General features: G+C 65.9%; 100 protein-coding genes, 4 tRNA genes and 1 riboswitch (1 of these 105 cut by a window edge). Of the genes, 68 read left to right on the top strand and 36 right to left on the bottom strand.

Going from position 1 to position 111,841, the window contains the following annotated elements; all coding sequences use genetic code 11:
* The 3 genes from putA to earP form a co-directional block, all read right to left on the bottom strand.
* On the bottom strand, positions 1-896 hold the 5' portion of the coding sequence (gene putA / locus CA2_RS04250; protein WP_042412964.1) for a trifunctional transcriptional regulator/proline dehydrogenase/L-glutamate gamma-semialdehyde dehydrogenase. It extends 2,935 nt beyond the left edge of the window; the window shows 896 of its 3,831 coding nt (coding positions 1-896); its start codon is at positions 894-896; its stop codon lies off the left edge, out of view.
* Positions 897-1,243: 347 nt separating this feature from the next.
* Complete coding sequence (gene efp, locus CA2_RS04245) at positions 1,244-1,798, bottom strand: elongation factor P (protein ID WP_042412962.1); 555 nt, start codon at positions 1,796-1,798, stop codon at positions 1,244-1,246.
* A 162-nt stretch (positions 1,799-1,960) separates the two neighbouring features.
* Positions 1,961-3,061, bottom strand: a complete 1,101-nt coding sequence (gene earP / locus CA2_RS04240) for an elongation factor P maturation arginine rhamnosyltransferase EarP (RefSeq protein ID WP_042412961.1) — start codon at positions 3,059-3,061, stop codon at positions 1,961-1,963.
* Between the two features lie 187 nt (positions 3,062-3,248).
* On the opposite strand from earP, the gene uvrC reads away from it, so the two are divergent.
* The 11 genes from uvrC (at position 3,249) to CA2_RS04185 (ending at position 11,741) form a co-directional block, all read left to right on the top strand.
* Positions 3,249-5,198, top strand: a complete 1,950-nt coding sequence (gene uvrC / locus CA2_RS04235) for an excinuclease ABC subunit UvrC (RefSeq protein WP_042413070.1) — start codon at positions 3,249-3,251, stop codon at positions 5,196-5,198.
* Positions 5,199-5,263: 65 nt separating this feature from the next.
* Complete coding sequence (gene pgsA, locus CA2_RS04230; RefSeq protein WP_042412959.1) at positions 5,264-5,833, top strand: CDP-diacylglycerol--glycerol-3-phosphate 3-phosphatidyltransferase; 570 nt, start codon at positions 5,264-5,266, stop codon at positions 5,831-5,833.
* Positions 5,834-6,130: 297 nt separating this feature from the next.
* Positions 6,131-6,403, top strand: a complete 273-nt coding sequence (locus CA2_RS04225; protein WP_042413069.1) for an HU family DNA-binding protein — start codon at positions 6,131-6,133, stop codon at positions 6,401-6,403.
* Positions 6,404-6,421: 18 nt separating this feature from the next.
* Positions 6,422-6,497: transfer RNA gene (locus CA2_RS04220), tRNA-Val, on the top strand.
* 59 nt (positions 6,498-6,556) lie between these two features.
* Positions 6,557-6,632, top strand: a tRNA-Val gene (locus CA2_RS04215).
* Between the two features lie 317 nt (positions 6,633-6,949).
* Positions 6,950-8,851 (top strand): SurA N-terminal domain-containing protein, encoded by a 1,902-nt coding sequence (locus CA2_RS04210; protein ID WP_042412957.1) that lies wholly within the window; start codon positions 6,950-6,952, stop codon positions 8,849-8,851.
* Between the two features lie 65 nt (positions 8,852-8,916).
* Positions 8,917-8,992, top strand: a tRNA-His gene (locus CA2_RS04205).
* A 55-nt stretch (positions 8,993-9,047) separates the two neighbouring features.
* Positions 9,048-9,123 (top strand) — tRNA-His (locus CA2_RS04200).
* A gap of 131 nt (positions 9,124-9,254) precedes the next feature.
* Positions 9,255-10,055 carry an MlaE family ABC transporter permease gene (locus tag CA2_RS04195; RefSeq protein ID WP_042413066.1) on the top strand — a complete coding sequence of 267 codons (801 nt, stop codon included), beginning with the start codon at positions 9,255-9,257 and terminating at the stop codon, positions 10,053-10,055.
* Between the two features lie 31 nt (positions 10,056-10,086).
* A complete protein-coding gene (locus CA2_RS04190; RefSeq protein WP_042412955.1) occupies positions 10,087-11,064 on the top strand; it encodes an MlaD family protein in 978 nt (325 codons plus the stop codon).
* Positions 11,061-11,741 carry a hypothetical protein gene (locus tag CA2_RS04185; protein ID WP_052369818.1) on the top strand — a complete coding sequence of 227 codons (681 nt, stop codon included), beginning with the start codon at positions 11,061-11,063 and terminating at the stop codon, positions 11,739-11,741. Before CA2_RS04190 ends, CA2_RS04185 begins: the two co-directional genes overlap by 4 nt.
* A gap of 275 nt (positions 11,742-12,016) precedes the next feature.
* Here CA2_RS04185 and CA2_RS04180 read toward each other — a convergent pair whose 3' ends face one another.
* From CA2_RS04180 to CA2_RS04160, 5 genes are all read right to left on the bottom strand, one after another.
* Positions 12,017-13,066 (bottom strand): porin, encoded by a 1,050-nt coding sequence (locus CA2_RS04180; RefSeq protein WP_042412953.1) that lies wholly within the window; start codon positions 13,064-13,066, stop codon positions 12,017-12,019.
* Between the two features lie 159 nt (positions 13,067-13,225).
* Complete coding sequence (gene thiE / locus CA2_RS04175) at positions 13,226-14,146, bottom strand: thiamine phosphate synthase (protein ID WP_042412952.1); 921 nt, start codon at positions 14,144-14,146, stop codon at positions 13,226-13,228.
* Positions 14,139-14,945 (bottom strand): thiazole synthase, encoded by an 807-nt coding sequence (locus CA2_RS04170; RefSeq protein ID WP_042412950.1) that lies wholly within the window; start codon positions 14,943-14,945, stop codon positions 14,139-14,141. The genes thiE and CA2_RS04170 overlap by 8 nt, the downstream gene beginning before the upstream one ends.
* Positions 14,946-15,024: 79 nt before the next feature.
* Positions 15,025-15,222 carry a sulfur carrier protein ThiS gene (gene thiS / locus CA2_RS04165; RefSeq protein WP_042412948.1) on the bottom strand — a complete coding sequence of 66 codons (198 nt, stop codon included), beginning with the start codon at positions 15,220-15,222 and terminating at the stop codon, positions 15,025-15,027.
* A 36-nt stretch (positions 15,223-15,258) separates the two neighbouring features.
* Positions 15,259-16,362: an FAD-dependent oxidoreductase gene (locus CA2_RS04160; protein ID WP_081888856.1), complete on the bottom strand. Its 1,104-nt coding sequence runs from the start codon at positions 16,360-16,362 to the stop codon at positions 15,259-15,261.
* 274 nt (positions 16,363-16,636) lie between these two features.
* On the opposite strand from CA2_RS04160, the gene thiD reads away from it, so the two are divergent.
* Positions 16,637-17,503 (top strand): bifunctional hydroxymethylpyrimidine kinase/phosphomethylpyrimidine kinase, encoded by an 867-nt coding sequence (thiD, locus tag CA2_RS04155; RefSeq protein WP_042412946.1) that lies wholly within the window; start codon positions 16,637-16,639, stop codon positions 17,501-17,503.
* 95 nt (positions 17,504-17,598) lie between these two features.
* Here thiD and CA2_RS04150 read toward each other — a convergent pair whose 3' ends face one another.
* Positions 17,599-17,988, bottom strand: coding sequence for an SH3 domain-containing protein (locus CA2_RS04150; protein WP_245620878.1), 390 nt, complete (start codon positions 17,986-17,988; stop codon positions 17,599-17,601).
* Between the two features lie 303 nt (positions 17,989-18,291).
* On the bottom strand, positions 18,292-19,593 hold the full coding sequence (locus CA2_RS04145) for a purine-cytosine permease family protein (protein WP_042412944.1): 1,302 nt from the start codon (positions 19,591-19,593) through the stop codon (positions 18,292-18,294).
* Positions 19,594-19,669: 76 nt separating this feature from the next.
* A riboswitch (TPP riboswitch) is annotated at positions 19,670-19,768 on the bottom strand.
* Between the two features lie 122 nt (positions 19,769-19,890).
* Here CA2_RS04145 and CA2_RS04140 point away from each other — a divergent pair.
* The 4 genes from CA2_RS04140 (at position 19,891) to CA2_RS04125 (ending at position 23,763) form a co-directional block, all read left to right on the top strand.
* Positions 19,891-20,163, top strand: coding sequence for a hypothetical protein (locus CA2_RS04140; protein WP_042412942.1), 273 nt, complete (start codon positions 19,891-19,893; stop codon positions 20,161-20,163).
* A gap of 397 nt (positions 20,164-20,560) precedes the next feature.
* Positions 20,561-21,280 (top strand): Crp/Fnr family transcriptional regulator, encoded by a 720-nt coding sequence (locus CA2_RS04135; protein ID WP_042412941.1) that lies wholly within the window; start codon positions 20,561-20,563, stop codon positions 21,278-21,280.
* Positions 21,281-21,286: 6 nt separating this feature from the next.
* Positions 21,287-22,378: a phosphotransferase gene (locus CA2_RS04130; RefSeq protein WP_042412939.1), complete on the top strand. Its 1,092-nt coding sequence runs from the start codon at positions 21,287-21,289 to the stop codon at positions 22,376-22,378.
* A gap of 110 nt (positions 22,379-22,488) precedes the next feature.
* Positions 22,489-23,763, top strand: a complete 1,275-nt coding sequence (locus CA2_RS04125; RefSeq protein WP_042412937.1) for an acyl-CoA dehydrogenase family protein — start codon at positions 22,489-22,491, stop codon at positions 23,761-23,763.
* A gap of 97 nt (positions 23,764-23,860) precedes the next feature.
* Here the strand turns inward: CA2_RS04125 and CA2_RS04120 are convergent, their stop codons facing one another.
* From CA2_RS04120 to CA2_RS04100, 5 genes are all read right to left on the bottom strand, one after another.
* Complete coding sequence (locus CA2_RS04120) at positions 23,861-24,646, bottom strand: peptidylprolyl isomerase (protein ID WP_042412935.1); 786 nt, start codon at positions 24,644-24,646, stop codon at positions 23,861-23,863.
* A 74-nt stretch (positions 24,647-24,720) separates the two neighbouring features.
* Positions 24,721-24,987, bottom strand: coding sequence for a BolA family protein (locus CA2_RS04115; RefSeq protein WP_042412933.1), 267 nt, complete (start codon positions 24,985-24,987; stop codon positions 24,721-24,723).
* Entirely contained in the window at positions 24,980-25,543 is a 564-nt protein-coding gene (locus CA2_RS04110) for a septation protein A (protein ID WP_042413057.1), read from the bottom strand. Before CA2_RS04110 ends, CA2_RS04115 begins: the two co-directional genes overlap by 8 nt.
* Before the next feature lie 184 nt (positions 25,544-25,727).
* Positions 25,728-26,141 carry a peptide-methionine (R)-S-oxide reductase MsrB gene (gene msrB / locus CA2_RS04105; protein WP_042412930.1) on the bottom strand — a complete coding sequence of 138 codons (414 nt, stop codon included), beginning with the start codon at positions 26,139-26,141 and terminating at the stop codon, positions 25,728-25,730.
* The gene (locus tag CA2_RS04100; RefSeq protein ID WP_042412929.1) at positions 26,138-27,649 is read right to left on the bottom strand and encodes a protein adenylyltransferase SelO; all 1,512 of its coding nucleotides are present in this window, start codon (positions 27,647-27,649) and stop codon (positions 26,138-26,140) included. The genes msrB and CA2_RS04100 overlap by 4 nt, the downstream gene beginning before the upstream one ends.
* Before the next feature lie 221 nt (positions 27,650-27,870).
* Here CA2_RS04100 and CA2_RS04095 point away from each other — a divergent pair, with 221 nt between their 5' ends.
* The 6 genes from CA2_RS04095 (at position 27,871) to CA2_RS04070 (ending at position 34,916) form a co-directional block, all read left to right on the top strand.
* Positions 27,871-29,508, top strand: a complete 1,638-nt coding sequence (locus CA2_RS04095) for a 3-(methylthio)propionyl-CoA ligase (protein WP_042412927.1) — start codon at positions 27,871-27,873, stop codon at positions 29,506-29,508.
* 256 nt (positions 29,509-29,764) lie between these two features.
* On the top strand, positions 29,765-31,000 hold the full coding sequence (locus CA2_RS04090; protein ID WP_042412925.1) for a branched-chain amino acid ABC transporter substrate-binding protein: 1,236 nt from the start codon (positions 29,765-29,767) through the stop codon (positions 30,998-31,000).
* A 100-nt stretch (positions 31,001-31,100) separates the two neighbouring features.
* Positions 31,101-32,054, top strand: coding sequence for a branched-chain amino acid ABC transporter permease (locus CA2_RS04085; RefSeq protein WP_042412923.1), 954 nt, complete (start codon positions 31,101-31,103; stop codon positions 32,052-32,054).
* A gap of 28 nt (positions 32,055-32,082) precedes the next feature.
* A complete protein-coding gene (locus CA2_RS04080; protein WP_042413055.1) occupies positions 32,083-33,423 on the top strand; it encodes a branched-chain amino acid ABC transporter permease in 1,341 nt (446 codons plus the stop codon).
* The gene (locus tag CA2_RS04075) at positions 33,423-34,205 is read left to right on the top strand and encodes an ABC transporter ATP-binding protein (RefSeq protein WP_042412921.1); all 783 of its coding nucleotides are present in this window, start codon (positions 33,423-33,425) and stop codon (positions 34,203-34,205) included. The genes CA2_RS04080 and CA2_RS04075 overlap by 1 nt, the downstream gene beginning before the upstream one ends.
* A gap of 15 nt (positions 34,206-34,220) precedes the next feature.
* Positions 34,221-34,916 carry an ABC transporter ATP-binding protein gene (locus CA2_RS04070; protein WP_042412919.1) on the top strand — a complete coding sequence of 232 codons (696 nt, stop codon included), beginning with the start codon at positions 34,221-34,223 and terminating at the stop codon, positions 34,914-34,916.
* 135 nt (positions 34,917-35,051) lie between these two features.
* Here CA2_RS04070 and CA2_RS04065 read toward each other — a convergent pair whose 3' ends face one another.
* Positions 35,052-35,696 carry an FABP family protein gene (locus CA2_RS04065; protein WP_042412917.1) on the bottom strand — a complete coding sequence of 215 codons (645 nt, stop codon included), beginning with the start codon at positions 35,694-35,696 and terminating at the stop codon, positions 35,052-35,054.
* A gap of 390 nt (positions 35,697-36,086) precedes the next feature.
* Positions 36,087-37,214 carry a high-affinity branched-chain amino acid ABC transporter substrate-binding protein gene (locus CA2_RS04060; protein WP_042412915.1) on the bottom strand — a complete coding sequence of 376 codons (1,128 nt, stop codon included), beginning with the start codon at positions 37,212-37,214 and terminating at the stop codon, positions 36,087-36,089.
* Between the two features lie 387 nt (positions 37,215-37,601).
* Here CA2_RS04060 and CA2_RS04055 point away from each other — a divergent pair, with 387 nt between their 5' ends.
* From CA2_RS04055 to CA2_RS04035, 5 genes are all read left to right on the top strand, one after another.
* Positions 37,602-39,716: a 3-hydroxyacyl-CoA dehydrogenase NAD-binding domain-containing protein gene (locus CA2_RS04055; protein ID WP_042412912.1), complete on the top strand. Its 2,115-nt coding sequence runs from the start codon at positions 37,602-37,604 to the stop codon at positions 39,714-39,716.
* Between the two features lie 45 nt (positions 39,717-39,761).
* On the top strand, positions 39,762-40,937 hold the full coding sequence (locus CA2_RS04050) for an acetyl-CoA C-acyltransferase (protein WP_042412910.1): 1,176 nt from the start codon (positions 39,762-39,764) through the stop codon (positions 40,935-40,937).
* Positions 40,938-40,939: 2 nt separating this feature from the next.
* Positions 40,940-41,398, top strand: a complete 459-nt coding sequence (locus tag CA2_RS04045; RefSeq protein WP_245620876.1) for a PaaI family thioesterase — start codon at positions 40,940-40,942, stop codon at positions 41,396-41,398.
* Between the two features lie 114 nt (positions 41,399-41,512).
* The gene (locus CA2_RS04040) at positions 41,513-43,348 is read left to right on the top strand and encodes an acyl-CoA dehydrogenase family protein (RefSeq protein ID WP_042412909.1); all 1,836 of its coding nucleotides are present in this window, start codon (positions 41,513-41,515) and stop codon (positions 43,346-43,348) included.
* 852 nt (positions 43,349-44,200) lie between these two features.
* Positions 44,201-45,406, top strand: coding sequence for an MFS transporter (locus CA2_RS04035; protein ID WP_225890681.1), 1,206 nt, complete (start codon positions 44,201-44,203; stop codon positions 45,404-45,406).
* A 13-nt stretch (positions 45,407-45,419) separates the two neighbouring features.
* On the opposite strand, the gene CA2_RS04030 is transcribed toward CA2_RS04035, so the two are convergent.
* From CA2_RS04030 to CA2_RS04015, 4 genes are all read right to left on the bottom strand, one after another.
* Positions 45,420-46,691 carry an MFS transporter gene (locus tag CA2_RS04030; protein WP_042412907.1) on the bottom strand — a complete coding sequence of 424 codons (1,272 nt, stop codon included), beginning with the start codon at positions 46,689-46,691 and terminating at the stop codon, positions 45,420-45,422.
* Between the two features lie 186 nt (positions 46,692-46,877).
* Positions 46,878-47,462 carry a biotin transporter BioY gene (locus CA2_RS04025; protein WP_042412906.1) on the bottom strand — a complete coding sequence of 195 codons (585 nt, stop codon included), beginning with the start codon at positions 47,460-47,462 and terminating at the stop codon, positions 46,878-46,880.
* A 351-nt stretch (positions 47,463-47,813) separates the two neighbouring features.
* The gene (locus CA2_RS04020; RefSeq protein ID WP_245620875.1) at positions 47,814-48,785 is read right to left on the bottom strand and encodes an alpha/beta hydrolase; all 972 of its coding nucleotides are present in this window, start codon (positions 48,783-48,785) and stop codon (positions 47,814-47,816) included.
* A 59-nt stretch (positions 48,786-48,844) separates the two neighbouring features.
* Positions 48,845-49,798: a class I SAM-dependent methyltransferase gene (locus tag CA2_RS04015; protein ID WP_042412904.1), complete on the bottom strand. Its 954-nt coding sequence runs from the start codon at positions 49,796-49,798 to the stop codon at positions 48,845-48,847.
* A 188-nt stretch (positions 49,799-49,986) separates the two neighbouring features.
* Between CA2_RS04015 and olsF the strand changes: the two genes are divergently transcribed.
* From olsF to CA2_RS03995, 4 genes are all read left to right on the top strand, one after another.
* On the top strand, positions 49,987-51,747 hold the full coding sequence (gene olsF, locus CA2_RS04010) for a bifunctional ornithine lipid synthase OlsF (RefSeq protein ID WP_042412903.1): 1,761 nt from the start codon (positions 49,987-49,989) through the stop codon (positions 51,745-51,747).
* A 249-nt stretch (positions 51,748-51,996) separates the two neighbouring features.
* On the top strand, positions 51,997-53,271 hold the full coding sequence (locus CA2_RS04005; RefSeq protein WP_042412900.1) for a hydantoinase/carbamoylase family amidase: 1,275 nt from the start codon (positions 51,997-51,999) through the stop codon (positions 53,269-53,271).
* An 18-nt stretch (positions 53,272-53,289) separates the two neighbouring features.
* On the top strand, positions 53,290-54,195 hold the full coding sequence (locus CA2_RS04000) for a helix-turn-helix domain-containing protein (protein WP_042412898.1): 906 nt from the start codon (positions 53,290-53,292) through the stop codon (positions 54,193-54,195).
* Positions 54,196-54,213: 18 nt separating this feature from the next.
* Positions 54,214-54,867: an orotate phosphoribosyltransferase gene (locus CA2_RS03995; protein ID WP_052369816.1), complete on the top strand. Its 654-nt coding sequence runs from the start codon at positions 54,214-54,216 to the stop codon at positions 54,865-54,867.
* Between the two features lie 150 nt (positions 54,868-55,017).
* On the opposite strand, the gene CA2_RS03990 is transcribed toward CA2_RS03995, so the two are convergent.
* Positions 55,018-55,632 (bottom strand): FMN-dependent NADH-azoreductase, encoded by a 615-nt coding sequence (locus CA2_RS03990; protein WP_042412894.1) that lies wholly within the window; start codon positions 55,630-55,632, stop codon positions 55,018-55,020.
* Between the two features lie 118 nt (positions 55,633-55,750).
* Between CA2_RS03990 and CA2_RS03985 the strand changes: the two genes are divergently transcribed.
* From CA2_RS03985 to CA2_RS03970, 4 genes are all read left to right on the top strand, one after another.
* Positions 55,751-56,680, top strand: coding sequence for a LysR substrate-binding domain-containing protein (locus CA2_RS03985; RefSeq protein ID WP_042412892.1), 930 nt, complete (start codon positions 55,751-55,753; stop codon positions 56,678-56,680).
* 196 nt (positions 56,681-56,876) lie between these two features.
* On the top strand, positions 56,877-57,893 hold the full coding sequence (locus CA2_RS03980) for an extracellular solute-binding protein (protein ID WP_042412890.1): 1,017 nt from the start codon (positions 56,877-56,879) through the stop codon (positions 57,891-57,893).
* Positions 57,894-57,920: 27 nt separating this feature from the next.
* Positions 57,921-59,561, top strand: coding sequence for an ABC transporter permease (locus CA2_RS03975; protein ID WP_042412888.1), 1,641 nt, complete (start codon positions 57,921-57,923; stop codon positions 59,559-59,561).
* A gap of 19 nt (positions 59,562-59,580) precedes the next feature.
* On the top strand, positions 59,581-60,591 hold the full coding sequence (locus tag CA2_RS03970) for an ABC transporter ATP-binding protein (RefSeq protein WP_042412886.1): 1,011 nt from the start codon (positions 59,581-59,583) through the stop codon (positions 60,589-60,591).
* A gap of 167 nt (positions 60,592-60,758) precedes the next feature.
* On the opposite strand, the gene CA2_RS03965 is transcribed toward CA2_RS03970, so the two are convergent.
* Together CA2_RS03965 and gntR are read right to left on the bottom strand one after the other, a co-directional pair.
* Complete coding sequence (locus CA2_RS03965) at positions 60,759-61,697, bottom strand: IS5 family transposase (RefSeq protein ID WP_042412884.1); 939 nt, start codon at positions 61,695-61,697, stop codon at positions 60,759-60,761.
* Positions 61,698-61,760: 63 nt separating this feature from the next.
* Positions 61,761-62,822, bottom strand: coding sequence for an HTH-type transcriptional regulator GntR (gene gntR, locus CA2_RS03960; RefSeq protein ID WP_042413053.1), 1,062 nt, complete (start codon positions 62,820-62,822; stop codon positions 61,761-61,763).
* A 167-nt stretch (positions 62,823-62,989) separates the two neighbouring features.
* Between gntR and CA2_RS03955 the strand changes: the two genes are divergently transcribed.
* The 13 genes from CA2_RS03955 (at position 62,990) to CA2_RS03895 (ending at position 75,448) form a co-directional block, all read left to right on the top strand.
* Positions 62,990-63,553 (top strand): gluconokinase, encoded by a 564-nt coding sequence (locus tag CA2_RS03955; RefSeq protein ID WP_042412881.1) that lies wholly within the window; start codon positions 62,990-62,992, stop codon positions 63,551-63,553.
* Positions 63,554-63,575: 22 nt separating this feature from the next.
* Positions 63,576-64,082 carry a TRAP transporter small permease gene (locus CA2_RS03950; protein ID WP_042412879.1) on the top strand — a complete coding sequence of 169 codons (507 nt, stop codon included), beginning with the start codon at positions 63,576-63,578 and terminating at the stop codon, positions 64,080-64,082.
* 12 nt (positions 64,083-64,094) lie between these two features.
* Positions 64,095-65,375, top strand: a complete 1,281-nt coding sequence (locus CA2_RS03945) for a TRAP transporter large permease (RefSeq protein WP_042412877.1) — start codon at positions 64,095-64,097, stop codon at positions 65,373-65,375.
* A gap of 48 nt (positions 65,376-65,423) precedes the next feature.
* Positions 65,424-66,443 carry a TRAP transporter substrate-binding protein gene (locus CA2_RS03940; protein WP_042413052.1) on the top strand — a complete coding sequence of 340 codons (1,020 nt, stop codon included), beginning with the start codon at positions 65,424-65,426 and terminating at the stop codon, positions 66,441-66,443.
* A gap of 97 nt (positions 66,444-66,540) precedes the next feature.
* A complete protein-coding gene (gene edd, locus CA2_RS03935; RefSeq protein ID WP_042412875.1) occupies positions 66,541-68,370 on the top strand; it encodes a phosphogluconate dehydratase in 1,830 nt (609 codons plus the stop codon).
* Complete coding sequence (locus CA2_RS03930; protein WP_042412873.1) at positions 68,352-68,993, top strand: bifunctional 4-hydroxy-2-oxoglutarate aldolase/2-dehydro-3-deoxy-phosphogluconate aldolase; 642 nt, start codon at positions 68,352-68,354, stop codon at positions 68,991-68,993. The genes edd and CA2_RS03930 overlap by 19 nt, the downstream gene beginning before the upstream one ends.
* Positions 68,994-69,252: 259 nt before the next feature.
* Positions 69,253-69,822: an RBBP9/YdeN family alpha/beta hydrolase gene (locus CA2_RS03925; RefSeq protein WP_042412871.1), complete on the top strand. Its 570-nt coding sequence runs from the start codon at positions 69,253-69,255 to the stop codon at positions 69,820-69,822.
* Between the two features lie 174 nt (positions 69,823-69,996).
* On the top strand, positions 69,997-70,998 hold the full coding sequence (locus tag CA2_RS03920; protein WP_042412868.1) for a sulfate ABC transporter substrate-binding protein: 1,002 nt from the start codon (positions 69,997-69,999) through the stop codon (positions 70,996-70,998).
* An 82-nt stretch (positions 70,999-71,080) separates the two neighbouring features.
* Positions 71,081-71,983 (top strand): sulfate ABC transporter permease subunit CysT, encoded by a 903-nt coding sequence (gene cysT / locus CA2_RS03915; protein WP_042412866.1) that lies wholly within the window; start codon positions 71,081-71,083, stop codon positions 71,981-71,983.
* Positions 71,980-72,954, top strand: coding sequence for a sulfate ABC transporter permease subunit CysW (cysW, locus tag CA2_RS03910; protein WP_081888855.1), 975 nt, complete (start codon positions 71,980-71,982; stop codon positions 72,952-72,954). Before cysT ends, cysW begins: the two co-directional genes overlap by 4 nt.
* A gap of 28 nt (positions 72,955-72,982) precedes the next feature.
* Positions 72,983-74,110: a sulfate/molybdate ABC transporter ATP-binding protein gene (locus CA2_RS03905; RefSeq protein WP_042412864.1), complete on the top strand. Its 1,128-nt coding sequence runs from the start codon at positions 72,983-72,985 to the stop codon at positions 74,108-74,110.
* Positions 74,111-74,170: 60 nt separating this feature from the next.
* The gene (locus CA2_RS03900) at positions 74,171-74,677 is read left to right on the top strand and encodes a disulfide bond formation protein B (protein WP_042413050.1); all 507 of its coding nucleotides are present in this window, start codon (positions 74,171-74,173) and stop codon (positions 74,675-74,677) included.
* A gap of 99 nt (positions 74,678-74,776) precedes the next feature.
* On the top strand, positions 74,777-75,448 hold the full coding sequence (locus tag CA2_RS03895) for a pseudouridine synthase (protein WP_081888854.1): 672 nt from the start codon (positions 74,777-74,779) through the stop codon (positions 75,446-75,448).
* Positions 75,449-75,707: 259 nt separating this feature from the next.
* Here the strand turns inward: CA2_RS03895 and CA2_RS03890 are convergent, their stop codons facing one another.
* Positions 75,708-76,385 (bottom strand): glutathione S-transferase, encoded by a 678-nt coding sequence (locus tag CA2_RS03890; RefSeq protein WP_042412863.1) that lies wholly within the window; start codon positions 76,383-76,385, stop codon positions 75,708-75,710.
* A gap of 146 nt (positions 76,386-76,531) precedes the next feature.
* Here CA2_RS03890 and CA2_RS03885 point away from each other — a divergent pair, with 146 nt between their 5' ends.
* Positions 76,532-78,055 carry a sulfatase-like hydrolase/transferase gene (locus CA2_RS03885; protein WP_052369814.1) on the top strand — a complete coding sequence of 508 codons (1,524 nt, stop codon included), beginning with the start codon at positions 76,532-76,534 and terminating at the stop codon, positions 78,053-78,055.
* Positions 78,056-78,123: 68 nt separating this feature from the next.
* Here CA2_RS03885 and CA2_RS03880 read toward each other — a convergent pair whose 3' ends face one another.
* The 3 genes from CA2_RS03880 to CA2_RS18720 form a co-directional block, all read right to left on the bottom strand.
* A complete protein-coding gene (locus CA2_RS03880; protein WP_042412861.1) occupies positions 78,124-80,505 on the bottom strand; it encodes an adenosylcobalamin-dependent ribonucleoside-diphosphate reductase in 2,382 nt (793 codons plus the stop codon).
* Positions 80,506-80,885: 380 nt separating this feature from the next.
* Complete coding sequence (gene argA / locus CA2_RS03875; RefSeq protein WP_042412860.1) at positions 80,886-82,232, bottom strand: amino-acid N-acetyltransferase; 1,347 nt, start codon at positions 82,230-82,232, stop codon at positions 80,886-80,888.
* A 163-nt stretch (positions 82,233-82,395) separates the two neighbouring features.
* Entirely contained in the window at positions 82,396-82,524 is a 129-nt protein-coding gene (locus CA2_RS18720; protein WP_267970562.1) for a hypothetical protein, read from the bottom strand.
* A gap of 459 nt (positions 82,525-82,983) precedes the next feature.
* On the opposite strand from CA2_RS18720, the gene CA2_RS03865 reads away from it, so the two are divergent.
* From CA2_RS03865 to phnE, 3 genes are all read left to right on the top strand, one after another.
* A complete protein-coding gene (locus CA2_RS03865) occupies positions 82,984-83,865 on the top strand; it encodes a putative selenate ABC transporter substrate-binding protein (RefSeq protein ID WP_042412857.1) in 882 nt (293 codons plus the stop codon).
* Positions 83,866-83,997: 132 nt separating this feature from the next.
* Entirely contained in the window at positions 83,998-84,813 is an 816-nt protein-coding gene (locus CA2_RS03860) for a phosphonate ABC transporter ATP-binding protein (RefSeq protein WP_042412856.1), read from the top strand.
* Positions 84,813-86,372 (top strand): phosphonate ABC transporter, permease protein PhnE, encoded by a 1,560-nt coding sequence (gene phnE, locus CA2_RS03855; RefSeq protein ID WP_042412855.1) that lies wholly within the window; start codon positions 84,813-84,815, stop codon positions 86,370-86,372. The genes CA2_RS03860 and phnE overlap by 1 nt, the downstream gene beginning before the upstream one ends.
* A gap of 53 nt (positions 86,373-86,425) precedes the next feature.
* Here the strand turns inward: phnE and CA2_RS03850 are convergent, their stop codons facing one another.
* Positions 86,426-87,349 carry an alpha/beta fold hydrolase gene (locus tag CA2_RS03850; RefSeq protein ID WP_042412854.1) on the bottom strand — a complete coding sequence of 308 codons (924 nt, stop codon included), beginning with the start codon at positions 87,347-87,349 and terminating at the stop codon, positions 86,426-86,428.
* A gap of 177 nt (positions 87,350-87,526) precedes the next feature.
* Between CA2_RS03850 and CA2_RS03845 the strand changes: the two genes are divergently transcribed.
* Together CA2_RS03845 and CA2_RS03840 are read left to right on the top strand one after the other, a co-directional pair.
* Positions 87,527-88,057 carry a MarR family winged helix-turn-helix transcriptional regulator gene (locus CA2_RS03845; protein ID WP_081888853.1) on the top strand — a complete coding sequence of 177 codons (531 nt, stop codon included), beginning with the start codon at positions 87,527-87,529 and terminating at the stop codon, positions 88,055-88,057.
* On the top strand, positions 88,054-90,141 hold the full coding sequence (locus CA2_RS03840) for an FUSC family protein (protein WP_052369813.1): 2,088 nt from the start codon (positions 88,054-88,056) through the stop codon (positions 90,139-90,141). The genes CA2_RS03845 and CA2_RS03840 overlap by 4 nt, the downstream gene beginning before the upstream one ends.
* A gap of 37 nt (positions 90,142-90,178) precedes the next feature.
* Here the strand turns inward: CA2_RS03840 and CA2_RS03835 are convergent, their stop codons facing one another.
* Positions 90,179-91,351, bottom strand: coding sequence for a metallophosphoesterase (locus tag CA2_RS03835; protein ID WP_042412852.1), 1,173 nt, complete (start codon positions 91,349-91,351; stop codon positions 90,179-90,181).
* A gap of 229 nt (positions 91,352-91,580) precedes the next feature.
* Here CA2_RS03835 and CA2_RS03830 point away from each other — a divergent pair, with 229 nt between their 5' ends.
* Entirely contained in the window at positions 91,581-91,937 is a 357-nt protein-coding gene (locus CA2_RS03830; protein WP_042412850.1) for a hypothetical protein, read from the top strand.
* Here CA2_RS03830 and CA2_RS18715 read toward each other — a convergent pair.
* Positions 91,913-92,038, bottom strand: a complete 126-nt coding sequence (locus tag CA2_RS18715; RefSeq protein ID WP_281176749.1) for a hypothetical protein — start codon at positions 92,036-92,038, stop codon at positions 91,913-91,915. The genes CA2_RS03830 and CA2_RS18715 overlap by 25 nt on opposite strands.
* A gap of 107 nt (positions 92,039-92,145) precedes the next feature.
* On the opposite strand from CA2_RS18715, the gene hrpA reads away from it, so the two are divergent.
* Positions 92,146-96,195: an ATP-dependent RNA helicase HrpA gene (gene hrpA / locus CA2_RS03825; protein ID WP_042412848.1), complete on the top strand. Its 4,050-nt coding sequence runs from the start codon at positions 92,146-92,148 to the stop codon at positions 96,193-96,195.
* Positions 96,196-96,252: 57 nt separating this feature from the next.
* Here hrpA and CA2_RS03820 read toward each other — a convergent pair whose 3' ends face one another.
* Positions 96,253-96,723, bottom strand: coding sequence for a DUF4260 domain-containing protein (locus tag CA2_RS03820; protein WP_245620874.1), 471 nt, complete (start codon positions 96,721-96,723; stop codon positions 96,253-96,255).
* A gap of 207 nt (positions 96,724-96,930) precedes the next feature.
* On the opposite strand from CA2_RS03820, the gene panD reads away from it, so the two are divergent.
* From panD to CA2_RS03800, 4 genes are all read left to right on the top strand, one after another.
* Positions 96,931-97,311 carry an aspartate 1-decarboxylase gene (gene panD, locus CA2_RS03815; protein ID WP_042412846.1) on the top strand — a complete coding sequence of 127 codons (381 nt, stop codon included), beginning with the start codon at positions 96,931-96,933 and terminating at the stop codon, positions 97,309-97,311.
* A gap of 120 nt (positions 97,312-97,431) precedes the next feature.
* Complete coding sequence (gene panB, locus CA2_RS03810) at positions 97,432-98,325, top strand: 3-methyl-2-oxobutanoate hydroxymethyltransferase (protein ID WP_042412845.1); 894 nt, start codon at positions 97,432-97,434, stop codon at positions 98,323-98,325.
* A 37-nt stretch (positions 98,326-98,362) separates the two neighbouring features.
* The gene (gene panC / locus CA2_RS03805) at positions 98,363-99,211 is read left to right on the top strand and encodes a pantoate--beta-alanine ligase (RefSeq protein ID WP_042412843.1); all 849 of its coding nucleotides are present in this window, start codon (positions 98,363-98,365) and stop codon (positions 99,209-99,211) included.
* Positions 99,212-99,402: 191 nt separating this feature from the next.
* Complete coding sequence (locus CA2_RS03800; protein WP_156105951.1) at positions 99,403-101,253, top strand: DUF4153 domain-containing protein; 1,851 nt, start codon at positions 99,403-99,405, stop codon at positions 101,251-101,253.
* A gap of 138 nt (positions 101,254-101,391) precedes the next feature.
* Here CA2_RS03800 and CA2_RS17905 read toward each other — a convergent pair whose 3' ends face one another.
* Entirely contained in the window at positions 101,392-101,589 is a 198-nt protein-coding gene (locus CA2_RS17905; protein WP_155895456.1) for a hypothetical protein, read from the bottom strand.
* 235 nt (positions 101,590-101,824) lie between these two features.
* Here CA2_RS17905 and CA2_RS03795 point away from each other — a divergent pair, with 235 nt between their 5' ends.
* From CA2_RS03795 to CA2_RS03785, 3 genes are all read left to right on the top strand, one after another.
* Complete coding sequence (locus tag CA2_RS03795) at positions 101,825-103,516, top strand: long-chain fatty acid--CoA ligase (protein ID WP_042412838.1); 1,692 nt, start codon at positions 101,825-101,827, stop codon at positions 103,514-103,516.
* 203 nt (positions 103,517-103,719) lie between these two features.
* A complete protein-coding gene (locus tag CA2_RS03790; RefSeq protein WP_042412836.1) occupies positions 103,720-104,490 on the top strand; it encodes a 2OG-Fe dioxygenase family protein in 771 nt (256 codons plus the stop codon).
* Between the two features lie 109 nt (positions 104,491-104,599).
* Positions 104,600-105,037 carry a universal stress protein gene (locus CA2_RS03785; RefSeq protein WP_042412834.1) on the top strand — a complete coding sequence of 146 codons (438 nt, stop codon included), beginning with the start codon at positions 104,600-104,602 and terminating at the stop codon, positions 105,035-105,037.
* A 129-nt stretch (positions 105,038-105,166) separates the two neighbouring features.
* On the opposite strand, the gene CA2_RS03780 is transcribed toward CA2_RS03785, so the two are convergent.
* Together CA2_RS03780 and CA2_RS03775 are read right to left on the bottom strand one after the other, a co-directional pair.
* Positions 105,167-105,760, bottom strand: coding sequence for an energy-coupling factor transporter transmembrane component T family protein (locus CA2_RS03780; protein WP_042412833.1), 594 nt, complete (start codon positions 105,758-105,760; stop codon positions 105,167-105,169).
* Positions 105,761-105,762: 2 nt separating this feature from the next.
* Positions 105,763-106,506, bottom strand: a complete 744-nt coding sequence (locus tag CA2_RS03775) for an energy-coupling factor ABC transporter ATP-binding protein (RefSeq protein WP_042412832.1) — start codon at positions 106,504-106,506, stop codon at positions 105,763-105,765.
* 137 nt (positions 106,507-106,643) lie between these two features.
* Between CA2_RS03775 and CA2_RS03770 the strand changes: the two genes are divergently transcribed.
* Entirely contained in the window at positions 106,644-107,195 is a 552-nt protein-coding gene (locus CA2_RS03770) for an NADPH-dependent FMN reductase (RefSeq protein WP_042412831.1), read from the top strand.
* A gap of 133 nt (positions 107,196-107,328) precedes the next feature.
* On the opposite strand, the gene CA2_RS03765 is transcribed toward CA2_RS03770, so the two are convergent.
* Positions 107,329-107,691 carry a hypothetical protein gene (locus tag CA2_RS03765; protein WP_042412830.1) on the bottom strand — a complete coding sequence of 121 codons (363 nt, stop codon included), beginning with the start codon at positions 107,689-107,691 and terminating at the stop codon, positions 107,329-107,331.
* A gap of 357 nt (positions 107,692-108,048) precedes the next feature.
* On the opposite strand from CA2_RS03765, the gene CA2_RS03760 reads away from it, so the two are divergent.
* From CA2_RS03760 to CA2_RS03745, 4 genes are all read left to right on the top strand, one after another.
* Entirely contained in the window at positions 108,049-109,035 is a 987-nt protein-coding gene (locus CA2_RS03760) for a TRAP transporter substrate-binding protein (RefSeq protein ID WP_042412828.1), read from the top strand.
* Positions 109,036-109,249: 214 nt separating this feature from the next.
* Positions 109,250-109,765, top strand: coding sequence for a TRAP transporter small permease (locus CA2_RS03755; RefSeq protein WP_042412826.1), 516 nt, complete (start codon positions 109,250-109,252; stop codon positions 109,763-109,765).
* A 27-nt stretch (positions 109,766-109,792) separates the two neighbouring features.
* On the top strand, positions 109,793-111,076 hold the full coding sequence (locus CA2_RS03750; protein ID WP_042412823.1) for a TRAP transporter large permease: 1,284 nt from the start codon (positions 109,793-109,795) through the stop codon (positions 111,074-111,076).
* A 278-nt stretch (positions 111,077-111,354) separates the two neighbouring features.
* Positions 111,355-111,750: a VOC family protein gene (locus CA2_RS03745; protein WP_042413041.1), complete on the top strand. Its 396-nt coding sequence runs from the start codon at positions 111,355-111,357 to the stop codon at positions 111,748-111,750.
* Positions 111,751-111,841 lie beyond the last annotated feature (91 nt).

Genomic DNA, 111,841 nt, shown 5'->3' with positions numbered 1-111,841 from the left:
AGGTAGCGCAGCGCGTCTTCCTCGGTGGTGGCCGCTTCGCCCAGCATGTCGTAGGAGTAGCGGAAGCCCTTGTCCTCCAGCTTGCGGCTGTTGGCCAGCGCGGCGGCGATGGTCTGGCCGGTGACGAACTGCTCGCCCATCATGCGCATGGCAGTGTTCACGCCCTGGCGGATCAGCGGCTCGCCACCGCGTGCGATCAGGCGGGTCAGGGCCGAGCTGAGCTTTTGCTCGCTGTGCACGGCCACCAGCTTGCCGGTGATCATCAGCCCCCAGGTGGCGGCATTGACGAACACGGAGGGCGAGTCGGTGTGCGACTTCCAGTCGCCCTTGCTGACCTTGTCGCGGATCAGGGCATCGCGCGTGGCGCGGTCGGGGATGCGCAGCAAGGCCTCGGCCAGGCACATCAGTGCCACGCCTTCCTGGCTGGACAGCGAGTATTCCTGCACCAGGGCCTCGACGCCGCTGGTCTTCTTCAGGCGCTTGTCGCGCAGGACCTGCACCAGGCGGGTGGCCAGCTGGGCCACGCCCGTGGGGTTGGTGCTGGTGGCGGGGGCCAGCAGCAGGGGGATGCACTCTGTCTCGGGGCGGCGGTAGGCGGCGGTGATGGCCGCGCGCAGCACGCTTTGGGGTTGGACGTCCTGGGCCAGGGCATAGAACGGCGCATAGGGCTGGCTGGCATCGGCCAGGGCCTCGGGCTCCAGCAACTCGCCGCCGGGCTGGGTGCTACCCAGGTATTGCAACTCCGGCAGGGGCTTGCCCAGCTCGATGGCCTCCAGGTAGCTGTGCAGCGCCTGCTTGTGCAGCCAATGTGGGGTGCAACCCAATTGCTGGGCTGCCGCTTTGAGCCGTTCTCGCATCAATTCGTCAACTTTGATGCCGATGGTGGTGGTGGCCATATCCGTGTTGCTCCCTGGAAGAACCTGTGCACGTTGTTTGTGAAGTGGCGCGATTCTAGAAAGGTGCAACCAAGTCAGATATTGGGGTTTACCTGTCTCTGTTTTGGTGCAACCGAATCACTTGAGAGGGTTAACTGCAGGAAGCGTGCCAGGTGGTACTGGTACAGGAGGCCTTTTAAAAAGAGGAGCTGCTAGCGTTGATGATTGAAGGTTTTTAGATGGTTTTATGGCTGAAGTGCTTGATTTACAAGCGCTAGCAGCTCTTGTTTTTGATAGTTCATCCATAAAAAAGGCTTCCCGCAGGAAGCCTTTTGGGCAGGGTGGGCCGCCGTGGGGCGGCGCCAGCCTTACACGCGCTTGCGGTATTCGCCGGTGCGGGTGTCGATTTCGATCTTGTCTTCTTGCGACACGAACAGGGGAACAGCCACTTCGAAGCCGGTGGCGATCTTGGCGGGCTTGAGCACCTTGCCCGATGTGTCGCCCTTCACGGCGGGTTCGGTCCAGGTGATTTCGCGCACGATGGTGGTGGGCAGTTCGCAGGAGATGGCCTTGCCGTCGTAGAACACGACTTCAGCCACCATGCCGTCTTCCAGGTAGTTCAGTGCGTCGCCCATGTTTTCGGCTTCGACTTCGTACTGGTTGAATTCATCGTCCATCCACACGTACATGGGGTCGGCGAAGTAGGAGTAGGTGCACTCCTTCTTGTCCAGGATGACGTTGTCGATCTTGTCGTCGGCCTTGAACACGTTTTCGGTGCCGAAGTTGCCGATCAGCGACTTCAGCTTCATGCGCACGGTGGCTGCACCACGGCCACCACGGGCGTATTCGGTCTTCAGAACGATCATGGGATCCTTACCGAACATGATCACATTGCCGGCGCGGATTTCTTGAGCGATTTTCATAGCTTGCTTAGCTGGTTGGGTGGAGCCGCTCAACACGGCAGGCAAGCAAGGCGCTTCTGAAAAAAGCGATAAGGCCTGCCGCATGTTCCGCGGCGGGAGCCGTCCAAAAGGTCGGGGTTGCGCAAGGCTGCACAACCGCTCTGAGGAGGCAAAGGCGAGATTTTAGCTTTTTTCCGCTGCAAACGGTTGCAGCTGTGTGATCAGATCGGCTTGTTGCAGCAAATTTGCGCGTGCCTGCTGGGCGCAGTGCCGCCATTCCCGCAGCAAATCCGGGGTCAGGGTGGGCAGGCTGGCCGCGTCGCGCATGCCGTTCCATGCGTGGTGAAAAGCCCGCAGACTGGCAGGGGCCTGCAGCCAGTCCAAGAAGGCATCGAGCTTGGCGTGGTGGGCCTGGTCGTCCTGCGGGTAGATGTGCCAGACGAAGGGCTGGCCCGCCCACAGCGCCCGCACCAGGGAGTCTTCGCCGCGCACCAGGTTCAGATCGCAGGCCCACAGCATGGCATCGAACTCGGCCTGTGTGCGCGGCGGAAGGTAGCGCGGCTGCAAGGCCTGTGCGCCCGCCTGTGCCTGCACCGCCTGCGTGGCGCGGCCGGGGGTGACCAGCAGGCGCGGCTGCCAGCCTGCGACCGGGTGGGCGAGTTGGCCCAGCAGTTGCGGCAACGCCGGTGGCTCATAGCAGAACAGCGAGATGGCGCAGTCGCCATCGCCCAGGCCGTGGGCCTGGCGCCAGGCTGGGCGGTCGAACTGCGCCTGGCGCAGCAGCAGGTCGGCTTCACGCAGCAGCCCACCGGTGCGTGTGGTGAAGCCGGGGTAGAAGAACCAGCGCGTCAGCCCCCGGCCTTCGCCCGACATGATCAGCGAGGGCAGGCGGTGGCAGCGTTCCACATAGTCTTCGGCCGACAGGTACTCCAGGTTCACCAGCACGGGGCGCGGCTGGTGGTGGCTGTGGCAGTGCGCATGGCGCCGCGACAGCGCGGCCAGGTAGGGCGCGGGGGCTTCGCAGCCAAAGGCCTCGATCACCACCGCGGGGTGCTCCGCATAAGCGGCGTCATACGCCAGCACCTGCACGCCCGGGGCACCCTGCGGTGCCATCCACGCCAGGGCCGAGGCATCGTCGATGCGCAGGCGCACCGGCACGCCGCGCGCGCCCAGCTCGGCCGCCAGGCGCCAGCACACGCCGATGTCGCCATAGTTGTCGATGACCCGGCAGAAGATGTCCCAGTGCAGGGGCTGTGGGGCGGCGGAAGAGGGGGGGACAGGCATAGGCAAGGACAAGGCGCGGCAAAGAGGGGCGATGCTAGCCCAGCCAGCGGGCCCTTGCCCGCAGTGCGTGCAGAGTGTGTGGCAAGTTTGCAGTGAAATTGGCATCCGGCCCTTGTGCAGTGCGCGCTCACAGCTATTTATTTGCAAGTGCGCTGTGCCGGTGCGCGGCAGGCGCCACAATCACGCCATGTCTAGTGTCGAGCACTCTCCCGAAATCCTGGCCCAGGTGGCAGCCTTGCCGGCCCTGCCGGGCGTGTACCGCTATTTCGATGCGGCGGACCAACTGCTGTATGTGGGCAAGGCGCGCAACCTCAAGCGCCGGGTGAGCAGCTATTTCCAGAAGGACCATGGCGGCACGCGCATCGGCCACATGGTCAGCAAGATCGCCAGGCTGGAGACCACGGTGGTGCGCTCCGAGGCCGAGGCGCTGCTGCTGGAAAACAACCTCATCAAGACCCAGCACCCGAAGTACAACATCCTGTTTCGGGACGACAAGAGCTACCCCTACCTCAAGCTCACCGGTGTGGCGGCGCACGACGGCGACACCAGCCGCTATGCGGGTCAGTGCTTTCCGCGCATCGCCTACTACCGCGGCAGCACCGACAAGAAGCACCGCTACTTCGGGCCCTACCCCAGCGCCTGGGCGGTGAAGGAAAGCATCCAGCTGCTGCAGAAAGTCTTCCGGTTGCGCACCTGCGAGGACACGGTGTTCGCCAACCGCTCTCGGCCCTGCCTGCTGTTCCAGATCAAGCGCTGCACCGCCCCTTGCGTGGGCCACATCAGCCCCGAGGACTACGCGGCCGACGTGCGCAACGCCGAGGCCATGCTGCGCGGTGAAACCCAGGAACTGCTGCAGCAGCTGGAGGCGCGCATGATGGCCCACGCCGACCGGCTGGAATATGAAAAGGCCGCCGAGATCCGCAACCAGATGAGCGCCCTGTCCACGGTGCTGCACCAGCAGGCCATCGAGACCACGGACGACAAGGATGTGGACATCCTGGCGGTCAAGGTGCAGGGGGGGCGTGCCTGCGTGAACCTGGCCATGGTGCGTGGCGGGCGGCACCTGGGGGACCGCGCGTACTTCCCTTCGCAGCTGGACGAAGCCATGGGCGTCTATGCCTCGGAGGACGAGGTGCAGCCGCGCACGGTGGAGGCGCGGGTGCTGGAGGCCTTCCTGGCGCAGCACTACATCGACGTGCCTACGCCGCCGGTGCTGGTGGTCAGCGAGGCGGTGGACGTGCAGTTGCTGCAGGCCTTGTCGGTGCAGGCCGGCCACAAGGTCACGGCCGTGCAGCAGCCGCGCGAGCGGCGCCGCATCTGGCTGGAGATGGCCGAGCAGAATGCCGCCATCCAGCTGGCGCGTCTGCTGGCCGAGGAAGGCTCGCAGCACGCGCGCACCCGGGCGCTGGCCGAGGCGCTGGATTTGCCGCAGGACAACCTGGAGGCCCTGTCCATCGAATGCTTCGACATCTCGCACACGGCGGGCGAGAGCACGCAGGCCTCGTGCGTGGTGTTCCACCACCACAAGATGCAAAACAGCGAGTACCGCCGTTTCAATATCCAGGGCATCACGCCGGGCGACGACTATGCCGCCATGCGCCAGGTGCTGCACCGCCGCTATGCGCCGGTGGCCCAGGCCCTGCAGGCCGCGGGCGGGGCCGAGCCCGAGCCCGAGCCCGACGCACCGCGCCTGCCCGATCTGGTGTTGGTCGATGGCGGCAAGGGGCAGGTCAGCATGGCGCGCGAAGTGTTTGCCGAGCTGGGGCTGGATGTGTCGCGCATCGTTGGCGTGGAAAAGGGCGAGGGCCGCAAGGTGGGGTTGGAGGAACTGGTGTTTGCCGATGGCCGGGCCAAGGTCTACCTGGGGCACGACTCCGCTGCGCTGATGCTGGTGGCGCAGATCCGCGACGAGGCCCATCGCTTTGCCATCACCGGCATGCGCGCGCAGCGTGCCAAGGTGCGCGTGGGGCAGAGCAAGCTGGAGGACATTCCTGGGATCGGCCCCAAGCGGCGTGCCCGCCTGCTGCAGCGCTTTGGCGGCGTGCGCGGCGTGGCCAATGCCAGCGTCGAGGACCTGATGACGGTGGAGGGGATTTCCGCCAGCCTGGCCGAAGACATTTACCGTGCGCTGCGCTAGACGCGGCGGCTGCCGCCGCACATGGCTTGCATGCAAGCCATGCCAGCCGTGACACAATCGCGGCCATGTTCTTCACCATTCCCACCCTGATGACCTGGACGCGCATCGTCGCGATCCCGCTGATCGTCGGGGTGTTCTATGCGCCGTTGGCGCCAGAGACCCGCAACCTGGTTGCGGCGCTGATGTTCATCGTGTTTGCCGCCACCGACTGGCTCGATGGTTTCCTGGCGCGCAAGCTGAACCAGACGTCCTCGTTCGGCGCCTTTCTGGACCCGGTGGCCGACAAGTTCCTGGTCTGCGCCTCCCTGCTGGTGCTGGTTCACCTGCAGCGGGCCGATGTGTTCGTGGCGCTGATCATCATCGGCCGGGAGATCGCCATTTCGGCCTTGCGCGAATGGATGGCGCAGATCGGTGCCAGCAAGAGCGTCGCTGTGCACATGATCGGCAAGGTCAAGACCACGGTGCAGATGGTGGCCATTCCGTTTCTGCTGTTTGACGGCCGCTTGCTGGGCGTGCTGGATACGCGCTTGTGGGGGCAGATTTTGATCTGGGGTGCGGCAGTGCTGACTGTCTGGTCCATGGTGTACTACCTGCAGAAAGCCATTCCGGAAATCCGCCGCCGGGTCAAGCACTGAATGCAGGCATACATCCACTGAAGCGCCGAAGGCACACCTCGGCGCTTGGTGGCTTGCCCCGGCCCCTGCGGCGGTGTACAAAAGTGGCTGTTTGCTTCGTTACATGGCAGTGCTTGTCAATGCGGAAAGTCACCCCGCCTGCGTGCATGAAAAAAAACGTTTGTTTCGCCAAAATGCTAGGCAAACCTGTCTAGAATCTCGCCTAACGCTGACAGGCACCCCTATGGGTGCCGAGCCTTTTTTTGGAAAGGCTTGGTCGCAAAGGCGCTCCAACAACCATTTCTCGAGAGGCATCTTGTGAATAAGACTGAACTGATTGAGCACATTGCTAACAACGCCGATATTTCCAAGGCTGCGGCTGCCCGCGCCCTGGAATCCACAATCGACGCAGTGAAGAAAACCCTGAAGAAGGGTGGCACAGTTTCCTTGGTGGGTTTTGGTACTTTCGCCGTTGGCACGCGTGCTGCACGTACAGGTCGCAATCCCCGTACGGGCGATACCATCAAGATCAAGGCCGCCAAGGTGCCTAAGTTCCGTCCCGGCAAGGCCCTCAAGGACGCTTTGAACTAATCCAGGTTTTCGGCAGTGGGGTGCTTAGCTCAGTTGGTAGAGCGGCGCCCTTACAAGGCGTAGGTCAGCGGTTCGACCCCGTTAGCACCCACCACCCACTGTATAAAAAAGCATTTAGATTTTTCTAAATGCTTTTTTATTTCAAGATCAGTGGGGTGCTTAGCTCAGTTGGTAGAGCGGCGCCCTTACAAGGCGTAGGTCAGCGGTTCGACCCCGTTAGCACCCACCACTTCATCGTGGCAAAAAGCACCAGGAGCAATCCCGGTGCTTTTTTTGTTGGTGGCTCTGGGGTTGGCGCGGATCAATGCAGTGCAGCGCCACGGGAATCTGTGGCGCGATTGTCCGTGACCGATACGGTGCAATCGCGGAAGGCGCGTGTCAATCAAAGGGTAGAATCTTCGGGTTTCCTTATGGCGAGTGGTGTGTGCAGCAGTGAATCAATGCGTCCTCACAGGATGCCCGTCCAGTGCTTGGAGCGGGGCACGCATCATTCGTAAAAGGCGAGCGCAAGTTCGCCTTTTTTATGCATCCTCAGAAAGATTGACTATGCTCGAATCAATCCGCAAGCATTCCAAGTTCGTCATGATCTTGTTGTTCTTGCTGATCATTCCCTCGTTCATTTTTGTCGGTATCGATCAGAGCTACTTTTCGGGTGCCAGCCCGACAGTGGCACGGGTGGCCGGGCAGGACATCACCCAGAACGACTGGGACAACACGCACCGCGTTGAGAGTGATCGTCTGCGGGCAGAAAATCCCGGCATCGATGCCAAGTTGCTGGACTCGCCCGAGGCGCGTTACGCCACCCTCGAGCGCATGGTGCGTGACCGTGTGTTCCAGGCCGCTGCACAAAAAATGCACCTGGTGACCAGCGATGCCGCATTGGCGCGCACCCTGCAGGGCATTCCCGCGATCGCCAATCTGCGCAAGCCGGACGGCAGCCTGGATGCCGAAGGCTACCGGGCCTTGCTGGCAGCGCAAGGGATGACCCCCGAGGCCTATGAGGCCTCGCTGCGCCGCGACATGTCGGTGGGGCAGGTGGTGGGCAATGTCATGAATACGGCACTGGCCACACCGGTGGTGGCGAATGCCGCGATGGATGCATTCCTGCAGCGCCGCGAAATCCAGGTGGCGCAATTCAAGCCCCAAGACTATGTGGCGAAGGTGCAGGTGAGCGATGAGGCACTGAAGTCGTTCTATGCCGCGCATACCGCCAAGTTCCAGCAGTCCGAGCAGGCCCGTGTGGAGTATGTGGTGCTGGATCTGAAGTCGGTCCGTGACAGCATCGAGCTCAACGAGGCGGATCTGCAGACCTATTACAAGGAAAATGCGGCCCGTCTGGCAGGTGGTCAGGAAGAGCGACGTGCCAGCCACATTCTGGTGAATGCGCCCAAGACCATGTCGGCTGCCGAGCGCGATGCCGCCAAGGCCAAGGCGCAGGCGATTGCCGACAAGGTCAAGGCCAATCCTTCCAGCTTCGCCGCCGTGGCCAAGGCCGAGTCGCAGGACACAGGCTCAGCCCCCCAAGGTGGCGACCTGGGCTTCTTTGGGCGCGGTGCCATGGTGCCCGAGTTTGAGCAAGCCGCGTTCAGCATGGCCAAGGGTGCGATCAGCGATGTGGTGGAGTCCGAGTTCGGCTTTCACGTGATCCAGGTGACGGATGTCAAATTGCCGGCCGTGCCCAGCTTTGCCGCAGTGCGCGAGAAAATCGTCAACGACCTCAAGGACCAGCAGGCGCAGCGCAAGTACGCGGAAGTGGCCGAGTTATTTGCCAATACGGTGTACGAGCAGTCGGACAGCCTGCAGCCCGTGGTCGACAAGCTGGGTCTGAAGCTGCAAATGGCCGATGGCGTGACACGCGAACCCCGTTCAGGTGTCGAAGGTCCGCTGGCCAATCCCGTCTTCCTGCAAGCCCTGTTTGCGGCGGACAGCATCGACCACAAGCGCAATACCGATGCCATCGATCTGGGCTCGAACCAGATGGTGTCCGGCCGGGTGGTGAACTACCAGCCTGCCAAGCAATTGGCGTTGGAGGACGTGACCGATCGCGTCAAGACCCTGTACGTGCAGCAGCAATCTGCCGTGCTGGCCCGCGAAGCGGGTGAGGCCAAGCTTCAGGCGTGGAAGGCCGATGCGTCCCAGGCGCAGGGCTTGCTGCCCGCGGTGGTGGTGTCGCGCGACAACCCGGTCGGCATGCCCCGCCAGGTGCTGGATGCGGCGCTGCAGGCCAAGACCGACAGCTTGCCGGCTTGGGAAGGTGTCAGCCTGGGCGATGCCGGCTACGCCATCGTCAAGGTGAACCGGATCGTGGGTCAGGCAGAAAGAACTGCCGACTTTAATCAGCAGGCCTCCATGCAGTATGTACAATTGTTTGGTACTGCAGAAGGCGCGGCGTATTACGAACTGCTGAAGAAGAAGTTCGATGTGCAAATCAAGGTTGCACGGCCCTGAGTAAGAAAAACATCTTGCTTTCCTTTTGAGGGCTTGGAAACAAGCTACAATACAAATCTCTTCCGGTGGCTGTAGCTCAGTTGGTAGAGTCCAGGATTGTGATTCCTGTTGTCGTGGGTTCGAGCCCCATCAGCCACCCCAAAATTTGACAGTGAAAACCCGCTTTGCGAGAGGCGGGTTTTTTCATCCCTCTACGGTGGCTGTAGCTCAGTTGGTAGAGTCCAGGATTGTGATTCCTGTTGTCGTGGGTTCGAGCCCCATCAGCCACCCCAAATAAAAAGCCTGCATCGCAAGATGCAGGCTTTTTTGTTGCCTGTGCATGCGGTGGGGTCAAGTCATCCGGCGCCTTGGCAGACCATGGCCTGGATTGGTGAATGGGCGGGCTTTGCCTATCATGCAGGGCATGGGTTCCCAGTCTTCGTCCTTTTCCTTGCGCATCTGGCGGGCCGCGCGCGACATGGTGGTGGCCTGGGGCCGCATTGGCTATCTGGGCGCCGTGGTGGGGGTGCTGCTGCTGTCACCGTCGACCTACCGCGGGCATGCCCTTCGCCCGATCTTGCGGCGCATGTACCGGGATACCGCACCGATCTTGCTGGGTTTCACGCTGCTGGCCGCGCTGATCTGCCTGGTGATCACCCGCATCGTGGTGGTCACGGCGCTGAGCTACGGCCTGTCGCGCTATGCGCTGGAGATGGTGATCCGCGTGCTGGTGCTGGAGTTGATTCCGCTGACGGCGGCCTTGTTCGTGGCGATGCGCTGCACCATTCCGAATGCCACGGAGCTGGCGTTGATGCGCCAATCGGGCGAGTGGGCGGCGCGCGAGCAGCGCGGCGAGGCCCTCATCCGGGCGGAAGTGCTGCCGCGCGTGGTTGCGGGCCTGTACGCCAGCGTGACCCTGGCTGCGCTGTCCTGCGTGGTGGCCCTGGTCACGGCCTACCTGGGTGTGTACGGTTTCACCTGGGCCGGCCTGCCGGGCTACACGCGCATGTTTGGCCAGGTGTTCAACCCTTCGGTGACCCTGCTGTTTGTGCTGAAGACCTGGCTGTTTGGCCTGGCCGTGGCCATCATCCCGGTATCGACGGGACTGTATGCCCGGCCCACACACCACGACATCCGCCCCGGGGGCGAGCTTTCGGGCCTGGCGCGCATGTTTGCCGTGCTGCTGCTGATCGAGCTGACTTCGCTCATGGGCAATTACTACTGAATCCGAAGGGACCATTTTGTCTGAGCCACGCATGCCTACTTCCGAACGTCCCGGGGCGGCGGACACCGCCGCCTTGCGCGCCGTCAGCCACCTGGAGCGCAAGGCCGCTGCTTTGCTGCTGCTGACGCTGGCTCTGATCGTCGGGGCGGCGCTGTACCTGCTGTATGCGCGCGGTGCGTTCGAACCGACCCAGAGCCTGGTGCTGACCTCGGACGATTCGGAGGGTGTGACGGTCGGCATGGACATGACGTTTTCTGGCTTCCCGATCGGGCGGGTCAGCAAGCTGGAGCTGGCCCCGGACGGCAACGTGCGTATTCTGGTGGCCGTGCCCCGCAAGGATGCGCACTGGCTGCGTGAATCCAGCGTCTTCACCCTGGTCAAGGGCCTGGTGGGCGGCACCACCATCAAGGCCTACAGCGGCATGCTGCAGGATCCGCCGCTGCACGACGGGGCGGAGCGCCCCGTGCTGCGTGGCGATGCCACGGCGGAAATCCCCCAGATGGTGGCCATGGCCAAGGAGCTGCTCAACAACCTCAGCCTGATGACGGCCCGCGACTCGCCACTGGGGCAGTCGCTGGAGCAGGTGCGCCTGCTCGGGCAGAAGCTCAACGGTGACAGCGGCGCCATGGAGGTGCTGCTGGGCACGCCCGAGAATGCGCGCAAGACGGTGGAAATGCTGGACCGCGCCAACCAGTTGCTGGCGCGCATGGACCGGGTGGTGCAGCGCACTGATCAGCAGGTGTTCGATGCGGACGGCCTGATGCCGCAGCTGCGCACCACGGTGCAGACCCTGAACCTGGTGCTGGCCGACACCCGCACCAGCCTGCGCAAGCTGGATGCGGTGCTGGCGAATGCCGAGGGCATCAGTGCGAATGTGCAGGAGGCGAGCACTGACATTGGCCAACTGCGCAACGAAGTGGAGAGCAATTTGCGCAAAGTGGAAGACCTGCTGACGGAGCTGCAGCGCAAGTGGCCGTTTGCCAAGGATGGAAAGGTGGAGCTGCCATGAACGCGGAACGTGCAGGATGGTGGGTGTGGGCCGGCATGCTGGGTCTGGGAGGGTTGCTAGGGTGCAGCAGCCAACCGCCGACGCCCAGCTGGGCGCTGGAGGCGCAGTCGGCCGCACAACGCGCCGTGCAGGCCGATCTGCAGGGCCAGCGCCGCGTGGCCGAGGTGGAGTGGCGCAAGGCCTTTGCCGAAGTGGCGACCACCGGGGAGCCGGCGGCCATGGCCCGGGTGGCGCTGCTGCAGTGTGCCGTCCAGGCAGCGGTAGTGGCGCCGGCCGACTGTCCGCGCTACGAGCGGTATGCGGCCGGTGCGGCGCCGGCGGAGCAGGCCTATGCCCGCTACCTGCAGGCCCGGCACACGCCGGACGATGTGGGCCTGCTGCCTGCCGCCCAGCAGGCCACGGCCCAGGCCTTGCTGGCCAGCGCACCGGTGGTGCAGCTGCCCGCAACCCAGGACCCTTTGTCCGCATTGACTGCGGCCGGCGTGGCCTTGCGCGCCGGGCGGCTGGCGCCCGCTGCTGTGCCGCAGGTGGCCGCGTTGGCTTCTGCCCAGGGCTGGCGCAAGGCCGCCCTGGCGTGGCTGCTGGTGCAGCAGCGGCTGGCCGAGCAGGCCGGCGATGCCGCCCAGGTGCAGGCCTTGCAGTTGCGGCTGCAGGTGTTGCAGGAAGACGGACGCTGAGCGTGGAGCGACGGTTGGAGCACAGGCACCGCGTGTGCGGGTCTGAGGGCATTGGCGGCAGGGTTGTGGTGGTCGGCTCGCTTGCCACCGCTGGGCTGCAATCGGTGCTTGGGGTTTTCAAAGAAGTGAGCGGCTCGCGCGCGCCGAGCAAGCTTCTTGATGGTGTTGGGTTCTGAAAGCCTTTCAAGTCGAGCGGTATGCGCTCACTTTTCAGAATAATCACCATGAAAAAAAAGCGCCCGAGTGGGCGCTTTTTTTGGGGGGGCTTGCTGCGCTTAGAAGCGGTGGCGAATACCAATGACAGCGCTGGTGCCTGTTTCGTTCTTGGCACCATCAAAGCTCAGCTTGTCATACATCACGGCAGTGTAGACATCGGTGCGCTTGGACAGGAAGTGGTCGTAACCCAGCGTCACGGTGGTGCGCTTGTTGTCAGTCTGGGCGCTGTAATCGCGGTCAGAGTAAGCGGCGGCCAGCTTCAGCGTACCGGCCTTGGTAACCGGAACATCCAAGCCCAGGCTGTAGGTTTTTTGGTCCAGGGTCTGGATAGAGGCCACTTCCTTCTCGGATTGACCGTATGTGGCGTACAACTTGGCAGCGCCAAAATCGTAAGTGCCGCCCAGCATCCAGTTTTCATTCTTATTGCCAGCTGTATAAGTGGGAGTGGATGGAGTTCCCAGGATGTCGGCTTGCTCGTAGAACGCGGTCAATGCGAGAGGGCCGCTGCGGTAGGTCAGGTTGGCGCCGACATTGTTAGCGCCCGACTTGCCAGCTTGTTCACCAAACTGGTAGTGCACGTTGGCTTGGAAACCAGCCACGGAGGGGGTCGAATAAGTGATCTGATTGCTCCAGCCGGTATCCACAGCTGTGGAATTGGCGGAAGGGACAAAGCTCATGTTGGCGTGCAGCACCAGAGGCGAGATCGTGAAGGAGTCGCCGAAGGGGTTGAACAGGATGGTGGGCAGGAAGTTGGGGGCCATGGAGCGGCCCAGCTTCACCGAACCGAAGCCGCCGGACAGCGACACGTTGGCGTCACGGGCGAAGAAGTTGTCGACGTCGGTGCGGCCAGGGGTGCCGGTGTCCGCGCGGAAGAAGGCGCCCAGTGCAAAGCCCACCTTCAGGCCGTTGCCCAGGTCTTCCGTGCCGTTCATGCCCCACCAAGAGGTGGTCATGCCGCCCGAGCCAACTTGGCTGGTGCGATCAGAACCTGCGGTTTTCATGGAGCCGGCGTACATGTCCACCAGGCCGGACAGTTGCACATTGCTTTGTGCCTGGGCAGCACCCATGCAGGCCAGAGCGGCACCAAAAGCGATCAGAGATTTTTTCACGGAGGAACTCCCTCAAAAGGTCGAATTAAAAAGCGGTCAGCCGATTGCCCACTTCAGGTGCACGGGCGGCACCCAAGTGCTGCTTTTGTATACAAAGCACAAGCTGTGCCAGTGTGCGGGACGTGGGGCGGGGCGCTGCGGCGGCGCTGGATGAACGGCTTATGACGCGGGGATGAAAGCCAGCAACTGTTGCGCGGCCGCATCAGGGTCGGGGGCATTCACCAGGGCGCGCACCACGGCGATGGAACCCACGCCGGTGGCCAGGATGGCCGGGAACTGCTCGGCCGCGATGCCGCCGATGGCCACCAGCGGGTACTGCTGCATCAGGCGCACATAGGCCTGCAGGCGGGCCACGCCTTGCGGGGCCGTGGCCATTTTCTTGAGCGTGGTGGGAAACACGGCACCCAGGGCGATGTAGCTGGGTTGCACGGCATGGGCGCGCACCATCTCCGCATAGCCGTGGGTGCTGACGCCCAGGCGCAGGCCGCTGGCGCGGATGGCGTCCAGCTGTGCGCCTTCCAGGGCGTCCAGGTCTTCCTGGCCGACGTGGATGCCGTAGGCGTCGGCATCGATGGCGGCCTGCCAGTGGTCGTTGATGAACAGGCGCGCGCCGGTGCCTTGCACGGCCTGCACGGCGGCCTGTACTTCGCGGCGGATGGCGGCCTGGTCATCGCTCTTGAAGCGCAATTGCACCGTGGGCACGCCGGCGCGGGCCATGCGGCCCACCCACTCGGCCGTGGGCAGCACGCCATACAGCCCCAGCGCGCGCGGGCAGGGCGGGAAGGCACGTTGCGGATCGGCCCCGGCCAGGCCGAAGTCCTGCGGGGCGCTGGGCCAGCAGCGGGCGTCAAAGCTGCCGGTGCGCACGCTCTGCTGCTGCCAGGCCTGGGCCAGGCATTCGGCGTCGATGGCGATGAAGCCTAGGGCGCTGCAGGCCTGCAGCGCCGCCAGATAGATGGGGTCCTGGCGGGTGGCCGCTGGCGTGGGCTGTGCCGGCAGGCGCTGTTCGTCGGGGGCGAAGGTGGCGCTGTGGGCGTCCACGATGGCCTGGGCCATGGCGGGGATGTGCAACTCAGTCATGGTGCCAGAAGGGTGTGCCCAGGACGGGGGTGCTGGGCTGGGCGGCGGTCTGTTCGGCCATGGCGCCAGCCAGGTAGCCGTCGCGGCCGGCCTGGGTGGCGTCGGCAAAGGCGCCGGCCATGCGCACCGGGTCTTCGGACAGGGCCACGGCGGTGTTCAGCAGCACGCCGTCAAACCCCCACTCCATGACCTGGCAGGCGTGGCTGGGTCGGCCCAGACCGGCATCAACGATCAGGGGCACGTCCAGGCGCTCGCGCAGCACCTGCATGGCGTAGGGGTTGGCAGGGCCGCGGCCGGTGCCGATGGGGGCGGCCCAGGGCATGACAGCCTGGCAGCCCACGTCGACCAGGCGCTGGCACAGCACCAGGTCCTCGGTGCAGTAGGGCAGCACCTGGAAGCCGTCCTTGATCAGGAGGGACGCGGCCTCCACCAGGTTCAGCGTGTCGGGCTGCAGGGTGTAGTCGTCACCGATCAGCTCCAGCTTGATCCAGGGGGTGTCGAACACCTCGCGCGCCATCTGGGCCGTGGTCACGGCTTCCTGGATGGTCATGCAGCCGGCGGTGTTGGGCAGCACGGGCACGTTCAGCTGGCGCAGCAGCTCCCAGAAGCTGGCGCCGGTTTCGGCGGCGTTGCTGCCCTGGCGGCGCAGCGAGGCGGTGACCATGGCGGGTTTGGCACGGGCCACGGCCGCTTCCAGCACGGCGGGCGAGGGGTAGCGCGATGTGCCCAGCAGCAATCGACTTTGGAAGGTCTGGCCGTACAGCACCAGGCTGTCTGCGGCGGGGGTAGGTGTGCTCATGGCGAAATTTTGATAGCTGCCAGCGCTTGATAGGAAAGCGCTAGCGGCTGATTTTATGAAGAATCGGTGCCCCGAACCCTCAACCGCCCGTCACGGGGGCGATGATGTCCAGGCGGTCGCCCTCGGCCAGTTGGCGCGTGGCGTACAGCGATTTGGGCACGAACTCGGCATTCACCGCCACCGCAAACGGTGGCTGGGCCTGCCAGTGGGCCACGGCGTCGGCCACATTGGCCGGGTCGGGCAGTTGCACTGCCTGCTGGTTGATGGTGATGTTCATAAGCAAAAAGCCCGTATTGTCGGCGAAGCGCGGTGCTCAGGCGAGCATGGGGGCGTGCACGACCACGTCGAAGTCCTCGGCCAGCGCCGCGCTGCCCGTGCGCAGCAGCTGCAGCGTGGCGTCCAGCATGGCGGGGGAGATCATGTAGCCGTGGCGGTACAGGCCGTTGACCTGCAGCACGCGCTCGTCCAGCCAGCGCAGGGCGGGCAGGTTGTCCGGCAGGGTGGGGCGGCACTGGGTGGCAATTTCCAGGATGCGCGCTTCGGCAAAGCCGGAGTGCACGGTGTAGAGCGCGCTGAGCAGCTCCATCACCGAGCGCAGGCTGGCCGGGCCCATGTCGTCGGATTCGATCTCGGTCGCGCCGATGACGAAGATGTGGTCCTGCTTGGGTGCGATGTACAGCGGGTAGCGCGGGTGCACCAGGCGCGTGGGGCGCTGCAGCGTCACCTCGGGGGCGTGCACGCGCACCACCTCGCCGCGGATGCCGCGCAGCGCGCTCCACTGCGTGCGTGCGCCCAGGCCGCGGCAGTCCAGCACCAGATCGGGCTGGCCGCTGGTGCCGGGTTGGAAGTCGGTGGTCTCGCGCGGGGTGTGCCAGTGCAGCGCCACGCCCAGGCGGGTCAGTGTCTGCTCCAGCGCGGCCAGCAGCTGGCGGTTGTCCAGCTGGCCTTCGCCGGGCAGGTAGACGCCCTGGTTGAAGCGGCCTTGCAGGGCGGGCTCGACCTGGGGCAGGCGCTGGGCATCCAGGTTCTCCAGCGCGGGCAGGCTGGGGTTGAGGCGGCGGTTCTTCTCGAACAGGCTGCACAGGCGCTGGGCATCGGCGGCATCCTGGCGGTGCCAGACCACCAGCGTGCCGTTCTGCTGGAAATACACGGGGGCGTCCAACTGGGCGATCAGCTGGGGCCAGCGGGTCAGCCCGTACTGGCCCATGCGCACCACGCCGGGTTCGGTGATGGCCGATTCGGCCAGCGGGGCCAGCATGGCGGCGGCCACGCGCGCGGCAGCGCCATCGGCCTCGGGGCCCTTGGCTTCGAACACCTCGACGCGATGCCCCTCGCGCGCCAGCTCCAGTGCCAGAAGACGGCCCATCAGGCCGGCGCCCAGGATGGCAATGTGCGAAGGTGTGGTCAAAGCGAGCATGGTGAAGAATTCCCGTTGGTAAGTGTCGCCAAGGACAAAACGGGCATCGCAGCCGTGCGGCTGCTGCTCTGTGGAAACTCCCCACGCCAGCATGACCTGGATCGGGTAACGGGGCGCAGGGCCCCAGGGTGTTTCTCAGTCGCGCACTGCGCCGGCACGGTGCCGGTGGCAGCGGGACACCCCTGTTTCGTCCGCAAGCGGCAATTACAGCACAAGGGCAGGAACAGCGGCGCCAGTGCGTGAACAAGCCTTGGCTTGGGTCATAATTTTTGCCATGACTACGCAACCCCTGCCACACGGCAGTGCATCCCCCCGTTTTCCGCGCTATGCGCGCGTGCTTTCCATCGCCGGCTCGGACAGTGGCGGTGGCGCCGGCATCCAGGCCGACCTGAAGACCTTCAGCGCCTTGGGCTGCTACGGCATGACGGCCATCACCGCCATCACCGCCCAGAACACGCTGGGCGTGCGCTGCATCCATGGCATCCCGCCCGAGATGCTGCAGGCGCAGATCGACGCCGTGGTGCAGGACATCGGGGTGGATGCCGTCAAGATCGGCATGCTGCATGCGCCCGAGATCGTGCAGGTGGTGGCCGATGCCATCCGCCGCTACGGGATTGCGAACGTGGTGCTGGACCCGGTGATGGTGGCCACCAGCGGCGACAAGCTGATCCACGATGAAACCGTGGCCGTGCTGGTGCGTGAGCTGTTCCCGCTGGCCAGCGTGATCACGCCCAACCTGGATGAGGCCGGCTGGCTGATTGGCCGCAAGATCGCCGATGTGACGGACATGGATTCCGCCGCCCAGGCCTTGCTGGACATGGGTGCGCAGCAGGTGCTGCTCAAAGGCGGGCACCTGCCTGGTGACTGGGTGGTGGACTTGCTGGCCGGTCGCGACGGCTCGCGCCAGGAGCTGGGTTCGCAGCGCATTCCCACGCACAACGGCCATGGCACGGGTTGCACCCTGTCCTCGGCGATTGCAGCCTACCTGGCGCGCGGCCTGCCGCTGCCAGCGGCGGTGGAAAGCGCCCGCAGCTACATCCTGGGGGCCATCGCCGCCGGGGCTGAGGTGTACACCGGGCGGGGCCATGGCCCTTTGAACCATGGGTTTGCGCCCCAGGCCCAGCTGGTGTTCACGGGCTGAGGGTGGTGGCTCGGCAGGGCCGCGGATTCTCCATAAAAAAAACGGCGCCCTGGGCGCCGTTTTTTTTATGGAGATTCTGTCTGCTAGGAGAGGGGCTACCAACCCCATCCCAGCTTTTCCAGCATCCAGCCGGACTGGCCTTCGGGCGTCTGGACTTTGGCCCAGTCGTCGCGCTTTTCCAAGGTCTTGACGATGTCGTACTTGCTCAGCTTGGTCACTACGCCGTGTTTGGTGCCCGGGCCTGCGCGCAGGTTGACGGTATCGGCCTTGATCAGGTAATGAGGCACGCTGTCGGTCAGGGGCTGGTGCACCCAGCCCAGCGGGCCTTCAAAGTCCTTGACCTTGATCCAGTCGTCCCGGCGCTCCATCACCTGCACGGGATAGCCTTTGATCAGTTCCCAGGCAATCTCGGACTTGGTCGTGGGTTTGGCGCGGATGTTGACGGTATTGCCCTTGATGCTCAAAAACTCTTGTGCTTGGGCCAAGGCAGGGGCGGCGGCAAGCACACCGGTCAACAGCAGGGCAGCAAGGCCGCTGCTGCGCAGGCGGCGGGAGAGGTGGGGGGCAAGTGGTGACAACACGCGGCAATAACTCCTGTGAATCAAGGGGGCCCAGGTGCGGGCCGTGTGCCCCGTACCTGTAAGAATTTGCATCATGCCCGCGCAGTTTCACTGAAATTTGCATTCCACTCACAAAAAAATGCGTGAAATGTGACCGCTGTCGTGTTTCTGGTCATGCTTGGCGATGAACCGTCTGGACAAACCGACCAAATTGCGGCTGGCCTGGGGTCACTGCGCCGGGGCCGCGCGCGGCAGCAGTCGCACCAGCACAAAGCACACCAGCAGCGTTGGCAGCGCGCTGCCTGCGGCAGGGGCCAGCAGGGGCACGCCGTGGTAGAAGCCCACACCCGCCAGCCACAGCAGCACGGCCGGCCAGTGCGCGCCGCGCGCCTGCGCCAGCCATTGCGGGGCCTGGGCCAGGCGCTGGTCGGTTGCTTGCCAGGCCAGGCGCCCCAGGATCACGCCAAACAGGGGCACGAAGACCGAGCTGAGCATCAGCAGGAAGGGTTCGATGCTGTGCATGGGCAGCACCAGGGCCAGCAGCACGCAGACCACGGTCAGCCCCAGGCCCCAGCGGCGCAGGCTCCAGCGTGGCGCCATGCTGTGGGCGGCCATGGCGCCGGAGTAGGTGTCGCCATAAGCGTTGTCCACTTCGTCGATCAGGATCAGCGTCAGGGCGATCAGGCCCCCCTGGGCCAGCAGCAGGGCGGTGACCAGGTTCTCGCTGGGCAGGGTCAGCGTGATCAGCACGCCCAGGCCGTAGCACCACACGTTGGCCAGTCCAAAGCCAAGCCAGGTGCCGCGCAGGGCGCTGCGACCATCGCGGCCATGGCGGGCATAGTCCGCCACCAGCGGCAGCCAGGAGATGGGCATGGCCACCACCAGGTCCATGGCGGGCAACCAGCCCATGCCACCGGTGCCGGGGCGTTGCCAGATGCCTTCCCAGCCCTGTTCCAGGGCCAGGCCGACAAAATGCCAGGTCAGCCACAGCAGCGACAGCACCACCAGCGGCAGCGCAATGCGGGCAATCAGCTGGCGCACCAGCTTGAGCATGGAGCCACTGATCAGTAGCCCGATCACGGCACCCCACACCAGGGTCATGACCACCGGCCAGTGGCTGGCCGCCATGCCGCCGGCCTGGCGGGCAATGGCCACGCTGGCGTCGCGCATCACCACCAGCTCGAAGGTGCCCCAGCCGATCAGTTGCACCAGGTTCAGCAGGATGGGCAGCTTGGCGAACTGGCGGCCGTAGACGTGGGTCATCAGCGCGGCGCTGGACAGCCCGGTGTCGCAGGCAATCTTGGCCATCCAGCCCAGCAGGCCGGCGCCCAGCAGCGACCCGCAGACGATCGCCAGTACGGCCTGCTGGGTGGACAGGGCGGGCAGCAGGTAGGCGCCCACCTGCATCACCAGCAGGCCCACGCCCAGGCTGAACCACAGCGCAGCGTGGTCGTGCAGGGCGAACACCCGTTCAGACGGTGTGGTGGGAGACAGCGCCTGGTTGGCGGGCGCGGAAGACGAGGAATGCATACATGCTCCGTAAGCCTACGAAGCAGGGGCCGTGACAGGCTCGCGGCCCGCAAGGGCCAACAGCCTGCGGACGAGCAACCAGCATGAACAGCTTCCCTGCGCGAGGATGATCTCAATCAGGTTCAAAGGGACTCTCTCAGCCCGGCCTTGCGGCAGGGCACCCCCAGCGAGCGCCACACCGTGCGATGCAGCGGGCGCGATTGTCCCATGAAACCGCGGTTTCCCTGGTCGCAGACCCGCCCATGGGCCGTACCGCAGCGGGGCCAGGAGCGCCGGAACATGCCCTGAAATTCAGCCATGCCCAATCTCTGCGACGCGCCGGTTGAGGCCTGGCGTGCGCACTGGAAGGCGCACGGCAGCGCCTTCCCTTCGTGCATCGAGCTGACCGCCGCCGACCTGCAGGCCTTGAACGCCGAGCGCCAACTGACCCACGGCACCACGAACTTCAAGCAGGCCGACGGCTGGGAGGACGTGTTTCATGGCGCCAAGCTGCAGGTGGGGTCCACCAGCTGCATGGTTCTGGCCAGCGGCGAGCCGGTGGTCTTGGCAGGTGCGGTGTCCACGTCTTGAAATTGCATCAAATCGGCGTTGAAGGCCGGTAAATCCTGCGCGGACAGCTATGGATGGATGAGCAAAGCGGCATGGTGGCGGCCCACCCGGTGGGCGCTGTGCAGGGCTACGGCCGCATGGTGACCGAGACCGGTCTGGGTGGACGCTGGCAGGGTTCTGCTGGGCGGAATGCCCGAGTTGAAAAAAACTGCGATGGACCGTGGTGTGGTGCACAGTCTGGGGCTGGAAAACGCGTGCAGCATCAAAGGGTTAAGGGTTTACCCTTTGTTTTGGGGTTGGCTGCGATCCAGACTGTCACTTTCTGGACAAGTTCATACCCAGGAGGCGCTTTCAGACCCCAAGCGGCTGGTCTCTGACGCGACAATGGTCCGGTTTTCAGTCACAGAAACGACAGGATATGGACGACCCGATTCTTACTATCGAAGAACGTGAAGCGATCAATGCAGGTCGCTGGTTTTCATCCCTCTCACCTTCGCTGCGGCACGACATACTCCGATGCGCTTACGTCAAACGATTCAAGGATGGTGCTTTGATCTGCGCCCGCGGCGAAGTGCCGGAGGAATGGTTTGCGTGTGCCAAGGGGGCCGTGCGGGTGAGCTCGACGTCCATCACGGGCAAGCAGATCACGCTGACCTATGTGGAGCCTGGGCTGTGGTTTGGCGATACCTCGATCTTCGACGGGGATCGCCGCACGCACGACGCGTATGCCCACGGGGCGACCACGCTGCTGTGCGTGGCCAAGGCGGACTTCAAGCGCATCCTGGCAACGCACACCGAGTTCTACGAGGCCATGCTGTGGCTGGCGGCGCGCCGCATCCGTCAGCTGTACGGCCTGGTCGAGGACCTGAACACGCTGCCGCTGCGCGCGCGGCTGGCCAAGCAGCTGCTGCACCTGATGCGCAGCTATGGCATTCCCAGCCTGGCGCATGCCGAGGAAGTGCGCATCGGCCTGCAGCTGGCGCAGGAAGAGTTGGCCCAGTTGCTCGGGGCTTCACGCCAGCGCGTGAACCAGGAGCTCAAGGGCATGGAGCGCGAGGACATCATCCGGATCGAACCGGGGGGTCTGGTTGTGCGCGACCGCGATGCGCTGCTGCGCATTGTGGAAACTGACCTTTAAACAACCATGAGTAACTTTGACCATTTTGTAGGTACCAAGCCAGTTTCCGACACCCATGCGTTCGATGTGTCGGCTCTGGAGGTCTGGATGAGCACCCAGGTGGCGGGCTTCGCAGGCCCGATCACGGTGGAGATGTTCAAGGGCGGACAATCCAACCCCACCTACAAACTGGTCACGCCGGGGCGCAGCTACGTGATGCGCTCCAAGCCCGGTCCGGTCGCCAAGCTCCTGCCCTCGGCGCATGCGATCGAGCGTGAATTCAAGGTCATGCAGGGGCTGGCCGGGACCGATGTGCCCGTGCCGCACATGTATGCCCTGTGCGAGGACGAGTCCATCATCGGCCGCGCCTTCTACATCATGGAGTTCAAGGCCGGCCGCGTGCTGTGGGACCAGTCCCTGCCCGGCATGACGCCGCAGCAGCGCGGTGCGATCTATGACGAGATGAACCGCGTGATGGCCGCGCTGCACACGGTCGATGTGACACGCCAGGGCCTGGCCGACTATGGCAAGCCGGGCAACTATTTCGAGCGCCAGATCGGCCGCTGGAGCAAGCAGTACGTGGCCTCGGTCACCCAGCCGATCGACGAGATGGACAAGCTGATGGCCTGGCTGCCGATGAACATGCCGGTCAGCGCCAAGGACGACAGCAAGGTCTCCATCGTCCATGGCGACTACCGCATGGACAACCTCATGTTCGCCGCCGATGCCCCGCAGGTGGTGGCCGTGCTGGACTGGGAGCTGTCCACGCTGGGCCACCCCCTGGCCGACTTCAGCTACCACTGCATGGCCTGGCACATCCCGGCCAGCCTGGGGCGCGGCATTGGCGGCCTGGACATTGCAGCCCTGGGCATTCCCAGCGAAGCCGAATACATGCGCCGCTACTGCGAGCGCACCGGGCTGGCCACGCCGCAGCAGCTGCAGGCCGACTGGAATTTCTACCTGGCCTACAACATGTTCCGCATCGCGGCCATCTTGCAGGGCATTGCCAAGCGGGTCGAGGCGGGGACCGCCTCCAGCGCGCAGGCCAAGGCCGCGGGCGATACCGCGCGGCCCATGGCGCAGCTGGCCTGGTCCTACGCGCAAAAGCACGGCGCCTGAGCCCGGCGGCGCAGGGGCCGCACCCCAGTTTTCCCCTCGTGTGTTAGACGGCTGCAGCTGCCGGGGGCAGTGCACGCCCATGTTTGCCTGTTAACGAAAAGGAGCACTCCATGGATTTCGACTACTCCCCCAAGACCAAGGAACTGCAGGCGCGGTTGCTGCGCTTCATGGACGAGCACATCTATCCCGCCGAAGCGGCCGTCCACCACGAGCTGGAGGCCAACACCCAGGCGGGCAAGCGCTGGACCCCGCTGAAGGTCATCGAAGACCTCAAGGACAAGGCCAAGGCCCAGGATCTGTGGAACCTGTTCCTGCCCCAGGACAGCGCCGAGATCGCCGGCGTGCACGGTGCCGGCCTGACCAACCAGGAGTACGCGCCCCTGGCCGAAATCATGGGCCGTGTGGGCTGGGCATCAGAAGTCTTCAACTGCTCGGCGCCCGACACCGGCAACATGGAAACCATTGCCCGCTACGGCACGCAGGAGCACCGCGACCAGTGGTTGCTGCCCTTGCTGCGCGGTGAAATCCGCTCCGCCTTCGCGATGACCGAACCCGAGGTGGCCTCCAGCGATGCCACCAACATCTGCACCCGCATCGAACGCCAGGGCGACGAGTACGTCATCAACGGCCACAAGTGGTGGATCTCCGGGGCGGGCGACCCGCGCTGCGCCATCTACATCACCATGGGCAAGACCGACCCCGATGCGCCCAAGCACTCGCAGCAGAGCATGGTGCTGGTGCCGGCCGATGCCCCCGGCGTGCGCGTGGTGCGTCCGTTGAGCGTGTTGGGCTACGACGATGCACCACACGGCCACATGGAAATGTATTTCGAGAACGTGCGCGTGCCGGTCAGCAACATCCTGCTGGGCGAAGGCCGTGGCTTCGAGATCGCCCAGGGCCGACTGGGCCCTGGCCGCATCCACCACTGCATGCGCCTCATCGGCCAGGCCGAGCGTGCGCTGGAGCTGATGTGCCAGCGCGCCTCCAGCCGCGTGGCCTTCGGCAAGACGATTGCCCAGCAGACCGTGACCCAGGAGCGCATCGCCGAAGCGCGCTGCCGCATCGACATGGCACGCCTGCTGACGCTCAAGGCCGCGTGGATGATGGACACCGTGGGCAACAAGGTGGCGCGCACCGAAATCGCCATGATCAAGGTGGTGGCGCCCAAGCTGGCCTGCGATGTGATCGACTGGGCGATGCAGGTCCATGGCGGGGGGGGCATGAGCCAGGACTTCCCCCTGGCCCACGCCTACGCTTCGGCGCGCACGCTGCGCTTTGCCGACGGCCCGGACGAAGTGCACCGCAACGCGATTGCCAAGTGGGAGCTGGGCAAGTGGGGCACCTACGGCCGGGACGCGCAGGTACCGATCACGCGCGGCGCCTGAGTGCAGCAGTCACCACCCGGCGGGGCGCAGGCCCTGCCGGTCCCATAAAAAAAAGCGACCCGACGGGTCGCTTTTTTGTCGCTCGCTGGTGCAGCGCTTATTGCACCTTGGCCTTGGCGCGCAGGGATTCCTGGAATTGCATCATCTTTTGCTGTTCCAGTTGCTCGGCGATCTGGGGCTTGACGTCGTCCAGAGAAGGCATCTGGGCATCGCGCAGGTCGTCCACGCGGATGATGTGCCAGCCAAACTGGCTCTTCACGGGTGCATCGGTCAGGCCACCCTTTTGCAGCTTGACCATGGCCTCGGTGAACTCGGGCACATAGTTCGCGGGGCTGGCCCAGCCCAGGTCGCCGCCTTGGGCGCCCGATCCGGGGTCCTTGGACTCCTTCTTGGCGATGTCTTCGAACTTCTTGCCGGCCTTGACTTCGGCAATGATGGCCTTGGCGCGGTCTTCGGATTCCACCAGGATGTGGCTGGCGCGGTATTCCTTGCCGGCGTTGGCTGCGACGAACTTGTCGTACTCGGCCTTGATCTCGGCGTCGGTGACAGGGTTCTTCTTCTGGTAGTCCACGAACAACTCGCGGATCAGGATGGTCTGGCGGGCCAGGTCCATCTGCTGCTTGTATTCGGGCGTGGCATCCAGGCCGCGCTTGGTGGCTTCCTGCAGGAAGATTTCACGGGCAATCACTTCTTCCTTGATCTGGGCCTCCATCTCTGCAGGCACCTGGCGTCCCGAGCGCTCGATCTGCTGCTTGAGCACCTTCACGCGCTCCAGAGGCACGGGCTTGCCATTGACGATGGCCAAGTTTTGCGCAGAAGCCGAAAGGGCGGCAGTGCCCAACACGGCGACAGCCACGAGGCTGGGCAAAAGCTGTTTTTTCATGCGGAAATCCAACAAAGAGGTAAGAGTAGGTGATTGCCGCCAACGACCGTTGGCGTTTCTAGCAATGGGGTTCGTCAAAGCACTTCGATGGCTAAAGCATGAAGGCCTTGGTCGATGAAATGCTGCAAGGAATCATACACAACACGGTGGCGTGCCACGCGGCTCTTGCCTTCAAAAAATGGTGAGGCAATGCGTACGCGAAAGTGGGTGCCAAAACCTGTGCCGTTGGCGCCGGCGTGACCGGCGTGGGCGCCGCTTTCATCGATGACTTCGAGCTGGGTGGGCGCCAACTGGGCGCGCAGCACCTGCTCAATGGCGGCGGCGGTAATGGCCTCACTCATGGCCACGCTCCTGCGAGGGGGCCTGCTCGCCGTCCTTGAGGTAGCGGCCCAGGTAGAAGGCCTGGCCCACGATGAACACCAGCATCAAACCCATGCCGCCGAACATCTTGAAATTGACCCAGGTGTCGGTGTCAAAGTTGTAGGCCACCCACAGGTTGAGCACGCCCATGACGGCGAAGAAGCCGGTCCAGGCCCAGTTCAGCGTGGTCCAGACTGGCTCGGGCAGTTGCAGCTGCGCGCCCATCAGGCTCTTGAGGAAGTTCTTCTTGAACAGCACCAGACCCACCAGCAGGGCACCGCCCATCAGCCAGTACAGCACGGTGGGCTTCCACTTGATGAAATTCTCATCGTGGGCGATCAGGGTGGCGCCGCCGAACAGCACGATGACCCCCAGGCTCAGCCATTGCATGGTCTCGACCTTGCCCGTCTTGATGCGCAGGTAGGCGATCTGCGCGATGGTGGCCACGATGGCCACTGCCGTGGCGGCGTAGATGCCCCAGACCTTGAAGGCCGCGAAAAACAAAATGATGGGGAAAAAGTCGATCAGCAGTTTCATGAAAAGCATTCGGGCGCCGCAGGGCCCGGGGTCATGCGAAAAGATGCCAAGCATGCCATAGCCCCGGGGGCTGGCAGGCACACAAATCCGGCAAGTCCAAGGGTTTCACGCGCCGAGCGCGCGCCGGTCGCCGGGCAAGACCGAAGGCGCCCGGGGCTGGCTGGCTCCGCAGGGGCGCACGCCTTCAGGCCTCGGGTTCCTGGAACTGCAGCGAGGCCGAGTTCATGCAGTAGCGCAGACCGGTCGGCTGGGGACCATCCTCAAACACATGGCCCAGGTGGGCGCCGCACTGGCTGCACACGGTTTCGGTGCGCACCATGTGGTGGCTGTGGTCCACGATCTCGGTGATGGCGCCGGGGATGGTCTGGTGGAAGCTCGGCCAGCCGCAGCCGGCGTCGAACTTGGTGTCCGCATCGAACAGCTTGGCGCCGCAGCAGATGCAGTGGTAGCTGCCGTCGGCCCAGTGCTGTTCGTAGCGGCCGGTGAAGGGGCGCTCCGTGGCGGCGTGGCGTGTGACCTGGTAGGCCACGGGCTCGGCCCCCTTGGCACGCAGGGTGTCCAGCCATTCGGCGTCGGTTTTCTGGATGGGGTAGGTCATGAGGAGCAGCTGATGGCAATGGAGGATGCCCAGTCGGGCGGAAAGTCGGCCCAGGCGCGGTGCGCCGGGTGATCGTCAAACGGGGCGCGCAGCACCTGGTGCAAGGATTGCACCACGCTGAAGTCGCCTTGCTGCGCGGCGCGAATGGCCAGCTCGCCCACATGGTTGCGCAGCACGAAGGCGGGGTTGGTGTGCAGCATCAAATCGGCGTCAGGCGCTTGTCCCATCTGCGTGGACAGCTCTTGATAGGTGAGCAACCAGCGGTCGAAGGCCTCGGTGTCCAGGAACAGCTCGCGCGTGCGCTCGGGGTCACCGTCCTGGGCCGACAGCGACAGGCGCCGCCAGAAGATGCTGTGGTCCACGCGCTGGGCCGCCAGCAATTCCAGCAGCTGGCCGATGGTGGCGGTGGCGGCCTCTTCGTGCTGCAGTTCGGCACCGGGCAGGCCCAGCTTGCGGCACACCAGGGTGCGGAAGGCCTGGCTGAACGCCGGGCGGTAGGCTTCCAGCGCCGCCACGGTCACGTCCTGGTCCTCGATCAGCGGCAGCAGGGCCTGGCCCAGGCAGAACAGGTTCCAGTAGGCGATCTGGGGCTGCTTGTTGAAGGCGTAGCGCCCCTGGTGGTCGCTGTGGTTGCAGATGTGGCCGGGGTCGAAGCCGTCCAGGAACTGGAAAGGGCCGTAGTCGATGGTCAGGCCCAGCACGCTCATGTTGTCGGTGTTCATCACGCCGTGGCAAAAGCCCACGGCCTGCCAGTGCGCCAGCAAGCGGGCGGTGCGCTGGCCAATCGCATGCAGCAGCGCCGCATAGGCGTTGCCGTGCAGGGCCTGGCCCTCGGCATCCTGGCCGGACCAGCCCTGGCGGCAATCGGGGTCGTAGCGGTCGATCACATAGTCGGCCAGGGCGCGCAGCTCGGTCTGCATGTCGCGGGCGGCAAAGTGCTCGAAATGGCCAAAGCGGATGAAGCTGGGGGCGGCCCGCGTGACCACGGCAGCGGTTTCCAGGGTCTCGCGGTGCACCGGGGCGGGCGAGGCGGTCAGGCACAGCGCGCGCGTGGTGGGAATGCCCAGGGCGTGCATGGCTTCGCTGCACAGGAACTCGCGGATGGACGAGCGCAGCACGGCCCGGCCGTCGCCGCCGCGCGAATACGGGGTGCGGCCTGCGCCCTTGAGTTGCAGCTCCCAGCCCGCAGTGGTCTCGCCCAGGTGCAGGGCGCGGCCATCGCCCAGCTGCCCGGCCCACACGCCGAACTGGTGGCCGCTGTAGACACTGGCATAGGGCTGGCTGCCGGGCAGCACGGTGTTGCCGCTGAAGGCCTGCAAGGCCGTCTCGGACGGCATGAAGCCCGGGGGCAGGCCGACCAACTGCGCCACCTCTTCGCTGTGCGCCACCCAGGCGGGGGCGGGCAGCGGGGTGGGGGGCAGGTGGGTCAGAAACGCCGGGCCCAGGGCGGCAAAGCCGGTGTGCCAGTCCGGGGTGGGGGAACCGTCAGGGGAATGCATGCCCACCATTGTGGCCAAGCGGCTTGACCTTGCAAGCCCTGGGCGATTGGGGGCAGGGTCGTTGACGCGTGTTGTGAATTGCCGTCCAAGTGACACCTGAGCGACACATGCATGCAGGAAAGCCCGCAGCTGCCGTGCCGGACATGCGCTTAGGATGGGGGTGAATGCGCGCGTAGCGGCACGGGGCCGCGCGCGTGCAGCGCCATAAAAAACACAGGAGCACCATTTCCATGCAAGGCTTGATGCAGAACCAGCAGCTGCTGATCTCGAATTTGATTGAATTTGCCGCGCGCCACCACAGTGATGCGCAGATCGTGTCGCGCCGGGTCGAGGGCGACATCCACCGCTACACCTACCAGGACCTGTGTGGGCGCGCCAAGCAGCTGGCCAACACGCTGGATGCGATGAAGCTGGCGCATGGCGACCGCGTCGCCAGCCTGGCCTGGAACGGTTACCGTCACATGGAGATGTACTACGGCGTCAGCGGCTCGGGCCGCGTGCTGCACACCATCAACCCGCGACTGCACCCGGACCAGGTGGCCTGGATCGTCAACCACGCCGAAGACCAGGTGCTGTGCTTCGACATGACCTTCCTGCCCATCATCCAGGCCGTGCACGCCAAGTGCCCCACGGTGCGGTTGTGGGTGGCGCTGTGCGATGCCGACAAGCTGCCAGCGGACAGCGGTATCCCTGGGCTGATCAGCTACGAGACCTGGATTGGTGACCAGTCCAAACACTACCGCTGGCCGCAGCTCGATGAGAACACGGCGTCCAGCATGTGCTACACCAGCGGCACCACGGGCAACCCCAAGGCGGCGCTGTACAGCCACCGTTCTTCGGTGCTGCACGCCTATGGCGCGGCGCTGCCCGATGTGATGGGGCTGTCCTCGCGCGATGCCGTGCTGCCTGTGGTGCCCATGTTCCACGTCAACGCCTGGGGCATTCCTTACTCGGCCCCCTTGACCGGGGCCAAGGTGGTGTTCCCCGGCCCGGCATTGGACGGCAAGTCGCTGTACGAGCTGATCGAGGCCGAGGGCGTGACTTTTGCCGCTGGCGTGCCCACGGTCTGGCAGATGCTGCTGGGCCATGTGCAGCAGAACGGCCTGAAGTTCCACACCCTGAACCGCACGGTGATCGGTGGCTCGGCCTGCCCGCCGGCCATGATTGACATGTTCGAGGACACCTACAACGTGCGCGTGCTGCACGCCTGGGGCATGACCGAGATGAGCCCGCTGGGCACCCTGGGCACGCTCAAGAACAAGCACCTGGACCTGCCCAAGGCCGAGCAGCGCCGCTTGCTGCAAAAGCAGGGCCGCTGCATCTTCGGCGTGGACATGCGCATCGTTGGCCACGACGGCAAGGACCAGCCCTGGGACGGCAAGACCTATGGCGACCTGCTGGTGCGCGGCCCCTGGATCATCGACCGCTACTACAAGGGCGACAGCCCGCTGATCACCGATGAGCAGGGCCTGGGCTGGTTCCCCACCGGGGACGTGGCGACCATCGATGCCGATGGCTTCATGCAGATCACGGACCGCACCAAGGACGTGATCAAGTCCGGCGGCGAATGGATCAGCTCCATCGACGTGGAGAACATCGCCATGGGCCACCCGGCCGTGGCCATGGCGGCCTGCATCGGCATGCCGCACCCCAAGTGGGACGAGCGCCCCATCGTGGCCGTGGCCAAGAAGCCGGGCGCCGAGGTCTCGCGCGAGGAACTGCTGGCCTTCTTCGAGGGCAAGACCGCCAAGTGGCAGATCCCGGACGACGTGGTGTTCGTCGACGCCATCCCCCTGGGGGCGACCGGCAAGATGCTCAAGACCAAGCTGCGCGAGCTGCTCAAGGACTACAAGCTGCCCACGGCCTGAGCGCCGGCGCCCGTCGCGCGGCGGGCTGATAAATCATGAGCGCCTGGCGCTTGTCCACCCTTGGTTTGGATATGAAAAGTATCTGAAACCCAGTGTGGATGAGCGCCAGGCGCTCTTTTTTTTATGGGTATTCCTACGGAGGGGGATAGTCCCAAGAGTGAAACCACCATGCGTTTTTGACGGAAGGCTGACTACGCTTGTCGGGTGTTTCGGTGAGTTCCAACCAACCCATCCCATTCCAATGCAGGAGACAAGCATGCAGTTTGTGTTGAAGACCGTGGCCGCTTCCGTGTTGCTTAGCTGTGCCGGCGCTGCCGTGGCGCAGCAGGGCGAGACCGTCAAGATTGCGTGGCTGGACCCCCTGTCGGGCCTGATGGCCGCGCTGGGGACCAACCAGATGAAGAGCTGGCAGTACCTGGCCGAGGAGTTCAGCAAGAACAATCCTGCCGGGGTGAAGTTCGAAATCATCCCCATCGACAACAAGCTCAGCCCGCAGGAGACCACCAGCGCCCTGCGCTCGGCCATGGACCAGGGCGTGCGCTACGTGGTGCAGGGCAATGGCTCGGGTCCGGCGCTGGCCATCATGGACGCGCTGGAAAAGCACAACGCCCGCAACAAGGGTAAGGAAGTGCTGTACCTGAACTACGCCGCCGTGGACCCCGACCTGACCAACAGCAAGTGCAGCTACTGGCACTTCCGCCTGGATGCCGACACCTCGATGAAGATGGAGGCGTTGACCACCTACATGAAGGACCAGCCCGAGGTGAAGAAGGTCTACCTCATGAACCAGAACTACGCGCACGGCCACCAGGTCAGCAAGTACGCCAAGGAGATGCTGCAGCGCAAGCGCCCCGACATCGAGATCGTGGGCGACGACATGGCCCCGCTGGCGCAGGTGCGCGACTTCTCGCCCTACATCGCCAAGATCAAGCAGTCCGGCGCCGACAGCGTGATCACCGGCAACTGGGGCTCGGACCTGTCGCTGCTGATCAAGGCCGCCAACGACGCGGGCCTGAACAACGTCAAGTTCTACACCTACTACGGCGCCACCACCGGCGTGCCCACGGCCATGGGCGCGGGCGCGGCGGGCAAGGTCTACATGGTGGCGTACTCGTACACCAACCAGCCCGGACCGATCAATGACCTGGTCAAGGGCTTCAAGGCCAAGTTCAACGACGACATGTACACCGGCGCCGTCTACCACGGCTTCGCCATGCTCAGCGAGGCCTTCAAGCGTGCCAAGAGCACCGACCCCGTGAAGGTGGCGGCGGTGATGGAGGGGATGAAGTTCAAGAGCTTCAACGGCGAGGTGGAGATGCGCAAGCAGGACCATCAGCTGCAGCAGGGCCTGTACATCAGCCGCTGGGACAAGACCGATGCGCAGAACCCGATGGACATGGAAAACACCGGCCACACCTTCAAGCAGGTGAAGTTCTTCGAGCCCTACGTGGCCAGCACCCCCACGTCCTGCCAGATGAAGCGCCCCAGCTGACCGGCTGGGGTGCATGGCCCCGCAGCGCGCCCCTGCGCTGCGGGTGGGTACGGCCCGCGCACGCGGCGGGCCGCGGTGGCTTCAGCGCGGGTAGGGTCTGATGAATCTTGAATTTTTTACCATCTCCATGCTCAACGGGATCAGCTACGGGCTGCTGCTGTTCATGCTGAGTTCGGGCCTGACGCTCATCTTCAGCATGATGGGCGTGCTCAATTTCGCGCACACCAGCTTCTACATGCTGGGTGCCTACTTCGGTTACATGCTCTCGGGCGTCATCGGCTTTTGGCCGGCGCTGCTGCTGGCACCGCTGCTGGTGGGCGCGCTGGGCGCGGTGTTCGAGCGCTACAGCCTGCGCAAGGTGCACAAGTACGGCCATGTGCCGGAGCTGCTGGTCACCTTCGGCCTGTCCTACCTGGTGCTGGAGGTGGTGCAGCTGGTCTGGGGGCGCAGCGCCGTGCCCTACAGCCTGCCGCCGTCGCTGCAGGGGCCGCTGTTCACGTTGTACGGCACGCAGTTTCCCAAGTCGCGCTCCTTCATCATGCTGATGGCGCTGCTGATGCTGCTGGCCGTGTGGCTGCTGCTGACGCGCACGCGCATCGGTCTGGTGATCCAGGCGGCGCTGAAAAAGCCCGAGATGGTGGAGGCCCTGGGCCACAACGTGCCACGCGTGTTCATGCTGGTGTTCGGCGGCGGCTGCGCCCTGGCCGGGCTGGCCGGCGTGATCGGCGGCAACACCTATGTGACCGAGCCGGCCATGGCCATGTCGGTCGGCTCCATCATCTTCGTGGTGGTGGTAGTCGGTGGCCTGGGTTCGCTGGCCGGGGCCTTCCTGGCCTCGCTGCTGATCGGCGTGGTGCAGACCTTTGCCGTGGCGCTGGATTACTCCGGCGCCAGCGCGCTGCAGGCCCTGGGCCTGCACCTGACGCCCGAGAGCTTCGGCTGGTCGCTGCTCAGCCTGACGATCTCGCAGATGGCGCCCATCCTGCCGTACCTGTTCCTGGTCCTCATGCTCATCTTCCGCCCCAAGGGGCTGATGGGCACCCGGGAGGATTGATCCCATGTCCGCCATCCTGATTCCGCACATGCCCAACGAAGTCGTGCCCGTTCCGGGCGGGGGCGCCGCGCGCACCGCACCGGCCTATTACCGCTTCAAGCCCTGGAACATCGGGCGCATGGTGGTCTGGGGCGTGTTCGCGCTGCTGCTGATCGCCGCGCCCCATGTGTTCACCAGTTCGCTGGCGCTGACCATGCTCAGCCAGATGGGTTACGCCATCATCATCTGCCTGTCCTACAACATCCTGCTGGGGCAGGGCGGCATGCTCAGCTTCGGCCACGCGGTGTACACCGGCCTGGGCTCGTTCGTCGCCATCCACGCCATGAACCGCGCCGCCGACGGCAGCCTGCCGATTCCGCTGGTGCTGATCCCCGTGGTGGGCGGCCTGGCCGGCATGTTCTTCGCCGCCGTGCTGGGCTGGGTGACGACCAAGAAGTCCGGCACCACCTTCGCCATGATCACGCTGGGCGTGGGTGAGCTGGTGGCGGCCATGGCGCTGATGCTGCCGGGCTTCTTCGGCGGCGAGGGCGGCATCACCACCAACCGTGTCTATGGCCAGCCTTTGCTGGGGCTGGACTTCGGCCCGGGCATCCAGGTGTACTACCTCATCGCCTTCTATTGCTTCGTCTGCACGGCGCTGATGTTTGCCTTCACCGCCACGCCGCTGGGCCGCATGCTCAACGCCGTGCGCGACAACCCCGAGCGCGTGGCCTTCGTCGGCTACAACACCCAGCGCGTGCGCTACATGGGCTTCATCATCGCGGGCTTTTTCGCCGGCATCGGTGGTGGGCTGGCGGCGATCAACTTCGAGATCGTCACCGCCATGGACAGCGTCAGCATCATCCGCTCCGGCACCTTCCTGCTGTTCACCTTCCTGGGGGGGGCTACCTTCTTCTTCGGCCCCATCATCGGCGGGGTGCTGATGGTGATTGCCACGGTGTTCCTGTCCGAGCTGACCAAGGCCTGGATGCTGTACCTGGGCCTGATCTTCCTGTTCATGGTGATGTATGCGCCCGGCGGCATCGCCAGCCTGATCATGATGAACCTGCGCCTGGCCAAGTACGGCAAGCTGGGCCGCATCTTCGGTGCCTACCTGGCGCTGGCCGGCACGGCGCTGGCCATGCTGGTGGGGCTGGCGGCGGTGGTGGAGATGCTCTACCACCTGCAGCTCAACAGCGCGCTGGGCGACACGCTGCGCTTCATGGGCATGCAGCTGAACGTGCGCAGCGTGGACAGCTGGCTGGGGGCGGTGCTGGTCTTTGCGACCGGGCTGGGCCTGTTCGAGCTGACGCGCCGCGAGTACCTGCGCCACTGGGGCCAGATCCAGGAAGAGATTGAGCACGAGATCCAGCGCGCGGAGGGCCACTGATGACGCACACATCCACCTATGCGCTGGAGCTGCGCGACCTGCGCAAGAGCTTTGGCAAGACCGAGATCATCCGCGGCGCCGACCTGGCCGTGCAGGCCGGCGAGCGCGTGGCCATCATCGGCCCCAACGGCGCGGGCAAGAGCACGCTGTTCAACCTGATCAGCGGGCGCTTCGCCCCCACCAGTGGCGAAGTGCTGCTGCACGGCCAGCGCATCGACGGCCGCCAGCCGTACGAGATCAACCGCCTGGGCCTGTCGCGCAGCTTCCAGATCACCAACATCTTCCCCAAGCTCAGCGTGTTCGAAAACCTGCGCTGCGGCGTGCTGTGGAGCATGGGCTACCGCTACACCTTCTTGCGCTTCCTGTCGCGCATGGATGCGGTCAACGAGCGCGCCAAGCAGCTGATGGAGCAGATCGGCCTGCACAAGAAGCGCGACGAGCTGGCCGTGAACCTGACCTATGCCGAGCAGCGCGCGCTGGAGATCGGCATCACCATCGCCGGCGGGGCCGACGTGATCCTGCTGGACGAACCCACGGCCGGCATGAGCAACAGCGAGACCGCGCGCTTCATCAACCTGATCCGCGAGGTGACCGTGGGCAAGACCTTGCTGACCGTGGAGCACGACATGGGCGTGGTGTTCGGCCTGGCCGACAAGATTGCCGTGGTTGTCTACGGCGAGGTGATCGCCTTCGACACGCCCGAGGCGGTGCGCGCCAATCCACGGGTGCAGGAGGCCTACCTGGGTTCGGTTATTGCCGAAGAGCAGGCGGCCCTGCATTGAGGAGGGGGAGACACCATGTTGAAGATCAATAACCTGCACGCCTATTACGGCAAGAGCCATGTGCTGCACGGCGTGGACTTTGCCGTGCAGCCCGGCGAGATCGTGGCCCTGCTGGGGCGCAATGGCTCGGGCCGCTCCACCACCGCCAAGGCCATCATGGGGCTGGTGGACTGGGAGGGCGAGATCACCTGGAAGGACCGCGCCCTGCACGGCCACAAGACCTACGAGATCGCGCACCTGGGCCTGGGCTATGTGCCCGAAAGCCGCGACGTGTTCCCCAACCTGACCGTGCACCAGAACCTGCTGCTGGGCCAGAAGGGCCGCGGCAAGGGCAGCCGCTGGGGCTTTGACGACATGTACGCCATGTTCCCGCGCCTCAAGGAGCGCCAGCACACCGAGGCCGGCGTCATGTCCGGCGGCGAGCAGCAGATGCTGACCCTGTGCCGCACGCTGATGGGCGACCCGGACCTCATCATCATTGACGAACCCACCGAAGGCTTGGCACCAAAAATTGTCGAACTGGTGGGCGAGTACCTGCAAAAGATCAAAGGGCGCGGCGTGTCCGTGCTGCTGATTGAGCAGAAGCTGACCATCGCCATGCGTATCTCGGATCGGGCGCTGGTCATGGGCCACGGCGCTATTGTGTTTGACGGCACGCCGCAGAGTTTGAAGGCCGACCAGCACATTCGCAAGGAATGGCTGGAGGTTTGACATCCTCCCCGCCCTAGCGCGATGGCGCGGCCCAGGTGGGCCAGGGTATGGCGGAGGCTTTCCTTGGTTTGCTATAAATAATATAGCTTATGATGATTGCTGTATAAGCGCCAAAGGCTGATTTGGCTTGAAAGCCTATTCACCCTGCAGTGCCGCCTGCGCCGTGGGGTTGGGCGTGGGCTCGCCGACCTTGTGCAGCGTGTTGCGGTCGGTGTGCAGGAAGGGCTCGGCCTGGCCGGGGATGATGAGCGTCGTCGTCTGCTCGTAAGACCAGGTGCCGTCGGCATGCTTCGTCACGGTGATGGTGAAGCGCTCGGTCTTGAAGGCGTGTTCCAGGAACGGGTTCGAGACGATGCCGTTGACGGTGCTGCCGCGCACGGCTTCGAGCTGGAAGCTGGTGGCATCCGCCGCCGCATGGCCGATGGCCAGGGCGGCCTGCCCGCGCGGGATGGACAGGGTCTGGATCACCGTGCCCGTGGCAGGCTCCCACAGCCAGTAGCCGACCTGGCTGTGGAAAGTCTCCACGTCATCGGGCTTGACGATGCGCGTGTGGTAGCGCAGGCCGTAGAAAAGCTGCGGGCCGTTGGTCTGCGCATCGATGGGCTGCAGCTCGACGTGCTCAATGAACGCCTGCCGCTCAGGGCCGTCGGCCTTGGGGTTCACGTCCAGGCCCCGGCTGCCGCTCCAGATGCCAGCCATGCCAGTCAGAGGCCCCAGGTTGGCGAGGGTGTGGGGGTTGGGCTCGGGTTCGGTGTAGATGTCTTTGGGGTAATCGGCCATTGTGGGGTGCGTGTGTTGTGGTTTCAAAGATGGAAATTATGAAGAAGACGGCGCGCCGGGGTCGTAGCGCGACCCCGTGAACGTGGGCAGCCCGTCGCCAAAGGCCACCCAGGGAGGTCGTGGCCCAGCCAGGAATGGTGCGTGGGGGGGGAGGCATCGGGCGTCCAGGCTGCAGGTGACTGCCTCCACGTAGCCGGGCTCGCCGTCATGCACGTAGGCCACGTGCGTGCCGCAGGCGGCACAGAAGCAAATCTTTGATTTGCTGGGTCATGTTGCCGCTCTCAGGGCAATCGGAGTGGGCGATGGAGGCTAAAAAAAGCAGCCACGCGATTTGCGCGGCTGCCGCAGGTGGTGTGAGGCGGGCGGGCTGTTGCAGCCCGCTCGGAGAACTTACTTGATCGCTTTGCGCGAGCCGTCTTTTTGCAGCTCGAACACCACGAACTCGAAGTCCTTCAGATCGCCCTTGGCGTCGAAGGCCACCTTGCCGATGGCGGTGTCGAAGGTGTTGGCGTGCATGTAGTCGGCCACCTTCTTGGGATCAGGCCCCACAGCCTGCAGGGACGTGTGCAGCACCTGCAACGCAGCGTAGGTGGGCATTTGGTAGGCTCCGTTGGCCGAGCGCTTGGCCTTCTTGAAGGCTTCGACGATGCCCTGGTTTTCGGGGCGTTCGCTGAAGTCGGCGGGGAAGGTGAACATCATGCCTTCGACGGCGGGGCCGGCGATTTCGATCAGGCCCTGATTGAACACGCCTTCGGGGCCGATCCAGCGGGTTTGCAGCCCTTGCTCCTTGGCCTGGCGCAGCAGCAGGCCCATTTCAGGGTGGTAGCCGCCGAAGAACACGGCATCGACCTTGGCGCTCTTGAGCTTGGTGATGACGGCGGAATAGTCGCTGTCGCCGGCATTCAGGCCGTCGTACATCACCACGGGCACCTTCAGGCTGTCCAGCGTGTTCTTCACGTGCTGGGCCACGCCGGCGCCATAGGTCTGCTTGTCGTGCAGCACGGCCACGGCCTTGGGTTTGATCTTGTTGGCGATGAACTTGGCGGCGAACGGGCCCTGCTGGTCATCGCGGCCGATGGTGCGGAAGAAGTAGTGGCCCTTGAGGCCGTCGGTCACCTGGGGCGCGGTGGCGCCGGGGGTGATGGCGACGATGCCTTCTTCCTCATAGATCTTGGAGGCGGGAATGGTCACGCCCGAGCAGACGTGGGTGATGGCGAACTTGGCGCCCGAATTGAGCACGCGGTTGGCGGCTGGCACGGCCTGCTTGGGTTCGCAAGCATCGTCGATCAGCACGGGCTTGTACATGCGGCCATTCATGCCGCCGGCGGCGTTCAGCGCCTCCACGGCGGTCAACAAACCCGCCTGCACCTCGTCACCATACTGGGTGTTGGGCCCGGTCATGGGAATGGGCACACCGATCAGGATGGGGTCCGCCGCATGGGCGCCCAGGGATGCCGTGCCCAGCAGGGCGGCGGCGGCCCAGGAGGTACTCAGGCGAATGAATGTTTTGCGTTGCATAGAGTGAGCCTTCCGATAGGGGTTGAATGCACGCGCTAGGGCACGCGCTGTGCACATTGTTGGGGCAGCCCTGACCGGCATGGCTATGGCTTTCCCCAGCGTTTTATTGCAGCCACAGCCCCTCCGGCGCTGCGCTTGCGCAGACCGTATCGCAAGAACTGCGCCACGCCACAGGCACGGTCCTGACCGTTGGTCGGATCGTGGCCATGCCACCCCGGCGCACCGGCGGCGCGCTGGGCGGTGTTCCGACCTGCAGAACCTGCCTTGGCCCAGATGTCCCAGTTGAGACAAACACAGGGCAAAACGCGATGGCGTTGTGCCGGCACCCTTCCTAGAATGAATTGCAGAACGCCCGTTCTTTTTTCATAGAACTGAAGGAGACAAGCCATGACGGCTGAATACAAGGTCCACGGCGCCGTGGCCGTGATCACGCTCAACAATCCTCCGGTCAATGGCCTGGGGCTGTCCACCCGCCGTGCGGTCATCGAAGGCCTGAACCAGGCCAACACCGACAGCAGCGTGCAAGCCATCGTGATCACCGGTGCCGGCAAGGCCTTCTCGGGCGGTGCGGACATCAAGGAATTCGGCAAGGAGGCGGCCCTGCAGGAGCCGAACCTGCACACCGTGATCGCGCAGGTGGAGCAGTCCGGCAAGCCTGTGGTGGCCGCCATCCACAGCGTGTGCATGGGCGGCGGGCTGGAGCTGGCCCTGGGCTGCCACTACCGCATTGCGGCGCCCGGCACCACCGTGGCCCTGCCGGAAGTCAAGCTGGGCCTGCTGCCCGGCGCCGGGGGCACGCAGCGCCTGCCGCGCGCCATCGGCGTTGAGCCGGCACTGAACATGATCGTCAGCGGCGAGGCCGTGAAAAGCGAGCTGCTGGCGCAGATCCCCGGGCAAAAGCTGTTCGACAAGCTGGCCTCCAGCCCCGAAGCGCTGGCCGCCGAGGCCCTGGCCCTGGCCCAGACCGTGGGCGAGCGCCATGCCGACGGCAACGAGGCCCTGCCCCTGGTGCGCGACCTGAAATGCAAGCACCCCCAGGGCGATGCCTACTTCGGCTTTGTGCGCAACATGGTCAAGGGCATGTCCAAGAACTACCCCGCGCCCCTGAAGTGCGTAGATGCCGTTGAAGCGGCCACCAAGCGCAAGTTCCAGGAGGGCCTGGACTTCGAGCGCGAGCTGTTCGTCAACCTGATGTGGACGCCCGAGTCGCGTGCGCTGCGCCACCTGTTCATGGCCGAGCGCGCGGCCTCCAAGATCGCCGACGTGCCCGCCGACACCCCGGTGCGCGCCATCCAGAAGGTGGGCGTGATCGGCGCCGGCACCATGGGCGGCGGCATCAGCATGAACTTCCTGAATGCCGGCATCCCCGTGACCATCCTGGAGACCAAGCAGGAGGCGCTGGACCGTGGCGTGGCCACCATCCGCAAGAACTACGAGGCCCAGGTCAAGAAGGGCAAGCTCAAGGAAGACAAGTACGCCCAGCGCATGGCCCTGCTGTCCACCACGCTGGCTTATGACGACCTGAAGGACTGCGACCTGATCATCGAGGCGGTGTTCGAGGAGCTGGGCGTCAAGGAGGCCGTGTTCAAGCAGCTGGACGCCGTGGCCAAGCCCGGCGCCATCCTGGCTTCCAACACCTCCACGCTGGACGTGGACAAGATCGCCGCCTTTACGCGCCGCCCGCAGGACGTGGTGGGCATGCACTTCTTCAGCCCCGCCAACGTGATGAAGCTGCTGGAGGTGGTGCGCGGCAAGGCCACGGCCCACGATGTGCTGGCCACCGTGATGCAGATCGCCAAGAAGATCAAGAAGACGGCCGTGGTCTCGGGCGTGTGCGACGGCTTCATCGGCAACCGCATGATCGAGCAGTACAGCCGCCAGGCCGGCTTCCTGATCGAGGAGGGCGCCACCCCGCAGCAGGTGGACAAGGCCGTCGAGAAGTTCGGCTTCGCCATGGGGCCCTTCCGCATGGGCGATCTGGCCGGCAACGACATCGGCTGGGCCATCCGCAAGCGCCGCTATGTGGAAAAACCGCACATGAAGTACAGCAAGACCGCCGACCTGCTGTGCGAGATGGGGCGCTATGGCCAAAAGACCGGCAAGGGCTGGTACGACTACCAGGTCGGCAAGCGCGACGCCATCCCCAGCCAGGAAGTGCTGGACATGATCAGCACCTACCGCCAGAGCCAGGGCATCACGCCCCGCAAGATCTCCGACGAGGAAATCGTGCAGCGCCTGGTGTTCGCCCTGGTCAATGAGGGGGCGCAGATCCTGGAGGACGGCATCGCCAGCAAGGCCGGCGACATCGACATGGTCTACCTGACCGGCTATGGCTTCCCTATCTACCGCGGCGGCCCCATGCACTACGCCAGCGAGCTGGGCCTGATCAACGTGGTGCAGGCCATGCAGCGCTTTGCCCAGAACCCCCATGACGATGCCAGCTTCTGGCAGCCCGCGCCGCTGCTGGCGCGCCTGGCGGCCGAAGGCCAGCGTTTTTCCTGAGCGGTGTGCGCCGCTTGAACACCCAGAGATTGAAGGATTGACCCTATGACATCCGCAGTGATTGTTTCCACCGCGCGCACCCCGCTGGCCAAGAGCTGGAAGGGATCGTTCAACATGACCTATGGCCCCACGCTGGGCGCCCACGCGGTCGCGCACGCGGTGCAGCGTGCCGGCATCGACGGCGCCGAGGTGGAGGACGTGATCATGGGCCTGTCGCTGCCCGAAGGCACGACCGGCGGCAACGTGGCGCGCCTGATCGCCACGCGCGCCGGCCTGCCCGTGACCACGGCGGGCATGACCATCAACCGCTTCTGCTCCTCGGGCCTGCAGGCCATCGCCCTGGCGTCGCAGCGCATCATCGCTGGCGAGAACGAGGTGCTGGTGGCCGGCGGCCTGGAGTCCATCTCCTGCGTGCAGCTGGAGGTGAACCAGCACATGGCCCATGACCCGGAGCTGACCAAGATGAAGCCCGAGATCTACTGGTCCATGCTGCAGACCGCCGAGCAGGTGGCCAAGCGCTACCAGATCAGCCGCGAAGCCATGGACGAGTACGGCGCTGCCAGCCAGCAAAAGGCCTGCGCGGCGCAGGCGACGGGCTTGTTCGACGCCGAAATCGCCCCCATCACCGTGACCATGGGCGTGGCCGACAAGGTCATGGGCCTGACCACCAAGCAGGTCACCGTCAGCAAGGACGAGGGCACGCGCGAGGGCACGACCGTGGAAGGCATTGCCGGCCTGCGCAGCGCGCTGCCCGGCGGGTTGGTGACGGCGGGCAACGCCAGCCAGTTCTCCGACGGTGCCGGTGCCTGCGTGGTGGTGCACGAGGACTACGCCAGCAAGCACGGCCTGCAGCCGCTGGGGCGCTTCCTGGGCTTTGCCGTGGCCGGTTGCGAGCCGGACGAGATGGGCATTGGCCCGGTGTTCGCCATCCCCAAGGTGCTCAAGAAGCTGGGCCTGAAGGTCGAGGACATCGACCTGTGGGAGCTGAACGAGGCCTTTGCCGTGCAGGTGATCTACTGCCGCGACAAGCTGGGCATCCCGAACGAGCGCCTGAACGTCAACGGCGGTGCGATTGCCCTGGGCCACCCGTATGGCGTCTCGGGCCAGCGCCTGACGGGCCATGCGCTGATCGAAGGCAAGCGCCGCGGCGCCAAGCGCGTCTGCGTGACCATGTGCATCGGCGGCGGCATGGGCGCGGCCGGCATCTTCGAGGTGCTGTGAGCGTGGGCGCGCGCGACGCTGCGCCCGCGGCTGCCACGCCCGAGGCCGTGCTGGCCTTTGGCCGGCAGATTCTGGCCAGCCAGCCGTTCAGCCAGTTGCTGGGCGCCGAGCTGACGCAGCTGACCGCCGAGGGCGCGTGCGAGCTGCGTCTGCCCCTGCGCCCGGCGCTGACCCAGCAGTACGGCTTCGCCCACGGCGGCGTGGTCAGCTACATGGCCGACAACGCCCTGACCTATGCCGGGGCCGTGGCCCTGCGGGTGCCGGTGATCACCAGCGAGTTCAAGATCAACTACCTGCGCCCCGCTGTGGGCGAAGGCTTGATCGCGCGCTCCAGCTGCATCCATGCCGGCCGCTCGCAAGCCGTCACGCGCTGTGACGTGTTTGCCGTGCAGGACGGCGTGGAAAAACTGTGCGCCACGGCGCAGGGCACGATCAACGTCCTGCCCGCCCCCAAGGCCTGAAGCCGTGCCGGTGCGGGGCTTTGCCTCGCACCGCATCCCGGTGTGTCAGTTTCAACAACCATAGCTGTCGGCGCTTGCCCAGCAAGCGCTGGAGGCTGATTTCGCTTCAAAACCATGTCCCAGCTGCGCTCCACCCTGGAATTTCTGGTCTATGACTGGCTGCACGCCGAAAGCCTGACCGCCCGCACCCGCTATGCCGACCACAGCCGCGAAACCTTTGACGCGGTGTGGGACACCTGCGAGCGCATCGCCCGCGAGAAGTACGCGCCCTTCAACCGCACGGTGGACACGCAGGAGCCCAGCTTCGACGGCGAAAAGGTCATCCAGCCCGCCTGCACCGGCGAGGCGCGCAAGGCCTATGCGGACAGCGGCATGCTCAGCGCGGCCCAGCCCTACGAGCAAGGCGGCATGCAGCTGCCGTACGTGGTGGAGGCCGCGGCCAACAGCTTTTTTGCCTGCGCCAGCATCAGCATCGGCTCCAACCTGCTGACCGTGGGCAACGCCAACCTGCTGCGCGTGCACGGCACGCCCATGCAGCAGCAGGTGTTTGCCGACAACGCATTCAACGGCCGCTGGGCCGGCACCATGGCGCTGTCAGAGCCGCAGGCCGGCTCCAGCCTGAGCGACATCGCCACGCGTGCCGAGCCCGATGGCGCCGACTTTGAGGCCGACCCGCTGGGCGCGCGTTACCGTCTCAAGGGCAACAAGATGTGGATCAGCTCCGGCGACCACGAGCTGACCGAGAACATCGTGCACCTGGTGCTGGCCAAGATTCCCGGGCCGGATGGCAAGCTGATTCCGGGCGTGAAGGGCATCTCGCTGTTCATCGTGCCCAAGAAGTTGGTGGACACTACCGGCCAGTTGACCGGCGAGCGCAACGATGTGGCCCTGGCCGGCCTGAACCACAAGCTGGGCTGGCGCGGCACCACCAACACGTTGCTGAACTTTGGCGAGGGCAAATACCCCGTGCGCGGCGGCGCAGGCGCCATCGGCTACCTGGTGGGCCGGCCGCACGAGGGCCTCAAGTGCATGTTCCACATGATGAACGAGGCGCGCATCGGCATCGGCATGGCGGCCACCATGCTGGGCCTGGCCGGCTACTACGCCAGCCTGGACTACGCCAAGAACCGCCCGCAGGGTCGCCCCATGACCGAAGGCGGCAAGGACGCCAGCAGCCCGCAGGTGGCCATCATTGAACACGCCGACGTCAAGCGCATGCTGCTGGCGCAAAAGGCGTACTGCGAAGGTGCGCTGGCGCTGAACCTGTACTGCGCCCAACTGGTGGACGAAGGCCGCACAGGAACGCCGGAGGAGGCCGCACGCGCCAAGCTGCTGCTGGAGGTGCTGACCCCCATCGCCAAGAGCTGGCCCAGCGAGAACTGCCTGGAAGCCAACTCCCTGGCCATCCAGATCCACGGCGGCTATGGCTATACGCGCGACTTCCCGGTGGAGCAGTACTGGCGTGACAACCGCCTGAACATGATCCACGAGGGCACGCATGGCATCCAGGCGGCTGATTTGCTGGGCCGCAAGGTGCTGATGCAGGGCGGCGCGGGCCTGCAACTGCTGGCCACCACCATCCACGCCACCATCGAGCGCGCCCTGCAGCAGCCGGCCCTGGCCGCTTATGCCAACCAGCTGGCCCAGGCACTGCAGGAGGTGGGCAGCGCCACCAAAAAAGCCTGGGCCACCGGCAACCCGCAGGAAGCGCTGGCGAACGCCGTGCCCTATATGCAGGCCTTTGGCCACATGGTGCTGGCCTGGGTGTGGCTGGACGTGGCACTGACCGTGTTGCAGCGCGATGCTGCGCTATCGATAGCTGCCAACGCAGGCAGAATGGGCGCAGTACGCTATTTCTACCACTATGAGCTGCCCAAGATCACCGCCTGGCTGCAGGTGGTGAGGGCGCGCGATTTGACCTGCGCCCAACTGCCGGCCGAGGCCTTCTGACGGCCGGCGGGCCTGCACCCTTCCTGGCGGGCCGGTGCAGGCTGGCCGGGGTTGGGGGAGTGCCCGGCAAGTTCCAGGGGAAGGTCCTGCGCTGCGCGCCGAGAGGTCGCGCCGCAGGATCTGCGGGGTGCCCCGGCCTGTGGGCTGGCCCTGTCTTGGGTCCCGCAGCCCAAATGAATACCAAGGCCGGCACCGCCATCGCGTGGGCCACTTTGGAAGGCCCCGAATATCTCCAACCCCGCGAATCCGGACATGCCGCCGTGCATGGCGTGGAGTGGCTTCGGGCATGCCCCAAAAAAATCGCCTCCTGGGAAGGAGGCGCAAAATACAAGCGTCTGTCTGTGGGTCACAACAGCAAGACAGGCGGATTCTAGGGGGACGGCCGCAGGGCGCTGCAAAAATAAGTGTGCGCGCATCTCGCCATGCGAAATTCCCTGCCTACAGGGAATTCTGAAATTGAATAAGCTGCAGGTTTGTTGCAGGGTGCGCCGCATTCATCTGGAATATCCAATAGAAAATGCAGCCGATATGCCATCGGCGCACGAATCCGCAGGTCGTGTAAATCCCCTGGCGGCATTAATTTTTTGCAGTCTTTTATAAGACTTGATGCATTTGCAATACCTTGCAACATTTGATCGGCCGCTTGTGTGACCGCTTCATGGCAGGGCGTGGCAACCCTGCTTGCTTGTCGGCTGTCCAACCGGGGATTGCGCCGCCGCGCCGTGCCGGCGCACAATGGACTGAATCTTTTTTCCCATGCCACCGCTGGACCGCGCCCGGGTCATTCCGGGCGCGGTCTTGCTTTGGAGCGCCACGCTGCGCGTTCCTGTGGCCTTACACACTGCTTGAAGAATGAAGTTGAGAGGTTCGCCCTTTGCGTGGGTGAGTTTTGCCATGATCGTCGGCGTGATGGGCACGGCCCTCATCAGCCCGCTGTACGCGCTCTACAAAGAGGCATGGCAACTGCAGGCCAGCGACATCTCGCTGATCTACGTGGTCTACATGAGCGGGGCGCTGTGCAGCCTGCTGTTTCTGGGGCGGCTGCCGGACCGCGCCGGCTTCAAGGCCGTGATGCAGGCCGGTCTGGTGCTGACCTTGCTGGGCACCTTCCTCAGCCTGGTCGCCTGGAACATGACCAGCCTGATCGTTGGGCGCTTCATCGTCGGCGTGGCCTCCAGCCTGATGACCACCAGCGCCACGCAGGGCCTGGCCGTGCTGTCGCGCCCCGGTCATGTGCAGCGCGTGGCCATGGTCACCGGCTTTCTGATGGCGCTGGGCTTTGGTCTGGGCCCCCTGGTCGGCGGCATCATGGGGCAGTGGGCCCCCTATCCGCTGGTCACCACCTACATCCCGACCCTGGTGCTGGGCGGGCTGGGCCTGTACGTGCTGGCGCGGCTGGAGCTGCCGCCCGCCGCGCTGCCGCGCCAGGCGGGCCGGCTGCGGCTGCAGGACGTGCTGCCCAAGCTGACCTGGCCGGAGCCCAGTGCCTCCACGGCCTTTGTGCTGACCTGCATGCTGCCCTTTCTGGCATTTGGCGTGTTTGGCCTGTATGCCTCGATGTCGCCGCTGTTCCTGGACCGGCTGGTGCCCTGGCATGGCCCCGTGGTCAGTGGCACGGCGATCGCCGTGATCCTGCTGGCCTCGGCCTGCGTACAGGTGCTGGTGGGCAACCTGCCCACGCAGTGGTGCGGCCTGGGCGGTCTGCTGAGCCTGGCCCTCAGCAATGCGCTGCTGATGGTGAACCTGTGGGTGGGCTCGGCCTGGCTGTTCGTGCTGGGCGTGGCGTGCACGGCCATGGGCCATGGCATGAGCATGCTGTCGGGCATGAGCATGGTCAACCGCATTGCCACCCCGTCCAACCGCTCCGGCCTGCTGTCGACCTATCTGGTGATCGGCTACATCGGCAGCATGCTGCCCATGCTGGGCATGGGCTGGCTGGCCGACCACTGGGGCATGACGGTGGCGGTGTGCAGCTTCTGCGCCATGGTCATCGTGCTGGGGCTGGTGGTGGGGGGGCTGTTCCACCGCCACCCGCGCATGCGCAGCAGCGTGCAGTAAGGCCGCCCCTGGCTCAGGCGGCCTGCGCCGGGCCGAAGACAGCAGGGCGATCGCGCCCGGGCAGGCGCAGGGCCACGCCCGCAGCCAGCACCAGCAGGGCCGCGGCGGCGCCAAAGGCCAGCCAGTGCGTGCCGTGCTGCTCGAACCCCCAGCCACCCAGCCAGGCGCTGATCATGGCGCCCACCTGGTGGCCCAGGTAGGCCCAGCCATACAGCATGCCCACCTTCTTGACGCCATACACATCGGCCAGGATGGCGGACGACAGCGCAATGCTGCCGGCCCAGACCACGCCGCCCACTGCCGCCACCCCGTACAGCTGCCAGGCGCTGCCCACCAGCATCAGCCCCAGAAAGCCCAGGCCGCGCACGCCGTAGATCACGCTCAGCATCTTGCGCCGCTCCACCCGGTCGGACAGGCGGCCCAGCACCATGGTGCTGGGAATGGCGACCAGGCCGATCAGCCCGATGCCCAGGGCGCTGGTGGTGGCGTCAAAGCCATGGTCCAGCAGCATGGGCATGCAGTGCGTGCCCATCAGGTTCATGCTGAAGCCGCAGGCAAACAGGCCCAGCGTCACCTTCAGGAACGGGGCCGTGCGCATGGCTTGCAGCACGCTCAGCTCGGCCCCCGGGGCGGGGCGTGCGGCGGCGCTGCCGGTGGCCGTGCCCAGGGGGGCGTCACCGTCTTCGGGGGCGGCGTCGCGCACCACCCACAGCGCCGCGGGCACGGTGATCAGCGTGAACACGGCCGCAAAGCCCAGCAGCGTGTGCTGCCAGCTGAAGTGCTGCAGGGCCCAGCCCAGGGCCGGGGTCATGACGGCAATGCCGGCCATGGAGCCGGTGGACAGGAAGAACAGTGCCATGCCGCGGCGGCGCTGGAACCAGCGGCTGATCACCGGCGTCAGGGCCACGGGGCTGGTGAAGCCCGCACCCACCGACATGCAGACGCCGAAGCTCCAGAAAATGCCCTGGGCCGAGCGGGTGTTGACCGCCCATAGTGTGGACAGCACCAGGATGGCCGTGCCCAGCAGCAGCACGTGGCGCGTGCCCACGCGGGCCACCAGCCAGCCCGCCACGGGCATGGCCAGGCCATAGCACAGCATGCCGATGGCGATGATGCCGGCCAACAGGCTGCGGCTGAAGCCCAGATCGTTGGCCATGGGCAGGAACAGCGGGCCGATGCCCAGGCGCATGCCGACGGTCAGCAAGGTCAGCAGCGTGGCGGCCGCCACGATGTTCCAGCCGAAGTACCAGCCGCCGGGGGGCGTGGAGGAGGGGGGTGTGTGCATGGTGAATCTCCCTGGCGCGTGGTATGGATGTAGGTATCGCGCGGCGCGCATGGTAGGCCATGGCGGCAGGGGTGGCTGTCACCCCTGCAGGGAAATTTCACTTTTTTGATAGCTGTTTGCGCTGACTGCATCAGCGCTGCCAGCGTTTGGGGCGCGGACGTTATCGATTCGACAGCGCCCGTCGCGTCAACGGCGCACGCCGCCGAACTGCCAGTCCGGCATGGCGCGGGCAATGCTGTGCACCACCAGGGCCGTCAGGGCGCACTTGATCAGGTCACCGGGGATGAAGGCCACATTCACCCAGATGGCCTGGGTCAGCGGCAGCTTGGCAATCCACACCAGGCCGGCGATGCCAAAGGCATACAGCACGGCAATGCAGCCCACGGCCGAGGCGACGAAGGCGCTGCCCGCGGCGCGCAGGGGCGTGGACTTGGGCAGCAGCGCCATCAGCCAGCCGGTGACGAAGGCCGCAGCCGTCCAGCCCACCAGGTAGCCCGTGGTCGGTGCCATGAACACGCCCAGGCCGCCACGGCCGCCCGACAGCAGGGGCAGGCCGGCGGCCACGGCCACCAGGAACACCAGCATGGCCTGCAGGCCGCGCCAGGGGCCCAGCAGGCAGCCGGCCAGCATCACGCCCAGGGTCTGGATGGAGATGTGCACGCCCAGCGGCAGGTCAATCTTGGGAATCAGGCCCATCACGCCCAGCAGGGCGGCAAACAGGGCCACCAGGGCGATGGATTCGGAGTGGCGGCGGGTCAGGGCGGTGGTCATGGCAGGAGTTCCTCGCAGTGGTGGCGGTATTTTATGCACGCCAAATTGCAGAAACGCATGCGGAACATGAATGCATCTGCATTTAAATTTGCCTTTTTGACGGTGCCTAACTGCGTCGATCTGCGAGCGGCGATGGGGTGCGAAACACCGCATTTCGCGGCAATTGCCGGCAGGATGGTGCAAGCGCTGTTTATCCGCGCGCAAGCTGTCGGCAACCGCGTTCAACGGGTGTCAAAGTCTGTAGAACTTGGCGCGACAGGGGCGCGCAGCCCCGCGCCGGCTGTCGCGACGTGGCCAACTGCCGCAGGCCGCGCACCGGGGATCGCCTGCCGAGGCCGGTGTGCGCCGTGCTCAGCGTGCCTGGCGGCGCACCTGTTCCAGCATCTGGCAGGCGGCTTCCACCGCCTGGCGCGCCGCGGGGCTGTCGACCAGCATGCGGGCAAAGCCGTGCACCATGCCTTCGGCGCGCGTCCACTGCACGGCCGGGCCTTGGGGCAGGGCCTGGAGCTGGCGCGCAAAGTCCTCGGCTTCGTCGCGCAAGATGTCGTGGCTGGCCGTGACGATGGCCGTGGGCGGCAGCTGCGGCAGGGCCGCGTGGCACAGGCCCGGGCTGCGCCAGGCCAGGTCGGCGCCGCCCAGCTGCTGCCAGTAAGCGTCCATGGCGCCACCGGTCAGGCCGTAGCCCTCGGCGAACTCGGCCATGCTGGGCGTGGACAGGCCGGGCTGCAGGCAGGGGTAGAACAGCAGCAGGGCCTGGATCTGCGCGCGGTTGGCAGCGGGTTGCTGGATGGCATGCACCGCGCTGCACAGGGCCAGGTGGCCGCCCGCGCTGTCACCGCCCAGCAGCACCTGGGGCTGGGCGAAGGGCAGCACGCCCTGCATCTGGTGCAGCCACTGCAGCACGGCCTGGGCATCCTCCACGGCAGCGGGGAAGGGGCTTTCGGGCGTGCGGCGGTAGTGCACGCTGAGCACGGTGTGGCCGCTGAAGTGGGCCAGGTGTTCGCACAGGTCGTCGTGCGTGTCCAGGCTGCCCACCATCCAGCCGCCGCCATGCAGCCAGACCAGGGTCTGGCCGCTGGCGCGGGCCGCCGGGGTGTAGCTGCGCACGGCAATCTCGCGCCCGGGGGCGCTGACAAAGTGCTGCTGGATGGCAATGCCCGGCAGCGGCTGGGTGCGCAACTGGCGCGCCTGCAGCTCGCTGAGCAGGCGGCGGCGCTGCACATAGTCCAGCTGGGGCGTGGGCGTTTGCGCCTCCAGCTGGGCAAAGCGGTGCTGGGTGTGTGCCAGGGCGGGATCGATGGGGGTGGGGTCAGGGGTGTGCATCATGAAAATCCATAGCTGTCAGCGCTTGCTGTGACTGGGTGAAATGCCTTTTTGGTGTGTCAAACCGCTGCCAACCCTTCGGCTGCCGGAGCGCGGTACAGCAACACCTTCAGGCTGCGTTCCTCGTCCACATCGGCAAAGGCGGCGGGGTTGGCGATGCGTTCCACGAACTGCAGCGTGGGCGCGATCTCGGCCATCTGGTCCTGGAGGAAGGCCGTGCCCAGTTCGGGCGCGTTCAGGCACAGCAGCACATGGCCGCCAGGGCGCAGCAGGTCGGGCAGGCGGCGCATCAGCTTGGCGTAGTCCTTGGTGGCCACAAAGCTGCCCTTCTGGTAGCTGGGCGGGTCGATGACGATCAGGTGGTAGGGGCCGCTGCGCGTGATCTTGCCCCAGCTGCTGAAGATGTCGTGCGCCAGAAAGCTGGCGCCCGTCAGCCCGTTGAGCTGGTGGTTGTGCTGGCCCGTGGCCAGGGCGCCCTGGGCCATGTCCATGTTCAGCACCTGGCGCGCGCCGGCGTCCAGCGCGGCAACGGAGAAGGCGCAGGTGTAGGCGAACAGGTTCAGCACCTTCAGTCCGTGGCGGTGTTCGGGGTGCTGCGCCACATGCGCGCGCACCCAGCGGCGGCCGGCGGCCATGTCCAGGAACAGGCCGTGGTTCTGGCCGCGCAGCACATGGGCGCGGTACTGCAGGCCGGCCTCGGTGACGATGTGCGGCTCGGGCACGCTGCCGCGCACCAGGCGCGTCTCGGCCTTGGTGCCGGGCTGGCGCATCTGGAAGACCCAGTTCAGCGGCTGGCCCTGGCCGATCTGCGCCCAGCGCGCGAGCAGGGCGCTGTCCAGGGCCTGCAGCGCGGTCTCGTCCAGCGGCTGGAAGCTGGTCAGCACCAGCACGGGGGGAAAGGCGTCCAGCACCAGGTGCTCGCAGCCGGGGTGGCGCCCGCCGCGGCCGTGGAACAGGCGGCAGGCATCGGTAGGGACTTCGAGCTGGGCGATGGTGTCGAGCAGGGCTTGCATGGCATTCACGGAAAAAACACAAGGGCGAGAGTATGCGGCCACAGCCCTTGCCCTGGCGGCGGCCGGAGTACGGCGCCTGCGGGCCGCGGCCGGCGGTGCAGCTGTCACACAGGCTTCACGCACTTGTCGCGAGCCTGTCACGGCAGTTCACGACCATCGCGACACCCCGCTTTTGCAAGGATGCGCCCATGATTTCCGTGGACCAGATCGTCGACCTGCACCTGCCGCAATTGCAGCGGCACCCCCGACTCAGCCAGGGCGTGCGCGGCGTGCTGCGCCGGCTGCTGCGCGAGCAGAGCTTCCGCAGCTTTGCCCAGCAGTACCCGCACCTGGAGGGCTTCCAGTTCGTGGAGCAGGTGCTGGAGCACTTTGCCTTCAGCACTGCCGTGCGCGACAACGAGCGCGAGCGCATTCCCGCCCACGGGCGCGTGGTCATCATCGCCAACCACCCCATCGGCTCGCTGGACGGCCTGGCCCTGCTGAACATGGTGGGCGGCATCCGGCGCGACGTGAAGATCGTCGCCAACGGCCTGCTGGCCGAGCTGGCACCGCTCAAGCGCCTGCTGCTGCCGGTGACCATGATGGGCGGGCGCAGCGCGGCGCGCCAGCTTAAGGCCATCATGGAACACCTGCAGGGCGAGGGCGCGGTCATCATCTTCCCGGCGGGCGAAGTCTCGCGCCTGCACCCCGAGGGCGTGCGCGATGGCCGATGGAACCCTGGTTTCCTGCGTCTGGCCGACCAGGCCCAGGCGCCCATCGTGCCCATCCACATCGACGGGCGCAATTCGGCGCTGTTCTACGGCGCCTCGCTGCTGTACAAGCCCCTGGCCACGCTGCTGCTGGTCAAGGAGATGTTCGGTCAGCACCAAAAGAGCATCGCCTTGCGCATCGGCCACCCGATCCCGCACAGCAGCTACGGCAGCCTACCGGTCGAACCCGAGGCCGCCGCCAAGCTGCTGCGCAAGCACCTGTACCGCGTGGCCCAGGACAAGCCCAATCTGCTGAAGGTGGAGACGGCGATCGCCCACCCGGTCAACCGCAGCGCCCTGGCCCAGGCCGTGACGGCCTGCGAGCTGCTGGGCGAGACCCCGGACGGCAAGCGCATCCACCTGTTCCGCGGGCCGCTGGATTCGCCCATCCTGCGCGAGGTGGGGCGGCTGCGCGAGCTGTCCTTCCGCGCCGTGGGCGAGGGCAGTGGCGCCCGCCGCGACCTGGACCGCTATGACGCCCACTACGACCACCTGATCCTGTGGGACCCGCAGGACCTGGAGATCGCCGGTGCCTACCGCATGGCGCGCACCGCCCAGGTGCTGGCCGAGCAGGGGGTGGAGGCCTTGTACACGCACAGCCTGTTCGAGTTCACGCCCGGCATGCAGAGTTTTTTGCAGCAGGGGCTGGAGCTGGGTCGCTCCTTCGTGCAACCGCGCTACTGGGGCAAGCGTTCGCTGGACTACCTGTGGTTTGGCATCGGAGCCTACATCCAGCGCTATCCGGAATGCCGCTACCTGTTCGGCCCGGTGTCCATCAGCCGCGAAATGCCCCAGGCGGCGCGCGATCTGCTGATCTACCACTACCGCACGCACTACGGCGACGCCTGCCTGGCCCACGCCCGCCGGCCCTATGTGCCGGGCGAGGGGCTGGAGATGTGCTCGCAGTTCACGGGCGAGGACAGCGCGGCCGACTTCGTGCGCCTCAAGCACCTGCTGGCCCACATGGGCTCCAGCGTGCCCACGCTGTACAAGCAGTACGCCGAAGTGGCCGAGCCCGGGGGCGTGCGCTTCCTGGACTTTGGCGTGGACCCGGATTTCTCGCACTGCGTCGATGGCCTGGTGCTGGTGGACGTGCAGCGCCTGAAGCCGCACAAGCGCGACCGCTACATGCCCCGCCGTGAGGCCGAGGCTGTCACCGAAGCAGTGACCGAAGTCGTCACCGCAACCGCAGCGGCCTGATCGCACCGTAGCGCTTCAAAAAACACAGCAGTAGGCGTCCGTCGGACGGGCGCCTACTGCTTTTTTCATGCCTGGTCGCCGGGACGGGCGCGTGGTGCGCCACGGTGTCGCACGGGGTATTCCAAAAAAGATACAAAACAGTCGCAGATGGGCGCATGCAATGTGGGTATTGCGTATCTTTTTTGAGATTAAGATGCTTTCTTAGCAACCCTCACAGCCTGCGCGTCGCGTGCGGCAGGCCCGTCCGACATGGAACTGCAGTCTCTACAGCCACTGGCACAGCAACTGTTTGCCGACATTCGTGCGCTGACTTTCGATGGCGTGGGCGTCACCCGTGCCAGCTATGGGGCCGGTGAAAACGCCTGTGCCCGCCATCTGGAGGCCTTTGCCCGCGCCGAGGGGCTGGAGGTGACCACCGACCGCGCCGGCAACTTTGTCTACCGCGACCCGGCCGACACCCGCCAGGGGCCGGTGATCTGGACCGGCTCGCACCTGGATTCCGTGCCGCAGGGCGGCAATTACGACGGCCTGGCCGGCATCGTCGCCGGCCTGCTGGTGCTGATTGCGGCCAAGCGCCAGGGCGTGACACTGCCCGCGCCGCTGCAGGTGATCGGTTTCCGCGGTGAGGAGAGCGCCTGGTTCGGCAAGGCCTACATGGGCTCGGGCGCGCTGTGGGGCAAGCTGACGGCGGCCGACCTGGCCCTGCAGCGCCGCGAAGACGGTGTCAGCCTGGGCGACGCCTTGGCCGCCTGCGGTGCCGACCTGGCCGCCATCGCCCGCCAGGACAAGCTGTTCAACCCTGCCGACATCCGCGCCTATGTGGAACTGCACATCGAGCAGGGCCCGGTGATGGTGGCGCGCGAGATCCCCGTGGGCGTGGTCAGCGGCATCCGCGGCAATGTGCGCCACAACAAGATCGAATGCTTTGGCGAGGCCCAGCACTCCGGCGTGGTGCCGCGCTGGCTGCGCAAGGATGCGGTGTTCGCCGTGTCCGACCTGATCGTGCGCCTGGACACCCACTGGCGCGCGCTGCTGGAGCGCGGCACCGACCTGGTGGTGACCTGCGGCGTGGTGCAGACCAACCCGGCCGAGCACTCCATCTCGCGCGTGCCGGGCTATGCGCATTTCAGCTTCGAGGCGCGCAGCAAGAGCAGCGACACGCTGGAAGCCTTCTACCAGCTGGTGCAGGCCGAGATGGCCTCCATCGAGCGCGAGCGCGGCGTCAAGTTCCAGCTGGACCGCCGCCTGCTGAGCGAGCCCGCTGTCACTGACCCCCAGCTGTGCGACCTGATGGCCAAGGCCTGCCGCGAGCGCGGTATTGCCCACGAGCGCATCCCCAGCGGCGCCGGCCACGACGCGGCCCTGTTCGCCAACGGCGGCGTGCCCTCGGCCATGGTGTTCGTGCGCAACCAGCATGGTTCGCACAACCCGCACGAGGCCATGGAGCTGTCGGACTTCATGCTCGGCACCCAGGTGATGGCCGACACCATCGCTGCCATTCCCGTGGCCCCGGCCTCGGTATAGTCGCGGGCAGCCGCCACCATGACCACGGACCCCTTCACCTCCCACATCGACTATGCCGCGCTGGGCGACCGGCTGCGCGCCTACCGCATGGGGGCGGGCCTGCAGGCCGACGAGGTGGCGCAGCAGCTGGGCGTGTCGCGCGCCGTGGTCTACCGCATGGAAAAGGGCGAGATCGTCAAGATCGACACCCTGGAGCGGCTGGCCCACCTGCTGGGCACCAGCCTGGCCTCGCTGCTGGGGGTGGAGGCCGAGTACTACGCTTCGGCGCTGGCGCTGTTCGAGCGCATGCGCCAGCTGGAGCAGACCTCGGACCGCATCCTGGCGCACTTCGAGCCAATCTCGCTGCTGCTGATGTCCGAGCACTACCTGGAGCACCTGGGCCTGATGCTGGCCGAGGCCTTGCCGCAGGGTGCCGATGCCCCGCTGCACGCGCGCCAGGCGCAGCAGATCATGGACATCCTGCGCGAGCGGCGGCTGAACTTCGAGCGGCGCAAGCCGCACATCGTCAGCCTGATCGGTCTGCGCGAGCTGGAGCGCTTCGTGCAGACCGGCCTGATCGGCCGCATGGACGTGGCACCCGGCGTGCGCCGTGCCCGTGTGCAGGCTGCGCGCCAGGAGGTGCAGCGCATCGCCGAGCTGATGGACAGCGAGCCCTGGTACGCCCAGGTGGGGCTGGTGGACGATGCCATGCCTTCGGCCACCTACCAGGTGCTGATCGGCGCCCAGCACCGGGTGCTGATGCACAGCCCGTTCCGTCTGGGTGAGCTGCCGAATGTGCGCAACGGCATCGCCATGGTGACCGCCTCGCAGGAGGCCGTGGCGCTGCACGAGCGCATGACCACGAATTTATGGGCCACGGCCAGCAAGGGCCCCGCCGGCGCACAGCGCCTGCGCGCCTTGCTGGAGCGCACGGCCCCGGACTGACCAAGAAAGAAGATTGCAATGACACCTTTGATGAGCCAGCAGGCCGCGGCCTGGTTGTTGGAAGCCGGTTGTGTGGAAGTGCGCACCGATGCGCCCTTCGTGCTGCCCTCGGGCTGGGCCAGCCCGGTGTACATGGATGCCACGCGCCTGATCTCGCTGCCCACCATCCGCCGCGAGCTGATGAAGCAGGGCGTGCAGCGCCTGCTGGATGCCGGCGCCCTGCAGGGCCTGAGCGCCGTGGCCGGCGGCGAGTCCAGCGGCATCGCCTTTGCCGCCTGGTTTGCCGAGAAGCTGGACATGCCGCTGCAGTACGTGCGCAAGCGCGCCGTGGGCAGCCGCCAGATCGAAGGCACGGTGGAGCTCGGGGGCAAGGTGCTGCTGGTGGACGACATGGTGTCTGCCGGCCAGTACAAGCTGAGCTTCATCGACGCCCTGCGGGCCCAGGGCGCGCGCGTGGAAGACCTGTTCGTGGTCTTCGACTACGCCTGCTTCGGCTCTGACGCGGTGCTGGCCCAGCACGGTGTGCGCGTGCACGCGCTGTGCAACTGGCAGGACGTGCTGGCCATGGCCTTCCAGCGTGGCGGCTTCTCGGTCGAGCAGCTGGCCGTGTGGCAGACCTTCCTGCAGGACCCGGCCAAGTGGTCGCTGGCCCACGGCGGGATTGGCAAGTAAAAACAGAGCGCCTTGCGCTCGTCTTGCCAGCGTTTGCGATCGATTGTTGGCGGAAATGCCCTGCAGCCGTGCGCGGGCTGCTCCTGAAATGCGCAATGCAAAAAGCCTGCTGGATCAGCAGGCTTTTTGGCGTGGGCACCAGGGCGGCGATCAGGCGGCCACGGCGGCCTTCACATCGTTGGCGGCGCTTTCAAAGGCGGCGGCCACAGCGTCGGGGCCCATGCCCAGACCTTCGGCGCGCACAAAGCGCACGTCGGTGACGCCGAAGAAGCCCATCACCACCTTCAGGTAGCTTTCCTGGTGTTCCATGGCCTGACCGGCTTCGCTGGTGGAGTACATGCCGCCGCGCGAGGAGGCGATGATCACGGTCTTGCCCTTGGCCAGGCCTTCAGGGCCGTTGGCGGTGTAGCGGAAGGTGCGGCCGGGCTGGGCGATGCGGTCGATCCAGGCCTTCAGCTGGGTGGGGATGCTGAAGTTGTAGAACGGGGCACCGATCACGACCACGTCGGCGGCCAGGAACTGGCTCACCAGCTGTTCGGACACGGCGTTCTCGGCCACTTGCTCGGCGGTCAGGCCGTCGGTCTGGCCGGTGCGGGGGGTCATCGCGGCCATGGTGAAGTGGTTGGGGGCCTGGGCCACCAGGTCCAGGTAGGTCACTTCGGTGCCGGCGTGCTTGGCCGTCCAGGCGTTGACGATTTGCTGGGTCAGCTTGCGCGAAGCCGAGTTGTCGCCGGTGATCGCAGAGTCAATGTGCAGCAGTTTCAAGGGGTGCTCCTGAGAAATCAAAGTTCGATCGGTTGAAGTATGCATTGATCCCGTTGTTCCGATAAGTCATCGAAAATGCGATAGATTGTTCTGAATATCGATTCAATCGGACCCAACCATGCAAGATCTCAATGACATGCTGTACTTCGCCGAGGTGGTGGAGCGCGGGGGCTTCGCCGCAGCAGGCCGGGCCCTGGGCATTCCCAAGTCGCGGCTGTCGCGGCGCATTGCCGAGCTGGAGGCCCGCCTGGGCGTGCGCCTGCTGCAGCGCACCACGCGCAAGCTGTCACTGACCGAGGTGGGGTCGGCCTACCTGCGCCATTGTCAGGCCATGCGCGATGCCGCCGAGGCCGCGCAGGACACGGTCGAGCAGGTGCAAAGCGAGCCGCGCGGCACGGTGCGCGTCAGCTGCCCGGTCACCCTGTCGCAGACCGTGCTGGCCCCGCTGATGCCGCTGTTCCTGGAGAAATACCCCCAGGTGCGGGTGGAGATGATGGTGGTCAACCGCCCCGTCAACGTGGTGGAAGAGGGCGTGGATGTAGCACTGCGGGTGCGCTCCACGCTGGAAGACAGTGCCAGCATGGTCGTCAAGCGCCTGGGGCTGGCCAACCAGATCCTGCTGGCCAGTCCGGCCTATCTGCAGCGCCAGGGCACGCCGCAAAACCCGCAGGACCTGCTGCAGCACCATGTGCTGTCGATGTCGGTCTTCGACGGCGTGGCGCACTGGCGCCTGCGCAGCGACACCGGTGCCGAGGTGCAGCTGCAGCCCCAGGTGCGCTACATGGCCGACGATTTGCTGACGCTCAAGTACGCGGTGCTGGGCGGCGCGGGCGTGTGCTATCTGCCCGACTACATGTGCCAGGCCGAGATGGACCGGGGCGAGCTGGTGCATGTGCTGCCGCAATGGCGCTTTCCGCTGAGCATCGTCCACGCCGTGTTCGGCTCGCGCCGCGGCCTGACCCCGGCGGTGCGCAGTTTTCTGGACTTCCTGGGCGAGCACATGGCCAGCCACGGCCCGGGCCCCGACACCGGGGCGCGGGCCAGTTGAGGGGCGCGCGCCCTGTTGTCCACCACCGACACAGAAGCCCTTCGATTCCTGGGTGGTCGGGGTGGCAAGGCCAGCAAACCGTGGCAGAATTCATAACAGGAATAATTCTCACTCTGAAGCAAAGCCCGAATGGCGGTGCTTTTCCTGTTTGGCCAGCCACCCGCTGGCCGTCCCCTGACCACTGGAAGCGAAGAAGATGAAAATTTGGAAGACGGCGCTGTGCCTGAGCTTGGTTGGCGCGGCCACTTTGGCCCAGGCTGCACAGCCCCAGGCTGTGACGGTGTACTCCGCACGCATTGAAGCCCTGCTCAAGCCCACGTTGGACGAATACACCAAGCAGACCGGTGTCAAGATCAACCTGCTGACCGACAGCGGTGGCTCCCTGACCGAACGCCTGGCCGCCGAAGGCGCCAGCTCGCCCGCCGACGTGCTGATCACCGTGGACGTGGGTAATCTGTGGAACGTGGCCGAGCGCGGCCTGCTGCAGAAGGTGGATTCGCCCCTGCTGAACGCCAATGTGCCCGCCAACTTCCGCGACCCCGGCAACCGCTGGTGGGGCCTGTCGGAGCGTTCGCGCACCATCTTCTTCGCGGCCGATCGCGTCAAACCCGAGCAGCTGAGCACCTACGAAGACTTGGCCGACCCCAAGTGGAAGGGCAAGCTGTGCCTGCGCACCTCCAAGCAGGCCTACACCCAGTCGCTGGTGGCCATGCTGATCGCCAAGCACGGTGTGGAGAAGTCCGAAGCCATCGTCAAGGGCTGGGTCAACAACCTGGCGGGTGACGTGTTCACCAACGACACCAGCCTGCTGAAGGCGATTGCCGCCGGCCAGTGCGACGTGGGCATTGCCAACACCTACTACTTTGGCCGCATCCTGGCCAAGGAACCTGACTTCAACAAGCAGGTCAAGCTGTTCTGGGCCAACCAGGGCAAGAACGAGGGCGGCGCCCACGTGAACCTGTCCGGCGCTGGTGTGACCAAGCACGCCAAGAACCCCGAAGGTGCACGCAAGCTGCTGGAATGGCTGTCCTCGGCCAATGTGCAGACGGCTTACACTCACGGCACGTACGAAAGCCCGATCAATCCCAAGGCAGATGTCGATCCCATCGTCAAGGCCTGGGGCAAGTTCACGCCCAGCCCTCTGAATGCTTCGGACATCGGCTCCAAGCAAGCGGAAGCGATCAAGCTGCTGGATCGTGTAGGCTATCGTTAATCGATTTTTTGGAATTAGGTTCGACCCTTGTCTGTTGTAGACCATGCCGCGCCAGCGCACCGCTGGCGCGGTTTTGCTTTTGCGCTGCCCATCGCTTTGCTGACCATCGTGCCCTTGCTCACGGTGGTCGGCATGGCATTGACGCCCCAACCTGAGATCTGGCAGCACCTGTGGAACTACGTGCTGCCGCGCGTGCTGGGCAACACCGTGCTGCTGATGCTGCTGGTGGGCAGCGTGGTGCTGGTGGTGGGCGTGCCCCTGGCCTGGCTGACGGCGATGTGCGAATTTCCGGGCCGCAAGTTCTTTGCCTGGGCCCTGGTGTTGCCGCTGGCCATCCCGGCCTATGTGCTGGCCTTTGTGCAGATGGGCCTGTTTGAATATGCCGGGCCGGTGCAGCGCCTGCTGCGCGAGGTGGTGGGCAGCAGCCACTGGTTCCCCGACATCCGTGGCAGCCTGTGGGGCCTGGTCATGGTGCTGGTCATGGCCTTCTACCCCTACGTCTACCTGATGGCGCGCAGCGCATTCCTGACACAAGGGCACCGCAGCATGGAGGCGGCGCAGGCCCTGGGCTACAGCCCTCTGGCGGCGTTCTTCAAGGTGGCCTTGCCCCTGGCGCGGCCCTGGATCGGCGCGGGCCTGGCCCTGGTGCTGATGGAGGTGCTGGCCGACTTTGGTGCGATCTCTGTCTTCAATTTCGACACCTTCACCACGGCCTTGTACAAGTCGTGGTTCAACCTGTTCAACATCACGGCCGCCGCGCAGCTGGCCGCGATCCTGGTGCTGGTGGTGCTGGTGCTGGTGGCCGCGGAGCAGCGCTCGCGCCGTGCCAAGCGCTTCCACGTCAACAACCCGCAGCAGCAGCGCACCGTGCTGCAGGGCGGCCGCCGCTGGCTGGCGTTCTCCGCCTGCGCCCTGGTGTTTGGCGCGGCCTTTGCCGTGCCCATGGTGCAGATCGTGGCCTGGGTGTGGTCGGTGTGGCGCCAGGACCTGAACAGTGACTACTGGGGCTATGTCTGGAACACGCTTTGCCTGGCGCTGTTCACGGCCGCCGTGACCACGGTGTTCGCCCTGCTGCTGTCGTGGACGCGGCGCCGCCACAGCGACCCCTGGACGGCCTGGATCGTGCGCCTGGCTGTGCTGGGCTACGCCATGCCCGGCGTGGTGCTGGCGGTGGGCGTGTTCGTGCCGATTGCCTGGCTGGACGAGCGCCTCATCGCCCTGCTGGCCCCGCTGGGGATCGAGACCCTGGCCATCCTCAAGGGCAGCCTGGCCGGTATGCTGCTGGCGCTGGCCGCACGCTTCATGGCTGTGGCCTACAACGCCACGGACGCGGCCATGCAGCGCATCACGCGCAGCCAGGAGGAGGCCTGTGCCTCCCTGGGCCTGGGACCGTGGCAGACCTTGCGCCGGCTGCACCTGCCGTTGCTGCGCACGGGCCTGCTGTCCGCCTTCCTGATGGTGGTGGTGGACGTGATGAAGGAAATGCCCATCACGCTGATGATGCGCCAGTTCGGCTGGGACACCCTGGCCGTGCGCGTGTTCCAACTGACCTCCGAGTCCATGTGGGACCAGGCGGCCTTGCCCGCGCTGGCGATTGTGCTGGTGGGGCTGCTGCCCGTGATCCTGCTGGTGCTGCAGACCGAGAAACAACCGTCTGCGGCCGGTTGAACATCGCCGAGATTTTGTGATGCTTGAAGTCAAAAACGTTTCACTGGGATACGGCGCCACCACGGTGGTGCAGAACGTCAGCCTGCGTCTGGACCAGGGCGAGATCGGTTGCCTGCTGGGCCCTTCGGGCTGCGGCAAGACCACCTTGCTGCGGGCCATCGCCGGCTTCGAGCCGGTGCGTGCCGGTCACATCGACCTGCAAGGTCGCACGGTGGCGGCCGTGGCGCAGCGCGTGCCACCCCAGCACCGCGACATCGGCATGGTGTTCCAGGACCATGCGCTGTTCCCGCACCTGACGGTGGACGGCAATGTGGGCTTCGGCCTGCAGCAGCTGTCCAAGACCGAGCACGCCGCGCGCGTGCAGGAAATGCTGGAGCTGGTGGGCCTGCAGGGCATGGGCCAGCGCTGGCCGCATGAGCTGTCCGGCGGTCAGCAGCAGCGCGTGGCGCTGGCGCGGGCCCTGGCCCCCAAGCCCCGCCTGTTGCTGATGGATGAACCCTTCTCCAGCCTGGACACCACCATGCGCGAGAGCATCGCGCGCGAAGTGCGCGCCATCCTCAAGCACGCCAAGGCCACGGCCCTGATGGTCACGCACGACCAGAACGAAGCCTTTGCCATGGCCGACAACGTGGGCGTCATGTCGCACGGCCAGCTCATGCAGTGGGGCAATGCCGTGCAGGTCTACTGCGCACCCGCCACGCAGGAGGTGGCCCGCTTCGTGGGCGAGGGCGCGCTGGTGCCGGCGCAATCCACGCCCGGGGGTCAGTGGCAGACGGCGCTGGGCATGCTGCCTGCCGGCCACCCCCACTTCCAGACCGAGCAAGGGGTGCAGGTGCTGCTGCGGCCCGAGCATGTGCGCCTGGTGGAGCAGGGGGTGAGTGCCCAGGTGCGCGAGCGGACCTTCCGTGGCAGCCACTTCGTGTTCGAGCTGGAGCTGCCCGACGGCCAGCCCATCATGGCCAAGGCCTCGCTGAATGCCTTATACGGCAGTTGCGATACCGTGCGCATCGGTCTGGCGGCCGATCTCTGAGTCAGCAAACCATAGCTGCCAACGCCCATCCCGCAAGGGCTAGGTCGCTTTTTCAGGGATTGCTAAATAGGTATTTGAATATCGTGATCCCACAATCGTTTGCTCAGCAAGTAGGCGTTGTTGCACAAAGACCCGTGCGGACGCAGTAACCCCAACCCCAGACGGACTTAGGCCACGGCCACAGTCACCGGGCGTCCGAGTTGGCTGAAGCGGTTGAGCAGAGCCACACGGATGTGCAATTCCGTCACCTGACGCTCAAACGTCCTGGCCATCACCCGCTCGCCCAGCCGCTTGAAGCAATTCATCTTCGTCTCCACCAGGCTGCGCCGGTGGTAACCAATCCACTTCTTCCAGATTCGTCGTCCCAGCCGTTGGCATGCTCGCAAAGCTTCGTTGCGTGAGGCCGCACCTGTCTGGCTGCTCTTCCATGCCCGAGCGTTTTTGCGTGGAGGAATGATGGCCTGGGCGTTGCGTCTGGCTATCGCCGCGTGACATGCCTTGGTGTCGTAGGCCCCGTCGCCGCCCACGCTGGCAATCGGCTCATCTGCGGGTATCTGGCTGAGCAGTTCAGGCAGCATGGGGGCATCACCCGTGGCGTTGTCGGTGACCTCGATGGCCCGGATGTCCAGTGTGTGGGCATCAATGGCCAGGTGCACCTTGCGCCACTGGCGCCGATAGTCCGCTCCATGCTTCTTGCGCTTGCATTCGCCCTCACCCAGGAACTTGATGCCGGTGCTGTCGACCAGCAGGTCCAGCGCGGTGGTGCTGGGTCGGTAGGGCAGTTTGACGCTCAGGTGCTTCTGACGCCAGCATACGGTACTGAAATCCGGAACCTTCCATTCCAGCCCGGCCAAGCGCAACAGGCTTTCAACCATTCCCAGGCTCTGGCGCAGGGGCAAGCCCAAGAGGCTCTTGATGCTCAGGCAGAACTGGATGGTGGCATCAGAGAAGATGGGTTGACGGCCCCGTTTGCCGGTAGCCGGGGCATACCACTGCAGGTCCTTGTCCAGCCAGACCGTAAGTGACCCACGGGCCTTGAGTGAGGCGTTGTAGTTGGCCCAGTTCGTCGTCTTGTACTTGCCCCCAGGGCGCTTGCTCTCACTCATGCCCAGAGCCTAGCAGCGGCTTGGCCTGGATTTGTGCAACAGAGCCCCTTGAAACTGAGGCCCTTAGCTACTTTTACGTACAACCAACTCGTACCCCAAATCTAGATTGGGTCGTTCAACGGCATCGCCCCGTATGAGCTTCAACAGCATGCGTGCGCCTTCGGTGCCGATATGGCTGCGCGGCGTGCGTATGGTGGTCAGCGGCGGCACCATCTGGTCGCTGCCCGGCAGGTCATTGAAGCCTGTGATGGCGACGCGCTGCGGCACCTGCAGCCCCCGGCGCAGTGCTTCTAGCAAGGCGCCCTGAGCAATGTCATCGTTGCAGAAGAACAGGGCATCGGGTGCGGGCTTCAGCTGCAGCGCGGCGTCCAGCAGTTCGGCCCCCAGGGCCATCGATGTGGGGCGGGGCCAGAGCAGTTCCAGAGAAGGGTCGTACAGGCCGGCTTCCTGCAATGCACGGCGGTAGCCGGTGGCCCGCTGCATCACACGGGCATCGAGCTGACCGGCGCAAAAGGCGATGCGCTTGTGGCCGCGTTCCACCAGGTGCCGGGTGATGGTGGTGCCTGCATCGGCCTGTGAAAACCCGACGCTGGGCGTGCCGCTACCGTCGCCCAGCTCCATCAGGTGCACGCACGGCACCTTGCTGGCGGCCACCAGTGCACGTGCGGCGGGGCTGCGGTCAAAGCCGGTGAGCAGCAGGCCCGCAGGGCGCATGGGCAGGTAGGTGCGCAACAGCTGCTCTTCCTCGGCACGGTCGTAGTGGGTCACGCCGATCAGGGCGTGGTAGCCCGCCGCGAACAGCTCTTTGTGCACGGCCTCGATCAGATCCACGAACAGGGTGTTGGACAGCATCGGCACCAGCACCAGCACCTGTGCACTTTTTTGCGAAGCCAGTGCGCGGGCTGCCGGGTCTGGCACATAGCCCATCTGCGCGGCGGTGGCGCGTATTTTCTCGACCAAAGCGGGGTCCACGCGGCGTTCGCCGCGCAGTGCGCGCGAGACCGTCATGGGACTGACGCCGACGGCTTCTGCGACATCGCTGAGCGTGACTCGGCCACTGGCGCGAGAAGACCGAGTGCGACTGCGAGCCTGCTCGGCGGGATTGGGTTGCGAAGCTGTAGGCAGGTGTTGATCCAAGGGAATGTCCTAGGTCGATGGCTTTATTTGTGAAGGTTATGATAGCGCTAACCAATTTATCCAGAAGACAGTGCAGCTGCGGGTTTATACGCAGTATGTCTGGGATAAGCACCGAAATCCAGGGCAGGTTCTAGCCTGTCTTTTTTTGCAAAGTTATGGATAGCGCTATCCAAAAAAATCATCCAGAAACCAATCCCAGTGTGCTGGTCGTCATGGGCGTCTCAGGCTGCGGCAAGTCCAGCGTGGGACAGGCGCTGGCCTGTTCCTTGGGCTGGACACTGCACGAAGGAGATACCTACCACGCTGAAGAGAGCATTCGCAAGATGCAAGCCGGCATTCCCTTGACCGATGAAGATCGCAGCGGCTGGCTTGACACGCTGACGCACTTGCTTGACTCGGCCATTGCAACGCCCGGTACTGGCGTGGTACTGACCTGTTCGGCGCTCAAGCGCAAATACCGTGACCGCCTGCGCGATGCAGGCCCGCGCGGTTCTGTGGGCTTCATCTTCCTTGACCTCGGCTACGAAACCGCCCTGCAGCGCGTGCAGGATCGCTCCGGACATTTTTTCTCGCCGGAACTCGTGGCGAACCAGTTTGCAACCCTGGAGCGTCCTGAAAGCGAGGGTGCAGTGCTCTGCGTGGACGCCACGCTGCCGCTGGCCGAGATCGTGCAACGCACCCGGAGCTGGCTGGGCCTGCCTAATGCGATGACTCCATAACCACAGCACCAGGAGACCCCACATGCAAACAGATTCCCCAGCAGTTCGCTCCAAGCCGCGCCTTCAGCGGCTGGCCGAGGCGCTGATGGTGCTGGCGCTGGCCGGCATGGTCATTGCCGTCTTTGTCAACGTGGTGCTGCGCTATGTGTTTCACACCAGCATCGTCTCTTACGAGGAGATCTCGCGCCTGCTCTTTGTCTGGCTGGTGGCCATCGGTGCCATCGTCGCGGCCTTTGAAGGCAGCCACCTGGGTTTCGACCTGGTGACCTCGCGCGTGGGACCCGCTGCACGCAAGCTGTTGTTCTGGTTGTCGCAGTTGCTGGTGCTGGCATGCATGGGCTTGCTGCTGTCGGGCTCCTGGGGCCAGGTCCAGGCCGGGCTGAACAGTTTCAGTACGGTGCTCGGCTACCCGCTGGCATTGGGCGCGGCGGCCACCCTGGTGCTGGCCGTGGGCCTGATCCTGGTGACCTTGCGCGACTTGCGCCGCGGTGCACCTGCTGACAACCATGCCGAGACTTCGGTCGAGTAAGGAGTACACACCATGGTTGTGACCCTGATTTTTCTGACGGTGCTGATCGGCGGCATGGTGATCGGCATGCCGATCGCCCAGGCGCTGGTCCTCACGGGCGTAGCGCTGATGTGGCACCTGGATTTCTTCGATTCGCAGTTGCTTGCGCAGAATCTGCAGGCCGGTTTTGACAACTTTCCGCTGCTGGCCGTGCCTTTCTTCATCCTGGCGGGCGAGTTGATGAATGCGGGTGGTCTGTCGCGCCGCATCATCGACCTGGCGCGCGCCTATGTGGGCCATATCCGTGGAGGCCTGGGCTATGTGGCCATCGGCGCGGCCGTGTTGCTGGCCTCGATGAGCGGCTCGGCCATCGCCGACACCGCTGCGCTGGCCACCATCCTGCTGCCCATGATGCGGGACCAGAAGTACCCCGACAGCTACAGCGCCGGGCTGTTGGCATCGGGTGGCATCATCGCGCCCATCATCCCGCCGTCCATGCCCTTCGTGATCTATGGCGTGACCACCAACACCTCGATCAGCAAGCTGTTCCTGTCCGGGCTGGTGCCGGGCCTGATCATGGGCCTGTTCCTGATCTTTGCCTGGTGGTCCATTGCCCGCAAATATGACTTGTCGCGCGGCCCGCGCATGGCCTGGGGGCAGCGCCTGAAGACCCTTGCCCAGAGTTTCTGGGCCATGATGATGCCGGTCATCATCCTGGGTGGTCTTAAAGGCGGTGTGTTCACCCCCACAGAGGCGGCCGTGGTCGCCGCCGTCTATGCGCTGTTCGTGTCGATGGTGATCTACCGCGAGATGACCTGGGGCCGGTTGTATGCCGTCTTCCTGGCGGCGGCCAAGACCACGGCCGTGGTGATGTTCCTGTGTGGGGCGGCCACGGTGACGGCCTACATGATCACGCTGGCGGACCTGCCGAATATGCTGGCAGAGAGTTTCTCGGGCCTGTTGGGCAATCCTGTGCTCTTCATGGCCACGATGATGCTTTTCTTGCTGGTGGTGGGCACTGCCATGGACCTGACGCCGACCATCCTGATCTTCGGCCCCGTCTGTGCGCCGCTGGCTGTCAAGGCTGGGATCGACCCCGTCTACTTTGGCTTCATGTTCATCTACGTGGGCTGTATCGGGCTTATCACCCCACCCGTGGGCACGGTGCAAAACGTGGTAGCCGGCGTGGGCCGGCTGCGCATGGAGACCGTGATCAGAGGCACCAACCCGTTCCTGATGGTCTACGTGTTGCTGGCTGTGCTATTCGTGCTCTTCCCACAAATCATCCTGGCACCGTTGCGCTGGATGCATTGACAAAGTTAGTCCCATTTCACCGACACCCTACAACCTAAGGAGATGAAAATGCGTATTCCCTTTGCACTGGCCAGCCTCATGGCCGCTCTCACCACGCTGGCCGCCACCGGCCAGGCCCTGGCCCAGGACTTCAAGCCTCGCATCGTGCGATTCGGCTATGGCCTGGTGGATGATTCGAACCAGGGGCGCGCTGTGCGCTTCTTCGCCAAGGAGGTGGAGAAGGCGACGGGTGGCAAGATGAAGGTGCGGGCGATCGGCAATGCCTCGCTGGGCTCGGACACGCAGATGCAGCAGGCGCTGATCGGCGGTGCGCAGGAGATGATGGTCGGCTCCACGGCCACGCTGGTCGGACTGTCGCCGGAGATGGCGGTGTGGGACACGCCTTTCCTGTTCAGCAACGCCAAGGAAGCCGACGTGGTGCTCGATGGTCCCGTGGGCGAAAAGGTCAAGGCCACGCTGGAGCCCAAGGGCATGGTGGGTCTGGTGTACTGGGAGAATGGTTTCCGCAATCTCACCAACAACAAGCGCCCGATTGCCAAGCTGGAAGACCTGGCCGACGTCAAGCTGCGTGTGATGCAGAACAACGTCTTCCTCGACAGCTTCAAGGCCCTGGGCGCGAATGCCGTGCCGCTGCCGTTCTCCGAGCTGTTCACGGCACTGGAGACGCGCGCCGTCGATGGCCAGGAAAACCCCTTCAACACCGTGCTGTCCAGCAAGTTCTACGAGGTGCAGAAGTACCTCACGGTGTCCAATCACGTCTACAGCCCCTGGATCGTCACCGTCAGCAAGAAGTGGTGGGATACCCTGAGCCCGGCCGAGAAGAAGGTGCTGCAGGACGCCGCGGTCAAGAGCCGCGAGTTCGAGCGCAAGGACACGCGCGAGGAAGCAGCCAAGGCCCTGGCCGACATCAAGGGCAAGGGCATGCAGGTCAACGAGCTGCCTGCGGCCGAAGCCAACCGCATGCGCGACAAGCTGACGGCAGTGAACGCCGGCATCGCCAAGACCGTGGGGCAGGGCACCTGGGACGAGGTGCAGGCCGCCGTCAAGCAGGTCCGCGCAGGCAAGTAAGCTGTACAGGGTGGACTTGGGCGCGAAAGGGGTCCATGCCCGGGCCACCCACGACAACCAGTGAAGAGGCGCGACAGCGCATCCGCAGGAACCACGCATGAGCACCATCCACCCCATCGTCGACCAGGTCACGCGACGCATCCGCGAGCGCAGTGCCGATTCACGCACCGCCTATCTTGAACAGGTGGACGCCATGGCCGCCAGGCCGCCCGGCGCCCAGTCCATGGGCTGCGCCAACGTGGCCCATGCCTTTGCCGGCATTCCGGGCCGCGACCGCATCCGCATCGTCGAAGAGAAAGCGCCCAACGTCGCCATCGTCACGGCCTACAACGACGTGCTGTCGGCCCATGCACCGCTGGCGCACTACCCGGACATCCTCAAGGACGAGGCCCGCAGGCTGGGCGCCACGGCCCAAGTGGCGGGCGGCGTGCCCGCCATGTGCGACGGTGTGACCCAGGGTGCGCCGGGGATGGAGCTGAGCTTGTTCAGCCGCGATGCCATCGCCATGGGCACGGCCATCGCGCTGTCGCACGATGTGTTCGATGCGGCGCTGATGCTGGGCATCTGCGACAAGATCGTGCCGGGGCTCTTGATCGGCGCCCTGCATTTCGGCCACCTGCCCACGGTCTTCGTGCCGGCCGGGCCCATGACCTCGGGGCTGTCCAACAGCGACAAGGCCAAGGTGCGCGAACAGGCCGCCCAGGGGCTGGTGGGCCGCAAGGAACTGCTGGCCGCCGAAACGGCCGCCTACCACGGCGAGGGCACCTGCACCTTCTACGGCACAGCCAACAGCAACCAGATGCTGCTGGAAGCGATGGGCCTGCACGTGCCGGGCACGGCCTTCATCAACCCGGCCGATGGCGAGCGCGAGCTGCTCACCCGCGAAGCCATGCGCACGGTGCTGGACATCACGAAAAGCCGGCGCTTCGCGCCGATAGGCCATGTGGTGGACGAGCGCTGCATCGTCAACGCCATGGTGGCCTTGCTGGCCACGGGCGGCTCCACCAACCACCTGATCCACTGGGTGGCCGTGGCGCGCGCGGCGGGCATCCGCATCGACTGGAACGATTTTTCCGAACTCTCGGGCGTGGTGCCGCTGCTGGCCCGCGTCTATCCCAACGGCAGCGCCGACGTGAACCAGTTCCAGTCCGCAGGCGGCCCGGGCTACGTCATCGGCCAGCTGCTCAAGGCCGGGCTCATGCATGGCGACGTGCTGACCGTGCGCGAGCAGGGCCTGCAGGAATTCGCCTGCATCCCCGCCGTGCAGGCCGGCCAGCTGGCATGGCATGAGGTCGGCACCTCGGGCGACTTGTCCGTGCTGCGCCCCGCCGACCAGCCTTTCAGCGCCACGGGCGGGCTCAAGCTGCTGTCCGGCAACCTGGGGCGCAGCGTGATCAAGGTCAGCGCCGTACCCGAGGACCGCCACATCATCGAGGCGCCCGCGCGCGTGTTCGATTCGCAGGAAGCGCTGCAGCAGGCCTTCAAGGCCGGCGAACTGGACCGCGACGTGGTCTGCGTCGTGCGCTGGCAAGGTCCGCGCGCCAACGGCATGCCCGAGTTGCACAAGCTCACGCCGCCGCTGGCCGTGCTGCAGGGCAAGGGCTACAAGGTGGCCCTGGTGACCGATGGCCGCATGAGCGGCGCCTCAGGCAAGGTGCCCGCCGCCATCCACGTCTCGCCCGAGGCCTGCGTGGGCGGGCCGCTGGCGCGCCTGCGCGACGGCGATAGCGTGCGCCTGGACGCCGTGGCCGGCACGCTGGCCGTACTGGTCAGCCAAGACGAATGGCTGCAACGCCCCGTGGCCACCATGCCCCAGGCGCTGCGCCACGCCAATGGCCGAGGTTTCGGCCGCGAACTGTTCGCCGGATTCCGGCGCCACGCGCTCAGCGCAGAAGAGGGAGCCTGCACATGGATCAACAACGACTGACCGCCCTCGAGATCATGCAGGACGCGCCGGTCATCCCGGTCATCGTCCTGAACAACGTCGCGCATGCCGTGCCCATGGCCCAGGCCCTGGTCGCGGGCGGGGTGCGTGTGCTGGAAGTTACATTGCGCACGCCCCAGGGGCTGGCCAGCATCGAGGCCATCGCGCGCGCCGTGCCCGAAGCCATTGTCGGCGCCGGCACCGTGCGCAGCGCCGGCGATGCGCAGGCCTGTGCGAATGCGGGTGCGCGTTTTGCGGTGAGTCCGGGCTACACCAGTGCGCTGGGCCGAGCCTGCCAGGACCTGCAATTGCCGCTGCTGCCCGGCGTGGCCACCAGCGGCGAGATCATGGCCGCCCAGGCCGACGGCTTCAACGAGCTGAAATTCTTCCCCGCCGTGCAGGCCGGTGGCTCGGCCATGCTCAAAGCTTGGCAGGGGCCGTTTGGCGATGTGCGTTTTTGCCCCACGGGCGGGATTTCTCCCGGCAACGCAGCCGAGTTCCTGGTGTTGAAGAACGTGGTCTGCGTCGGTGGCTCCTGGCTGGTGCCGGTGGAGGCGATGGAACAGGGCGACTGGAGCCGCATCACCGCGCTGGCCCGCGAGGCAGAAGCTTTGCGGGCGCTGTGAGTTGTTGCGAGGCCCGATAGGGGCGCTCTTGCATAAATCAGTTCTAGGCAAGAGCTCCCAACCCCAGGCGTGGCTATGCGTGTGGGCCACCGGCCGCGTGCAGCCCGATCCGGGTGCCCGCCGCCAGGGCCTGAGGCGGCCTGGACGCCCCAGCAGGGCTGCCGGCGCACAAGCTTATGCACATAAGAAAACAACCAATCATTCGTTGGGTTTGGCGGCATGGGCGCAGACAATCGGCGGCCTCAAAGGAGGGCCAGCCATGGCACAGACAGAACCGCGCATCGTCATCGTTCCAGGGTGGCGCAATTCCGGCCCCGATCACTGGCAGAGCCTGTGGGCCCACAGCCTGCCGCAGGCCGAGCGGGTCGAGCAGGACGACTGGCTCACCCCCAAGCGTGCCGACTGGGTCCAGGCGCTGGAGGCGCTGATCCTGTCGCGGCCTGAGCCGGTCATTATCGTGGCCCACAGCCTGGGCTGCATCACCACCAGCCACGTCGGCCCGGAGGCGGCCGCGCGCATCCAAAGTGCCTTGCTGGTGGCGCCGGCCGATCCCGAGCGCCGGGCCCACCTGGCGGACTTTGCCCCCGTGCCCTACCAAGCGCTGCCGTACCGCAGCATCCTGGTGGCCAGCAGCAACGATCCCTATTGCCCCGTGCGCCTGGCCGGTGCCTATGCCCGCGCCTGGGGCAGCGAGTTCGTGCGCCTGCAGAACGCCGGTCACATCAACACCGAGTCCGGGCACGGCGAATGGCCGCTGGGCCGGGCGCTGCTGCAATCCCTGGTGCAGGACATGGCCTGGGGGGCCCAGCCGCGCACGGTCGCGGCCTGAATTTGCATCAAATCGTGGTCTTTCGATTGCTGGGTATGCGTAGATAGCTCACTTTTTCTTTATTCTTATTTTGGATTAATTTAAAAAAATATATTCTTTTGAGTTTTAAAGATTGTTCTTCACAATCCGCTGCATCTCTTGCAACAGACTCCGCGTGAGTAAGGCGACCGCACCATGACCTCTTTGAAGCTCAAGACTTTCCTGGCAACGATTGCGCTGGCCGCCACCGGCATGGCCTCCGCGCAGAGCCAGTTGCTCAACGTCTCCTACGACGTGGCCCGCGAGTTCTACAAGGACTACAACCAGGCCTTCATTGCGCACTACAAGAAGACCACCGGCCAGGATGTGAAGATCGACCAGGCGCACGGCGGCTCCAGCGCCCAGGCGCGTGCGGTGAACGACGGCCTGCCCGCCGATGTGGTGACCTTCAACACCACCACCGACATCGAGTTCCTGGCCAACAACGGCGTGGTGGCCAAGAACTGGGCCAAGCAGTTCCCGCACGACGCGTCGCCCACCACCTCGACCATGCTGTTCCTGGTGCGCAACGGCAACCCCAAGAACATCAAGGACTGGAAGGACCTGATCCGCCCCGACGTGAAAGTGGTGGTGGTCAACCCCAAGACCGGCGGCAACGGCCGCTACGCCTACCTGGCGGCCTGGGGCTCGGTGCGTGAAGCCGGCGGGACCGACGCCCAGGCCCAGGAATTCGTCAAGCAGCTGTACAAGAACGTGCCCGTGCTGGGCAAGGGCGGGCGCGATGCCACGGCCATCTTCCTGCAGCGCAACATTGGCGACGTGCTGATCACCTTCGAATCCGAGGTGATCTCCGTGGACCGCGAGTTTGGCAAGGGCAAGGTGCAGGCGGTCTACCCCTCCAGCTCCATCGTCGCCGAGAACCCCATCGCCATCGTGCAGCGCACGGCCGAGAAGAAGGGCAGCAGCGCGCTGGCCAAGGCCTACCTGGACTATCTGTACTCGGACGAAGCCCAGGAAATCGCCGCCAACCACGCCCTGCGCCCCCGTTCGGAAGCCGTGCTGAAAAAGCATGCCGACGTGTTCAAGCCCCTGAAGCAGTTCACCGTGGCCAAGTACTTCGGCTCGCTGGGCGAAGCGCAGAAGGTGCACTTCAACGACGGTGGCAAGTTCGACGAGATCTACACCCCCGGCAAGTAAGTCCGGGCTGTGCACGGGGCGCTGGCGACAGCGTCCCTTTTCATAACAACAACGATTTCTGGCCGACTGGGAAAAACCAACAATGTCCGTCGCATCCCCTGCCAGCCCCACGCCCAGCGCCACAGTCTCCGGTCAGCCCTCAGGGCCACGCCGGGGCCGTGGCGCGGGCCGCGTCCTACCCGGTTTCGGGTTGACGCTGGGCTACACCCTGTTTTATCTGAGCGTGATCGTGCTGGTCCCCTTGTCGGCCTTGCTGCTCAGAACCTTTGACCTGTCCTGGGCCCAGTTCTGGGAGGCCGTGGCCGCACCGCGGGTGGTCGCCTCCTACAAGCTGACCTTTGGCGCCTCCTTCGCCGCTGCGCTGGTGAACCTGGTGTTCGGCCTGCTGATCGCCTGGGTGCTGGTGCGCTATCAGTTCCCCGGCAAGAAAATCGTCGATGCCCTGGTCGATCTGCCGTTTGCCCTGCCCACGGCCGTGGCCGGTATCTCGCTGACGGCCTTGCTGGCCGGCAACGGCTGGGTGGGCCAGTACCTGGAGCCGCTGGGCGTCCAGCTGGCCTTCAACCCCAACGGCATCGTCATCGCCTTGATCTTCATCGGACTGCCGTTCGTGGTGCGCACCGTCCAGCCCGTGCTGGAAGACACCGAGAAAGAGCTGGAAGAGGCCGCCACCAGCCTGGGCGCCACCCGCTGGCAGATCTTCTACAAGGTGATCCTGCCTGCCATCACCCCGGCCTTGCTGACTGGTTTTGCCATGGCCTTTGCGCGCGCGGTGGGCGAGTACGGCTCGGTCATCTTCATCGCCGGCAACATGCCCATGATTTCTGAAATTACACCGCTGATCATCATCGGCAAGCTGGAACAGTATGACTACGCCGGCGCTACGGCCGTGGCGGTGGTGATGCTGGTGATCTCCTTTGTGCTGCTGCTGGTCATCAACGCCTTGCAGGCGTGGCAGCGCCGCCATGCAGGAGCCCCCGCATGAACGAACAACACTATTTCCTGTTGAAGCTGCTGCTGGCCGTGCTGGTGCTGGCCGTGGTGGCCTACCACCTGACGGCCCCGCGCAAGGGCAGCAAGCCCGAAAAGCTGTCCACCACCGAGCCGCGCTGGCTGCGCTGGGTACTGACCGGGGTGGCGCTGTCCTTCATCGCCCTGTTCCTGGTGCTGCCGCTGGCGGCCGTGTTCACCGAGGCGCTGCGCAAGGGCTTCGGGGCCTACCTGGAGGGCTTGAACGAACCCGACGCCTGGGCCGCCATCAAGCTGACGCTGATCACCGCGGTGATTGCCGTGCCGCTGAACCTGGTGTTCGGCGTGGCGGCCGCCTGGTGCATCGCCAAGTACAACTTCCGTGGCAAGGCCTTCCTGATCACGCTGATCGACCTGCCGTTCTCCATCTCGCCCGTGGTGGCGGGCCTGATGTATGTGCTGGTGTTCGGCGCCCATGGCTGGTTCGGCCCCTGGCTGGCGGCGCATGACATCAAGATCATCTTCGCCGTGCCCGGCATCGTGCTGGCCACCGTGTTCGTAACCTTCCCCTTCATCGCCCGTGAGCTGATCCCGCTGATGCAGGCCCAGGGCAATGACGAGGAGCAGGCGGCCATCGTGCTGGGGGCCAGCGGCTGGCAGACCTTCTGGAAGGTGACGCTGCCCAACATCAAGTGGGGCCTGCTGTACGGCGTGATCCTGTGTAACGCCCGTGCCATGGGCGAGTTCGGCGCGGTGTCGGTGGTCTCGGGCCACATCCGCGGCCAGACCAATACCATCCCGTTGCACGTGGAGATCCTCTACAACGAATACCAATCCGTGGCGGCGTTTGCGGCGGCCTCCCTGTTGGCCCTGCTGGCGCTGGTGACCCTGGTCATCAAGACCATGGCCGAATGGAAGCATGAACAACAGCTCAAGGACGCGGCCAGCCTGCCGCCCGAGCAACCCACGCCACGCACCGCCGCCTGAAGCGCGGCGCGCATGAAAGATCAAGACCATGAGCATTGAAATCCGCAATGTCAGCAAGCAGTTCGGCGACTTCCAGGCCCTGCGCGATGTGAGCCTGGACATCCAGTCCGGGGAACTGATTGCCTTGCTGGGCCCCTCGGGCTGCGGCAAGACCACGCTGCTGCGCATCATCGCCGGGCTGGAAACGCCCGACGTGGGCAGCATCCACTTCAGCGGCGAAGACACCACCGATGTGCACGTGCGCGAGCGCAACGTGGGCTTCGTGTTCCAGCACTACGCGTTGTTCCGCCACATGACCGTGTTCGAGAACGTGGCCTTCGGCCTGCGCGTCAAGCCCCGCCGCGAGCGCCCCAGCGAAGCCCAGATCAAGGAGAAGGTGATGAGCCTGCTCAAGCTGGTGCAGCTGGACTGGATCGCCGACCGCTTCCCCTCGCAGCTGTCGGGGGGCCAGCGCCAGCGTATTGCCCTGGCGCGCGCCCTGGCGGTGGAGCCCAAGGTGCTGCTGCTGGACGAGCCCTTCGGTGCGCTGGATGCCAAGGTGCGCAAGGAACTGCGCCGCTGGCTGCGCCACCTGCACGATGAGCTGCATGTCACCTCCATCTTCGTGACGCACGACCAGGAAGAGGCGCTGGAAGTGGCCGACCGCGTGGTGGTCATCAACCAGGGCAAGATCGAGCAGGAAGGCACGCCGCAGGAAGTCTGGAACAACCCGGCCAGCCCGTTTGTCTACGGCTTCCTGGGCGATGTGAACCTGTTCAAGGGCCGCGCCCAGGACGGCCACGTCGTGCTGGACGATGGCACGCAACTGGCCAGCAGCGATGCCGCCGGTGCCGTGGATCGCAACGCCTTCGCCTATGTGCGCCCGCACGAGCTGGAGGTAGAGCGCTATTCCCCCGGCCAGAACACCGACGGCAACGGCCGCCAGACCGGCATGGTGGTGCAGCTCAGCCGCGCCATCGTGGTGGGTCCGATCGCGCGCCTGGAACTTATTCCCGCGGACGACACCCAATCCGCAGACAATGCGGGTTCCGAGCGTTTGATCGAGGCGCAAATCCCTGCCCAGCAGTTCCACGAGATGGCACTGCGCGAGGGGGAGACCTTGGTGGTCACACCACGGCGCGCCAAGGTATTCTTGGACGAAGCAGCCGGTATCTGAGTCCGCCACCTGCATGGGGCAGGGGGCACTGGTGCCGTCCCCTGAAATGAGAACAACATGCTGGTTTTGAACTGGATCACCTCCACCCCGCGCCGCACGCTGGCGCTGATTGCCGCCGCCTGCGTGGCATTGCTGGCCTTTGGCATGTACCTGCAGCATGTGCAGGGCTTGGAGCCTTGCCCCATGTGCATCGTGCAGCGCTATGCCCTGGTGCTGGTGGCCCTGTGCACCGGCCTGGCCAGCTTGGGCCGGCGCAGTGCCTGGTGGAAGACCTGGAGCCTGCTGGCCACGGTGGCCGCCGGCCTGGGCGCCTTCGTGGCCGCCCGCCAGAGCTGGCTGCAGTGGAACCCGCCCGAGTTCGCCAGCTGCGGCCGGGACCTCTACGGCATGATCGAGAACTACCCCATTAGCCGCGCCATTCCCATGATCTTCCGCGGTTCGGGCGACTGCACGGCCGTGGACTGGACCTTCCTGGGCGGCACCATCGCCAACTGGTCCTTCCTGTGGTTTGTCGGCTTTGCGCTGGTGCTGTTGGCGCTGCTGTGCAAGGGCGCCCAGCGCCGCTGAGAACCTGCTTCCCCCTGAGGATTACAGCCCCGCATGCCTGGCATGCCGGGGCTTTGTTTTGGGCCGACAATCACGGCTTTTGCGCACTATCGATCCGGCATGCCCCAGTACATCCTCTTCCACAAGCCGTATGGCGTCCTGTCCCAGTTCACCCCCGAGGATGGGGCGCGGTCGCTGGCGGAGTTCGACCTGCCGCCCGGGGTGTACCCGGCCGGGCGGCTGGACAAGGATTCCGAGGGCCTGCTGCTGCTGACCGACGACGGCCCGCTGATCGAGCAGTTGCTCCACCCGCGCTACCAGAAGCCCAAGACCTATTGGGTGCTGGTCGAACGCGTGCCCGATGAGGCCGCCTTGCAGCGCCTGCGCGACGGCCTGCGCATCGAGGACTACACCACCTTGCCGTGCCAGGCCCAACTGCTGCAGCCCCAGCCGCAGGTGGCGCCGCGCGATCCGCCGGTGCGGGTGCGCAAGAGCGTGCAGGATGTGTGGCTGGAGATCACCGTGGTCGAGGGCAAGAACCGCCAGGTGCGCAAGATGACGGCGGCCATCGGCCACCCCACCTTGCGCCTGATCCGGCGCAGCATTGCCAACCTGCAGCTGGAGGCGCTGGCCCCGGGCCAGTGGCGCGCGATTGCGCGTGAAGACATCCAGTGGGGCGACATGGCTGCGGCGGGCAGCCAGGCGTCGGCGGGTACGACAGCGCGGCGCCCACCGGGCCGTCCGGCGGTCTCGGCGCGCCGGCCCGGCGCCTGGTTCCACAAAGGCCGCTGAGCGGGCCTGGCGCCTTGGGCTGCGATGGCCAGCCCGTGCCCAGAAGCCGGCTGGCGATGGCAGGGGAGGCCCGCGGCGGGCGTCGGCGTTGCGCCGTTCCGTCCACGGCCGGTGAGGGCCATGGCCGCATGGCGGGCTGCCCCACCCCTCGGTCGGGGTGCCGCGCAAGCCTGTGATGCAGCATTGAAAAGAGGAGCTGCTGCCCCTTGCTGCTTATGCGCTACAGGCCAAAAATGCTTGCAATGGCCTGCGCACCGGCTCAGGCCGATTCGATGCTGTCGGTGCTGAAGGTCGGGCCCCGTGTGCCGGGGACCCAGCCGGGGTAGGTTTCCATGATTTCGGCAAACAGCGCCGAATCGATCCAGCGCTGCAGCCAGTCCTGCAGGTGGGGCCAGGGCTGCTCGGCCCACTGGGCTTCATCGATGCGCGCAAACTGGCGCACGAAGGGACGCAGCGCCATGTCGGCCAGGCTGGGGTTCAGGCCGAACAGGTAGCCGCTGTCGGCCAGTTGCTCGTCCAGGGCGGCCAGCCAGGTGATGGCATCGGTCTGGGCCTGGTTGACCTCTTCGGCCGTGTAGCGCTCGGGGTATTTGCAGCGGTCCAGTGCCTGCTTGAAGAAGCCGTCGTTGCGGCCGATCAGCGCCAGCATGTCGCCCAGCGTGCCCTGGGTGGGGGCCAGCCAGCCGTCCGGGTCGTTGGTGCGCAGGGCGTGCAGCATGATGTCCAGGCTTTGCTCGATCACGCGGCCGTCCTGCAGCACCAGCACCGGCACCGTGCCCTTGGGCGAGGCCTGCAGCAGCTCCTGCGGCTTGGCGCGCAGGTTGATTTCGCGCAGCTCGCAGGCCTGTCCGGCATGGGCCAGTGCCAGACGCGCACGCATGGCGTAGGGGCAACGGCGGAAGGAATAGAGCACGGGCAGGGCAGGCGAAAGGGTCATGGGAGCGATGGTGCTGGTGAAAACGCAGCAGGTTGGAAAGACAAGCTGCGTACTTTAAGTCCTCAGGACAAAGCCTGTATCGCGGCGGAGTAAGCCAGCCGTGCCCTGCCTGGGGTAAGCTCGCCCACCTTGGATGGTGTAAGCGAATGAAACACAACAAAAAAAATATAGCGCCGGCGCTCATCGCCTGGCTGCTGCTGTTGAGCCCCTGCCTGTTGGAGGGCGTGCATGCGAAATCCCTGGGTCTGTGGCTTCTCGCCGCGGTGCTGTGGGCACCGTTGCTGCTGCTGCGGCCCGTGCGCTGGCTGGTGGTGCCCGCTGTGTGGCTGCTGGGGCTGGTGAATGTGGTGCACGTGGGCTTCTTTGGCTATCTGGCCGATCAGTTCTTCCTGGCCACGGCGCTGCGCACCACGTCCAGCGAAACCTGGGAGTTCGTGCACACCCTGCCCACGCTGACCGTGGTGATGGCCTTGCTGTGGTTGCTGGGCTCCGGCTGGCTGGGCTGGACGCTGCTGCGCTGGCCTGCCCAGTCGCTGCGCCGCAGCCCGCTGCTGCGTGTCGCCTGCATCGCCAGCGCGCTGGTGTGGGGTGGTTTCGCGCTGTATGGCGCCAAGAAGGGCTACGACGGCTGGGGCTACCTGAACAAGCTCGACCGGGTGTACCCGTTGCACATCGTCAAGGCCTACCTGTTGCACCGGCAAATCAATGCGGCCTTGTTCTACAGCCCGCAGCTGCCGGTGCCGCTGTCGCAGCCGGCCCCGGTGCAGACACTGGTGGTGGTGATCGGCGAAAGCGCCTCGGCCCAGCGCTGGTCGCTGCTGGGCTATGGCGGCGGCGACACCAACGCGCCCCTGCGCGACATCCCCGGGATCGAGGCCATCCGCGTGATGGCCCAGGGCTCGAACACGGCGGCCGCCTTGCCCTTCATGCTGACGGGCCTGTCGGCCAACGACAGCGTGCAGCAGCAGGCCCCCTCGTTCCTGGATGTGGCGCACCAGGCGGGGTTCAAGACTTTTGTGCTGACCAATTCGCGCTTCTTCGACAGCCAGGAAGACTTCTTTGTGCAGACCCTGCGGCGCTCGGCCGATGTCTACACCAAGGTGGGTGATGGCGGGGACGATGATGCGCTGACGGAGCCTTTGCGCCGTGCCCTGCAGGACCCCGCCACGCACAAGCTGGTCGTACTGCACACCTTCGGCAGCCACCCGGACGTCAAGCACCGCTACCCTGCAGATTACGCCGCGCTGGAAGATGCCTATGACAACTCCCTGCACTACAGCAGCGCCTTGCTCGCCAAGTGGACGCAGCTGCTCGACCAGTCCTCCCGCCCGGGCAGTCCCTCCCTGCTGGTCTACAGCAGCGACCACGGGCTGGTGCTGCCACCGTGCAGCGAGGGCTATCGCACGGGCTTGAGCCGCAGCACGCTGGAGGTGCCGCTGCTGGTCTGGCGCAACCCGGCGCTGGCAGCGACGGCCGAGGCGGCCGGCATGCCCCGCTTCAGCGCGCAAGAGCGCCAGACGCCCCTGCATGGCAATTCCATGGTGGCCCAGCTGGTGCGCTGGGGCGTGGGCGATGGGGCAGTACCACTGCAGCACGCACCGCAGGCGCTCCAGTTCCAGGGGCGTGACTGGCAGGCGATTGCCACAGCGGACCGCTGCTCGCTGGAGTGAGCGTCATCCGTCCATAAAAAAAGGAGGCCGAGGCCTCCTTTTTTTCATAGCTGCTTGCGCAGGCTGGATCAGCCGCAAGCGCCGATATAGCCACAGGCGGTGCAGAACGAGCAGCCATCCTTCTTGATCACGGCGTGGGCGCCGCAGTCGGGGCACTTCTTGCCGCTCATGGTCTGCGTGGCATCGGCCACAGGCGCTGGTGCAGGGGCCGCGCTGGTGCTGGGGGCGGGCTGGGCCTCACCGCGGTTGGCGATGATGGCCTGCACGGCGTAGGCCAGCAGGGCCACTTCGCTGTCGTGCCACAGTGGCACGCGGCTGCCGTCGGCCTTGTCCATCCAGCCGTAGCGGATGGGGCCACGGTCCCAGGCCACCTTGCGCAGGTCGTCCAGGGCCTTGTCCAGGAAGCCGCCGCGCGCGGCCAGCGACAGCGAGCGCATGGTGGCGGTGATCCACTGCTGGCTCTCACCGGTCTGGCCCACGGGCATGAAGAACTCGATGGGGCGCTCCACGCCGTCCACCAGCATGAAGCTGACCACCAGGTACAGGCGGCGCGCGCCGTCGTGCGTGAAGTACTCGATCTTGTCGACCACGGCGTTCAGCGGGCCTTCGGGGCGGCGTTCCACCACGGCGGCGATGTTGCTGCTGTGGGTGCTGGCCACGGGCTTGGGCGCTTCGGCGGGCTTGGGCGGCTCCACGGACAGCACGGCACCCAGCGTGTCGTTGGGGCGGTAGGTGGCGCAGCCCTTGAGGCCGGCCTTCCAGCTTTCCATGTAGAGGTTCTTGAAGTCCTCGAACGGATAGTCGGCGGGGATGTTCACCGTCTTGGAGATGGCGGTGTCGATGTAGGGCTGGACCACGCGCATCATCGCCACGTGCTCGGCGGCGGTCATTTCCAGCGCGCTGACGAAGGCTTCGGGCAGCGGCGCATCGGCGCCGTGCATTGCCTTGAACACGCGGTAGGCGTGGTCTTCCACGGTGTAGTGGCTGTTGCCGCCATCGGCCGTGCGCTTCTTGCGGTTGTAGGTCCACGAGAAGGGCGGCTCGATGCCGTTGGAGGCGTTGTCGGCAAAGGCCAGCGACACGGTGCCGGTGGGCGCGATCGACAGCAGGTGGCTGTTGCGGATGCCGTGGGCACGGATTTCGGCGCGGATGGCTTCGGGCAGGCGCTGGGTGAAGCCGCTGGCCAGGTACTTGTCTGCGTCGAACAGCGGGAAGGCCCCCTTTTCCTTGGCCAGTTCGACCGAGGCCAGGTAGGCGGCGTCGCGCATGTGGCGGGCGATGGTTTCGCCCTGCTGCACACCGGCGTCGCTGTTGTACTTCAGGCCCAGCATGATCAGGGCATCGCCCAGACCGGTGAAGCCCACGCCGATGCGGCGCTTTTGCTGCGATTCCTTGTGCTGCTCGGGCAGGGGCCAGACGGTGGCGTCCAGCACGTTGTCCAGCATGCGCACCTGGATGGCGACGGCGGCGCGGAAGGCGTCCACATCGAAACGGGCTTCGGGCGTGAAGGCATCACGCACGAACTTGGTCAGGATGATGGGGCCCAGGTCGCAGCAGCCGTAGGGGGGCAGGGGTTGCTCGCCACAGGGGTTGGTGGCGGCAATCGTCTCTGCGTAGTACAGGTTGTTGTCGTTGTTGATGTTGTCGATGAACAGGATGCCCGGCTCAGCGAAGTCGTAGGCCGACTTCATGATGCTGTCCCACAGCTCGCGCGCCTGCGCGGTGCGGTAGACCCACTTGCCATCGTCGCGCTGGTAGGCACCGGCGTCGATCTGGATGTCCGAGGGGGTGGCCACGTGCACCAGTTCCCAAGGGGCATCGTTTTCCACGGCCTGCATGAAGTCGCTGGTCACACCGACCGAGACGTTGAAGTTGTTCCAGCGGCCCTTTTGGCGCTTGGCAGTGATGAAGTCCAGCACATCGGGGTGGTCGATGCGCATCACGCCCATCTGTGCACCGCGGCGCGCACCGGCGGATTCCACGGTGGTGCACGAAGCGTCAAACACGTCGATGAAGGAGCAGGGGCCCGACGCGTAGGAGTTCGTGCCCTTGACCCGCGCACCCTTGGGACGCAGGTTGGAGAAGTCATAGCCCACGCCACCGCCACGGCGCATGGTTTCCGCGGCCTGCGACAGCGCGGTGTAGATGCCGGGGTTGCCGTTTTCGTCAAAGCCGTTGGTGGCGTCGGCCACGGGCTGCACGAAGCAGTTGATCAGCGTGGCCTTGGTGTCCAGGCCGGCGGCGGCCATGATGCGGCCGGCGCCGATGGCACCGGCTTGCATGTTTTTGAAGAACTTCTCCGCCCACTCGGCGCGCAGCTCCGGCTTTTCTTGGTCTGCCAGAGCCTGGGAGACACGACGGAACAGGTCTTCGGCGGTGTGTTCGCCGGCAGCCAGGTATTTCTCGGCCAAGACGTCTTGGCTGATTGGTTGGGTGTTCAAAGAAGTCATTTCGTCTTTGCAGTAAGAAGAATGTCGAGACAGTCCTTGCACAAGCAAAAGCCATGCACAGGGAACGAAAAAAAAGAGGCCGGGCGTACTTGGCACGCCCGGCCAGGGGATCGGAGTCGGGCCTGGTGGGCCCGGTTGGCGCCAGGGCCAACAAAGGGGGAATTGGAACCCAAAATCCGAGCCTCCGGCATGCGGGCGCTGCAATAGTGGGGCCCTGGTCGGGGGCTATCGCAGCGGTTTTTGCACCGAGCACGGCGCGTATTCTAGTCAGGTTTGGAGTATGAAATTAATAGCAAAAAATCATGTATTCATGAGAATTTTGCTGCTATTTGTTGGCAAGTGCTGTTTAAAATTTTTTACCGTTGATCGGTAAACGTCGGTTATAGCTTCTTGACCAGCACCTGGCTCTTGCGGTCCCAGTTGTACTTGGCCTTGCGCGCTTCGGGCAGCCAGTCCGGGCTGACCGGCTGGAAGCCCCGCTTGATGAACCAGTGCATGGTGCGCGTGGTCAGCACGAACAGGGTGTCGCAGCCCATGATGCGGGCACGCTGCTCGATGCGTTTGAGCAGCTTTTCGCCATCGCCCGTGCCCTGGGCCTTGGGCGAGACAGTCACGGCGGCCATCTCGGCGGTCTTGGCTTCGAGGTAGGGGTGCAGGGCTGCGCAGCCGAAGATCACGCCGTCGTGCTCGATCACGGTGTAGCTGGCGATGTCGCGCTCGATCTCGGTGCGGTCGCGCTTGACCAGGGTGCCGTCGTTCTCGAAGGGCTCGATCAGCTGGATGATGCCGCCCACGTCGTCGATGGAGGCCTCGCGCAGCTCCTCCAGCTTCTCGTCGATGACCATGGTGCCGATGCCGTCGTGCACATAGATTTCCAGCAGCAGCGCGCCATCCACCGCAAACGGCAGGATGTGGCTGCGCTCCACGCCCTGTTCGCAGGCGCGCACGCAGTGCTGCAGGTAAAAGCCCGTGTCCGTGGGCACCTGCGGCGCGGGCAGCTTGGCCAGCAGCTGGCGCGCGGCGGCCAGGGGCAGCTCGGTGTCGATGGGGTTGTCATCGCCCTCGGGCGCCATCGGGTCGGTGCGCACGCCGGGCACTTCGGTCAGGAACAGCAGCTTGTCGGCCTTCATCTCGCTGGCCACGCGGGTGGCCACCTCTTCCATGCTGAGGTTGAAGGCCTCGCCCGTGGGGGAGAAGCCGAAGGGCGACAGCAGCACCATGGCCTCCGAGTCCAGGGCGCGGCGGATGCCTTCCACGTCCACCTTGCGCACCAGGCCGGAGTGCATGAAATCCACGCCATTGACGATGCCCACGGGGCGGGCGGTCAGGAAGTTGCCCGACATGACGCGCACGCGGGCGCCGGCCATGGGGGTGTTGGGCAGGCCCTGGCTGAAGGCGGCCTCGATCTCGTAGCGCAGCTGGCCGGCGGCTTCCTGGGCGCAGTCCAGGGCCACGCTGTCGGTCACACGGGTGCCGTTGTAGTACTGCGGCTCCTGGCCCTTGAGGCGCAACTGCTCGTTCACCTGGGGACGAAAGCCGTGCACCAGCACCAGCTTGACGCCCATGGCCTGGATCAGCGCCAGGTCCTGCACGATGCCTTGCAGCTTGCCGGCGGCAATCGCCTCGCCCGTGATGCCCACCACAAAGGTTTGGTGTCGGAACTTGTGGATGTACGGGGCCACAGACCGGAACCAGGGAACAAAGGTGAAGTTGAAGACAGTGGACATGGGCGGCGGGAAAGCAGGCATCAGAAGGGAAAAAAGGCTTGTCATTCCGTGGGGAATGCAAGCCAGTGCGAAGTGTAGCCGCGTGGATCAGGGTGCAGCGCTTTTTTGCGAGCGTGGGAGGATCGTGGATGGCGAAGCGTGCCGGCGTGCCGCGCCGCTGTGTTCAGGATGCTCGCAGGAACCACAGGGCCACCGAGGTGGCAAAGCCTGCCAGGCCTGCGAGCAGCAGCAGGGGGCTGCCGTAATACACCACCGCCTGGAGCAGGGGGTGCAGGGCGTCGAACTCGGTCATTGCGGCCTCCTTGCAGAAAGCTGGAATCACTTCATCTTCCACCGCCGGGGCCGCAGCGCGCGGCGCCCGGTCTGAATCCATGGTTCCACGAAGCGCGTGCCGGGGGAAGGAGGGCAGGCTAAAACCCTGGTGTTGTCAGGGTGTCTTGCCGATTCTCAAAAAAGAGAGCTTGATGCGCTGAATTCATATTGGTTTGGCAAACAATTCGTTGTCAAAGCCTTGATTTCTATGCGCTGAGCGCTTTGATCGCCATAGTGCTGTGCCGGGCTGGGCCGGCTGATGGTGCAGCGGTCTGCTGCGGTAACTGGCTTGACGGCGCTCAAGCCGGGCCCATGGGTGCGAGAATTCCGCCCAGCGGTCTGTCGTACCGCCCTTGTACCGAGGGTGCCCAGCGTGCTGGAGCACCGATTAAACCGCCGAGCAATTCCGTCCGGCGGTGGCTTTTGAAACGGAAACCACATGTCCATCTCTTCCCCACGCCGCTTGGTGATCAAGCAGGCGCTGCTTGCCGTGGCCGCCACTTCCGCGCTGGCCTCCTTCTCCACCTCCGCCGCCGAACAGGTGCTGCGCGTGTCGGCCATCCCCGATGAGGCCCCCACCGAACTGCAGCGCAAGTTCAAGCCCCTGGGCGAGTACCTGTCGCAGGAAACCGGCATGAAGGTCGTGTTCACCCCCGTGAGCGACTACGCCGCCGTGGTGGAATCGCTGGCCACCGGCAAGCTGGACATGGCCTGGTTGGGCGGTTTCACCTACGTGCAGGCCAAGATCCGCACCAAGGGCACGGCCAACCCCATCGTGCAGCGCGCCGAGGATGCGGTGTTCACCTCGCGCTTCATTACGGCCGATCCGTCGATCAAGACCCTGGAAGACCTGAAGGGCAAGACCTTTGCCTTTGGCGCACCTTCGTCCACCTCGGGCAGCCTGATGCCCCGCTACTTCATCCAGAAGGCCGGTATCAACCCCGAGAAGGATTTCAAGAACGTGGCCTACTCCGGTGCGCACGATGCCACCGTGGCCTTCGTGGCCGCCGGCAAGGCCGACGCGGGCGTGCTGAACACCTCGGTGTGGGACAAGCTGGTCGAGACCAAGAAGGTCGACCCTGCCAAGGTGCGCGTGTTCCACACCACACCCGAGTACTTTGACTACAACTGGACCGTGCGCGGCGACCTGGACCCCGCCATCACCAAGAAGCTGACCGAGGCCTTCCTGAAGCTGGACCCCGCCAAGCCCGAGCACAAGGCCATCATGGACCTGCAGCGCGCCTCCAAGTTCATCCCCTCCAAGCCCGAGAACTACGTGGGCATCGAAGAGGCCGCCAAGGCCGCAGGCCTGCTGAAGTAAGCCAGTGGCCGCAGCGCCGCCGCGTGGCCTGCCCGGTGCAGGCACGCGGTGGCGTGCTGCGCATATTCAGCAAAATTGGCTGGCAGCGCTCATCCATGTTGCGCTGACAGCTACAGTTTGCAGAGCATCTGTATGAGTTTTTCATTGCACGGCCTGGGCTTGACCCATGCCAACGGCCATGTCGCCCTGGCGGACATCGACCTGCAGGCGCAGCAGGGCGAAAGCATCGCCCTGATTGGCCCCTCCGGCGCGGGCAAGACCAGCCTGCTGAACACCATCGGCACAGCGCTGCAGCCCACGGCGGGGCAGCTGACCGTGCTGCAGCAGCCGGCCTGGGCGTCCGCCGCCGCGCTGCGCGCCTTGCGCGCGCGCATTGGCACCGTGCACCAGTCCGCCCCGATTCCGCCGCGCCAGCGCGTGGTGACCGCCGTGCTGGCGGGCAAGCTGGGCCAGTGGCCGGCGTGGAAGTCGCTGGCCTCGTTGCTCTACCCCCAGGACCTGCCCGGCGCGCGCCAGGCGCTGGAGCGCGTGCACCTGGCCGACAAATTGTTCGTGCGCTGCGACCAGCTGTCCGGCGGGCAGCTGCAGCGTGTCGGCATCGCCCGCGTGCTGTACCAGGAGGCGCAACTGATTCTGGCGGACGAGCCGGTGTCGGCCCTGGACCCCACGCTGGCCCTGGACACCGTGCAGCTGCTGGTGCAGGAAGCCAAGGCCCGCAACGCCACCCTGGTGGCCAGCCTGCACGCGGTGGAGCTGGCGCAGCAGTGCTTCGAGCGCCTGGTGGGCATCCTCGGTGGGCGCATCGTGTTTGATCTGCCGGCCCGCCAGGTCACGCCGGCCCAGTTACAGGCCTTGTACGCCGCCGAGGGCCTGCAGGCGCCGCAGTCACCGGACCTGCCGCACACCGCGGCCGCCAGCACGCTGGCGGCGGTGCGCAGGGGCTGCTGATGCCGGCGCTGCAACGGCCTTTGTCCGACCCGGCGGCGCGGCCCCGCCTGTGGGGCCTGCTGGTGGCCCTGGCCGTGCTGTGGCCCCTGTGGCAGGGCGCCGGCGTGCAGCCGGGGGCCTTGTTCGACCCCAACAACCTGCACGTCATCGGCGGCTTTCTGGCCGGCTTCTTGCCGCCGGACACCAGCGCCGAGTTTGGCGGCTATCTGTGGCAAGCCACGCTGGAGACACTGGCGATCGCCACCATCGGTCTGCTGCTGGCCTTTGTGCTGGCCGTGCCGCTGTCGTACTGGGCCACCAGTGCCGTCCGTGAAAAGGCCACGCAGAACCCGGTGGCGCGCGCCATCCTGACCATCCTGCGCGGCATTCCCGAGCTGGTGTGGGCGCTGGTCTTCGTGCGCGTGTTCGGCCTGGGGCCGACCGCCGGGGTGTTGGCCCTGGGGCTGACCTATGGCGGCATGCTGGGCAAGGTCTATGCTGAAATCCTGGAAAGCGAGGACGGCACCGCCGCCCGTGCCCTGGTGCGCAGCGGCAGTCCGCGCGCCCTGGCGCTGCTGTACGGGGTGCTGCCCCTGGCCTCCAAGGAACTGGTGTCCTACACCGTCTACCGCTGGGAATGCGCCATCCGTGCATCCGTGGTCATGGGCTTTGTGGGCGCCGGCGGCCTGGGCCAGCTGATGGACCAGGCCATGAAGATGCTCAACGGCGGCGAGGCCTGCTCCATCCTGCTGGTGTTCGTGCTGCTGGTGCTGGGCGCGGATGCGCTGTCGAATGGCTTGCGCCGGGCCCTGGATGCGACGCCCGCGCCCCGTGCGGCGCCCTGGGGCTGGCGCAGCGCGGCGGTGCTGCTGGCCGTGTCGGTCGCCATCGTGGCCAGCTGGCAATTGCTGGGCATGGATTGGTCGCAGCTGTTCACCGGCCAGGCGGCCGCCGCGATGGGGGACTTCGTCACCGGCTTCTTCCCGCCGGACACCAGCGCAGCCTGGCTGTGGGCCGTGCTGGTGGGCATTGGCGAAACGTTGGCGATCTCGGTGGTGGGCACGTTGCTGGCCGCCGTTGCCGGCCTGTTGCTGGCCCTGCCCAGGTTCCGCGCGCCGTGGAACGTGGTGCTGAGCCTGTTGCGCTCCGTGCCGGAGCTGGTGTGGGCCACCATCACCGCCCTGGCCGTCGGGCTGGGGCCGTTTGCCGGGGCCCTGGCCCTGGCTTTGCACACGGCCGGGGTGCTGGGGCGGCTGTATGCCGAAGCGCTGGAGAACGCCCCGCCGCAACCGGCCGAGGCCCTGCGCCGGACCGGCAGCGGCCGGGTGCTGGCCTTTCTGTATGGCACCTTGCCCGGTGCGGCGCCGCAATTGCTGGCCTATACCCTGTACCGCTGGGAAATGAACATCCGCATGGCCGCCATCCTGGGCTTTGTCGGCGCCGGGGGGCTGGGACAGCTGCTGTACGTCAAGCTGTCGCTGTTCCATTACGCCGAAGCCAGCACGGTGATCCTGGCCATGCTGGCGCTGTCGGTGGCGGTGGACCAGACCAGCGCCTGGTTGCGCCGCGCCATGCGCTGAGGGGCGCGCTGTCCAGGCTTGCAAGGCGCTGCTGGCAGCGCCTTTTTTGCGTGTCAGCGTTGGGCATCGCGCACATGCGGCACGATCAGCTCCAGCAGCGCCGGGGTGATGGCGGCATCCAGCTGGTGCCGCATGCCGACCAGGGTGTGCAGTTGTGCCCCCGAGATGGCACGTGCCGTGGCCTCACCGCCGCTGGGGTGCACGATGTAGTCGCGGTCACCGTGCAGCACCAGGGTCGGGGCCTGGATGCGATGCAGCAACCCGGTACGGTCGCCAGAAGCCACGATGGCGGTGACCTGGCGTTCGTAGCCCTGCAGCGACAGCTCGGGCGTGGTGCGCTGCCAGGCCAGGGCCATGTGCTGGCGCCACAAGGCCTCGACGCCGGGCACCTCGGGGTTGCCGATGTGGCGCATCAACTGCACGAACTTGTCCTGCGCCTGCGGCAGGGTCCAGGCGGGCCGGTTGGTCAGCATGCGCCAGATGGTCGACGCGGCGGGCTGGCCCACCTGCTTGTTGCCGGTGGTGGAGAAGATGGAAGTCAGCGACAGCACGCGCTGCGGTGCCTGCGCCGCCACGTTCTGGGCAATCATGCCGCCCATGGACATGCCCAGCACATGCGCCTGCTCGGCCCCCAGGTGGTCCAGCAGGGCGATCACGTCGTTGGCCATGTCGCTGATCAGATAGTGCCCGCTGGGGATGCGGTCCAGCAGCAGCCGCCAGCGCGCCGGCGGGGTCTGCGGCAGGTAGCTGGAGCGGCCCATGTCCCGGTTGTCGAGTGTGATGACGTACAGGCCCTCGGCCACCAGACCGTCGATCAGGGCCTGGGGCCAGGACACCAGTTGCAGGCCCAGGCCGGCAATCAGCACGATGGGCGGGTGATCGGGGTGTCCATAGGTGCGAAAGCACAGTTGCAGGCCATTCGGCAGATCGGCAAAACGGTCCAGCGCGGGATCGGCCGGGGGCAGGTGGTGGTTCATGGGCCAGGGCAGCGTCCAACAAAGTCGCCAGTGTCGCGGCAACGGCGTGCGAACTCAAGCCGTGCACGCTGCCCACGCCCTGGCGCCCGCAGGGGCTTGCAGGCAGGCGCTGCATGCGCAAGAGCACTTTTTTAAAATAGTTGGCATTGCCAATTATTTATCTTGCAAAGAGTCTGCATGCACCCGTCTGATGCCACGATGAACTGCCAGCCGCCGTCCTGCGACGCCGGTGATGCGCCGCAGGCGGTGCCGTTTTTTGGTCATTTGCTGGTCAGTGTGAGCCACCACTGGCGCCGTGTGCTGGAGATGCGCCTGGCGGAGCTGGGTTTGACCGATGCCACCTGGCGCCCGCTGTTTCACCTGCACCAGGCCGGCCAGGCGCTGAGCCTCAAGCAACTGGCGCAGCGCATGGGCCTGGACAGCTCCAGCCTGGTGCGCGTGGTGGACCTGCTGGAAGACCGGGGCCTGGTGCTGCGGGTCACCGATGTGGCCGATCGCCGCAGCAAGCAATTGCTGCTGACCGCCGATGGGCAGGCCATGGTGGCGGACGTGCGCGGCAAGCTGCAGCGGGTGGAGCAGCAACTGCTGGAAGGCCTGCCGGCCTCGGCGGTGCAGGCCCTGGTGGCCGGACTGCTGCAACTGGACCGGCGCCTGGTGCAGGCGTCGCAGCCCCCGGCGGTCGGCACGTGCGATCCGGAGGCGCCATGAGCGCATCCACCGCCACCACCTGGGCGCGGGCCCTGGGCTTTCACACCCCGGTGCTGGCGTTTGCCCTGCGCACGGCCCTGGCGGCCTTTGCCGCGTTGCTGCTGGCCTATGCCCTGGGGCTGGAGCACCCGCACTGGGCCGCGATGTCGGCCTGGGCTTGCAGCCAGCCGATGCGGGAGCATTTGCTGTCGCGCGGCATCTACCGCTTCGCCGGTTCGGTGGTGGGCGTGGCATTCGCCGTGGGCCTGGTGCTGCTGGCACAGGAGTCGATCTGGGTGCTGGCCCTGGGCCTGGCCGCATGGAGCGCACTGTGTGCCTTCCTGGGCAACCTGCAGCGCGGCTACATGGCCTACGGCTGCATGCTGGCGGGCTACTCGGCAGCCATGGTGATCTTGCTGCACGTGGGGCCCGTGGCCGCGATCTGGCCGTTTGCCTGGGACCGTCTGCTGACCGTGGTGACCGGGGTGCTGACCGCCGTGTGCATTTCCTGGTGCTTCGCCCCCCGGCGCCGCACCGCTGTGCTGATTGCCCAAAGCCGCAATGCGCTGGCCGGTGTGCTGCAGGCAGCCATCGCGACGCTGCGCCAGCACGCCGCGCCCGCGCCGGCGCCGGCCCCGATGGCCGCGCTGCTCAGCCGTCTGGCCGAGGTGGAGGAGTTGCTGGAGCTGTACCCCGAAGGATCGCGCACGGCCCGCCACACCTCCAGGGCCATGCACTGGCAGCAGCACCGCGCCCTGGATCTGGTCTACCACCTGGGGCTGCTGCAGCGCGCCGAGGTGGCGGTGGACCTTGCCCCTGAGGTGCCCGCAGAGCAGCTGGCCCAGGCGCTGGAGTCGCTCGTGCAGGCGTTGCAGACTGCGCCCGAGCCCCAGCAGGCCCAGGCCTTGCGCCAGTGCTTACAACAGGCGATTGCGGCCTGCGAAGCGGTGGTGGCCGCCGTGCAGGCGGCCGGGCAGGCCGTCCCGGAGGTGCTGCATGCCCTGTACCTGCTGCTGCAGGCCATGCACAGCGGCTGGGAGGCCGAGCAACGGGATCTGCAAGGCCAGCGCCGGCCTGTGGCCCACGAGCGGCGCATGGCACCCTTGCCGTTGCACCGCGACTGGGTGGGTGCGCGCCAGGCGGCCGTGCGTGCGGGCGGCACCTTGCTGCTGCTGGGCATGGTGTGGGCGCTTACGGAATGGCGCTTGGTGGCCTTTGGCATGCTGGGCCTGTCGGTCATGCTGCTGGTGTTTTCAGGCTTCGAGAGCCCGCACCGCACCATGGCCTTCGTGCTGCGGGGGCAGTTGATCGGCGCCGCCCTGGCGCTGCTGTGCCAGACCCTGGTCTGGCCCTGGGCCCAGTCGGGCTGGCAGATGGTGTGGATGCTGCTGCCGTTTGCCCTGCTGGGCGGGCTGGTGTTTGCCCACCAGCGCACGGCGGCGGGCGCCATGGACACCAACATGGCCATGTTCATCCTGCTGGCGCCGGTGTTTCCGCAAACGGGGGGGGGGACCCAGCACCTGAGCATGGCGCTGGCCGTGGTGTCCGGGCCGGCCCTGGCCTGGCTGGTGTACCGTGGGGTCTATCCCACCAATGCCCAGCGGCGCCTGCACACCCTGGCGCGCATGATGCTGGCCGAGGTGCCGGCCTTGGCGCGCCGCCTGCTGGAAGAGGGGCGGCCCGCGCTGTGGCCGGGGGGCTCTGCCGCCGCTGCGCTGTGGCAGGCCCAGTTGCACCACCGCCTGTTGCGGTTGGTGCGCTGGGCGGACAAGACGCAGTGGCCCGCGCGCGGGCAGCTGCACGATCTGGGGCTGTCACTGCGTGCGATGCAGACGGCGCTGCTGCAGCTGCAGCAGTGGCGCCGCGACACCATCCTGGCCACCCCGGCCTTGCGCCGCACTGAGCGGCTGGCGGTGCAGGCCCTGCAACGCACGGCGGCCTGGGGGGGCGTTGCGCGCGACCCCCGGCAGCAGGTGCGGCTGCAGGCCGCCTGGCGGGCCTTGTCGGCCCAGCCCGGGTTGCCGCCGGCGCTGGCGGCCCAGGCGCTGCAGGTGGCGCAGCGGGATATTCCGGCGCTGGAGGCCGTGCGCCAGCAACTGCCGTGATGGCCGCCTGCGCGGCGTGCGGGTCTTGGCGCGGGTCTCAAGGCGCCGCGCGGCGCAGCACCAGCACGTCGATCGAGGACGGCACGCCCAGGCGCACGGCAAAGCCCGGCCACAGGCCGGCGCCGCTGCTGACGAACAGGCGCATGGCACCCACCTCGTAGAGACCGCGCACAAAGCCATCGTTGGCCGGTGCCACGATCCACTGGTCCATGCCCCGGATGTGGCCGCCATGGGTGTGGCCGGCGATTTGCAGGTCAATGCCGTGGGGCGCATAGCTGCGGGCCATCTTGGGTTGGTGGCCCAGCAGGATGTGCAACTCGGCACCGCCGGCCTGCGCCTGGCAGGCCACGGTCACCACATCGGGCGGCACGCCTTCAGGCACCTGCGGGTCGGCATTCTGCTGGGACAGGCGGCCATAGGCCGGATCGCCGACGCCCGAGATCGCCAGCCTGTGCCCGCGCACGTCGAGCACCCGGGCCTCGTTGGCCAGGTAATTCAGGTTCAGGCGCTGGAACACGCGGGCCCAGGCGTCATAGCCGCTGTAGTACTCGTGGTTGCCGGGGGCCGACCACACGCCCAGCGGGGCCTGCAAGCCTGCCAGCGGCGCGATGTTGCCGGACTGCGTGGGTGCATCGCCATCGATCAGGTCGCCAGGCAGCACCACCATGTCTGGCCGCGCGGCATTGGTGCGCTCCACCAGTCCTTGCACATAGGCGGCGTCGTTGACGGGCGTGGCGTGGATGTCGGCCAGCACGGCAATGCGCAGGCCGTCCAGGGCCGCCGGCAGGCGGGGCAGGGTAACCGTGTGCTCACGCACTTCGGGCAGCCGCGTGCCCTGGATGGTGCCGTAGGTGCTCAGCAGCACCAGGGCAACCATGCCCGTGGCCGTCCAGCGTGGCCGGCGCCAGGGCGCTGCGCTGCGGGGGCCGCGCCAGGCCCGCACGGCCAGCCACAGCAGGTCGCGCACGATGCACAGCACCAGCCCCAGGGCGATGGCCGCGAACAAGGTGCCACTGACCAGCTGCAGGTGCGACAGCAGGCCGAAATCCAGCACTTCATTGCGCATGGCATAGATCAGCAGCGCGGGGGCGGTGCCCAGCACGGTGGTGATGGCCACGCACCACCAGAAGGCACGGCGGTGGGACGGAATCAGTGGAGACCAGAGCCAGAGGGACAGCAGGGGCGCCAGCAGCGCAAGCAAAGAAACCATATCGAGCAGAGAAGGTGCCGCACACGGGCAGGAGATGGGGGTGCCCGCAGACACGGGCTGCAACCAGCATAGCAAGCCGATGTTGCCGCCAGATGGCTGGGCTTAGACCCTGTAAGGAAATGCGTGTGGCGTCTTGTCTGACAGGCATGCAAGGCGTGCAGGAAGGATGAGCGGCGCGGTCATCCCCAGAATGGGTCACTCACAAAGCAACGACATCAGGAGGTTTTGCATGCGATCACGAATCTGGACCCTCACCGGCTGCGCCCTGGCCGCCGCCACCTTGTCCACGGCGGCCCTGGCGGATGTGGGCTGGGGCGCCGGCCTGACCTGGACCTTTGGCGGGCCCAAGCCCGTCTCCGGCCCGGCGCTGGGCGTCAAGATGTTCTCCACCGACAAGGAGGACAAGGCTGCAGCGACGCTGGGCGTGGATTACTCCTTCGCCGACCGCAGCCTGCGCCCGAACGTGGGTGTGGCCTATCTGGGCAAGGACAACATCTACCTGGGCGGTGATGTCGGCTACTCCTTCGGCCAGCAGGGTCTGAACTTCGGCCTGGGCGCGGGCTACGTGGACACCCGCAAGAAATAAGCGCGCAGGCACCGCGCCCCGGCCGTGGGGCGTTCGGTCCCCGGCAGGGCGGGCACGCGGTGCTCGTAGCCGCCGCAGTCGAAGGGTGGGTATGACTGCAAGGCGTGTCCCTCTCCATGCCGACCTGGGCCCTGCCTGATCCGCTGGGCCTTTGTTTTGCCGCGCTGGCCTGCAGCGCCGGGGCAGTACGGGGATAATTGCGCCCCTTATGTCCTTGAAGATCACCTTTCCCGAGTCACTCCCAGTCTCCAGTCGCCGCACCGAAATCATGGAGGCCATGGAGCGCCACCAGGTCATCATCGTCTGTGGCGAGACCGGCTCGGGCAAGACCACGCAGTTGCCCAAGATTGCCCTGGCGCTGGGGCGGGGCAAGCTGAATGCGCAGCCCGATGCCCACGGCCAGGTGCGCGGCCGCCTGATCGGCCACACGCAGCCACGCCGGATTGCGGCCAGCTCCGTGGCCAAGCGCATTGCCGAGGAACTGAACACCCCGCTGGGCGAGGTGGTGGGCTACAAGGTGCGCTTCCAGGACACGCTGCAAAAGGGCGCCTCGGTCAAGCTGATGACGGACGGCATCTTGCTGGCCGAGACGCAGACCGACCCCTTGCTGCGCGCCTACGACACGCTGATCATCGACGAGGCGCACGAGCGCAGCCTGAACATCGACTTCCTGCTGGGCTACCTCAAGCAGATCCTGCCCAAGCGCCCGGACCTGAAGGTGGTGGTGACCTCTGCCACCATCGACGCCGACCGTTTTGCCAAGCACTTCGAAAGCGCCCAAGGGCCTGCGCCGGTGATCATGGTCTCGGGCCGCACCTACCCGGTGGAGATGCGCTGGCGGCCCTTCGAGGAAAAGAAGGACTACGACCTGCACGACGCCATCGCCGAGGGCGTGGATGAGCTGTGGCAGGGTGGCGCGGGGGGCGACATCCTGGTCTTCCTGCCGGGCGAGCGCGAGATCCGCGAGGCCGCCGACCACCTGCGCAAGCACCTGCAGAACTACCCGGCGTTGCGCAGCGCCGAGGTGCTGCCACTGTTTTCGCGCCTGTCGCAGGCCGAGCAGGACCGCATCTTTGATGGCCACACCGGCCGGCGCATCGTGCTGGCCACCAACGTGGCCGAAACTTCGCTCACGGTACCTGGCATCCGATACGTGATTGACGCAGGCACGGCGCGCGTCAAGCGCTATTCCTTCCGTAGCAAGGTGGAGCAGTTGCTGGTCGAGCCCATCAGCCAGGCGGCCGCCAACCAGCGCGCCGGCCGCTGCGGCCGCGTGGCCCACGGCATCTGCATCCGCCTGTACGACGAGGCCGATTTCACCAGCCGCGCCCGCTTCACCGACCCGGAAATCCTGCGCAGCTCGCTGGCTGGCGTGATCCTGCGCATGAAGTCGCTGGGCCTGGGCGATGTGGTGAACTTCCCGTTCCTGGAAGCGCCCTCGGGCCGTGCCATTGCCGACGGCTACCAGCTGCTGGCCGAGCTGGGCGCCGTGGACGAGCGCGGCCACCTGCTGCCCATGGGCCAGGAGCTGGCCCGCCTGCCGCTGGACCCGCGCGTGGGGCGCATGATTCTGGAGGCGCGTGCGCGCGGTGCCGTGGCCGAGGTGCTGGTGATTGCCTCGGCCCTGTCGGTGCCGGACGTGCGCGACCGGCCGCTGGAAGCCCAGCAGCAGGCCGACCAGCAGCATGCCAAGTTCGATGACGAGAAAAGCGAGTTCACCGGCTACCTGCGCCTGTGGAAATGGCTGCAGGACGCGCGCGGCGGCAAGGTGGTGGCCAAGACGCGCGCGGAGATGGCGGCGCAAAGCAAGCCCGCGGCCAAGCCTTCGGCGCGCAACCAGGCCTTCCTGCCGGTCAGCCAGCGCGCCAGCGGCGCGCAGCCCGAGGGCACGGTGGAGGAGCGGCTGGCGCTGTTCAACCCATCCGAAACGGTGGAGGACGCCACGCACAAGCTCAGCAACCGCCAGTGGGAACAGTTGCTGCGCCAGAACTACATCAACATCCGCCGCGTGCGCGAGTGGCGCGACATCCATTCCCAGCTGCTGACGGTGGTCAAGGAGCACCGCTGGCAGATCAACACCGAGGCCGCCGGCTACGACGCCGTGCACCTGTCCATGCTGTCCGGTCTGCTGGGCAACATCGGCTACAAGGGCGAGGAGAGCGACGCCTACCTGGGCGCGCACGGCATCAAGTTCCACCCGCACCCCGGTGCCCACCTGAGCAAGAAGCCCGGGCGCTGGATCGTGGCGGCCGAGCAGGTCGAGACCTCGCGCCTGTATGGCCGCGGCATTGCCGCCATCGAGCCGCAGTGGCTGGAGGAGGTGGGCGCGCACCTGCTGAAAAAGCAGCTGCTGGACCCGCACTGGTCCAAGAAGCAGGCCGACGTGGTGGCGCTGGAGCGCGCCACGCTCTACGGCCTGGTGGTCTACAGCGGCCGCCGCGTCAGCTACGGCCGGGTCGATCCCGATGCGGCGCGCACCCAGTTCATCCGCCAGGCGCTGGTGGAGGGCGAGTGGGACACGCACTGGCACTTCCTGGCCGCCAACCTCAAGCTGGTGCGCAAGGTCGAGGAGCTGGAGCACAAGAGCCGCCGCCAGGACGTGCTGGTGGACGACGAGCTGATCTTCGCCTTCTACGACCAGCACCTGCCGCGCGACGTGTACAGCGGCGCCACCTTCGACCAGTGGTTCCGCGCCGCGGGCAAGGGCCAGCCCGAGCTGCTGCGCCTGTCCAGGGACGAGCTGATGCGCCACGAGGCCGCCGGCATCACCACCGACAACTTCCCCAAGGTGGTCAAGCTGGGCGGTGTGGACTGCAGCGCGGCCTACCTGCACAGCCCCGGCGATGCGCGCGATGGCGTCACCGTCACCGTGCCGCTGTTCGTGCTCAACCAAGTGTCCGAGGAGCGCGCCGAGTGGCTGGTGCCCGGCATGCTCAAGGACAAGATCCAGGCCCTGCTCAAGAGCCTGCCGCAGCGCCCGCGCAGCCGTTTCGTGCCGCTGCCCGAGAACGCGGCGCGCCTGGCCGAGCTGTTCACGCAGTCCGAGCGCTGGGCCAAGGGCGGGCTGATTGAGGCCCTGCTCAAGCAGGTGCGCGACGAGACCTCGCTGGACGTCAAGCGCGCCGACTTCAAGCTGGACATGCTCAGCCCGCACCTGTTCATGAACTTCCGTGTGATCGACGAGCACGGCCGCCAGCTGGGCCAGGGCCGCAATCTGGCCGCCCTCAAGGCCGAGTGGGGCGCCAAGGCACGCGGTGCCTTTCAGGCGCTGGCGGCGCTCAAGGTCAGCAGCACCGTCGAGGCGCCCAAGTCTTCAGAGCAAAAACAGCCTCTAGCGCAAGCAGGGCAAGCGCAGGCAGCTCCTAAAAACGACAAGGTCGCACCTCCCAAGTCGCCGGCCCAGAAGGCCGAGCAGCGCTACACCGCCTGGAGCTTTGGCGAGCTGCCCGAGCTGATGGAGATCAGCAAGGGCAGCACCACCCTGATCGGCTTTCCCGCGCTGATCGACCATGGCAGCGAGGTCGGCATCGAGGTGTTCGATGAGCCCGAGGTGGCCGCCGCCCGCCACCGCGTGGGCCTGCGCCGCCTGTTTGCGCTGCAGATCAAGGACGCGCTCAAGTACCTGGAAAAGAACATCCCGGACCTGCAGAAGATGGCCGTGGCCTACATGCCGCTGGGCACGCAGGAGGAGCTGCGCGCCCAGATCATCGATGTGGCGATCGACCGTGCCTTCCTGCAGGAGCCCCTGCCCGCGAATGCGGCGGATTTCCATCAGCGCGTGCAGGACGGGCGCGGGCGCCTGACCCTGATCGCCAACGAGGTGGCCCGCATGGCCGGCACCATCCTGACCGAGTACGCCGCTGCGGCGCGCAAGATCAAGGACACCAAAAATGCTCCGGAAGCCACGAAGGACGCGGGCGAGCAGCTACAAAAGCTGATGCCTAAGAACTTCATCGCCGTGGCCCCCTGGGCCCAGCTGGGGCATTACGCGCGCTACCTCAAGGCCATCACCACGCGCCTGGACAAGTACCGCGCCGATCCGGCGCGCGATGCCGCCAAGCTCAAGGAACTGCAGCCGCTGGAGCAGCGCTACTGGCGCCTGGTGGCCGAGCGCAAGGGCCAGGTGGACGCACGCATGCAAGAGTACCGCTGGATGCTGGAGGAGCTGCGCGTGAGCTTTTTCGCGCAGGAGCTGCGCACGCCGTACCCGGTCAGTGCCAAGCGCCTGGACAAGGTCTGGGGCCAGCTGCAGCAGTGAACGGGCGCGAGGCGCCGCGTGCGCTCCGGCCGCTGTTGCGGTGGCCGGGGCAATGCCTCAGCGCTGCGCGGTGGCGCTGGGGGCCTGCGGCGCAGCCGCCGTACCCGCCGTACCCCGTGCCTGCTTGCCGATCAGGCCCAGGTGCGTGAAGCCAAAGCCTTGCGCATATTTCAGGCCGTAGCCCAAGGCCCGGTCAAAGCCGATGTGCGCCGCCCAGATCAGGCCGGCCGCCAGCCACAACGGGTGCGGCAGCAGCACGCCGGCCAGCAGGCAGGCCAGGGTGCCGATGTAGGCGTGGCTCAGGTTGTAGGCGATGGCGCCCACGCGGGCCCCGGCCAGGTAGCCCAGAAAGGCCAGGTCCGGCACCAGGAACAGGGTGGCAAACCAGCCCCAGCCCTGGCCGTAGCGGGCATAGCAGGCCGTGGCGACCAGCAGCACGCACAGCCCTTCAAGGCGCAAGGTGGTGCGCAGGGCGCCGGTGACGGCTCCGGTCATGGGGGGCGCCAGGGAGTCGGTATGGATGGACATGCCCCGCATCCTAGCGGGCCGGTGGCGGGTGGCCGCGCCATATCGCTGCACCAGCGTCAAGCTTGGCCGTCACAAACCTGGGTGTTTTGGGCTTGAGCCCCGGGGCCGGCGCGTGCACAATGCGGCGGCGCAACAAGGGACGCCGCGCAAGTGGGTGCTTGGTGACAACCCACAGCGGTGTGCCACAGACACAGACAGGGAGACACCATGTTCCGCACACTTTTGAAGTCCAAGATCCACCGGGTCAAGACCACGCAATGCGAGCTGCACTACGAAGGCTCGTGCGCGATCGACGAGGATCTGCTGGACGCTGCCAACATCGCCGAAAACGAGCAGATCCACATCTGGAACATTGACAACGGCGAGCGCTTCGTCACTTACGCCATCAAGGGGCAGCGCGGCAGCGGCATGATTTCGGTGAATGGCTCGGCCGCGCGCCGTGCCGCCGTGGGCGATCTGCTGATCATTGCCGCCTTTGCCCAGGTGCACGAAAGCGATGTCGCGGAGCACCAGCCCCAGCTGGTGTTCGTGGACGAACACAACCGCCAGACCGAGCTGCGCCACAAGGTGCCGACGCAGACGCTGTGAACCGGCGCTGAGCCGCTTTCCATGTTCCCCGGGCGCTGGGTGCCCGGGGGCTCCGTTGAACCAGCCCGGGCGGGCAGGGCGCCAGCGCCCCCGCCACCGTGGCGCAGGTGATTGACCGACATGACTTCATTGCACACAGATGGCGGTGTCCCCACGGGCACGCCGTACGGAACCATCCCCCCCGCATCCCCCATGCCGGCCCGCAAGCCGGTGAGCCTGCCGCGCCTGGCGCACATGCGGGCGCAGGGCGAAAAGATCGCCATGCTGACGGCCTACGACGCCACGTTTGCGGCCGTGGCCGATGCGGCGGGCGTGGACTGCATCCTGGTGGGCGACTCCCTGGGCATGGTCTGCCAGGGGCGGCACAGCACCGTGGGCGTGTCGGTGGAGGACATGGTCTACCACACGGCCAGCGTGGCGCGCGGCCTGCACCGCAGCCAGGGCACGACCTGGCTGGTGGCCGACATGCCCTATGGCAGCTACGCCGAAAGCGCCGAGCAGGCCATGCGCAATGCCTGCGCCCTGATGCAGGCCGGTGCGCACATGGTCAAGCTGGAGGGTGGCGGCTGGACGGCCCGCACGGTGGAGTTCCTGGTGGCGCGCGGGGTGCCCGTGTGCGCCCACCTGGGGCTGACACCGCAGACCGTGTACGCCCTGGGCGGCTACCGCGTCCAGGGCAAGGACGAAGCCGCCGCGCAGCTGCTGCGCCAGCAGTCGCTGGAGCTGCAGAACGCCGGCGCGGCCATGCTGGTGCTGGAGATGGTGCCGGCGGCCCTGGCCGCCAGCATCACCCAGGAGCTGGCGCACTGCCACACCATCGGCATTGGCGCCGGCAACGGCACGGCCGGGCAGGTGCTGGTGCTGCACGACATGCTGGGCATGAACCTGGGCAAGATGCCCAAGTTCGTGCACAACTTCATGCAGGAGGCCGGCAGCATCAAGGGGGCCATGCAGGCCTACGTGCAGGCCGTGAAGGCCGGCAGCTTCCCGGACAACCAATTGCACGCCTGGTAAGCCACCGGGCGTTTCCCACCCCAGAGAGATTGCTGCCATGCAGATCGTTCACACCGTCGAGGCCTTGCGCCAGACCCTGGCCGGCCGTGGTCGGCCCGCCTTTGTGCCCACCATGGGTAACCTGCACGACGGCCACCTGTCCCTGGTGCGCCATGCGCGCGGGCATGGCGATGTCACCGTCGCCAGCATCTTCGTCAACCGCCTGCAGTTCCTGCCGCACGAAGACTTCGACAGCTACCCGCGCACCTTCGAGGCCGACTGCGCTAAGCTGCAGGCACAGGGCTGCGACGTGCTGTTCGCCCCGCGCGAGCCGGACCTGTACCCCCAGCCCCAGACCTTCAAGCTGCAGCCCGATCCGGCGCTGGCGGACATCCTGGAAGGGCATTTCCGCCCGGGCTTCTTTACCGGCGTGTGCACCGTGGTGATGAAGCTGTTCGCCTGCGTGTTCGGTGCCGCGGGCGGCGGGGTCGGGGTCTTTGGCAAGAAGGACTACCAGCAGTTGCTGGTGATCCGCCACATGGTGCAGCAGTTTGCGCTGCCCGTGCAGATCGTCGGGGTGGACACGGAGCGGGCCGGGGACGGCCTGGCCCTGAGTTCGCGCAATGCCTACCTCAGCGCCGAGCAGCGGGCCCAGGCCCGCGCGCTGTATGCGCAGCTGGAGTGGCTGGCCACCCAGGTGCGCCAGACGCAGCAGCCGCTGGCGCAGCTCGAAGCCCAGGCCATGGAACGCCTGACGGCCCTGGGCTGGCAGCCCGACTACCTGACCGTGCGCCAGCGGGACGACCTGCTGCCCCCGGCCGCCGGTGCGGCCCCGTCGTCGCCGCTGGTGGCCCTGGGCGCCGCCCGCCTGGGCAGCACCCGCTTGATCGACAACCTCGAGTTCTAGGCGCTAGGTACCCCAGCCCGGACCACCGTGGGGTGAGGGGGCTTTCTGCGGCAGGTCCGCTGCGGCCCGCCAGCTGGCAGGTCGGGGTGGTGTCAGGGCCGGGCATCTGAGCGCTTGTCCACCATGCCCCAGCGTTGGCGCACATCGCCTGTTGTTGGCGTGGCACGGCAGGGCTGCTACGCTGGTGCACTGTGTCATCTGTCCCCGGCCCGCACCACCCGGTGCGGGCCATCGCCTTGCCCATGTCCATTGCCCCTTCCTCTGCCCCGGTGTCCCCGGAGGCCACGTCCTCCCTGCCTGCCTTGCCGCGCCTGACGCGTGAAATGCTGGTGCTGACCGGCTTGTTGCAAGGCGGGCTGGTCTACGCCTTTGTGCAGGGCTGGCTGGGCAGCGAACCCCAGGCGCGCGCGCCCTGGCTGTCGCTGCTGCTGGCGGTCTCGCTGTTTGCGATGATGTCGGCGCTGCAACTGCGCGACCGCCTGTGGTGGGCCAGCCTGGCCGTGGTCGGCGCCGTGACGGCGGGGTTGAACTTCAGCGTCGTGTGGTTCATGGGCGATCGCTGGCTGCCCCGCATCTGGTGGCCCTGGCTGCTGGCCCAGGGCGCGCTGCTGCTGGTGGTCCTAGCCTGGGTGCAGGCGCTGTTGCAACACCGCAGCCTGCGCCATGTGCCGTATGCCAGCTTGTTCACGCACGCCTGGAACAACGCCATGGTGATTGGCTTTGTCACCAAATTTGTGGGGCTGTGCTGGTCGGTGCTGGGGCTGTGGGCGGGCTTGTTCGCGCTGCTAAAGGTGAAGTTGTTTGTCACCACCTTCACGCAGCCGCTGTTCGTCTGTCTGGCGACCGGGGGCATGGTCGGCGTGGGCCTGGTGCTGGCCCGTGGCCAGCCCAAACCGTTGCGCATGCTGTTGCAGTTGGCGCTGGCGCTGTGCAAGCTGCTGTTGCCCTTGCTGTCACTGGTGGTGGTGCTGTTCGTGCTGTTCCTGCCTTTCACGGGGGTGCAAAGTCTGTGGGAGACGCGCAAGGCCGCGCCGCTGCTGATGGGCGTGTGGCTGTGGATGCTGCTGTTTGTGAACGCCGTCTACCAGGACGGCGCGGCGAGCGAGGAACCCTATCCCGCGCCAGTGCGGGCCCTGATCGGTGCTGCCCTGGTGGCCATGCCGGTGCTGGCGGGGCTGGCCCTGTGGGCCGTCTGTCTGCGTGTGCAGCAATACGGCTGGACGCACGAGCGCGTCTGGGCGGTGGTCATGGCTGCAGTGCTGTTGCTGTATGCCGTGGGCTATGCCGTGATGGCGGTGCGCAGCTGGCAAGGTCCCTGGCTGGAGGGCGTGCAGCGCCTGAATCCGGCCATGTCCTGGCTGGTGGTGGTGCTGCTGGTGCTGCTGCACACGCCGTTGCTCGATCCCTACCGCCTGGGCGCGGCCAGCCAGCGCGAGCGCCTGCTGCAGTCCACGGCCCCGGTGTCCCTGGCCGATCTGGACAGCCTGCGCTGGGAACATGGCCGCCATGGCTTGGCCGCGCTGCAGTCCTTGCAGTCCGAGGCGCGCTTTGCCACCGGGGAGGTCGCCCAGTGGCTGGCCCAGGTGCTGGTGGCGACAGAGCGCATGACGCGCGCGCCGCGGGCCGAAGCCCCGCCGCAGCCGCTGGCCGGCCACCTGGAGCTGGCGCCAGGGCACGAACGCCCGGCGCAGGACTGGTGGGCCGCCATCGAAACGCCGCCGCTGCGCGATCATCTGGCGCATTGCCTGCGTGAGGATGTGCGCTGCCTGGTCTTGCAACTGCCGCTGGAGCGCCAGGGCCCGCCCTTGCCACTGGTCTGCCGTCTGGGGGGCTACACCACCAGTTGCCAGGTGTTTGGTCCGCAGGCGCAGGGCGGCTGGACGCGGGTGGGGCAGTTGGCCTGGGGAGGGCTGTCACCCGAGGGGCGTGCGCAACTGGCCCAGGCCGTGCAAGAAGGCCAGTTGTCCGTGCAGACCCCGCGCTGGAACGATGTGGTGGTGACGGGGGCGCAGGACCTGCCGGCAGGGCGCCTGCGTGACTGAGGTCGGTCCGAGTGGGGGCAACCCCAGGCGCGAGCGGCCGCCGCTGCTGGTTGGCAGGGGCCGCGCTGGGGGAGCTCCTGATTGTGTAGCTGTTAACACAAAGTGGATAAGCTCCTGAAGCCGTTTTGACCATTGAAATCAACCGGCATACAGCAACAAGGCCAGGTGGGGCCACAGCACATACAGGTACACCGGATGCGGGCGCCATGGGGGGCGAACTCCCGGTGCGCGCGGGCTGGGAGCAGGGGCAGGTGGCGCAGCCGCGGGACTGAGGTCCGCAATGCTGAGCAGCGAGGCCATCCAGAAACGGCAGGCTTGCGCGGGGTCGGTCACCATGCGGGGGGCTCCATGCTTCAACTTGGATAGCGCATGCTGCGCCGCATATGTGACAGTTTGTCGAAGCCGGTGCCGATCGCGGCGTTGGATGACAGCGTGTTCGTTCGCAGGTTCCGCAGGGTGAAACCCGAAAACGGGTCACGCACGTGACCCCGGGTGGGGACCTACCCGAATGCGCCGCCCGGGTGGAGGCGATAGTTTCAGGGCATTCGCAACCCTCTCACGGACCTGCTTCATGCGCGCACACTTCCAACACTGGCCCCGTCGCACCCCCCGGACCTTGATGCCTCCCGCCACCTCGTTGTGGGACAACCTGGCGATCAGTGCGCGCCGTTACCCGTCCAAGCCCGCGCTGCACTTCTTCGGCCGGGCCGTCAGCTACCGCGAACTCGCCGAGGGGGCCGAGCGCCTGGCCGCCCACCTGCACAGCGCCGGCGTGCGCCAGGGCGACCGCGTGATCCTGCTGATGCAGAACCTGCCCCAGCTGGTGCTGGCGCACTTTGCCATCCTGCGCGCGAACGCCGTGGTGGTGCCGGTGAACCCGATGAACCTGGCCGAGGAACTCAAGCACTACATCACCGACGGCGAGGTCCAGGTGGCCATCACCACGGCCGACCTGGGGGCCGAGCTGGTTAAGGCCAGCAATGCCTTGCCCGCCGGCCAGGGCCTGCAGCAGGTGGTGGTGACCCAGCTGGGCGACTATCTGCCGCCACCCGCGCAGCGCGAGCCGGTGCCCGAAGTCTGGCAGGCCTGGCTGACCATGCCGCGCCCGGCCCTGCAGCTGGAGGGCGGGCAGGTCGTGCCCTGGGACCAGGCGCTGGCCTGCACTGCGCCCGCACCGGCGCTGACGGTGGGCCCGCAGGACCTGAGCGTGCTGCCCTACACCAGCGGCACCACCGGCCTGCCCAAGGGCTGCATGCACACGCACGCCAGCATCATGTTCAATGCCGTGGCCAGCGCGGTGTGGGGGGCGGCCACCAGCGAGAACGTGACCCTGGCGGTCATCCCCATGTTCCACATCACGGGCATGGTGTCCATGATGCATTCCACCATCTACGCCGGCGGCAGCATGGTGCTGATGCCGCGCTGGGACCGGGAGCTGGCCGGGCGCCTGATCTCGCAGTACAAGGTCACCAACTGGACCAACATCCCGACCATGGTGATCGACCTGTTTGCCAGCCCGAACTTCCAGCAGTTCGACCTCAGCAGCCTGACCTACATCGGCGGTGGCGGCGCCGCCATGCCCCAGGCAGTGGCGCAGCGGTTGTTCGAGGCCTATGGCCTGCGCTACCAGGAGGGCTATGGGCTGACAGAAACCGCGGCCCCCTCGCACAACAACCCGCCCGAGCATGCCAAGCAGCAGTGCCTGGGCATCCCCTTCATCAGCACCGATGCGCGCGTGGTCGACCCCGACACGCTGCAGGAAATGCCCGTGGGTGAGCAGGGCGAGATCGTGGTGTGCGGCCCGCAGGTCTTCCAGGGCTACTGGCGCAACGAGGCCGCGACCCGCGCGGTGTTTGTGGAGATCGACGGGCAGCGGTTCTTCCGCACCGGCGACCTGGGGCGCGTGGACGAGGATGGCTACTTCTTCATCACCGACCGCCTCAAGCGCATGATCAATGCCAGCGGCTTCAAGGTCTGGCCGGCCGAGGTGGAGGCGCTGATGTTCCGCCACCCCGCCATCCAGGAGGCCTGTGTGATCGCCGCCAAGGACGCCTACCGCGGCGAGACGGTCAAGGCCGTGGTGGTGCTGCGCGCCAGCCACCAGGGGCAGGAGACCGAGGAAAGCATCATCGCCTGGTGCCGCGACAACATGGCCGCCTACAAGGTGCCACGCCTGGTGTCCTTTGTCGACGCCCTGCCCAAGAGCGGCAGCGGCAAGGTGATGTGGCGCCTGCTGCAGGAGGCCGAGACTGCCACCGCCTGAGGCCAGCGCCGGGCTCCACCAGCCGATGGTGGACCCGGTGTGGGCAGCGGTTGGCGTTTTTCATAGCTGCCCGCGCAGGTGGGATGCGTGCTGGCAGCCATTTTTATTCAAAGGCAACATCCGCCCCGTGGCTGCGGCAGATCAAGCATTTTCTGGCGCACCAGCCCGGCAGGGCCGCTGCCGAGGAGTAAGCTTGGGGCGCTATGGCCCATGTCACTTTTCCCCCTCCCTACCATTCCCCCAACCGCGTCGCCGACCAGTTGCGCGACCATGGCTATGCCGTGCTGCAGCCCGCGGATACAGCGGCCTGGATTGGCTGCGAGGTGGCGGACCTGATGGCGCTGACCCCGGACTGGGCGTCCCTGCCGCCCGATGAATTCCTGCGCGACGGCGGACGCTACCGCTTTCGCCGCCATGCCAGCTTCCGGGTGCAGGGCGATGCCGTGCAGCAGGTGCCGCACCGCGCGCACTGGCAGCCGGTCAAGTACAACGCCTTGCATGGCGGCATGGAGCGCTGGTTTGCGCCCATGCTGGCCCACACCACGCAGCTGGCCGTGTGGCAGCAGCTGATTGCCAAGCTGGCCCAGCTGTCGCAGCAGCTGTTTGCGCCCGATCCGGCCGAGCCCTGCTTTGTGGAGGCGCACCAGTTCCGCATCGACACGGCCAGCGGCATCGGCCGCCCGACGCCCGAAGGTGCGCACCGCGACGGCGTGGACCTGGTCGCCGTGTTCCTGGTGGGGCGCGAAGGCGTGAAGGGGGGCGAGACTCGTGTGTTCGAGGCCAGCGGCCCCAGCGGGCTGCGCTTCACCCTGACCGAGCCCTGGTCGCTGATGCTGCTAGACGATGCCCGCATGATCCACGAATCCACCCCCATCCAGCCCCTGGACGAGGCCCGCCACGGCGCGCGCGACACCCTGGTGGTGACCTGCCGCCGGCAGTGCTTCCAGGGCGATGAGGGCAAGAATCCAGTCTGAGTTCCTGTCTGATTTGACACGCGTCAAGACAGTCGGTGTACTACAGGGGCAGACTGCATCCATGGGCTGGCACATGCCAGCCCCTGTTTCACACAACGAGGAGTTATCCATGTTCAAGCACATTCTGGTTCCGGTGGACGGTTCGGCCACTTCCATGCTGGCCGTGACCAAGGCCGCCGAGTTGGCCAAGGCCTTTGGCAGCGAAGTCACCGCCGTCTACGTGCTCGATCCCTATCCCTTCACGGGCGTGGGCGCCGACTTTGCCTATGGCCAGGCCCAGTACCTGAGCGCGGCCACCGCCGAAGCCAACAAGGCGCTGGAAGACGTGCAAAAGACCATGGCCGACGCCGGCGTGGCGGTCAAGACCCTGGTGGGCGAGGGCCATGCCGTGCACGAAGGCATTGCGCGCGTGGGCGAGAACGTGGGTGCCGACCTGATCGTCATGGGCTCGCACGGCCGCCGTGGCCTGGAAAAGCTGGTGCTGGGCAGCGTGGCGCAGCGCGTGCTGCAGACCGCCCATGTGCCGGTGCTGGTGGTGCGCGACTGAACACGCGCACCCCGCCCCAGGCCGGCCTGACAGGCCCGCGGGGGCGAGTTGCTTGCACAACGCTGCTTCGGCAGCGTTTTTTTATGGCGGGCTGGGGGACGGTGGGCTGCCGCCGCTGGCCGGGTGGACCTACTGGCCCAGGCGGGCGTACAGCGCATCGGCCACGCGCCGTGCGGTTTGCAGCATCTGGATGCTCAGCGGGGCCAGCAGGCGGATGCCGCCGCCGTTGCCGGTGCGCAGGCGGTGGGCTTCGTCCAGGCGCTTCCACTGCACGAAGAAATGCTCGATGAAGCGCAGCATCAGCGCCAGCTGCAGGGCAAAGCGCTCGGAGGGAAAGCCCAGCCGGCCCAGTGGGGCGAGCAGTTGTTCCAGCAACTGCAGCAGCTGGGTGGGGTGGGTGCTGACCGTCAGCGCCACGCCCAGGGTGGAGGCACAGGCCAGGCGCAGGGCGCTGACGGTGGCCAGCGCGTAGTGGCCCATGACGGCGTGGAAGACGGCGATCAGCGCGGCGGCGATCAGCACCGAGGCGATGAGGCGCCGCGCTACGCGCGTGGCCGCTCCCAGGCTGAACCACAGCACGGCACAGCCCAGGGCGCACAGTGCCAGGGCCCACGGAGCCTGCAGCAGGAACAGCACGGTGCTGAGCACGGCCATCAGCCCCAGCTTGAGGCCGGGGCGCAGGCCGTGCAGCCAGGTGTGGTGTTCGCTGTAGAGGCTGCCCATGCTCAGTTGCCCAGGGCCTGCAGGCGCTGGCGCACATCGGCCTCGTAGGCCGCGCAGACCGTGGCGCCGGGGCCGTCGGCACGCAACTGGCCCGCATCCAGCCAGAGCACGCGCTCGAAATGACGCACATGCTCCAGCAGGTGGGTGGAGACGATGATTTGTTGCGGTGCCTGCGCTATGTCGCGCGCCAGGCGTGCCTGGCCCGGCAGGTCCAGGCTGGCGTAGGGCTCGTCCAGCAGCAGGCTGCGCGGGCCGGCCAGCAGCAGCGCCAGCCAGCACACCTGCTGGCGCTGGCCCTGGCTGAGGCTGGTGACCGCACGCTCGGCCCAGTCCTGCAGGCCGCGCTGCTGCAGGAAGGCCAAGGCCTGTGCCTGGGCCTGCTGCTTGCTCAGCCCCTGTGGGCGCAGGCCCAGGGCCAGCTCCTCCAGCACGGTGGGGAAGATGATCTGGTCGTCCGGGTTCTGGAACATCATGCCGACCCAGCGGGCGCGCAGGCTGCCGGCGGCATGCAGGTCCTGGCCCTGGCTCAGCACCCGGCCGGTGTCGGGCACTTCCAGGCCACACAGCAGGCGCAGCAGGCTGGTCTTGCCGGCGCCGTTGTCACCGATCAGGCCGATGCGCGGCTCGGCCAGCGACAGGCTAAGTCCGTCGAACACCGTGGTGCGGCCACGTTGCAGGCGCACCTGCTGCAGCGCCAGGTGGGGCGCAGGGGCAAAGTCGGGGGCGGCAGCGGCGGTCAAGGTCATGCAGATGGGGCGAAGGGCAAGGCAGGGCGCATTGTGCCCGATGGGCCCGGGCCGGGCGGCCATGTAGGACGGTGCCCACGCGCTGGGCGCGGGTGGCTGCCCATAATGGTTGGCATTCCCAACCCAGGAGTTTTGTGATGAGCCAATACCAAATTGCGGTGATCGTGGGCAGTCTGCGCAAGGAATCGTTCAACCGCCAGCTGGCGCATGCCTTGATCAAGCTGGCCCCTGCGCAGGTGCAGTTCAAGGAGGTGGCGATCGGGGAGCTGCCCTTGTACAACCAGGACGCCGACGGCCACGAGGTGGCCGTGGTCAAGCAGTTCCGCGATGCCATCCGCAGCGCCGATGCGGTGCTGTTCGTGACGCCGGAGTACAACCGCTCCATGCCCGGTGTGCTCAAGAATGCGCTGGACCAGGGGTCGCGCCCCTATGGGCACAGCGTCTGGGACGGCAAGCCGGCGGCGGTGATCGGCATGTCGGTCGGCGCCATCGGCACGGCGCTGGCGCAGCAGCATTTGCGCAATGTGCTGGCCTACCTGAACATGCCCACGCTGGGGCAGCCGGAGATGTTCCTGCAGGCCAAGGACGGCTTTTTCAACGCCGATGGCAGCGTGGGCGAGCAAAGCCGTGCGTTCCTGCAGAAGTTTGTCGAACTGTTCGCCGGCTGGGTGGCGCAGCACAAACGCTAGGCCGAGGGGTGCAGCCGCTCTGACGCAACCTTAAAAAGAGAGCTGCCAGCGCAGGTACTGTGTGCTTTTGCAGAGGTTTTCTCTGTAAAAAGCAGCAAGCATAAGCGCTGGCAGCTCTTCTTTTTTAGTGTGTTTACGGGGCCTTGGCGCTGTCGATGGCGTCGACGATGGTCTTGCCCGTGCTTTGCACGCCAGGGCGGTTGAAGCCGGGGCCGGGGGTGACGGCCGGGTGGTCCAGCAGATATTGCCGCACTTGCTGGGCCTGGGCTGCGCGCGATGGGGCCTCCGGCGCGGGCGCCGGGGTGTTGCGCGTGTTGTACAGGTAGGTTTCGTACACGTCCGCCTGCTGGCGCAGCTCGGCCTGGTCGGCACGCTGCTGCTGCATCCAGTAGCCGCCGAGCACCAGTGCGCCGACCAGGATCGCGACGCTCAGCATCAGAAAGGAAGCCAGTTGGGAGTCATTGCTGCTGGAAGCAGCGGGTTTGCGTGCGGCCATGGTGAATGTCTGAAAACTAGGGTTAGCCCGAATCATTGTAGACGCTGGAAACACTGTGTAACTATTTGTGCTGCGATCGGGTGGGGCTTTGTGCACACCCAGCGGGTACCAGCCTTCGTGTTTGGCTATGTGCGTACTTCTACTTAGGTGGCCAAAATCATTGTTTTGGTGCGTGCAAGTGCCTGTTTTTGTTGGTGATTTGTGACGAATTTCCAGGGTTTCCGCCTAATCTTGGTGCGGGCCAATATTTTTAAAATGTGTGTCACATTGCTGCGGCCTGCCGCGCGCGTTCTGTTTTGCAGATGGCGTAGCTGCAGCCCCTGGCTCCACCGATTACTACCGACAACAAGGACTCCCATGGTCATGATTCGCCGTACTTTTATTGCCGCCTGCGCCACCGCTGCGCTGGCGACCGCAGCAGGCACCGCAGTGGCCGCCCCCAAAGAAGTGAAGATGGGCTATGCGCTGGCCGTGAATTCGCACTACGGTGCTGCGGCCAAGGCCTGGACGGAATCCGTGGAAAAGGCCACCGGTGGCGCCTTTGCCATCAAGCAGTTTCCATCCAGCGCGCTGGGCGGTGAGCGCGAGTTGATCGAAGGCCTGCAACTGGGTACGGTGGAAGCCGCAATTGTCTCCACCGGTGCGTTGAGCAACTTTGTGGGCGATGTCGGCATCGTGGATATTCCCTTCCTGTTCCGTGACACCAAGCACGCCCGTGCCGTGCTGGACGGCAAGTTTGGCCAGGACCTGCTGGGCAAGTTCAAGCAGCGCGGCCTGGTGGCACTGGCCTGGGGGGAGCAGGGCTTTCGCCACCTGACCAACAACAAGGTGGCGGTCAAGGGCGTGCCCGATATGAAGGGCCTGAAGATCCGCGTGACCGAGAACCCTGTGCACATCACGGCCTTCCGCACCCTGGGTGCGTCGCCCACCCCCATGTCCTGGCCTGAAGTGATCAGCGCCCTGCAGCAGGGCACCATCGACGGCCAGGAAAATCCCATTTCCGTGCTGACCTCCTCCAAGCTGTGGGAAGTGCAAAAGCACCTGTCGCTGACGGCCCACGTGTATGCGCCCATGGTGCTGATCCTGTCGCCCACCTTCTGGGGCAGCCTGACCGACGCGCAAAAGGCCGCCTTCACCGAAGGTGCCAAGGCCGGTGGCGTAGCGTCGCGTGCCTTCGTGGACGACGTGGAAACCAAGGGCGTGGAAATGGCCAAGAGCCATGGCATGCAGGTGGTCGAGAAGGTCGACACGGCGGCCTTCCGCACGGCCCTGGAGCCCGCGTACAAGCAGTACGCGAAGAAGTTCGGCCAACAGACGCTGGATGCGATTGCCAACGTGAAGTAAGCCAGCACGGCTTGCGCGATGCCAGGCCTGGCATCGGAGTGCCTGCGTGAGCCCCAGGGCCGCGCAGGCTTTTTGCCTTCGGGCGGATGGCGCAAGACCGTGTTTGGGTGCCCGGGCAATGAAGTCCTTGCATGCCCGGGGTGTCTGCACTCTTTTCGAGAAAGAGCCGCGTGCAGGGTGGGCCGGTAGCCCGCCCCCCACGCTCTATCGACGTATGCTGAATTGCATTGAACGGTGGCTGGTGGCCGCCAACCGCTGGATTTTGATCGTGCTGCTGCTGGCCATGGCCGGCATCATCTTCACCAACGTGGTGCTGCGCTACACCACGGGCGACTCCATTATCTGGGCCGAAGAGGTGGCCCGCCACATGATGATCTGGGTGGCCTTCCTGGGCGCCGGCCTGGCCCTGCGCTTTGGCGGCCATGTCGCCATCGACAACCTGCACCGCGCCGTGAGCACGCGCATGGCGCGCGTGATGCGCTCGCTGGTGCTGCTGGGCCTGTCGGCCTTCTTCATATTCATGGCGGTGGCCTCCAGCGACTATGTCTGGCGCACGCGTTTTCAGAGCACGGCCGCCACAGACATTCCGATCTCCTTCATCTATGCCGCGATGCCGGTGGGCTTTGTGCTGATGCTGGTGCACCTGCTGCTGATTGCCCGCCGTTATGTGCTGGAGGGCGACTACGCGCGCACCGAAGAGATCGATGGTGAAGCCGCAGGCTCGCTGTAAGCCAGGTCGGGACAGGGATTCAAAAAAATGACTTTGACTTTGATTGTGGGCCTGGTGCTGTTGATGGTGCTGGGCTTTCCGGTGGCCTTTGCCTTGGCCATCGCTTCCGCCATCGCCGTGTTTGTGGGGGGCAAGTACCCCCAACTGGTGGTGTTCAAGGAAATGTTCACCGGCATCGACAGCTTTCCGCTGATGGCCGTGCCGTTCTTCATCTTTGCGGCCGAGCTGATGTCGGGCGGCGCGCTGACCCAGGTGCTGCTGCGTTTTGCCGCGCAGTTCGTGGGGCACCTGCGTGGTGGCCTGGGCTATGCCAACGTGGGGTCGTCGGTGCTGTTTGCAGGGATCTCGGGCTCTGCCCTGGCCGATGCAGCCGGGCCCGGCGCCATGATGACCAAGATGATGACCAAGGCCGGCTATGACCGTCCGTATGCGGCCGCGTTGACGGCCAATTCGGCCATCATCGGTCCCATCATTCCACCGTCGATCAGCATGATCATCTACTCTTTGCAGGATGAGAACGTCTCGGTGGGCGCGCTGTTTATCGCGGGTTTTGTGCCGGGCCTGCTGATTGCCGCAGCGCTGTGTGCGGTGAATTGGTGGGTGAGCCGGCAGCGCGGCTACCGTTCCACCGAAGCACGTCCGTCCGGCAAGGATATGCTGCTCAACACCATCAAGGCCATCCCCGTGCTGCTGCTGGTGGCCTTGATCATTATTGGTATCCGCTTCGGGGTGTTCACCCCCACCGAGGCCTCGGTCGTGGCAGTGGTGTACGCCTTCATCTGCGGCAAGTGGATCTACCGCACGCTGCACTGGAGTGCGATCCCTGCCATCACCTCGCGTTCGGCATTGCTGACGGCGTCGGTGTTGCTGGTGATGGCGGCCTCCCAGCCGTTCGCCTGGATTCTGACGGTGGAGGGCGTGCCCCAGTACTTGTCCGAGCTGATCATCAGCTGGGAGCTGTCGCCCATCATGTTCCTGCTGGCGGTGAACGTGCTGCTGCTGATCTTTGGCATCTTCATGGAGCCACTGCCCGGCATCATGATTCTGGTGCCCATCCTGGCGCCGATTGCGAACGCCCTGGGCATCGATCCCATCCATTTCGCCATGGTGGTGGTGGTCAACCTGACACTGGGCATGATCACACCGCCGGTCGGGGGCTTGCTGTTCGTGACCTGTGTGGCGACGAAAACCTCGTTGTCCGAACTCAACCGCGAGCTGCCGATTTTCCTAGTGGCGCAACTGATCGTGCTGCTGCTGCTGACCTTTGTGCCTGCCCTGTCGGTGTGGCTGCCGCACTCCCTGGGCTTCTGAGTCGCGCGCCGCACCAAGCACAACGCCCGGATGTTCCGGGCGTTTTTTATGCAAGGTGGGTCGCGCAAAAGGGCAATAAAAAAGGCCTTGATTGCTCAAGACTGACTGTCAGGATCCAGGCGCAGCGCGAACAAATTTTCTCGCTGCTTCGGCTTCAATTGCACTATTGAGCTGAAACTAGAAGTGTGTGCTATTAACAGCATCGTTACTTTCAACTTCGCAGAGCTACTGTGCGTCATGCTCAGCAGTTCTTCAATATCAATACGAGAGGTACCACCTTGGCCAAAATAATCCACACAATGATTCGCGTTCATGACCTCGAGCGCTCGCTCAAGTTCTACGCTGACGCATTGGGACTCTCAGTCAGTCATCGACTGGACTTCCCAGATTTTTCCCTCGTTTACTTGCGCAATGAGCAGAACGACTTTGAAATTGAGCTGACCTGGAACAAAGGCAGAGAAGAGCCCTATTCACACGGCGATGGTTATGGGCATATCGCCGTGGCTGTTGAAGAGCTGGACAAAGAGCATGAGCGAATGACGGGCGCTGGGATCAATCCAGCCCCCATAAAGGAGTTCAAGCGTGGAGACGAAATGCTCGCGCGCTTTTTCTTCATCCAGGATCCGGACGGCTACAAGATAGAAGTGCTGCAGCGCGCGGGCCACTACATCTGAAGGCTGATGTTCAGCGCCATTTAGTCTGGCTACCACAGCAGGGATCTGCTTCCACAGAAGCACTAAGACGAATGCTGGCCATTGAGCGCTC

This window comes from Comamonas aquatica NBRC 14918 (assembly GCF_000739875.1).
GTDB lineage: Bacteria > Pseudomonadota > Gammaproteobacteria > Burkholderiales > Burkholderiaceae_C > Comamonas > Comamonas aquatica.
The sequence above is the reverse complement of the archived record's forward strand: the minus strand, read 5'-3'. Positions and strand labels throughout refer to the sequence as shown.

Excerpts from the sequence above, each read along its gene's own strand:
- efp (WP_042412962.1), bottom strand. The coding sequence starts at position 1,798 with ATGAAAATCGCTCAAGAAATCCGCGCCGGCAATGTGATCATGTTCGGT.
- earP (WP_042412961.1), bottom strand. The coding sequence starts at position 3,061 with ATGCCTGTCCCCCCCTCTTCCGCCGCCCCACAGCCCCTGCACTGGGAC.
- uvrC (WP_042413070.1), top strand. The coding sequence starts at position 3,249 with ATGTCTAGTGTCGAGCACTCTCCCGAAATCCTGGCCCAGGTGGCAGCC.
- pgsA (WP_042412959.1), top strand. The coding sequence starts at position 5,264 with ATGTTCTTCACCATTCCCACCCTGATGACCTGGACGCGCATCGTCGCG.
- CA2_RS04210 (WP_042412957.1), top strand. The coding sequence starts at position 6,950 with ATGCTCGAATCAATCCGCAAGCATTCCAAGTTCGTCATGATCTTGTTG.
- CA2_RS04195 (WP_042413066.1), top strand. The coding sequence starts at position 9,255 with ATGGGTTCCCAGTCTTCGTCCTTTTCCTTGCGCATCTGGCGGGCCGCG.
- CA2_RS04190 (WP_042412955.1), top strand. The coding sequence starts at position 10,087 with ATGCCTACTTCCGAACGTCCCGGGGCGGCGGACACCGCCGCCTTGCGC.
- CA2_RS04185 (WP_052369818.1), top strand. The coding sequence starts at position 11,061 with ATGAACGCGGAACGTGCAGGATGGTGGGTGTGGGCCGGCATGCTGGGT.
- thiE (WP_042412952.1), bottom strand. The coding sequence starts at position 14,146 with ATGACTGAGTTGCACATCCCCGCCATGGCCCAGGCCATCGTGGACGCC.
- CA2_RS04170 (WP_042412950.1), bottom strand. The coding sequence starts at position 14,945 with ATGAGCACACCTACCCCCGCCGCAGACAGCCTGGTGCTGTACGGCCAG.
- thiS (WP_042412948.1), bottom strand. The coding sequence starts at position 15,222 with ATGAACATCACCATCAACCAGCAGGCAGTGCAACTGCCCGACCCGGCC.
- CA2_RS04160 (WP_081888856.1), bottom strand. The coding sequence starts at position 16,362 with ATGCTCGCTTTGACCACACCTTCGCACATTGCCATCCTGGGCGCCGGC.
- thiD (WP_042412946.1), top strand. The coding sequence starts at position 16,637 with ATGACTACGCAACCCCTGCCACACGGCAGTGCATCCCCCCGTTTTCCG.
- CA2_RS04145 (WP_042412944.1), bottom strand. The coding sequence starts at position 19,593 with ATGCATTCCTCGTCTTCCGCGCCCGCCAACCAGGCGCTGTCTCCCACC.
- CA2_RS04140 (WP_042412942.1), top strand. The coding sequence starts at position 19,891 with ATGCCCAATCTCTGCGACGCGCCGGTTGAGGCCTGGCGTGCGCACTGG.
- CA2_RS04135 (WP_042412941.1), top strand. The coding sequence starts at position 20,561 with ATGGACGACCCGATTCTTACTATCGAAGAACGTGAAGCGATCAATGCA.
- CA2_RS04130 (WP_042412939.1), top strand. The coding sequence starts at position 21,287 with ATGAGTAACTTTGACCATTTTGTAGGTACCAAGCCAGTTTCCGACACC.
- CA2_RS04125 (WP_042412937.1), top strand. The coding sequence starts at position 22,489 with ATGGATTTCGACTACTCCCCCAAGACCAAGGAACTGCAGGCGCGGTTG.
- CA2_RS04120 (WP_042412935.1), bottom strand. The coding sequence starts at position 24,646 with ATGAAAAAACAGCTTTTGCCCAGCCTCGTGGCTGTCGCCGTGTTGGGC.
- CA2_RS04115 (WP_042412933.1), bottom strand. The coding sequence starts at position 24,987 with ATGAGTGAGGCCATTACCGCCGCCGCCATTGAGCAGGTGCTGCGCGCC.
- CA2_RS04110 (WP_042413057.1), bottom strand. The coding sequence starts at position 25,543 with ATGAAACTGCTGATCGACTTTTTCCCCATCATTTTGTTTTTCGCGGCC.
- msrB (WP_042412930.1), bottom strand. The coding sequence starts at position 26,141 with ATGACCTACCCCATCCAGAAAACCGACGCCGAATGGCTGGACACCCTG.
- CA2_RS04100 (WP_042412929.1), bottom strand. The coding sequence starts at position 27,649 with ATGGTGGGCATGCATTCCCCTGACGGTTCCCCCACCCCGGACTGGCAC.
- CA2_RS04095 (WP_042412927.1), top strand. The coding sequence starts at position 27,871 with ATGCAAGGCTTGATGCAGAACCAGCAGCTGCTGATCTCGAATTTGATT.
- CA2_RS04090 (WP_042412925.1), top strand. The coding sequence starts at position 29,765 with ATGCAGTTTGTGTTGAAGACCGTGGCCGCTTCCGTGTTGCTTAGCTGT.
- CA2_RS04085 (WP_042412923.1), top strand. The coding sequence starts at position 31,101 with ATGAATCTTGAATTTTTTACCATCTCCATGCTCAACGGGATCAGCTAC.
- CA2_RS04080 (WP_042413055.1), top strand. The coding sequence starts at position 32,083 with ATGCCCAACGAAGTCGTGCCCGTTCCGGGCGGGGGCGCCGCGCGCACC.
- CA2_RS04075 (WP_042412921.1), top strand. The coding sequence starts at position 33,423 with ATGACGCACACATCCACCTATGCGCTGGAGCTGCGCGACCTGCGCAAG.
- CA2_RS04070 (WP_042412919.1), top strand. The coding sequence starts at position 34,221 with ATGTTGAAGATCAATAACCTGCACGCCTATTACGGCAAGAGCCATGTG.
- CA2_RS04065 (WP_042412917.1), bottom strand. The coding sequence starts at position 35,696 with ATGGCCGATTACCCCAAAGACATCTACACCGAACCCGAGCCCAACCCC.
- CA2_RS04060 (WP_042412915.1), bottom strand. The coding sequence starts at position 37,214 with ATGCAACGCAAAACATTCATTCGCCTGAGTACCTCCTGGGCCGCCGCC.
- CA2_RS04055 (WP_042412912.1), top strand. The coding sequence starts at position 37,602 with ATGACGGCTGAATACAAGGTCCACGGCGCCGTGGCCGTGATCACGCTC.
- CA2_RS04050 (WP_042412910.1), top strand. The coding sequence starts at position 39,762 with ATGACATCCGCAGTGATTGTTTCCACCGCGCGCACCCCGCTGGCCAAG.
- CA2_RS04040 (WP_042412909.1), top strand. The coding sequence starts at position 41,513 with ATGTCCCAGCTGCGCTCCACCCTGGAATTTCTGGTCTATGACTGGCTG.
- CA2_RS04035 (WP_225890681.1), top strand. The coding sequence starts at position 44,201 with ATGAAGTTGAGAGGTTCGCCCTTTGCGTGGGTGAGTTTTGCCATGATC.
- CA2_RS04030 (WP_042412907.1), bottom strand. The coding sequence starts at position 46,691 with ATGCACACACCCCCCTCCTCCACGCCCCCCGGCGGCTGGTACTTCGGC.
- CA2_RS04025 (WP_042412906.1), bottom strand. The coding sequence starts at position 47,462 with ATGACCACCGCCCTGACCCGCCGCCACTCCGAATCCATCGCCCTGGTG.
- CA2_RS04020 (WP_245620875.1), bottom strand. The coding sequence starts at position 48,785 with ATGCACACCCCTGACCCCACCCCCATCGATCCCGCCCTGGCACACACC.
- CA2_RS04015 (WP_042412904.1), bottom strand. The coding sequence starts at position 49,798 with ATGCAAGCCCTGCTCGACACCATCGCCCAGCTCGAAGTCCCTACCGAT.
- olsF (WP_042412903.1), top strand. The coding sequence starts at position 49,987 with ATGATTTCCGTGGACCAGATCGTCGACCTGCACCTGCCGCAATTGCAG.
- CA2_RS04005 (WP_042412900.1), top strand. The coding sequence starts at position 51,997 with ATGGAACTGCAGTCTCTACAGCCACTGGCACAGCAACTGTTTGCCGAC.
- CA2_RS04000 (WP_042412898.1), top strand. The coding sequence starts at position 53,290 with ATGACCACGGACCCCTTCACCTCCCACATCGACTATGCCGCGCTGGGC.
- CA2_RS03995 (WP_052369816.1), top strand. The coding sequence starts at position 54,214 with ATGACACCTTTGATGAGCCAGCAGGCCGCGGCCTGGTTGTTGGAAGCC.
- CA2_RS03985 (WP_042412892.1), top strand. The coding sequence starts at position 55,751 with ATGCAAGATCTCAATGACATGCTGTACTTCGCCGAGGTGGTGGAGCGC.
- CA2_RS03980 (WP_042412890.1), top strand. The coding sequence starts at position 56,877 with ATGAAAATTTGGAAGACGGCGCTGTGCCTGAGCTTGGTTGGCGCGGCC.
- CA2_RS03970 (WP_042412886.1), top strand. The coding sequence starts at position 59,581 with ATGCTTGAAGTCAAAAACGTTTCACTGGGATACGGCGCCACCACGGTG.
- CA2_RS03965 (WP_042412884.1), bottom strand. The coding sequence starts at position 61,697 with ATGAGTGAGAGCAAGCGCCCTGGGGGCAAGTACAAGACGACGAACTGG.
- CA2_RS03955 (WP_042412881.1), top strand. The coding sequence starts at position 62,990 with ATGGATAGCGCTATCCAAAAAAATCATCCAGAAACCAATCCCAGTGTG.
- CA2_RS03950 (WP_042412879.1), top strand. The coding sequence starts at position 63,576 with ATGCAAACAGATTCCCCAGCAGTTCGCTCCAAGCCGCGCCTTCAGCGG.
- CA2_RS03945 (WP_042412877.1), top strand. The coding sequence starts at position 64,095 with ATGGTTGTGACCCTGATTTTTCTGACGGTGCTGATCGGCGGCATGGTG.
- CA2_RS03940 (WP_042413052.1), top strand. The coding sequence starts at position 65,424 with ATGCGTATTCCCTTTGCACTGGCCAGCCTCATGGCCGCTCTCACCACG.
- edd (WP_042412875.1), top strand. The coding sequence starts at position 66,541 with ATGAGCACCATCCACCCCATCGTCGACCAGGTCACGCGACGCATCCGC.
- CA2_RS03930 (WP_042412873.1), top strand. The coding sequence starts at position 68,352 with ATGGATCAACAACGACTGACCGCCCTCGAGATCATGCAGGACGCGCCG.
- CA2_RS03925 (WP_042412871.1), top strand. The coding sequence starts at position 69,253 with ATGGCACAGACAGAACCGCGCATCGTCATCGTTCCAGGGTGGCGCAAT.
- CA2_RS03920 (WP_042412868.1), top strand. The coding sequence starts at position 69,997 with ATGACCTCTTTGAAGCTCAAGACTTTCCTGGCAACGATTGCGCTGGCC.
- cysT (WP_042412866.1), top strand. The coding sequence starts at position 71,081 with ATGTCCGTCGCATCCCCTGCCAGCCCCACGCCCAGCGCCACAGTCTCC.
- cysW (WP_081888855.1), top strand. The coding sequence starts at position 71,980 with ATGAACGAACAACACTATTTCCTGTTGAAGCTGCTGCTGGCCGTGCTG.
- CA2_RS03905 (WP_042412864.1), top strand. The coding sequence starts at position 72,983 with ATGAGCATTGAAATCCGCAATGTCAGCAAGCAGTTCGGCGACTTCCAG.
- CA2_RS03895 (WP_081888854.1), top strand. The coding sequence starts at position 74,777 with ATGCCCCAGTACATCCTCTTCCACAAGCCGTATGGCGTCCTGTCCCAG.
- CA2_RS03890 (WP_042412863.1), bottom strand. The coding sequence starts at position 76,385 with ATGACCCTTTCGCCTGCCCTGCCCGTGCTCTATTCCTTCCGCCGTTGC.
- CA2_RS03885 (WP_052369814.1), top strand. The coding sequence starts at position 76,532 with ATGAAACACAACAAAAAAAATATAGCGCCGGCGCTCATCGCCTGGCTG.
- CA2_RS03880 (WP_042412861.1), bottom strand. The coding sequence starts at position 80,505 with ATGACTTCTTTGAACACCCAACCAATCAGCCAAGACGTCTTGGCCGAG.
- argA (WP_042412860.1), bottom strand. The coding sequence starts at position 82,232 with ATGTCCACTGTCTTCAACTTCACCTTTGTTCCCTGGTTCCGGTCTGTG.
- CA2_RS18720 (WP_267970562.1), bottom strand. The coding sequence starts at position 82,524 with ATGACCGAGTTCGACGCCCTGCACCCCCTGCTCCAGGCGGTGGTGTAT.
- CA2_RS03865 (WP_042412857.1), top strand. The coding sequence starts at position 82,984 with ATGTCCATCTCTTCCCCACGCCGCTTGGTGATCAAGCAGGCGCTGCTT.
- CA2_RS03860 (WP_042412856.1), top strand. The coding sequence starts at position 83,998 with ATGAGTTTTTCATTGCACGGCCTGGGCTTGACCCATGCCAACGGCCAT.
- phnE (WP_042412855.1), top strand. The coding sequence starts at position 84,813 with ATGCCGGCGCTGCAACGGCCTTTGTCCGACCCGGCGGCGCGGCCCCGC.
- CA2_RS03850 (WP_042412854.1), bottom strand. The coding sequence starts at position 87,349 with ATGAACCACCACCTGCCCCCGGCCGATCCCGCGCTGGACCGTTTTGCC.
- CA2_RS03845 (WP_081888853.1), top strand. The coding sequence starts at position 87,527 with ATGCACCCGTCTGATGCCACGATGAACTGCCAGCCGCCGTCCTGCGAC.
- CA2_RS03840 (WP_052369813.1), top strand. The coding sequence starts at position 88,054 with ATGAGCGCATCCACCGCCACCACCTGGGCGCGGGCCCTGGGCTTTCAC.
- CA2_RS03835 (WP_042412852.1), bottom strand. The coding sequence starts at position 91,351 with ATGGTTTCTTTGCTTGCGCTGCTGGCGCCCCTGCTGTCCCTCTGGCTC.
- CA2_RS03830 (WP_042412850.1), top strand. The coding sequence starts at position 91,581 with ATGCGATCACGAATCTGGACCCTCACCGGCTGCGCCCTGGCCGCCGCC.
- hrpA (WP_042412848.1), top strand. The coding sequence starts at position 92,146 with ATGTCCTTGAAGATCACCTTTCCCGAGTCACTCCCAGTCTCCAGTCGC.
- CA2_RS03820 (WP_245620874.1), bottom strand. The coding sequence starts at position 96,723 with ATGTCCATCCATACCGACTCCCTGGCGCCCCCCATGACCGGAGCCGTC.
- panD (WP_042412846.1), top strand. The coding sequence starts at position 96,931 with ATGTTCCGCACACTTTTGAAGTCCAAGATCCACCGGGTCAAGACCACG.
- panB (WP_042412845.1), top strand. The coding sequence starts at position 97,432 with ATGACTTCATTGCACACAGATGGCGGTGTCCCCACGGGCACGCCGTAC.
- panC (WP_042412843.1), top strand. The coding sequence starts at position 98,363 with ATGCAGATCGTTCACACCGTCGAGGCCTTGCGCCAGACCCTGGCCGGC.
- CA2_RS17905 (WP_155895456.1), bottom strand. The coding sequence starts at position 101,589 with ATGGTGACCGACCCCGCGCAAGCCTGCCGTTTCTGGATGGCCTCGCTG.
- CA2_RS03795 (WP_042412838.1), top strand. The coding sequence starts at position 101,825 with ATGCGCGCACACTTCCAACACTGGCCCCGTCGCACCCCCCGGACCTTG.
- CA2_RS03790 (WP_042412836.1), top strand. The coding sequence starts at position 103,720 with ATGGCCCATGTCACTTTTCCCCCTCCCTACCATTCCCCCAACCGCGTC.
- CA2_RS03785 (WP_042412834.1), top strand. The coding sequence starts at position 104,600 with ATGTTCAAGCACATTCTGGTTCCGGTGGACGGTTCGGCCACTTCCATG.
- CA2_RS03780 (WP_042412833.1), bottom strand. The coding sequence starts at position 105,760 with ATGGGCAGCCTCTACAGCGAACACCACACCTGGCTGCACGGCCTGCGC.
- CA2_RS03775 (WP_042412832.1), bottom strand. The coding sequence starts at position 106,506 with ATGACCTTGACCGCCGCTGCCGCCCCCGACTTTGCCCCTGCGCCCCAC.
- CA2_RS03770 (WP_042412831.1), top strand. The coding sequence starts at position 106,644 with ATGAGCCAATACCAAATTGCGGTGATCGTGGGCAGTCTGCGCAAGGAA.
- CA2_RS03765 (WP_042412830.1), bottom strand. The coding sequence starts at position 107,691 with ATGGCCGCACGCAAACCCGCTGCTTCCAGCAGCAATGACTCCCAACTG.
- CA2_RS03760 (WP_042412828.1), top strand. The coding sequence starts at position 108,049 with ATGGTCATGATTCGCCGTACTTTTATTGCCGCCTGCGCCACCGCTGCG.
- CA2_RS03755 (WP_042412826.1), top strand. The coding sequence starts at position 109,250 with ATGCTGAATTGCATTGAACGGTGGCTGGTGGCCGCCAACCGCTGGATT.
- CA2_RS03750 (WP_042412823.1), top strand. The coding sequence starts at position 109,793 with ATGACTTTGACTTTGATTGTGGGCCTGGTGCTGTTGATGGTGCTGGGC.